Below are 111,545 nucleotides of genomic sequence, written 5' to 3' on the forward strand. Positions count from 1 at the left end.
TGGCCGTGGTGCACAACGGCATCATCGAAAACCACGAAGCCCTGCGCGCCCAGCTCAAGGCACAGGGGTATGTCTTCACCTCCCAGACCGATACCGAGGTCATCGTCCACCTGCTACACCTCAAGCTGCAGGACAGCGGCGACCTGACCACGGCGCTCAAGGCAGCGGTCAAGGAGTTGCACGGCGCCTACGGCCTGGCGGCGGTCTGGCGCCAGCAGCCGGATCGTCTGGTGGCGACCCGCAGCGGCAGTCCCCTGGTGATCGGCCTCGGCCTGGGCGAGAACTACCTGGCTTCCGACCAGCTGGCGCTGCGGCAGGTGACCGATCGCTTCGTCTATCTGGAAGAGGGCGACGTGGCCGAGATTCGTCTGGATCAGGTCCAGCTCTGGGACGTGAACGGGGTGCCGGTCCAGCGCGAGACGGTGCAGTACCACGAAGGCAGCGAGGCGGCCGACAAGGGCGCCTATCGCCACTTCATGCTCAAGGAGATCCACGAGCAGCCCAGCGTGGTCCAGCGCACTCTGGAAGGGCGCCTGGGCGATGGACAGGTACTACCCGAGGCCTTTGGTCCCTCGGCGTCCGCCTTGTTCGCCAAGGTGCGCCAGGTGCAGATCGTCGCCTGTGGTACCAGCTTCCATGCCGGTTCGGTGGCGCGCTACTGGATCGAGGAATACGTCGGCATTCCCTGCCAGGTGGAGGTGGCCAGCGAATTCCGCTACCGCCGTGTCGCCGTCAGCCCGGACACCCTGTTCGTCACCATCTCCCAGTCCGGCGAGACCGCCGATACCCTGGCGGCCCTTCGCATGGCCAAGCAATCCGGCTATCTGAGCAGCCTGGCGATCTGCAACGTGGCGACCAGCTCGCTGGTACGCGAATCCCAGTTGAGCTTTTTGACCCAGGCCGGTCCCGAGATCGGCGTGGCTTCGACCAAGGCCTTCACCACTCAGCTGGTTTCGCTGCTCCTGCTGACCCTGAGCCTGGGCCGCTGCCAGCAACGCCTGGATGCCGGCATCGAAGCCGAGCTGGTGGCCGAGTTGCGCCGGCTGCCGGCGCGCCTGGACGAAGCCCTGGCCATGGACAAGACCGTAGAAAAGCTGGCGGAATCCTTTGCTGAAAAGCACCACACCCTGTTCCTCGGACGTGGCGAGCAGTACCCGGTGGCCATGGAGGGGGCGCTCAAGCTCAAGGAGATCTCCTACATCCACGCCGAGGCCTATCCGGCCGGTGAGCTCAAGCATGGTCCCCTGGCCCTGGTCGACGCCGATATGCCGGTGGTGACGGTTGCGCCCAACAACGAGTTGCTGGAAAAGCTCAAGTCCAACCTGCAGGAGGTACGGGCGCGGGGCGGTCAGTTGATCGTCTTCGCCGACGAGCGCGCGGCCTTCGAGGAAGGCGAAGGCACCCGCATCGTGCCCATGCCGCATATCCACGATGCCCTGTCGCCGATCCTCTACACCATACCGCTGCAGCTGCTGTCCTATCACGTAGCCGTGTTCAAGGGCACCGACGTGGACCAGCCGCGTAACCTGGCCAAGTCGGTGACCGTGGAATAAACGGTTCCACGTGGAACCTCAGGGCACGCGCCAGTTGCCCTGATTCTGCTGCCGGCAGGCGACGGCCAGGAAGCGGCCGTCGCCAGGTTCGCCGTAGTAGTGGATATCCTGTCGGTAGGGCACGCCCGGGCTGCGTGCGCCCTGACAGATGCCGATCTCACCGACCGGGCAGCGGTCGACGAAGTGGACCTCGGTCTGCTGGTCCTTGAGTTGCGGCTGGCAGAAGCCGTCGCGGAACAGCTGGGCGGGGATGTCGATATTGCTCTGGCAGACCTGCACGTCCACACTGCCCTGACGACTGCGGATCACGCAGGCATCGGCGAGCGCCAACGACGGCAACAGCAGCAGAGTCATCAGCAATCGCCACATTCCAGCCCATCTCCCTGATGAAATCGCCACTCTAGCATCCGACCTCTCGCCATGCGCCTCGCCGATATCAAGACCCATGTGATCGCCGGTCCCCTGGGCGCCGGCAAGACCACCCTGATCCGCCAGCTGTTCGCCCAGCGTCCCGCCAATGAGCGTTGGGCGATCCTGGTCAACGAATTCGGCCAGGTCGGTCTCGACGCTGCGCTCATGACTCGCGATGACGCGGGCCTGAGTATCGCCGAGGTCCCGGGTGGTTGCCTGTGCTGCGTCCAAGGCGTGCCCCTGCAGGTAGCCCTCACCCGGTTGCTCCGGCGCGCGCGACCGCAGCGGCTGTTCATCGAGCCTTCCGGCCTGGGCCATCCCGCCAGCCTCTATCGGCAACTCCAGGCGCCGCCCTGGACCGGGGTACTGACTCTGCAACCCCTGATCTGGGTGGTGGATGCCGGACAACTGCTGGCAGGCCAGGCCTTGCCTGAGGCCCAACAACAGGCACTGGAGCAGGCTGGTCTGATCGTGCTCAACAAGAGTGCCGGCCTGGATCGGACGGGCTTGCCTACGCAACTGGGCGACCGGCCACTGTATTGGACCGAAGGCGGGCGGATCACCCTGGCCGACCTGCCTCTGGTTGGCGGTGAGACGTCGGCTGACCATGAGCTACCTGAGCCCATGGCGGCTTCCAGTCCCCAGGCACTGTTGCTGCCTGGGCGCCCGCTGCGCTTCAGCCATACCCAGGAAGGACACCATGCCGTCGGTTGGCGCTGGCATCCCAGCCACCGCTTCGATGGCCCGGCGTTGCTGGCCCTGCTGGGTGGTCTCCCCGGGCTGCTCAGGCTGAAGGCGGTCCTGCAGTTGGCGGATGGTTGGCAGGCCTACAATGGTGTAGCTGGGCAGGGCGATTGGGAGTCGACCCTGTGGCGCCGCGACAATCGGCTGGAGTTGATCCTGGATGAGATGCCGGACCTAGAGGCGCTCGAAAAAGGCCTGCGCGGTACCATTCGCGACATTTGAGGTTGCCAAATCTTTTCAGTTAATGATAATGATTATTAAATTTACTTCCTCTGCGTATAGCTCCCATGGCTCCAACGTCCCTTGCCAAGCCTGAACCTCTCGTAGTTGCTGCGCGTTCCGATGGTGATGAGGTGGAATCCGTTCAGGGTCCCGTCAGGGCCGCCCTGGCAGGTGACGTGGAGCCCGTGGCGGGGGTCAATGCCAAGCGTAGCGAACCCTCGGCCACCATCCTGTCGTTCCGCATGCCCGAGCGTAACGAAGAGATCGTGACGCCGGTGCTGACCCCGGTTGGTGCGGCCGAGCCGGGCGAGCAGCCACCGCGCGGCCGCGGCTGGGGCGCTGCCTCGGCGCTGTCGTTGATCATGCACGCCAGCATGGCGGTGGCCTTGTTCATGGTGGTTCAGGCGCCGCCGGAGTTGAAGATCGCCAAGGGCGATGAGCCCATGCAGGTCAGCTTCATCCAATTGCCCAAGCCGGTTCCCGAGCCGCCTGCGCCAACCCCGGCACCGCCCGCGCCACCGCAACCCGAACCGCCGCCACCGGAGCCGCCCAAGCCCGTGGAACCGCCGAAACCGGTGGAGCCACCCAAGCCGGTAGTGGAAAAGCCCAAACCCAAGCCGAAGCCCAAGCCGGTCGAGCACAGCCAGCAGAAGCCGCTGCCGAAAAAGGTCGAACCGGCCCCGGAGCCCGTGGCCCAGGCGACGCCGTCACCAGCACCGGCGGCAACAGCTGCGCCCAGTCAGCCGGCACCGGCCGCCGCGCCTTCCGGTCCGCCAAAGACCGCCGGCCTGCCCACTGGCAGTATCGACGACGCCGACATCCGGCCGATCAAGATGACACCGCCGGAGTATCCGGAAATGCTGCGTCGCCGCGGCGTGGGCGGCGAAGTAAGGGTGATGTTCACCGTGACCGCCGACGGTCGACTGGCTGACATCCAGGTGCTGGAAGCCTCCAACAAGCAACTGGAGCGCGCCGTGCTCGACGTGCTGGGCGAATGGCGCTTCGCCCCCCGGGTTTCCGGCGGTCAGATCGTGCCGCGCAAGGCCACCAAGACCTTCAACTTCAAGATCCAGCGCCGCTAGGTCGCTAGGCGGCGGAGCCCCTGGGCGCCGCCTCATGTTCCCCGGGCCGCTCCAGGCCCAGATAGCGGAACATGCCATGGGCGATCTCGCGTTCGCCCATGATCACCTCATCCACGCCATGATTCTCCAGATGCCGGATCTCGTCATCGTGATGGGCACGGGCGAGGATATGCAGGTCCGGCGCCAGCTCGCGAGCGCGGCGGGCGATCTCGGCGGCCTCGAAGCCGTTGGGAATCGCCAGCAGCAGGGCGCGTGCCTCCTTGAGCTTGGCCCGCGCCAGCACCTTGTCCTGAGTCGCGTTGCCCAGGATCGCCGTGAAGCCCTGCTGGCGTAGCGCCGTGACGTGTTCCGGCTCGTCCGCGATCACGATCAGCGGCGGTCCCTGGCGATCCAGGCGATCGCAGATGTAGCGACCCACCCGTCCATAGCCCACCAGCACCAGGTGGCCGCTCTGCTCGATCGGCTCGGGTTCGTCGTCCAGTTCCGGTGCGTGCTTGCCCTTGGCATTGATCAGCCGACGACCCTCGCGGCGCTCCATCCACGGCTGCAGGCGATCGATACCGTGGAACAGCAGGGGATTGAGGATGATGGAGATGATGGCGGCGGCCAGGATGAGGTCGTGGGCGCCCTGGTCGAGCAGTTTCAGCGACAGGCCGAGGCTGGCCAGGATAAAGGAAAATTCGCCGATCTGCGCCAGGCTGGCGGCGATGGTCAGGGCCACGCTCAGGGGGCGGCGATAGGCCAGGACGATCAGGGTCGCGGCGATGGACTTGCCGAGGACGATCACCGCCACCGTCGCCAGCACCGCCAGGGGCTGCTCCAGCAGGATCTCCGGATCGAACAGGCAACCTACGGAAAAGAAGAACAGCACGGCGAAGGCTTCGCGCAGGGGCAGCGAATTTTCCGCAGCGTCATGGCTGAGTTCCGATTCGTTGAGCACCACGCCGGCAAAGAAGGCGCCCAGGGCGAAGGACACCCCGAACAGCGAGGCCGAGCCATAGGCGATGCCCATGGCAATGGCCAGGGTCGCCAGGGTGAAGAGTTCGCGTGAACCGGTACGGACTACCCGGGCCAGCAGCCAGGGAATGACCCGCCGGCCCACTAGCAGCATCAGGGCAATGAAGGCACTCACCTTGAGCGCGGTGAGGCCCAGTTCCAGCCCCAGGCTCTGGCCCGGCTCTTCGCCGCTATCGCCACCCAGGGGTCCGGCCAGCGCCGGTAGGATCACCAGGGCCAACACCATCAGCAGGTCTTCCACGATCAGCCAGCCGACGGCGATCCGTCCGCGCCGGCTTTCCACCATCTGGCGTTCTTCCAGGGCCCGCAGCAGCACCACGGTACTGGCCACCGACAGTGACAGGCCAAAGACCAGACCACTGCCCAGGCCCCAGCCCAGGAGGTGGCTCACCCCCATGCCCATGAGAGTGGCGGCGGCGATCTGCACGATGGCACCGGGAATGGCGATGCGTTTGACCGCCAGCAGATCCTTGATGGAAAAGTGCAGGCCCACACCGAACATCAGCAGGATGACGCCGATTTCGGTCAGTTCCTTGGACAGCTCGGGATCGGCGACGAAGCCGGGGGTGAAGGGGCCGGCGGCCACGCCGGCAAGCAGATAGCCGGCGATGGGCGGCAGGCGCAGGCGGGTGGCCAGGGTGCCGAAGGCGAAGGCCAGGACCAGGCCGATGGCCAGGGTGGATATCAGAGGGGTGTCATGGGACATGCTGGCTCCAAGGATTTGGATTGCCAGATCCTGGAGCCGCTGCCGTCGAACGACGGCGACCTAGCCGGCAAAACTCAAAAGGTTTCCTTGAGTGCCTGATAGCGCTCTTGAAGTTCCCGACGGATCTGCCGGCGCTGCTGGGCCTGCACACAGCGTCGCTTCTCGTCCGCGGTCACCGGCTCCAGCTGCGGGACCGGGCAGGACTTGCCGTTCTCGTCCACCGCCACCATGGTGAAGAAACAGCTGTTGGTGTGGCGCACCGAACGCTGCTGGATGTTCTCGGTGATCACCTTGACGCCGATTTCCATCGAGGTGGTCCCGGTGTAGTTCACCGAGGCGAGAAAGGTCACCAATTCGCCGACATGCACCGGCTCGCGAAAGATCACCTGATCCACCGAGAGGGTCACCACATAGCGTCCGGCATAGCGGCTGGCACAGGCGTAGGCCACTTCGTCGAGGTGCTTGAGCAGGGCGCCGCCGTGGACATTGCCGGAAAAGTTGGCCAGGTCCGGGGTCATCAGGATGGTCATGCTCAACTGGTGGTTGCCGGCTTCCATGGGCGAATCCTCGAGGGGGGAAAATCCTGTAGACGGCGCAACGGCGCCGTCTGTCACAGCCATCAACGGCCGGCGGAGAGCCCGAAGTCGATGGGCAGGTCGGCACCGGAAATGGCCGCCGCCTGGGGCTGACAGAGGAAATAGACAAACTCGGCCACTTCCTCCGGCTGGATGAAGCGAGCGGTATCGCCCTGGGGGTAGCGATTGAGCAGATTGCGACGATAACCGGCCGGGTCGCCGCTGCCATAGTGGGCGGCCTGAAAGTCCAGCATGGGCGTATCGATGTCGCCCGGCGAGACGGCATTGACCCGCACGCCATCGCGCGCCAGCTCCACTGCCAGATTTTGGCTGAAGAAACGCACTGCCGCCTTGGCGGCGCCATAGGCCGCGGCGCCCGCGATGGGCTGGCGCCCGGCCCCGCTGGCGACGTTGATGATGACGCCGCGATTTTCCTTGAGGAAGGGGATGGCCGCCGAGCACATGAAGAAGGTGGCCTTGAGATTGACCGCCATCACCAGGTCGTAGTCGTCCTCGGTAAAGGTCTCCACCTCGCCTTCGCGCCAGATGCCGGCCGCGTTGATCAGGGCGTCCAGGCGCCCGGTGCGGGCCATGACCTTGCTGACCAGGGAGCGGCAGCCTTCGGCGCTGGAGATATCGGCGGTCACGCTGGAATCCAGGCCGACGATGCCATTGAGTCCGTGCAGGCCCTCGGCATCGCGGTCGGCGGCGGCGACACGCCAGCGGCTCTGGGCGAAGCGTTGCGCCAGGGCGCGGCCGAGGCCGCCCGCGGCGCCGGTGATCAGGACGACGGGAGTGCTCATGACGCTTCCTCCGGAGTGATGGCCTTATCCAGACCCGTGTCAGGCAAGGTCGTTCAGTACCGGCTCGGTCAGCTTTCCAACCAGACGTCGCGAGCCCAGATCCAGACCGAATCCCAGGACTCGTCGGTCAGGTCACCGTCTTCCCACAACAGTACCTCGCCTTCCTGGCTGACGCAGTAGTAGCCATCGTCGCTGGCGCAGAGAGGGATGTACTCCCGCGGCAGGCCTTCGTCCCAGGCGGTGGCAGCCACTTCCGGCAGATAGGTATGGGACTGGGGATCGGTGACGGTCACCGGTTCGATACGGCCATAGACCACGTCGCTGACGGTCAGCAGGAATTCGCGGAATTCCGGTGGCAGGCTGATGAGCAGTTCTTCCTCGATCTCGACCAGCAGGTCTTCGTCAGGCAGCTCCAGGGGTACGGGAACGGGTTCGTTTTCTTCACGCAGGCGTTCGATGACGTCTTCCATAGCAGGCCTCTCTCGGAATGCGCGCCGGATAAAGGGAAAGAGGCGCGCAAGGTTAGCAGTTCAGTCCGGGATAACGGCAGCTTCCGTACGGACTTGATAGCGGTTTCGAGAGATGTTCGGCAGGCGACGCCCATGAAAAAGCCCGGCGTAGAGCCGGGCTTTCGGGTAAAGCGCCGTTATCAGGCGTTCTGGCGGATACCGGCCAGCAGCCAAGGCTGGTTCTCGCCGGCCATGCGCTCCATGCGCCAGCTTTCGCTGAACGGCTGGCCCTGGTCGAAACGCGATTCCTTGGACACACCGTTGAAGGTGATGGTGGCGATGGTCTTGCCCTGCAGATCCTCGACACCGTCCAGGGTGGCGTTCAGGTTCTCGATGTAGGTGGACTGGAAGCCTTCGCCCAGCGCGGCGCGCTCGTCCCGCAGCCATTGCAGCATCTGCGGGGTGACGAATTCGGAGATCTTGTCCATCTCGTTGGCGTCCCAGTGCTGCTGCAGGCTCATGAAGTGATCACGACCGGCGGCCACGAAGCGCTCGGCATTGAACCAGCTCGGCGCGTTGATCACCGGCGCAGCGCCAGCGGTGGCACCCCCGAACAGACCGCCATTGGTGGGCTGGTTGGGCATCTCACGCTGCATGGGCGCATGACCGGCCACGGCAGGCTGCGGACCGGCCTGCTGCTTGCGACGGGCGATCAGGCGGAAGATCACGAAGGCGATGAGCGCGAGGATCAGGAAGTCGAAGAACTGGAAGCCTTCGAAGCCGTCACCCATGAACATGGAGGCCAGCAGGCCACCGGCGGCGATACCGGCCAGCGGGCCGAGCCAGCGCGAGGCGCCACTGGGACGGGCGGCAGCGGCGGCGCCAGCACCAGCAGCGGGCGCGGCCATGCCCGGCTGCTGCGGCGGCGCGGCCTGGCGGGTCTGGTGAATGGGCGCGGCGCCAGCGGACTTGCCGCCGCCCATGCGCTTGGCGTTGGCGTCCAGGCTGAGCGTGAGGCCCAGGCACAGGATCATGAAGAAGCTCATCAGGCGTTGCATGTGGTGTTCTCTCTGTGAAGAGTCTGGTGTTGGATACATCTTGCGCTGCCCGGTCAAGTACAGCCAGCGTGAATTGTTTCGGTATTTTGCCCTTTGCGCTCGCCGCCTTGGCGACCAACGTCGCCCCCGCGGACAGCGGAAAATCTCTAGCCACATCAATCTATTACAGATTTTTGCAAAATCCGTCACAAGAGTTTGCAGATGCTAGTCTTGGACTCCAGTCAGCGCAGGTGTCGGGAGATAACCCGGCCCGTCATAGGAGGGCCCGGCCGATGCATGCTCTAGCTTTTATCCAGGACATGGCCGTCATCATGCTGGTGGCCGGCGTGGTGACCATCCTCTTCCACCGCCTCAAGCAACCCGTGGTCCTGGGCTACATCCTCGCCGGCTTCATCATCGGACCCCATACACCGCCATTCGGTCTGATCCACGACGAAGAAAGCATCAAGACCCTCGCCGAGGTAGGGGTGATCTTCCTGATGTTCAGCCTCGGCCTGGAATTCTCGTTGCGCAAGCTGTTCCGCGTAGGCGCCACGGCCTTCATCGCCGCCTTCCTGGAGATCAGCCTGATGCTCTGGCTGGGTTACCAGGTGGGGCAGATGTTCGGCTGGTCGCACATGGATTCGCTGTTCCTCGGCGCCATCCTGGCCATCTCCTCGACCACCATCATCGTCAAGGCGCTCAACGAACTGAAGATGAAGCACGAGCGCTTCGCCCAGCAGATCTTCGGCGTGCTGATCGTCGAGGACATCCTCGGCATCGGCATCATCGCCCTGCTGTCGGGCCTGGCGGTGAGCGGCTCGGTGGAGCCGGGCGCGGTGGCCTCGACACTCGGCAAACTGAGTCTGTTCATGATCGTGGCGCTGGTGGTCGGCATTCTGCTGGTACCGCGCCTGCTGGCCTACGTGGCCACCTTCGAAAGCAACGAGATGCTGCTGATCACGGTGCTGGGGCTGTGCTTCGGTTTCTGCCTGCTGGTGGCCAAGCTGGAATACAGCGTGGTGCTGGGCGCCTTCCTGATCGGCGCCATCATGGCCGAGTCGCGCCAGCTGCTGCAGATCGAGAAGCTAGTGGAGCCGCTGCGCGACATGTTCAGCGCCATCTTCTTCGTCGCCATCGGCCTGCTGCTCGATCCCAAGGTGTTGGTGGAATACGCCTGGCCGATCACCGTGATCAGTGTCGTCGTAGTGCTGGGCAAGATCCTTGCCTGCAGCCTGGGAACCCTGATCGCCGGCAACGACGGTCGGACTTCGCTGCGGGTCGGCATGGGACTGGCGCAGATCGGCGAGTTCTCCTTCATCATCGCCACCCTGGGAATCACCCTGGGCGTCACCAGCCACTTCCTCTATCCGGTGGCGGTGGCCGTCTCGGCGGTCACCACGCTGCTCACCCCCTATCTGATCAAGGCCGCCGATCCACTGGCGCTGTGGATCGGGCGTTGGCTGCCGCAGCCCATGCAACGGGTGCTGGGTATCTATGGCGAATGGCTGCGCAGCATCCAGCCCCAGGGCGAGAAGGCGGTCCTGGCCGGCATGATGAGGCGCATCCTGCTGCAGGTCGGCATCAACCTGTCGCTGGTCATCGCCATCTTCCTGGGCGGCGCCTATTTCGCCGGCGGGCTGGCGGGCTGGCTCAGCACCTGGATCGCCGATCCCGATCTGCAGAAGGCCTGCATCTGGGGTGGGGCGCTGCTGCTCTCACTGCCTTGCCTGATCGCCGCTTATCGCAAGCTCAAGGCGCTGGCCATGCTGATGGCCGAACTCAGCGTGCGACAGAACCAGGCTGGGCGCTATACCCAGCCGGTACGGCGACTGGTCAGCGAATTCATCCCGCTACTGTCGCTGGCCGGCATCCTGGTGCTGCTCGCGGCATTGAGTAGCAGCATCCTGCCGCGCGGCGAGCTGCTGCTGCTGATCGGCCTGGTCGCGGTGGTGGTGATCGCGGTGCTGTGGCGCTGGTTCATTCGCGTCCACTCGCGGCTGCAGATCGCCTTCATCGAAACTCTGGAGCAGGACAAGGGCGGACATCATTAGGCCGCTTTTGCGCAATCCAGCCATTGCCGGCTGGGGATCGACGCGGCAGAATCGCTCTAAGTCGCTCGTTTGAATAAGCGGGTCGATGGCAAAGGAATGCGCAATGCAGGAAATGGGCTTGGCCGCTTTCTGCCTTCCGGCAATCTCCCACCGGCGGTCAGGCCCTTTTCCTGCGCCCCTTCAAGGTCGCCAGGCAAGCAGCAGTACGCCCCCGCCAATGGCGGCGATGCCGCACCACTGGCGCAGGTCCAGGCGCTCGCCCAGCAGCGCCACACCAAAGATCGCCACCAGCACCACGCTCAACTTGTCCACCGGCGCCACCAGCGAGGCCGGGCCCAGCTTGAGCGCGCGGTAGTAGCACAGCCAGGACAGGCCGGTGGCCACGCCCGAGAGCAGCAGGAACAGATAGCTACGGCCGGCGATGCTGGCCAGGGGTTGCGCCTGCCCGGTAGCCAGGACGATGGCCGCCAGGACCACCACGACCACCAGGGTGCGCAACAGGGTGGCGAAGTCGGCGTTGACCTGTTCCACGCCGAGCTTGCCGAAGATGGCCGTGAGCGCGGCGAAGGCCGCTGCCAGGAGCGCCCAGAACAGCCAGGAACTGGTCATCGCCTAGAGCGGTTCGAGCTTGGCGTAGCTCACCATCAGCCACTTGCTGCCTTCGGACTTGAAGTTCACCTGCACCCGGGCATGGGCGCCGGAGCCCTCGTAGTTGAGGATGACACCGTCGCCGAACAGGGCATGACGCACCGGCTGGCCGAGGCTGAAGGTGGTTTCCGGCACCGGTGCCTGGGCGAAGAGGTTGGGACGGCTGCCGGCGAAGGGCTGCTTGACCGCATTGGACAGCCGCACCTCCTGGATCAGGCCATCCGGTACCTCGCGGACGAAGCGCGAAACCTTGTTGTAGGTCTCGCTGCCATAGAGCCGACGGGTCTCCGCATAGCTCATCACCAGCCGGCGCATGGCGCGGGTGATACCCACATAGGCCAGGCGGCGTTCCTCTTCCAACCGGCCAGGCTCTTCCAGGCTCATCTTGTGCGGGAACAGCCCTTCCTCCATGCCAGCCAGGAACACCAGCGGGAATTCCAGGCCCTTGGCGCTGTGCAGGGTCATCAACTGGACGCTGTCTTCGTGGCTGTCGGCCTGGGTATCGCCGGACTCCAGCGCCGCATGGTCGAGGAAGGCCGCCAGGGGCGTCATCTCCTCGTCGCCGCTGAAGTCGAAGGAGCGGGCGGCGCTGACCAGTTCTTCCAGGTTTTCCACGCGAGCCTGACCCTTTTCGCCCTTTTCTTCCTTGTGGAAGGTGACCAGGCCGGTCTGTTCGATGATCTGCTGCACCAGATTGTGCAGGGACAGGTCCTCGGCCTTGAGCGCCAGGGTATCGACCAGCTCGACGAAGACGTTGAGCGCCGAGGCGGCACGACCGGACACCGCGCGGGCACCGACCAGGTCGTGCAACGCCTGCCACAGCGAGGTGTTCTGGGCACGCGCGGCGGTGCGCAGCGCTTCCACGGTCTTTTCACCGATGCCCCGCGGCGGCACGTTGATCACCCGCTCCAGGGCGGCATCGTCGTGGCGATGCTGGATCAGCCGCAGGTAGGCCATGGCGTTCTTGATTTCGGCACGCTCGAAGAACCTCAGGCCGCCATAGATGCGATAGGGGATCTTCTCGCGCAGCAGTGCCTCTTCCAGCACCCGTGACTGGGCGTTGGAGCGGTAGAGGATGGCCATCTCGCTGCGCCGGGTGCCCTTCTTGAACTCGCTCTCGATGGTCTCGACGATGTAGCGTGCCTCGTCGTGCTCGTTGAAGCCGGCATAGAGGGTGATGGCCTCGCCTTCGCCGGTATCGGTCCACAATTCCTTGCCGAGCCGGCCGAAGTTGTGGGCGATCAGACCGTTGGCGGCCTTGAGGATGGTGTCGGTGGAGCGGTAGTTCTGCTCCAGGCGGATGATCTCCGCCGAGAAGTCCTCGTTGAATTGCTGGATGTTCTCGATCTTGGCACCGCGCCAGCCATAGATGGACTGGTCGTCGTCGCCCACCACCATGAGACTGGCACCATTCTGGGCGAGGTGCTTGAGCCAGGCGTACTGGACGGCGTTGGTATCCTGGAATTCGTCCACCAAGAGATGCTGGAAGCGCCGCTGGTAGTGTTCCAGCAGGCTGGGATTGTTGCGCCAGAGATCCAGGGCGCGCAGCAACAGCTCGGAGAAGTCGATCACCCCGGCACGGGCGCAGGCCGCCTCGTAGGCTTCGTAGATGCTGCGCATGGTGCTGAGGAAGAGGTCACCGGCGGCCTGGATGTGCTGCGGCCGCAGGCCCTCGTCCTTCTGGCCATTGATGAACCACTGCGCCTGGCGCGCTGGCCAGCGCTGCTCGTCGAGGCCCAGTTCGCGGATCACCCGCTTGACGATGCGCTGCTGGTCATCGCTGTCGAGGATCTGGAAATTCTGCGACAGCCCCGCTTCCTGCCAGTGGGCACGCAGCAGACGGTGGGCCAGGCCGTGGAAGGTGCCGACCCACATGCCCTGCGGACTCATGCCCAGCAATTGCTCGATGCGGTGGCGCATCTCGGCGGCGGCCTTGTTGGTGAAGGTCACCGAGAGGATGGAGTGCGGCGAGGCGCGCTCGACCTGGATCAGCCAGGCGATGCGGTGCACCAGCACCCGGGTCTTGCCCGAGCCGGCACCGGCCAGGACCAGTTGGCGACCCAGGGGCGCGGCTACGGCCTGGCGCTGGGCATCGTTGAGGGAATTGAGCAGCAGGGAGATGTCGTCGTTCATCGCCGCATTCTACCGATGCGGTGAAAGGAGCGCCAAACCGGACGGATGGGAGGCGAAGCGGGTAGGGCAGGACAGCCGAACCCCGGCCAGCGGGTCTGGCCGGGGTTCGAAAGGACGCCTGTGATCGATGCGTCAGGCGGCGATCGGCGAGCGCCAGTCGTCGGAGCCGGAGGTGCCGGAGACCTCATGGGTCCAGACGATCTTGCGGTAGGTGAAGTAGACGTCTTCGAGGTGGGTGAAGTGCGCCATGCTCGGGTCCTGGCAGTTGGGCATGCGCGACTGGACGTCGACGATGATGGCGTCCTCCAGCTCGATGGTGAAGTAGTGCTCCTGGGTACCGGTGGCCGAGGTGCGGTACCACTCCAGGCGGCACTTGCCGAGGCGTTCGCCGGAGGTGAGGGCGTTGAAGATCAGCGGCGAGGCCTTGTCGAAGACCTTGGTGATCATCAGCGGCTTGTGCACGCGCTGGCCGGTGGGCTGACCGGACTGGGGATCGCGGGGAATGATCACCTGATGGTTGAAGGCCTGGACCAGGATCTGGTCTTCGTGGCCTTCCTGGAAGATGTTGCCGACCGAGTCCTCGGTAAAGGTGCCAGCGGTGATCAGGCCTTGCTTGGTGCCTTCGAGGGACAGGTACGCGGGGGTTGGCATGGTGCTCTCCTTGCCTGGTGATAGGGCTTCATGGCCCGGGTACCAAGACCTAACAAGGGTTGTGCCAGAACTGAAAAATCCTTTCTGATCAGTAGGTTGAAAAAAGACTACAGAGCACGGGCGGAGCGACTGTGCGCTCCTGCGCGGAAATCTGCGCAAGGCCTTGCGCAGAGCGGTTCAAAAGCTGCCCAGTTTCCGGTAGTGGCTTGTTCAGGCGACTACCTGGTGCCGGTACGACCGTGAGAAGGGCCCTGCTGAATCGTAATGACCAAGAGCCTTGGCGACCGTTATGTAGTATAAGTACGGCGCACTACATCCGCCCGCTAGACGAGACACGCCTGTGAACCTCATGCAACACATTGCTCAATCCCGCCACCTGCTGCGCAAGTCGGAGCTCAAGGTCGCCGAGCAGGTCATGGTGGATCCGGCTGCCGTCATGCACAGCTCCATGGCCGACCTCGCCCACAACGTTGGCGTCAGCGAGCCCACCATCGTGCGTTTCTGCCGGGCCATCGGCTGCGATGGATTCCAGGATCTCAAGCTGCGCCTGGCCCAGAGCCTGGCGGCGGGGGCCAGTTTCGGCCAGTTCGCCATCCACGAGAACGATGCGGTGGAGGACTTCAGCCTGAAGATCTTCGACACCACCTTGCACACCCTCATGGACGTGCGCGAGCGCCTGGACATGCGGGCCCTGGAAACGGCCATCGAGGCGATTGCCAAGGCCCAGCGGGTGATGTTCTACGGCTTTGGCGCCTCGGGTTCGGTGGCCAACGACGCCCAGCACAAGTTCTTTCGCCTGCAGCTCAGCGCCACCGCCTATTCCGATCCGCACATGCAGGCGATGTCGGCGGCGACCCTGACGCCTTCCGATGCGGCCATCTGCATCTCCCAGTCGGGGCGTTCCAAGGATCTGCTGATCACCGCCAATCTGGTGCGCGACAACGGCGCCGCGCTGATCACCATCTGCCCGGGGCAGACGCCGCTGGCCGATCTGTCCACGGTCAACATCGCCATCGACGTGCACGAGGACACCGACATCTATGTGCCCCTGACCTCGCGCATCGCCCACCTGGTGGTGATCGATGTGCTGGCCATGGGCGTGGCCATGTCCCGTGGTCCGGCGCTGGTCGAGCATCTCAAGAGCGTGAAGCGCAGCCTGCGCAGCTTGCGACTGTCGTCAAAGTCGACCAAGCACAGCGACACCCAATAGTCGTCTCGCTGTCGCCAAACCGTCACCTGTTAGGGTGAAGCTGCCCATTCCGATCCCAGCCCGGAGGAATTGGCATGACCGCTCTCATCCAGCAATCCAGCGTTCGTCTCGACAGCAAGACTCGCAGAAAGCTACAGGATCAACGGCGGATGAAATTCCGCCGTGCCATCGAGGCCCGAGCCGAAGAACAGCGGCTTGCCGTGGAGCTCGATGAACTGCTGTTTCTCAATCAGCTGCTGGACGAACGCCAGGCCCAGCGCCGACAGCAGGCTCCAGGGCAATACCTAACGCATTGATCAGGCTGCGCTGGCCGCGCAGATAGTCGACGAAGGCCTGGGCCACCGGCGACAGCGGCTTGCCACGGACCTGGACCACGCACCAGGAACGGCGCAGCGGCAATTCGGCGACGTCCAGCTCGACCAGGCTGCCGGCGGCGAGATCGCTGCGAATGGCCTGGCGCGGCAGCAGGGCCAGCCCGAGTCCGGCGCGGACCGCCTCGCGTTGCGCTTCGAAGGCGCCGATCTCCAGCTGTTCGGCGAAGTGCGCGCGCTTCTGCTTGAGATAGTCCTCGCAGGCCTGGCGCGTGCCTGAACCGACCTCGCGCACCAGCAGCGGATAGGCCGTCAGGTCGCGCAGGCTGAGGCCGCTGCGCTCGGCCAGGGCATGGCCGGGACGCGCCACGGCGACGATGGCATTGTCTAGCAGTGGCAGGAAATCCAGGTCCGCGTTGCTCGGCACTCCGGACATCAGTGCCACGTCTTCGCGATTCTCCGTCAATCGACGCAGCACCCGGGCATGGTTGCCCACGGTCAGCGCCAGGTCGACCTGGGGATGGCTGCTGCGGAACTGGCTGAACAGGTGTGGCGCCAGGTACTGGGCACTGCTTTCCACTCCCAGGCGCAGCTGGCCGTGCAGGGCGCCGCGCAGATTCGACAGCTGCATGTCCAGGCTGCCCAGCCGGGCGAAGAGATCGCGACCGGTCTGGCGCAGGGCCTCGCCGGCCTCGGTGAGGTAGAGGGTGCGATTGAGGTAGTTGAACAGGGGCGCACCCACCACCTCTTCGAGCTGACGCACCTGCAGGCTCACCGCCGGCTGGGTCAGCGCCATGATGTCGGCCGCCCGGCTGTAGGAGCGGGCCTCGCAGACGGCCTCGAACACCTGCAGCTGGCGGAAGGTGAGTCGCATCAAGGGCTTGCGCATGGGCATCGGCGAGATCCATAAGGGATGACTTATGGAGTATCCAACAATTATTTATTTTTCATAAGAGAGGCCCTGGCGTAGCTTCGGATCACCGGCAATAACAAGCGGCTGCAGGTTGCAGCAGACAAGGAGCCAGGTGTGATCAAGAAGATACTTATCGCCAATCGGGGCGAGATCGCCGTGCGCATCGTGCGTGCCTGTGCCGAGATGGGCATCCGCTCGGTAGCGGTCTATTCCGACGCCGATCGCCAAGCGCTCCACGTGAAACGTGCCGACGAAGCCCATGGGATCGGCAGCGATCCGCTGGAGGGCTATCTCAACCCGCGCAAGCTGGTGAACCTGGCCGTGGAGACCGGCTGCGATGCCCTGCATCCCGGCTATGGCTTCCTTTCCGAAAACGCCGAACTGGCGGAAATCTGCGCCCAGCGCGGTATCCGCTTCATCGGACCGTCCGCCGAGGTCATTCGCCGCATGGGCGACAAGACCGAAGCGCGGCGCAGCATGATCGCCGCCGGCGTGCCTTGCACCCCGGGCACCGAAGGCAACGTGGCGGACATCGCCGAGGCCCTGCGCGAAGGCGATCGTATCGGTTACCCGGTGATGCTCAAGGCCACCTCCGGCGGCGGCGGGCGCGGTATCCGTCGCTGCAACTCGCGCGAGGAGCTGGAGCAGGCCTATCCGCGGGTGATTTCCGAGGCGACCAAGGCCTTCGGCTCGGCCGAGGTGTTTCTCGAGAAGTGCATCGTCAATCCCAAGCACATCGAGGCGCAGATCCTCGCCGACAGCCACGGCAACACCGTGCATCTGTTCGAGCGCGACTGCTCCATCCAGCGGCGCAACCAGAAGCTGATCGAGATCGCCCCCAGCCCCCAGCTGACTCCCGAGCAGCGCGCCTACATCGGTGATCTCGCCGTGCGCGCCGCCAAGGCGGTGGGCTACGAGAACGCCGGTACCGTGGAATTCCTGCTCGCCGAGGGCGAGGTGTATTTCATGGAGATGAACACCCGGGTGCAGGTGGAGCACACCATCACCGAGGAAATCACCGGCATCGACATCGTCCGCGAGCAGATCCGCATCGCTTCCGGGCTGCCGCTGTCCTTTGGCCAGGAAGACGTCCAGCACCGCGGCTTCGCCCTGCAGTTCCGCATCAACGCCGAGGATCCCAAGAACAACTTCCTGCCGAGCTTCGGCAAGATCACCCGCTACTACGCGCCGGGCGGCCCGGGGGTGCGTACCGACACCGCCATCTACACCGGCTACGTGATCCCGCCGTACTACGATTCCATGTGCCTCAAGCTGATCGTCTGGGCGCTGACCTGGGAAGAGGCCATGGACCGTGGCCTGCGCGCCCTGGACGACATGCGCGTGCAGGGGGTGAAGACCACCGCGCCCTACTATCAGGCCATCCTGCGCGATCCCGAATTCCGCAGCGGGCGCTTCAACACCAGCTTCGTGGAGAGCCATCCGGAGCTGACCCAGTACTCGATCAAGCGCAACCCGACGCACCTGGCCATCGCCATCGCCGCCGCCATCGCCGCCCATGCCGGTTTGTAAGGACAGAACAATGAAAAGCATCCAGATCACCGACACCATCCTGCGCGACGCCCATCAATCGCTGCTGGCGACCCGCATGCGTACCGAAGACATGCTGCCGATCTGCGCCAAGCTCGACCAGGTCGGCTACTGGTCGCTGGAAGTCTGGGGTGGCGCCACCTTCGACGCCTGCGTGCGCTTCCTCAAGGAAGACCCCTGGGAGCGTCTGCGCCAGCTGCGCCAGGCGCTGCCCAATACCCGCCTGCAGATGCTCCTGCGCGGGCAGAATCTGCTGGGCTATCGGCACTACAGCGATGATGTGGTCGAGGCCTTCGTCGAGCGCGCGGCAGCCAATGGCATCGATGTCTTCCGTATCTTCGATGCCATGAACGATGTGCGTAACCTGGAGACCGCCATCCGCGCGGTCAAGGCCAGCGGCAAGCACGCCCAGGGTACCCTCTGCTACACCACCAGCCCGGTGCACAGCGTGGTGGCCTTCGTCGACCAGGCCAAGCGCATGGCCGACTTGGGCGTGGATTCCATCGCCATCAAGGACATGGCCGGTCTGCTCACCCCCTATGCCACCGGCGAGCTGGTCAAGGCGCTCAAGGAGGCCCTGACGCTGGATGTGGTGGTGCACTCCCACGACACCGCCGGGGTGGCCGCCATGTGCCAGCTCAAGGCGGTGGAGAACGGCGCCGACCGCATCGACACGGCGATCTCCAGCATGGCCTGGGGCACCAGCCACCCGGGTACCGAATCCATGGTCGCCGCCTTGCGCGATACGCCCTACGACACCGGGCTGGACCTGGAACTGCTGCAGGAGATCGGTCTGTACTTCCATGCGGTGCGCAAGAAGTACCACCAGTTCGAGAGCGAATTCACCGGGGTCGACACCCGGGTGCAGGTCAACCAGGTGCCGGGCGGCATGATCTCCAACCTGGCCAACCAGTTGCGCGAGCAGGGCGCCCTCAATCGCATGAACGAGGTGCTGGAGGAGATCCCGCGGGTGCGCAAGGACCTGGGCTATCCGCCCCTGGTGACGCCGACCTCGCAGATCGTCGGCACCCAGGCCTTCTTCAACGTGCTGGCCGGCGAGCGCTACAAGACCATCACCAACGAGGTGAAGCTCTATCTGCAGGGTCGCTATGGCAAGGCGCCGGGCGCCATCTGCGAGCAGTTGCGCAAGCAGGCCATCGGCCAGGAAGAGGTCATCGAGGGACGTCCGGCCGATCTGCTCAGCCCCGAGCTGGCGCGACTGCGTGCCGAGATCGGCGACCTGGCCAAGCGCGAAGAGGACGTGATGACCTTCGCCATGTTCCCCGATATCGGACGCAAATTCCTCGAAGAACGCGCTGCCGGCACCCTGGTGCCGGAAGCCTTGCTGCCCATGCCGTCGGCCGATGGCGTGGCCGCGGTGGGTGGCCAGGGTGTGCCGACCGCCTTCAGCGTCGATGTGCACGGCGAGACCTACCAGGTGGACATCACCGGCATCGGCCTCAAGAGCGAGGGCAAGCGGCACTTCTACCTGTCCATCGACGGGGTGCCGGAAGAGGTGGTGTTCGAGGCCAGTGGCGATTTCGTCGCCGAAGGCGGCCAGCGGCGGCGCCAGGCGGAGCGTCCGGGCGATGTCAGCACCACCATGCCGGGCAACATCGTCGAGGTGCTGGTCAAGGAAGGCGATCAGGTCAAGGCCGGGCAGGGCGTGCTGGTCACCGAAGCCATGAAGATGGAGACCGAGATCCAGGCGCCCATCGCCGGCACCGTCACCGCGGTGCGGGTGGCCAAGGGCGACCGGGTCAATCCGGGTGAAGTCTTGATTGAAATCGAAGGCTGAGATCACTTCGATTTCCCTCGGGGGCCACTAGGCCCCCTTTTTTATGGGCGGTTTCTATCCATTCGATTGAGAAAAAGCACTAACGCCTCTCGATAGGGTCTGCTATTTAATATAGCCAAGGCTATAACGATCCCGGGAGGATTCGCGATGCTGAAAGATCTCAAGAGACGTGCCTTGCGTGGTCTGCTGGACAAGCTGCTCGATCAGCCTGCCGAACGTCGTCCGCTGGAGCCCCAGCCCGAGCGGTCGCGCGTTGCCCTGGCGCACACCGCGCACTGACCTTCTACCTAGCAGGCAGGGCCGCTTGGTCCTGCCGCGCTGCCTCGCGTGCGTTCCTGCCGAGGCGCCTTTCCCTGCTCGTATCCCTGTCGAGCGTTCTCATCCCAGGTTACAAAGTCTCCCGGCACCTCTGATAGGTTGTGCTATCTAATTTAGCCAAGGCTATAACTACCGAGGGGCTGGCCGGATGCTGGAGAAGACGAAACGCTGGACCCTGATGGGTTTGTTGGGACTGCTGCTGGGCAACCCTGTCCAGGCGGCGGAGCCGTTCAAGGTGGTCACCACCTTCACGGTGATCGCCGACATGGCGCGCAACGTGACGGGCGACGCCGCCCAGGTGGAGTCCATCACCAAGCCCGGTGCCGAGATCCACAATTACCAGCCCACCCCGGGCGATCTGCTCAAGGCGCGCGATGCCCAGCTGGTGCTGTGGAACGGCCTGAATCTGGAGCTCTGGTTCGAGCGTTTCTTCAGCCGCATGAAGGACGTGCCCAGCGCGGTGGTCTCCCAGGGCGTCGCGCCCATCGCCATCGCCCAGGGCCCCTATGCCGGCAAGCCCAATCCCCATGCCTGGATGTCGCCGCAGGCGGCGCTGGTCTACGTCGACAACATCCGCGATGCGCTGGTGCAGCACGATCCGGCCAATGCCGAGACCTACCGCCGTAACGCCGAGGCCTACAAGACGCGCATCACCGCCACCCTCGATCCCCTGCGCCAGCAGCTGCAGGGGATTCCCGAGCAGCGCCGCTGGCTGGTCTCCAGCGAGGGTGCCTTCAGCTATCTGGCGCGCGATCTGGGCCTCAAGGAACTCTATCTCTGGCCAATCAACGCCGATGCCCAGGGCACCCCGCAGCAGGTGCGCCGGGTGATCGAGACAGTGCGCGCCGAGCGGATTCCGGCGGTGTTCAGCGAGAGCACCGTGTCCGCCGCACCGGCCGAGCAGGTGGCGCGGGAGAGCGGCGCCCGCTACGGCGGGGTGCTCTATGTGGATTCCCTGAGCGCCGCCGACGGTCCGGTGCCCACCTATCTCGACCTGCTGCGGGTCACCACCGAAACCCTGGTCAAGGGGCTGGCGCCATGATTGCTCTCGACGGGGTCGGCGTGACCTATCGCAATGGCCATACCGCCCTGCGCGACGCCAGCCTGGTGGTGCCCGGCGGGTCCATCACCGCCCTGGTGGGCGTCAATGGCAGCGGCAAGTCCACCCTGTTCAAGGCGATCATGGGCTTCGTGCCCCTGCGCACCGGTCAGGTGCGGGTCGATGACCTGCCGGTGGCCCAGGCCCTGAAGCGTAATCTGGTCGCCTATGTGCCCCAGAGCGAAGACGTCGACTGGGACTTTCCGGTGCGGGTGGAAGACGTGGTGCTCATGGGGCGCTATGGCCGGATGAATTTCCTGCGCCTGGCGCGCGCCGCCGATCACCAGGCGGTGGCCGCCGCCCTGGCCCGGGTAGGGCTGACCGACTTGCGCAAACGGCAGATCGGTGAACTCTCCGGTGGCCAGAAGAAGCGCGTCTTCCTCGCCCGCGCCCTGGCCCAGGACAGCCGGGTGATCCTGCTGGATGAACCCTTCACCGGGGTGGACGCCACCTCCGAGCGCGCCATCATCGAATTGCTCCAGGCCCTGCGCGCCGAGGGTCGCTCGATGCTGGTCTCGACCCATGACCTGGCCAGCATCGAGCGCTTCTGCGACCGCACCGTGCTGCTCGATCGCACCGTGTTGGCCCAGGGGCCGACGGCCGAGGTCTTTACCCGGGAGAATCTGGAGCGGACCTTCGGTGGCGCCCTGCGCCTGTTCGAGGGGGGACGCCAGGCGTCGCAACTGCCCCAGTGGCGAGAGCGTGCCTGATGGAGTGGCTGCTGGAACCCCTGGCCTACGGCTACATGAAAAACGCCCTGGGCGCGGCGGCCCTGGTGGGTGGGCTGTGCGCCTTTCTCTCCGCCTATCTGATGCTCAAGGGCTGGTCGCTGATCGGCGATGCCCTGTCCCATGCCGTGGTACCGGGGGTGGCCGGCGCCTATCTGCTCGGGCTGCCGCTGGCCCTGGGCGCCTTTCTCGCCGGCGGCGCGGCGGCCGGGGCCATGCTGGGGCTGCGGCAGTACACCCGGCTGAAAGAAGACGTCATCATCGGCCTGATCTTCAGCGCCTTCTTTGGTGGCGGGCTGTTCCTGGTCTCGCTGGCGCCGGTGGCGGTGGACATCCAGACCATCGTCTTCGGCAACATCCTGGCCATCACCCCCGAGGCCAGTCGCCAGCTGCTGATCATCGCCGCCGTCTCCCTGTTGGTGCTGCTGCTCAAGTGGCGCGACCTCCTGCTGGTGTTCTTCGACGAGGGCCAGGCGCGTGCCTGCGGCCTCAATCCCACCGGCTACAAGCTGCTGTTCTTTACCCTGCTGGCGCTGAGCACCGTGGCGGCCATGCAGACGGTGGGCGCCTTCCTGGTCATCGCCCTGGTGGTGACGCCGGGGGCGACGGCCTATCTGCTCAGTGATCGCTTCTCGCGGGTGGTGCTGATCAGCGTGGCCATCGGCGTCGGCAGCGGCCTACTGGGCACCTATCTCAGCTACTTCCTCGACGGCGCCACCGGTGGCTGCGTGGTGGTCCTGCAGACACTGATCTTTCTGCTGGCCTTCGTGCTGGCGCCGCGTCACGGCCTGCTGGCCAATCGGCGCCGGGCGCGGCAGACGGCGGAGGCGGGCTGATGGACTGGCTCCTGCTGACCCTGGAAGTCGATTTCATGCGCCAGGCGCTGCTAATGGCCGTGCTGGTGGCGGTGCCCACGGCGCTGCTGTCCTGTTTTCTGGTGCTCAAGGGCTGGGCGCTGCTGGGCGACGCCATCGCCCACGCGGTGTTTCCCGGCCTGGTGCTGGCTTCGGCGCTGGGGGCGCCCCTGGTCGTGGGCGCCTTCGTCGCGGGACTGGGTTGCGCCCTAGCCACCGGCTATCTCAAGCGCCACAGCCGGGTGAAGCAGGATACCCTCATGGGCGTGGTCTTTTCCGGCATGTTCGGCCTGGGCCTGGTGCTGCACGCCCGGCTGCCCACCGAGCTGCACCTGGACCACATCCTGCTCGGCGATCTGCTGGGGGTGACCCCGGAGGCCTTCTGGCAGATGGCGGTGATCGCCGCCCTAGTGCTGCTGGCGCTGGCCTGTCGCTGGCGCGACCTGCTGGTGCTGGCCTTCGATGCCGCCCAGGCACGGGCCCTGGGCCTGCGGGTGGAGTTGCTGCACTACGGCCTGCTCGGACTCATCGCCCTGACCGTGGTCGGCGCCCTGCAGGCAGTGGGCATGGTGCCGGTAGTGGCCTTGCTGATCGCCCCTGGTGCCACCGCCTTCCTGCTGACCCGCTCCTTTGGCTGGATGCTGCTGGTGGCCACGACGCTGGCCGTGGCGGCCGCCCTGGGCGGGGTGTTGCTGAGCCTGGTCTGGGACAGCGCGCCAGCACCGACCATGGTGCTGCTGCTGACGGTCGGTTTCCTGCTGGCCCTGGCATGGCGCCTGTGGCGGGATCGACGTCGTTCGGGCGACAAGGGCGTTCAAGCGGCCTGATGTAATCAGCTGACCGGCTCTGCCAGGCGTCGCCGGTCACGCTCGCCTCACCTCAGGAGAACCACCATGAAAACCGTCGCCCAGTTGCTCGCCCTGAAGACCCAGCAGGACGTCTACACCATCGCCCCCGACGCCTGGGTGCTCGACGCCCTGCGGCTGATGGCGGAAAAGAACGTCGGGGCCCTGCCGGTGATGCGCGACGGCGAGCTGGTGGGCATCGTCAGCGAGCGTGACTATGCGCGCAAGGTGGCGCTGGAGGGGCGTTCCTCCTATGCCACCCCGGTCAGCGAGATCATGACCGAGGCGGTCATCATCGTGCTGCCGCAGCAGACCGTGGGCGACTGCATGCAGATGATGACCGACCACCACCTGCGCCACCTGCCGGTGATGGGCAATGGCAAGCTGATCGGACTGCTGTCCATCGGTGACCTGGTCAAGGCGACCACCGTGCAGCAGGCGGAGCTGATCCGCCACCTGGAAGGCTACATCCGCGGCGAGTAAGGGCAGCTGTCCCAACCTGTCCCAATTTGCGTAACGTCAATCATTACCATCCGTGCCCTTTCCCGTCTGGAGGGTACGCTGCATGGCAAGGTTGCAACGCTTCATCCCTACGCCCCTGGCGCTCGGCCTGGCTGTGGCCAGTCTGGCGATCCAGGCCGAAGAGATCACCGATCTCGACACCACGGTGGTCACCGCCTCCGGCTTCGAACAGCGGCTGGAGGACGCCCCGGCTTCGGTCACGGTGATCGACGCCGAGACGCTGCGCCAGCGTCCGGTGCGCGACCTGGGCGATGCCCTGCGCGATGTCGAGGGGGTGGTGGTCAACGGCGCGGCCAACGAGACCGACATCTCCATCCGCGGCATGCCGGGGGACTACACCCTGATCCTGGTCGACGGCAAGCGGCAAAGCGCGCGGGAGTCACGGGTCAACGGCAATCGCGGCTACGAGCAGAGCTTCATCCCGCCAGCCGCGGCCATCGAGCGCATCGAGGTGGTGCGGGGGCCCATGTCCTCGCTGTACGGCTCCGATGCCATCGGTGGGGTGATCAACATCATCACCAAGAAGAACACCGCCACCTGGCATGGCGCCCTGACCACCGACTACATCGCCCAGCAGCACAGCGACCAGGGCAATTCGCGCCAGGGCCAGTTCTTTCTCAGCGGGCCGCTGCACAGCGAATTGCTCGGCCTGCAGCTGTGGGGCCGCTACCTGGATCGCCAGGCCGACGACGACATCGAGCAGACCCAGGGTTTTAGCAAGGCGCGCCATCGCGACCTGACCGGGCGCCTGGCCTTTACCCCGAACGAGAATCATGAATTCCTGCTGGAAGCCGGGCAGACACGCCTGCGCAACGGCGACGGCCTGAGCGACAACTGGGCGACCCGCCAACAGGACAACGACCGTGATCACTGGTCGCTGAGTCACACTGGCCACTGGGCCGGCGGGCTGCGCTCGGACGTGTCGCTGCTGCACGAGGAGACCTCCCGCGAAGGCCTGGCCACGCCGGCGCAGACCGATGTCTATGGGCGCAAGCCGCAGGTCGAGAACACCGTGTTCGACGCCAAGCTGGTGACGCCACTGGACGACCACCTGCTCACCACCGGTCTGCAATACAACCGCGGGGAGGTGCAGGACTGGAACCAGGGGCTGAACGATCGCCGCCAGTATTCCTTCGCGGTGACCCAGCAGGCCTTGTTCGCCGAGGACGAGTGGGCCATCACCGACAGCTTCGCCCTCACCGGCGGGCTGCGCCTGGATCACCACGAGCTGTATGGCAATCACTGGAGTCCGCGGCTCTATGGGGTCTGGCATGCGACCCCCGAGTGGACCTTCAAGGGCGGCGTCTCGCGCGGCTTCAAGGCACCAGAAATCCGCGCCGTGGCGCCGGGTTATGCCTATCTGCGGCGCAACCGCTTCGTCATGCTCGGCAATCCGGATCTCAAGCCGGAAACCAGCACCAACTACGAGGTGGCGGCGCTCTGGTCCAACCGGCGCAATCTGGAGGCGGCGGCGACGCTGTTCTACAACGACTTCCAGGACAAGCTGTCCACGGTCACCACCACCGAGCGCTGGAATGGCTATATCCGCATGGACCGCATCAACGTCGACGAGGCGGTGATCCGCGGTGTGGAGCTCAGCGGTGGCTGGGACATCACCGAGGCCCTGCGTCTGGGCGGCAACTTCACCTATCTCGACTCGGAGCAGCGCAGCGGCCCCAACCAGGGTGCGCCCCTGGCCCTGACCCCGGAGCGCAAGGCCAACGTCCGCCTGGACTGGACCCTGTCGGACCGGCTCAATCTGTGGACGGCGCTGGACTACTACGGTGAGGAGTACGACGCCACCCTGACCGGCGAGGCCGCCCCGGCATACACCACCTGGGACGTGGGCGGTGGCTTCGTGGCGACGCGCAACCTGAGCTTCAATGCCGCCATCCGCAACCTGAACGACCGCCGCCTGGACGACGAGACCTATGGCACGGTGAACTACGGTCGGCATCTCTGGGTGAGTGCGACCTTGAGTTTCTAAGGGAGCCAGATGCTCCACGTGGAACCTCCACTGTGGTGGACGCGCGTTGGTGCCGGAACCGTAGCGTGGAAAACGGCGGAGCTTTTTCCACTAGGAAAGCCGTTGTAAGGCGCGCCTCACCCCAACCCTCTCCCAGAGAGAGAGGGGCTAGCCGAGCAGGCGTTCGTGTCCAGCCCCAGCGAAATCCTGATCGATCAGGTGTCGCTACTTTGGGAGTGATTGTTCTGGCGCGACAAGGCCTTTTGTTTGGACTATCGCGGCCATGGGCCGCTCCTACGGGATATCCGGCTGCTAGGGTGTCGACGGCAGCAGGATCCGCGCGCAGAGGCCGCCTTGCGGGCGATTGTGCAGGTGCAGTTCCCCGCCATGGGCGAGGATGCAGGCGCGGGCGATGGCCAGGCCCAGACCCAGGCCGCGGGCGGAGTCCTGCCCCGGGGGCCGGTAGAAGGGCTCGAAGACCTGCTCCAGCTGATCCTCCGGCAAGCCGGGGCCGTCGTCGAGGATGTCCAATCGGAGCAGCTGTGGCTCGGGTCGCGACAGCTCCAGGACGGCGCTGCCGCCGTGCTGCAGGGCGTTGTCGAGCAGATTGCCCAGGGCGCGCTTGAGCGCCAGCGGACGACCACGGAGCGGTGCCGCGGCGGCGCCCGACCAGGTCACCGGCTGACCCAGCGCCCGGTAACGCCCGTGCAGGTCCTGCAGCAGGGCGCTCAGGTCGACCTCCTGATGGGCTTCGGTCTGGCGTTCGCCACGGATGAAGTCGAGGGTTTCCTGCACCATGGCGTCCAGTTCGGCCAAGCTTTCCTCCATGTCGTCGCGTTCGGCCGAGGGCTCCAGCAGGGCCAGCTGCACCCGCAGTGCGGCCAGCGGGGTATTGAAGTCGTGGCTGATGGCGGCCAGCATGCGCACCCGATCGTCCAGGTGGCGCAGCAGCCGCTCCTGCATCAGCTCGAAGGCCGCGGCCAGCTCCCTGGCCTCACGCGGGCCCTGGCGGACCTCCAGTCGACTGCGCTCGCCCCGGCTGAGTCCCTCGGCGGCGCGGGTGAGCCGTTGCAGCGGCCGTACCAGCTGGCCGATCAACAGCCAGGCCAGCAGCAGCACCGGCAGGGCGCCCAGCAGCAGCGACCAGCCCAGGGCGGTCAGCCAGCCGTCGCTGCGCGCCGGATACTGCACGGCATTGAGCCAGCGACCGTCCGGCAGGTGCACGCTGCTGCGCAAGCGCAGGGGGGCCCAGCCGGCCGGGGTCAGCGGTGAGGCGCGGGCGGCGTCGCCCGCCAGGCCTTCCAACTGCATCACCAGGCCGTCTTCGGTCTGCCCCAGGCGTCGCGCCAGATCCCGGGTCAGGCGACGTTCCTCGGCGAGCATGGCGAAGGGCGCCACCTCCGGCGTCGCGGCCACCCAGACCTGCGCCGGTGCCTCGGCCAGCACCCGCAGCAGGGCCTGTGCCTGCGCCACCGGCAGGCGTTCGACCGCGGTACGGGCCACCGCCAGGCGCTCCAAGGCCTGACCATAGGACAGCGGATGGACCAGCGCGCCGGTCTGGTGCAGGACCAGCGCCGCGGCCGCGTGCGCCAGCAGCAAGGCGGCGCAGAACAGCAGACAGAGGCGCGGCGTGATGCCCTGCAGCCAGCGCCGCCAGGGAGCGATCATGGCCCGTCCAGTGCCTCTACCGGGCAGTCCAGCAGATAGCCACGGCCCCAGACGGTGCGCAGCGGCGACTCACCGGCTGGATCGGCCAGGCGCAGGCGCAGCCGACTGACCTGGCGATCCAGGCTGCGGTCTTCCAGCTCGCGATCGGGCGGTCGCACCCGGTCCAGCAAGAGATCGCGATGCAGCACGGTCTGGGGCTGACACAGGAACGCCAGCAGCAGGCGGGCCTCCGCCTGGCCCAGGCGGCGGGTGCTGCCATCGGGATACTGCAGGCGCTGGCTGACGGCGGCGTAGTGCCAACCCGCGAAACGATAGATTGCCGCTGGGATGGACTCGCGCGGAGGCGGCGGCGCGGTCGTTTGGGAGCGACGATGCAGGGTGCGAATTCGCGCCACCAATTCACGCGGTTCGAACGGCTTGGTCAGGTAGTCGTCGGCGCCCTGTTCCAGGCCCAGCACCCGATCGTCCAGTTCGCCCCGGGCGGTGAGCAGGATCACCGGCGTCGTGTCGCGCTGGCGCAGCTCACGGCAGAGACTGAAGCCGTCGCCATCCGGCAGCATCACGTCGAGGACGATGACATCGAAGCGCTGCTGCGCGAGCAGCGCCTTCATTCGCGTGGCATCGGCCGCGGTGGTGGCTTCGAATCCCTGGCGCCGCAAGTAGATCGCCAGGGGTTCGCGCAGCTTGCGGTGGTCGTCGACGAGCAGGACGTGGATGGCGGTCACGGCAAAGAGACTGGTGGTAGCAACCTCTCTAGGATAGCGCTTTGCCCGCCTCCTTGGTATTGCTTCTCATTTGCTGGACGTGACCGCCAGGGCGCGCAGCTGGCGCCCTGCCGCGTCGAAGTTCTCCGCCGCCAGCCAACGTCTGAAGCCTGCGTCCACCGCGGGCCATTCGTGATCCAGCAGGCTGAACCAGGCGGTGTCGCGGTTGCGACCCTTGACCACCCGGTGCTGGCGGAACAGACCTTCAGAGCGCATGCCCAGTCGCTCGGCGGCGCGCTTGGAACGGACATTGGCGTTGTCGCATTTCCACTCCAGACGGCGATAGCCCAGGGAGAAGGCCTCCTGCATCAGCAGATAGAAGGCCTCGGTGGCCAGGGGCGTGCGCTGCAAGCGCCCGCCAAAGGCCACATGGCCGATCTCGATGCTGCCGTGTTCAGGGACGATGCTCATCAGGCTGAGCTGCCCCAGGGCACGGCCGTCGCGGGGATCCACCACGGCGTAGAACAGCGGATCGCGACCTTCGGCCAGGCCCGCCAGCCAGCCGTCGAAGGCCGCCTGCTCGGTGAAGGGGCCATAGGGCAGAAAGTCCCACAGGGCCGGGTCCTGATCGTGCAGGGCCTGCCAGAGATCGGCGCCGTGGCGCTCTGGATCCAGGGGTTCCAGGCGTACATGATGGCCTTGCAGCAGGCGCGGCTGAGGCAGGCGGGCGGGGGTCCAGTCGAGGGCGGTCATGCCCTGTCTCCCAGCAGGTGGCGGTACTGGATGAAACCCGAGCGAGTGGCGATGCGGTCGTAGAGCTGGCGTCCCGCCTGGTTGGTTTCCTGGGTCAGCCAGTGCACCCGGTCGCAGCCGTCGGCTCTGGCGCGGGCATAGACGTGCTCGATCAGGGCGCGGCCCAGGCCGCCACCACGATGGCCTTCGGCGACATAGAGATCCTGCAGGTAGCAGTAGTCGGTCTCGGTCCAGCAGGACGGGTGATAGATGAAATGCACCAGGCCCAGGGGCCGCTCGCCGTCCCAGGCTAGGGCGCCATGCAGGGGCTGAGCGGGATCGAGCAGGCGCTGCCAGGTGCGGGCGTAGGTGGTTTCCGGCAGCTTGGTTTCGTAGAAGGCCAGGTAGGCCTGCCAGAGGTCGTGCCAGACGGCGCGATCGGTTTCGGTCAGGGGGCGGATGGTCATGGGTGACTCCAAGTCAGACGGGAGAGGGGATCAGGGCGGCCAGGGCCTGGTCGCCGGGTACAGGGCTGGCGGCCAGCCCCTGGCGGACGCCTTCGCGATCGGCGGCGGTGCGATTCTGGCTGAGCTTGGCGATGCCCTGGAGGCTGTCCAGCGGCAGGCGCAGACCACGGATGGCGCGCAGCATGCCCCGCACGAAGTCCGCTGGCGCATCCGCGACCTGCCAGGGCCGGGTGCGCCCGGCTTCGTGCCGGTCGGTGAGGCGCTCCAGCAGCGGTAGCAGGCGCTCGGGATCGTCGAACACCTCGACGCGGCCGCGGGCGTGCACCGCCTGGTAGTTCCAGGTCGGCACCACCCGGCCATGTTCGGCCTTGCCGGGATAGAAGGCCGGGCTGACATAGGCCTGGGGTCCCTGGAACACCGCCAGTACCTGTCCCGTCTCGACCAGCGCCGGGGCCTGGGGATTGCTGCGCGCCAGATGGCCGTAGAGGGTGCCATAGGGGCCTTCGTCGGGCTCAAGCCAGAGCGGCAGATGGCTCACCAGCGGACCGGTGTCGGTCTGACTAATGAGCAGCGCCAGGGCGTGATCGCGCAGGTGCTGGTGCAGCCTGGGCAGGTCGTCGAGACGGAAGGCGGGATTGGGATACATGGGCAGGAACTCCAGTGACGTCCGGCCATGCTAAGGTCGGCTTTGGCTCCCTGTAAGAGCCAATTTCCATGACTTTCAGGGTGCCAATTCATGTTGGGATTCGAGCCGTCGGGGCTGTTGCTGGAATCGGGTCAGGGCCTGGCGCGCCAGCTCTACCAGGGCCTGCGCGAGCGCATCCTGGCCGGCGAGCTGGCCGCTGGAGTGCGGCTACCCGCCAGTCGCGAACTGGCGCGGCTGCTAGGCGTGTCGCGCAATACCGTGACCGCCGCCTACGAGCAGCTCCTGGCCGAGGGTTTTCTCGACAGTCGTCCGGGTGACGGTACCTATGTCGCGCCCGTTACCCGGGCGCTGGCTGCTCCCGAAGCCACGGCCAGTGCGACACTCGTGCTCCTGGCCAGCGTGCCGCCCGGTGCGCCGTGCGCCTTTCGGGTCGGCTTGCCGGCGGTGGACCTGTTTCCCTTCGCCACCTGGGCGCGGTTGCAGCAGCGCTTCTGGCGCCAGCCGGAGCCGGCGCTGCTGGGCTATCGCGAACCCGGCGGCGAACCGCGGCTGCGCCGCCTGCTGAGCGCTTACCTGCGCCAGGCGCGGGGCCTGGTCTGCGCACCCGAGCAGATCCTCATCACCAGCGGTGCCCAGCAGGCCATCGAACTCGGCGCCCGGTTGCTGCTGGCGCCCGGAGCCCTGGCGGCCATGGAGGACCCTGGCTATCGCGCCGCGGGCCTGGCCTTGCAGAGTGGCGGGGCGCGGTTGCAGGGCGTTGCGGTGGATGGGGCCGGGCTGATGGTGGAGCAGTTGGCAGGGCTGCCGGACTGCCGGCTAGTCTATGTCACCCCGTCGCACCAGTATCCCACCGGCGCGGTACTGTCCCTGCCGCGCCGCCTGGCGCTGCTGGACTGGGCGCGCCAGCGGGACGGCTGGATCATCGAGGACGACTACGACGGCGAGTACCGTTACCAGGGCGCGCCGCTGGCGCCCCTGGCCGCCTTGGATCGCCACAGTCGGGTGCTCTATGTCGGCACCTTTTCCAAGATCGCCTTTCCCGGCCTGCGCCTGGGCTATCTGGTGGCCCCGCCCGCGCTGCTGCCGGCGCTGCTGGAGCTGCAACGGGCCGGCATCCGCCATCTCGACAGCGCCACCCAGACGGTCATGGCCGACTTCATCGAGCAGGGCCATTTCCAGCGCCACATCCGGCGCATGCGACGGGCCGCGCGCAGTCGCCGCGATGCCCTGCTGGCCGGCTGGCCCGCGGTCGCCGGCTGCGCCCCGCCGGGCGTCCCGGTGGCCGGCCTGCATCTGTGCCTGCCGGTCACCCACCTGGCCCGCGAAGCCGAACTGGTGACCCGGGCAGCCGCGGTCGGGGTGGAGCTCAATGCGCTGTCGCGCTACTGGCTGCCCGAGGGCCCGACCCGCCCGACGCCCGCGCCGGGTTGGTGCTGGGTTTTGCGGCGGTGCCGGAGGCGCGGATTGTCGAGGCACTGGCCAGGCTGCGGCGGGCCTGGATGGAGTAGTTATGCAGGCAATAACGTTAGTTATGATATTGCCTTGAGATTATTAGGCCCGACTCAAGTTGGCTGTCATTGCATCGAACCCACTTCTTCACTTTCCACCCGTAATATCGGGATATAATCCAGGCTTCTATCCTGCTAGATAGAGCACCCGCCGTTTTCATGGATGAAACATCATAGGTCGTTTCATCCTGGTTATCCGTTATCTCCAGTAACCAGGAGTCACTTACGTGAGTCAGGCTTCTTTGCTTCCTTCCCGGCCAGTACGCCTTGCTGCGCTGACCGTAGCCATTTCCTTGGGCGTTACCGGCTGCGCCACCGTCGATAATTTTTCCAGCGGCCAGAGTCGCACCGTCAACTGCCTGGCCGGCGGTTTCCTTGGTGCCGCTACGGGCGTAGCCGCGGCTGCGCTGGCCAAGGGCGATGGTGCGACGCTGATCGCCGGGGCCGTGGTCGGTGCCTCGGTGGGTTGTGGCGCGGCTCTGGCCTACAAGAATCGTCTTGAGCGACTCAAGCAGATCGCCGAACAGGAAAAGATCCCGCTACAGGTGGAAACGCTGCAGACCGCCGCCGCTACACCTTCGGCCGCGCCGCAAGAGGCGGGCCTGGTGGCCCAGATCGCCGACGAAGGTATGTTCCCGATAGGGAGTGCTCAGCTCAACGACGAAGGTCGCCGCAAGATCGGCAAGTTGGCCAGTGCCTATGTGGGCAAGGAAGCCACGCCGATCCTCATCGTCGGCCACACCGATGCCACCGGTACGCCGGCCATTAACCAGGCACTGTCGGAGCAGCGCGCGCGGGCAGTGGCGAGCATTCTGGTCGAGCAGGGCATTTCGCGAGACCGCATGTACTTCCAGGGTGCCGGCGCCTCGCGCCCCATCGCCGACAACAGCAATCCGCTCGAACGCGGCAAGAACCGCCGCGTCGAGATCGTCGAGTTGAATGACAAGGCCATGCTGGTCAAGCGCATCAACGCGGAAAAGAACAACGCCAAGTATCTGGCCCATGGCACCGCCACGGAGTCCGTGGCCAAGCCCGAGGGTAAAAAACCGGTTGTTGCCACTGCGCCGTCGAAAGCGGCCAAGACGACAGATGCCGAGGCGCCTCGGCAGACGAAGCCGAGCTTGGCGAAAATCGATTTCGGCGGTCAGCCGGTTGATAGCGGTGCCTGGAAGCTCGGTCAGGCCCTGCGTCCGAAAAGTGGCGGATTCGCGCTGATTTCCAGTGCCTATGCCCAGGTACCCATGAGCAGCTGTCAACAGGACGCCCCGCGCGTCAGCGGCGAGGTCAAAAGCTTCGCGACCGGCGCTGCGCTATCTGACCATGTCACGCGCGAATACCTGCCCGGCATGAACGGGCGCGCCTGGGCCGGTCTGGTCAATGGCCATCTTGTGACCCTGTCGCCGGTTGCCGTGCTGCGTGACAACGCTGCGCTGGTGAAGGATCCGAAAGTCTTCATTACCCAGAACTATGAAAAAAACAAAGGCGGACCCAGCGATGCCTATACGGCCGTCGCCAATACCTATGAAGGAGAAGACGCCATTCTCTACCGGGTCTTCTTGGAAAAGCCCGAGCAGGCACCGGTAAGTTGTATTGATGTAGTAATTAAAAAGACCGGCGACAAGAGTATCGACGGCGACCTGTTTTACGACAATGGCACCAAACCTTACATAGCGACTTACGCGCCTGTGCGCGGCTGATTCCGGGGACGAAACATGGAACTTTTCGAGACGTTGACAACAGCGCTGGCGGCTTATCGCTACGCGATATGGCCGCTGATCAGCCTGCTGGTATTGGTCGTGGTAATCATCCGCTGGTGGGATGAGGTTAAGTACTTCTTTCTCAATCTGGGCGTCAGTTTTCCGGTCGTGGGCTTCATCGCCAAGGCGTCCAAACGCGATCTCATGCAGGATCGTGAAGAAGGCGGGACGGCCTGGTACAAGGCCGAGCGCGAACTATGCGCGAAATACCATCGCTATTATGAGCGCGTGAACAAGGACGCAACCTTCTACGACAAATGCGCAAACTATCTGAACAAGGTGGAAGAGCGCGGCCGCAAACCTACGGGATTGCCCCTGTGGATCGGCAGTATCTTTCTGGTGATCCTTGAGGCGTTCATCTTCGCTCTGGTACTGGCGCCTTTCATTGCCAACAATATTTCCGCCAATCAGGCGGAATTCTCGGCCATCGTCATCTCCCTGCTGATCGGTACCATTCTGGTTCCTGCTACCCACCTCATGGGTGCCGAGATTCACCGCAACGGCCTTATCCGCAAAGCCCGCGAATGGCATCGGCAGGCTCGGCGCAACAACAACGCCAAGGATCTTCAGGCCGATGCCAACGTCGATCTGGACCGTACCGGCCTCGATGATAAAGAGCCCAAGTACCTGCATATCATCAATCGAGTAAAGCACAACGCCACGGTCTCCCCGACCTGGTGGACCACTATCATTGCTACGGCGCTTATTCTAACTCTGGCCATTGGTGCCTATTTTATCCGAGCGTCCACCATCAACGAGCTGGAAACCCAGCAGGTAAACGGTTCGCCCTATGCGTCGGGTAGCAGTTCGGCGCTCATCCCAGACGCTTCGCCTTTCCAGTTGCCCAGCGAAGCCACTGCCGATGGTCAGGCGGCTGACCAGCGTGCGGCCAGTGAAGTGGCTGGCGATCGGATCTTCGCCTACAAACTCACCTTCTTCATCCTGTCGGTCATTTTCATCGGCGTACAGATCATCGGCATCCTGATCGGCGTTTTCCGTTCGTTCGCCGGCACCCAGTCACGGGAAGCAGCGGGCTATATCTCCGGCTTCAGCAGTGCCAGCGAATTCGCGGCCTATCAGCAGAGTCAGCGTGATCGAGTCGCCCGAGATGCCGAGGCCAAGCTCAGCAGTCTGCAAGAGCGGATCGAGCATCGTCATTCTCTAGGCGGTAGTGCCGACCGTGGTCTGCGTCGGAGCTTTGCGCTCTATGCCAACGAGAAAGAGCGGCAGAACAGCGAAAGTCAGCGGCAGAAAAAAGCGCATCAGGCTGCCAGCGAGCTGGAAGCGATGCGTGAGGCGCTTGATACCGCCAAGCAAAAACAGGCGTTGCAGCGTGAATTGGCTGCGCTCAACAACGTGGCTGCTGTTGCTGAAACCTCAGCTCCTGAGCGTTCGTCGAGCGCGACCGTTGAAGCACCAGCACCAGCACCAGCACCAGCACCAGCATCTGTATCGGCACCGGCACCTGCCCTAGAGCAGAACGCCTTGATCGCCAACCTGGGCGACCTCACGGTCTATTCGCCCGAAGAACTGACCGCCATCGGCGAAGAACTGGGTGTCGACAGCGCCGCACTGCTGAGCAAGCAGAAAGTTCAGATGGCGATAAAGCGTGCCAAGAAAGAGGGTGCCTGAAATGCGCCTGACCACAACCTTGGCAATTGTGGGCCTATTGTTGGCGCCTGCGACAATGGCGGCTGAACGTAACGACTTGCCGAGCTGTTACCGCTATGCGCAATTGGCCAGCGAACAGCCAGCCCCGTCGGGGCGAGCGTTGACGGTGGTCATCGATGAAACGGTCAATATGCCCCAGGCGCTCAAAAGCAGTGCCTGGGAGCACACCCTGAGATACCTACAGCCAGGCGACAGCATCAAGCTCTATCAATTTTCGGCTTTGTTGCAGAACAACTACATGAAGTTGCAGTTTGCCGGCATCCTGGAAAAACCGTTGGTTGGGAAGGTGCGTAACCATATCGGCAACGCCAGCCTCAAGAAGCTCGATACCTGTCTGCAACAGCAGGCCGCTTTTTTCCAGAAGACGTTCGGCAAGCAATTCGTCGAGAGTTTCGGCAAGCCTAACGAGGAGATATCGCGCAGTGAAATCTTCGCCAGCCTCAAGAAGATTGGCGAAGACCTAGGCCAGGAGCCTAGCGAGGATCAGATCATTCTGCTGGTATCAGACATGCTGGAGAACAGCGACTTCGGCAGCTTCTATCAAGCCAACCGCATTCGTGGAATCGACCCTGCAGCCGAGCTGGCCAAGGTAGAGAAGAAGGAGCTGTTCGCCCAACTGGACGGCGCCCGGGTGTATGTCATGGGTGCGGGCTTGATCGGTGACGATGCCAAGGGTGCCTATCGTTCTGGCAAGGTACTGCAGAGTCTCGAACGTTTCTGGCAGGGCTATTTCGAACGTTCCAATGCCAGGCTCGTCAGCTTCGGTACGCCGGAGCTGACGACCGATCTCAAGTAGTGGCTGGATCCTGCTGCCATAATTGCGATTTCAAAGGATCACTCCGCCTGTACCGGGTGCGATCCTTTGAGGAGCAGCTTTTCCTACGCTGACGTCATCCAGCACGATCGGCATTCATCCCGGTTGGCGCCCAGTCAATCAGCTCGCACCAGGATCCTGTCTCGCTGTCTGTTGCATAGCGGCTTTTGCCTGAGGGCCATAGGTGGCTATGGCGTCCTCGACCTGTCTTTGATCGTCGAAATCCAGATCGTTACGAAGTCTGCGGTATTCGCGACGCCTGGCCTTCAATTGATCGATACAGGCCTGATCCGGCTCTGATTTCGCCTCTTCTGCCTGGATCAACCGCGAACAGTTGGCCATCAGCGATTCAAGACAAAAACGCGCCGTTTCAAAACGGGACAGCTTTTGAGTAGTGGTTTCCGTTTCAGTCATGTGGCCTCCGCTTCCGCTTATAAACAGCGAGGATCAGCAAGTGACTAGAGACAGCAAGACGCTATCGACCGCGTTGCCGACGGTGCCATTCATCCACCACATCGCCCAGGGTCTTGGGTACTCCCCTGCGGATCCACGCCATGAGGTCGCGATCGAAGCGGAAGGCCTCGCCACAGGCCGCGAGCATGAAGCGGCGAACGTTCTGCGTGTGCCTGTAGTGCCGATCAATAACGGCGGCACGAGTCAGCTCGGCACCATGCCAATCCACTTTCATCCTGGCTACTCCGGTGGTGAGGCGTCGATCGGACGTCAGTGCTTCGCAGCCTAGCCACAGGCCCTAACGCCCCCGATACGCCTTCCCATAGTGCCGCTCCAAGCGCGACTGCATGAATTCCATGGCCAGGGACATCAGCCAGTAGAGCACCGCCGCGGTGGTGAGCATTTCCAGATAGCGGTAGCTGGAGCGGCCATAGGACTGGGCGAGGAACATCACCTCCCAGACGCCCATCACCGAGACCAGGGAGGAGTCCTTGAGCATGGAGATGAACTGGCTGGTGGTCGGCGGGATGATGCTGCGCATGGCCTGGGGCAGGGTGACGCGCCAGAAGATCACCCGCGGCGACAGGCCCAGGGCCCGGGCCGCCTCGCGCTGACCGGCGGGGACGCCGAGCAGGCCGGCGCGGAAGATCTCGCTGAGGTAGGCGCCGTAGTTCAGCGACAGGGCGAGGATGCCGGCGCTGATGGCGCCGGGCACCACGCCGATCTGCGGCAGGCCCAGGTAGATCAGCAGGATCTGGATCAGCAGCGGGGTGCCGCGAAAGAAGGAGGCGTAGAAGGTCGCCACGCCATAGGCCAGGGCACTGGACGACAGCCGCCCCAGGGCCGCGGCGAAGCCCAGCAGCACCGACACCAGGATGGAGCTGAGGCTGAGGAACAGGGTCAGGGCCGCGCCCTGGAGGAAGCCGTTGGGGCCCAGGCGCCAGCCCACCAGGTTGGGCAGGCGCGGCCAGACGCTGGCGAACTTGAGGTCGAAGCCGAGCACGAAGACCACGCCCCCGGCCAGCAGCGCCAGCCAGGTCAGCCAGACACGGGTACGAAAGCTCAGCAGGGGACGCGATTCGACCGGGGGTGGTAGCTGACTCATTGGCTGATGTCGGCACCGATCCACTTGTCGGAGATCCGCTTGAGGGTGCCGTCCTGGCGCAGCCCCTCGATGATCTCGCGCAGCTTAGCGGCGAATTCCGCATCACCCTTCTCGATGGCCACGGCGTTGGGCTCGGCATAGAGCGGCGCGCCCGCCAGCTTGAACTTGCTGTCCTGGGCCAGGCGCGGCTGGGCGGTCACCAGGTTGGTCAGCACCGCGTCCAGGCGTTTGCCGGCGCCCAGGCCCAGGTCCTGGAAGGCGACGTTGTCGTCGGGGAAGGGCACCACCTGCACCTGGTCGAAGGGATAGCTCAGCGGCTTGTCCTCCTGGCCTTCGATGGTCAGGTCCTTGTTCAGGTAGCCTTCGTAGGAGGAGGCGCTGGTGACGCCGACCTTCTTGCCGGAGAGGTCCTTGGCGCCGTGGATGCGGTCGTCACCGGCGTTGACCACGATCACCGCTGGCGAGGCGTAGTAGTTGACCGGGAAATCGAACACCTGGGCGCGAGCCTGGCTGGGCGTCATGGAGCAGATGCAGACGTCGTAGCGGCCGCTCCAGCGACCGGCGGCGATCACGTCCCAGGAAGGGGTTTCCAGGCGCAGCTTGACGCCGAGCTTGTCGGCCACGGCCTTGGCCACGTCGACGTCGAAGCCTTCCAGCTGATTCTGGGCATTGAGCTGGGAGAAGGGCGGATAGCTCTCCATGAGCACATTGACCAGCTCGCCCTTGGCCTTGATGCGGTCCAGAGTGGCGCCGGCCGAGGCCGAGGTGGCGGCCAGCGCCAGGGTCAGGCCGAGGGCCGATAGCAGAGCGGTTCTCATGGGGGCGTCCTTTGCAAAGGGAAAGAGGGCCTGGTATTAGAGAGATATGAGAACCGATATTGAACTCTGTTTTGGTTATAAGGAAAAGTGAAATAGCTATATGGCCAACATGAATCTTGTTCTGCTCGACGGTGGCATGGGCCGCGAGCTACAGCGCCGTGGCGCGCCCTTTCGCCAGCCGGAGTGGTCGGCCCTGGCCCTGAGCGAGGCGCCGGAGCAGGTGGAGGCGGTGCATCGGGCCTATATCGAGGCGGGTGCCCAGGTGATCACCAGCAACAGCTATGCGGTGGTGCCCTTCCATATTGGCGAGGAGCGCTTCGCCACCGAAGGCGAGAGCCTGGCCGCGCGCGCCGGCCAACTGGCGCGGCAGGCCGTGGCAGCCAGCGGTCAGCCGGTGCGGGTGGCGGGCTCCCTGCCGCCGCTGTTCGGTTCCTATCGCCCCGATCTGTTCGAGCCGGCGCGGGTGGACGAGCTGCTGCAGCCGCTGATCCGCGGCCTGGCGCCCCATGTCGATCTCTGGCTGGCGGAAACCCAGAGCTCCCTGGCCGAGGTGCGCGCCATCGCCGCCGGCCTGCCCGACGACGGCAAGCCGCTGTGGCTGTCCTTTACCCTGAAGGACGAAGACGTCGACGAGATCCCACGGCTGAGATCCGGCGAGCCGGTGGCCGAGGCCGCGCAACTGGCCGTGGCACTGGGCGCTGGGGCACTGCTGTTCAATTGCAGCCAGCCCGAGGTGATGGCCGCGGCGCTGGATACCGCGCGGGCGACCTTTGCCGCGGCGGGTGTCGAGATTCCCTTTGGCGCCTATGCCAACGCCTTCCCGCCCCAGCCGGAAGAGGCCACCGCCAACGACGGCCTCGACCCCTTGCGTCCGGACCTGGATCCGCCCGGCTACCTGAGCTTCGCCCAGGACTGGCAGGCGCGTGGCGCGAGCCTGATCGGCGGCTGCTGCGGCATCGGCCCGGAGCACATCGCCGTGCTCAACACGCGACTGCGCGGCTGACGCCCGCATTCAGTCAGTGAAAAAGCGGACCGTGCCCCGAGCGCGGTCCGCTTTTTTCTTGCCGCCAGGTGTCATTCAGATCGGCGCCTGGGCCCTCTCGGCGCGCAGGTGGTCCACCAGGATCCAGAGCCCGCTCGATTGCTGCATCGAGCAGCTGAGCGTTTTGTACTGGCAGCGGGGCGGCTAACCCCTTCCTTCATGTCCGCTTCGTGACATCCGGCAACATCCATTCGCCACCACGCAAGGCTGGCGAAAGGTTGACCTCTTAGGATCCGCTCAAGACCCGCCCCCGTGAGCGGGCGACGTGCCTACAAAAATAACCAGGATTCTTGCCATGTCGTATCTGTCCTTCCAGGCGTCCCCGCGCGCCCGCCTCCCCTGGATTTTCGCCCTCACCGCGCCCTTGCGCCGCGGCTGAACCCTCCTTCTCTTCGCGAAAATTCAGAGGTATTCCCATGCTGACTTTCCTCGGCTTCGCCATGGTCATGACCTTCATGTACCTGATCATGACCAAGCGCCTGTCTCCGCTGATCGCCCTGACCATGGTGCCGATCGCCTTCGCCGTGCTGGCCTGGGCGCTGTCCAGCGAATTCGCCAGCCTCGGCCACGTCAAGCTCGACGCCCTCGGCCCGATGATGCTCGACGGCATCCGCAAGCTGGCGCCCACCGGCGTGATGCTGCTGTTCGCGATCCTCTACTTCGCCGTGATGATCGACACCGGTCTGTTCGATCCGGCGGTGCGCTGGATCCTCAAGCTGGTCAAGGGCGATCCGCTCAAGGTGGCCATGGGCACCGTCTTCCTGACCCTGGTGGTCTCCCTGGACGGTGACGGCTCGACCACCTACATGATCTGCGTGGCGGCCATGTTCCCGCTGTACCGGCGCCTGGGCATGAATCCGCTGATCATGACCTGCCTGATGCTGCTCTCCAGCGGGGTGATGAACCTGACCCCCTGGGGCGGTCCGACCGCCCGCGCCGCCAGTGCCCTGCACGTGGATCCGGCCGATGTCTTCGTGCCCATGATTGCGCCCATGCTGCTGGCCATCGCCTGGCTGTTCTTCCTGGCCTACCTCTATGGTCGCAGCGAGCGCGCCCGTCTGGGCATCCTGCAGATCGGCGAGACCGAAGGCGCCGACGTCACCGTCTCCCAGTGCGCCGAGGCCCGGCGCCCGCACCTGCGCTGGTTCAACGGCCTCTTGACCCTGGCGCTGATGGCCGCGCTGATCGTCGGCGTGCTGCCGATGCCAGTGCTGTTCATGATCGCCTTCGGCATCGCCATGACCGTCAACTACCGTTGCCTGAACATGCAGAAGCAGCGCATCGCCGCCCATGCCGAGAACGTCCTGGCAGTGGTTTCGCTGATCTTCGCCGCGGGCATCTTCACCGGCATCCTTTCGGGTACCGGCATGGTCGACGCCATGTCCAAAGGCCTGCTGGCGGTGATTCCGGACGCCCTGGGCCCGTACATGGCAGTGATTACCGCCCTGGTCAGCCTGCCGTTCACCTTCTTCATCTCCAACGACGCCTTCTACTTCGGCGTGCTGCCGGTGCTGGCCGAGGCCGCGGCGGCCTATGGCATCAGTCCGGTGGAGATCGCCCGGGCCTCCATCGTCGGTCAGCCCGTGCACCTGCTCAGCCCCCTGGTGCCTTCGACCTACCTGCTGGTGGGCCTGGCCAAGGTGGAGTTCGGTGACCATCAGCGCTTCACCCTGAAATGGGCCACCGTGACCTGCATGTTCCTGCTGGTCGGCGCTTTGTTACTGGGTGTGTTTCCGCTGTACAGCCGCTAGAGTTTTACCAAATGTACGACTAGCCTTGCCGGCTGTTCGAAAACGGCGCGTCGTCCGACGCGCCTTTTCCATTAGAGCGCGCGCCCGAGCGCGTCTCAGCTAAAAGAGGATTTGCAATGGACTGGCTGACCAACCCGGAAATCTGGGTCGCCTTCTTTACCTTGACGGCCCTGGAGATCGTTCTGGGCATCGACAACATCATCATGATCTCCATCCTGGTCAGCCGCATGCCCAAGCACATGCAGGCGCGGACCCGCTTCTTCGGTCTGGCCCTGGCCATGGTCACCCGCATCTTGCTGCTGCTGTCCATCACCTGGGTGATGCGCCTTACCGCCGATCTGTTCTTTGTCTTCGGCCAGGGCATCTCTGGGCGTGACCTCATCCTCTTCTTCGGCGGTCTGTTCCTCTTGTGGAAGAGCAGCGCCGAGATCTACCACGGCCTGGAAGGCGAGGAAGAACAAGACGAGGACGCGCCCCAGAAGAAGGGCAGCGGCTTCATCGGCACCATCATCCAGATCGCCATCATCGACATCGTCTTCTCCCTGGACTCGGTGATCACCGCGGTCGGCATGGTCAGCCATGTGCCGGTGATGGTGGCGGCGATCATCGTCGCGGTGCTGGTGATGATGCTGGCGGCCGGGGCCATCAGCAATTTCATCGACAAGCACCCGAGCCTGAAGATGCTGGCGCTGTCCTTCCTGATCGTGGTGGGTACCGTGCTCATCGCCGAAGCCTTCGAAGTCCACGTGCCCAAGGGCTACGTCTACTTCGCCATGGCCTTCTCGCTGGCGGTGGAAGCCATCAACATCCGCCTGCGCGGCAAGGCCAAGGCCCGCGACGCGGTCAAGCTGCGCAAAGAGCAGATCTAAGCGCCGCGGCGGAACCCACCCGGGTCTCCGCCGCCTAATCCAGCAAGTCCCCACGAGCCCGAAGGTGCCCTGCCTTCGGGCTCGTGCGTCTGTGCAGAACGGTCATTACGATTTTGTGACAAGCTCGCCAGGAGCTCTTGGACACGCGCCGGGAGGGCGCCACGATGCTGACACTGCTCAATCTGCTATCCGCCGTCGCCCTGCTGGTGTGGGGCACCCATATCGTGCGCACCGGTATCCTGCGGGTATACGGCGCCAGCCTGCGGCGGGTGCTCAGCCGCAGCATGCAGCGCATGCCGCTGGCCTTTCTCTCGGGCATCGCCGTCACCGCCCTGGTGCAGAGCAGCAACGCCACGGCGCTGCTGGTGACCTCCTTCGTCGCCCAGGGCCTGGTGCCGCTCACCCCGGCGCTGGCCATCATGCTCGGCGCCGACGTGGGCACCGCGCTGATGGCGCGGGTGCTGACCTTCGACCTGTCCTGGCTGTCGCCGCTGCTGATCTTTCTCGGCGTGGTGTTCTTTCTCGGCCGCAAGCAGACCCGCGCCGGCCAGCTTGGCCGGGTCGCCATCGGCCTGGGCCTGATCATCCTGGCGCTGCAGCTGATCGTCGAGGCGGCCTCGCCCATGACCCACGCCGCCGGGGTCAAGGTGCTGTTCTCTTCGCTGACCGGTGATCAACTACTGGATGCCCTGACCGGCGCGGTCTTCGCCATGGTGTCCTATTCCAGCCTGGCAGCGGTGCTGCTCACCGCTACCTTGGCCGGCTCCGGGGTCATCTCGCTCAAGGTGGCGCTGTGCCTGGTGGTGGGTGCCAACCTGGGCAGCGGCGTGCTGGCGCTGATGGGCGCGGCCAAGCAGGGCGTGGAGGCGCGGCGGGTGGCGGTGGGCAGCCTGCTGTTCAAGCTCGCCGGCTGCATCCTGGTGCTGCCCTGGATCGGCCTGCTGGCCGACTGGCTGCAGGGCTACGACTTCAACGACGCCGAGGTGGTGATCGGTTTCCACGTCGCCTACAACTTGGTGCGCTGCCTGCTGTTCCTGCCGCTGACCGGGCCCCTGGCGCGCTTCTGCACCGCCATGCTGCCGGCCAAGGACAGCGCCGAGACCATCCTGCGGCCGCGCCACCTGGACACCGCCGCCCTGGACACCCCGGCCCTGGCACTGACCAACGCCTCCCGCGAACTGCTGCGCATGGGCGACGTCGTCGAGCAGATGCTGCAGCACCTGCTGGTGCTGATCAACGCCGGCGACAAGCAGCTGGCCCGCGAGGTGCGCCGCCTCGACGATGATGTCGACGCCCTCTACACGGCGATCAAGCTGTACCTGGCGCGCATGCCGCGTGACGACCTCGACGAGCGCGACAGCCGGCGCTGGGCCGAGACCATCGAACTGGCGATCAACCTGGAGCAGGCCGGCGATCTGATCGAGCGCATGGCCAGCGACGTGGACAGCAAGAAGATCGCCGCGCGGCGGTCCTTCTCGGCCTCCGGGGTGGACGAACTCTCCGCGCTGCACCGGCTGCTGGTCGACAGCCTCAAGCTGTGCCTGTCGGTCTATCTGTCCGGCGACCTGGACGCTTCGCGGCGTCTACGCCGGCTCAAGCAGCGCTTCCGCCTGCTGGAGCGGCGCTATGCCCATGCCCACGTTGAGCGGCTGCATCAACAGGTGGTGGAGAGCTTTGAGACCAGCTCCCTGCACCTGGGGCTGCTCAGCGACATGCGCCGGGTCAATTCGCTGTTCTGCAGCATCGCCCATGGCGTGCTGGAAGCGGCCGACGCTGGCTACGCCACCGAGCACGAGGTGCCGGCGGAGGGGCGGGAGGAGTCGGGCGGGGCCTGAGGTTGGACTTCGCGCATGAGGCTGCGCCGTCATCCACCTAACCTACGCCCTCGCTTTGGTCCGTAGGTTGGGTTGAGACAGCTCCATCGTCGAAGCCCAACAATGCCTGCGTCCCAAGACGACGTTGGGCTTCGCTGCGCTCAACCCAACCTACGGCGACCGGTAGAGCGGAGTGCCATGGCCGCGGCAACACGTTCGCTTACTGCACCCCGCCATCGAGCTGCTGCAAGATCCGCCAGGCCGTCTCGATCCGCGCGGAATTCGGGTAGTTGCGGTTGGCCAGGATCACCAGGCCGATCCGACGCTCGGGGATGAACAGCGCATAGGCGCCGAAGCCGTTGGTGGAGCCGTCTTGTTCAACAGCCGGGCGCCGCTCGCCAGCAATGGCGGGTGTTGCCAGTCCACCGGCTGCGGCTCCAGGGCCATTGCCGGGGTGTTGCCGGCCAGCAGCCGGGTCTTGGCTAGCGGATAGGCGTAGGCCTCCCAGCCCAGGCCCTGGGTCATGGGGCCGCTGCGGTAGTAGCCCGCTGGGTGGCGTCGATCGCCTTGGCCAGGGGTGCCGGCAGCCGGTCAGGAGTCAGGTTGGCCTCGACGAAACCCAGCAGATCCCCGGCAGTGGTCTTGATGCCATAGGCCTCTTCGGCATAGGCGCCCGGATTGACCCGCAGCGGCTGGTCGTTCTTGCCATGACCCCAGGCGTAGTGGGCCTGCGCCGCTGCCGGCACCTGCAGATAGGTGTGACTGAGCCCCAGGGGCGTCAGTACGTGGCGCTGCAGGGCCGTGGCGAAGGGCTCGTCGAGGCGCTGGGCCGCTAGGGCGCCGAACAGGCCGATGCTGGGATTGGAGTAGAGGCGGCGGCTGCCGGCGGGGAAGGGCGGCTGAAAGGCGCGGTAGAAGGCCGTCGTCTGATCGTCGCGGGTGACGCTGTCGGGAAATTGCAGCGGCAGCCCGCCGGCGCTGTAGGTGGCCAGCTGCAGCAGGCTGGCCTGGCCGATGGCGCTGCCGGCCAGGGCCGGGCGAACCTGCGCAACTGTTTCGTCCAGCCGCAGCCGGCCCGTCGCCGCCGCGTAGCCACCCAGGGTGGCGGTGTAGGTCTTGCTCAGGGAGCCGATCTCGAACAGGGTGGCGGCGTCCACCGGCTGGCTGCTGCGGCGGTCGGCCACGCCGAAGTAGTAGAGCCGGCGCAGGCCCGGGGCGCTGACGCCTATCACGAGCCCCGGGATGTCCTGCTCGGCCATCACCGCGCGGGCGGCGGTGCGGACCTCATCGTCGAGAGAGGTCGCCGCGTTGGCCAGGAGCGGCAGGGTCAGGCCGAGCAGAACGGAAAGGCGCGGGAAAGCCGACATGGCGAAGCGGTTCCTGGGGGACGAGGCCAGGAGTCTAGCCGAGCGCCGCCGCGCGGGTATGAGACGCGGGCGACGTTGGAAGCTTTTGCCGCCGGCGCTGTCCATGGCTGGCTGGAGCCCGGTCCTCGACTGGACTACAGTCGCCTCTCACCTTTTCCAGGAGTCATCCCATGTCCGCTGCCCCCCTCGTCGAACAGATCCAACTGGGCCAATTGCCCGTCTGGCGCATCCGCGTCGGCCAGGCCGAAGCTCTGGTGGCCTGCCAGGGCGCCCATGTGCTGCGCTACGGCTTCGACGGCGAGCCGGACATCGTCTGGGGCAATCCGGAAGCCGTGTTCGAGCCCGGTACCCCGATCCGTGGCGGCATCCCGGTCTGCTGGCCCTGGTTCGGCGACCTGCTGAAGAATCCGGCCGAAGTCCAGGCGATGTGCACCACCACCGCGGACGCCCCGGCTCACGGCCTGGCGCGCCAGGTCGCCTGGCAGGCCGGTGGCGTCGAGGTGGATACCGACCGGGTGCGCCTGGATTTCCACCACCGCACCTCCGCCGAGACCACTCCGGGCTGGCCCCATGCCACCGAGCTGACCCTGAGCCTGAGTGTGGGCGAACGCCTGGAGCTGACCCTAAGCGTGCGCAATCTGGAAGATCACCCGCTGGTGCTGAGCCAGGCGCTGCACACCTATTTCGCCGTGAGCGACGTGCGCGAAGTGGGCATCGAAGGCCTGGCCAACGCCGACTACTACGACTGCCTGGACGGCTGGACCCGCAAGCGGCAGAACGGCGAGCCGACCATCACCGCCGAGACCGACCGGGTCTATGTCGGTCTGCCGGCGCGTCTGGCGATCCGCGATACTCAGTGGCAGCGCCGACTGTTCGTGGAGACCCGCAACAGCCATTCGGCGGTGCTGTGGAATCCTTGGATCGACAAGGCCGCGCGCCTGAGCCAGTTCGCCGACGACGCCTGGACCGGCATGCTCTGCATCGAGACCGCCCGGGTGATGGACGACGTCCTCAGCGTGGCGCCGGGCGCCTCGGCCGAGATGGCGGTGAGCCTGTGGCGCGAGGCGCTGTAGGGGCTACTTTGGCGTCAGGGCTTGCCCTCACCCCGGCCCTCTCCCAAAGGGAGAGGGGGCGCTCAAGGGGAGCTTGGTGCGTTGTGTCAGGCGTCAAGCGGGCCCTTCCCCCGGCCTTCTCCCGGGGGGAGAGGGGGCGCGCAGGGGAGTTTGGTGCGAAGGGCTTGGGGCTGTCAGGCGTCAAGCGGACTCTCACCCTGGCCCTCTCCCAGAGGGAGAGGGGAGGCTCCGATAGGCTTTGGCGTGTTGGATATTGGAGCGTGCGCAGGACTCACTCCTGGTTTGGCAGGGTCACTGCCGTGCTGCGGCGTCTACCCAAACGCCCCCTCTCCCCCTGGGAGAGGGCCGGGGTGAGGGAGCAGCCGGCACCTAGCCGAAGATCACAACTCCTCGCACAGATTACGTCCGATCCACTCGGCCACCGCCGCGCGATCCAGCCCGCAGCCGAGCAGGCTGTGCAGCTTGCCCAGGGCGGCTTCGCGGGTCATGCCGCGACCGGAGATCACCCCGGCGTCGGCCAGGCCGCTGCCGGCGACGTAGGTGCCCAGTTCCACCGTGCCGCGAGCACCCTGACTGAGGGCGACCACCGGTACCCCGGCATCGCGCAGTTCGGCCAGCGCCGCGAGGAAGTCGGCGTCGTCGGCGGGGCCCGTACCGCTGCCATAGCACTCCAGTACCAGCCCCTGCACGCCGCTGCCCGCCAGACCGCGCAAGGTGGCGCCATCGACGCCCGGAAACAGCGGCAGCACCGCTACCCGTACCGCCTGGCGCGGCTGGTCGAAGCGCAGGGCCGCAGGTGCGGCGACCAGGGCGTCACCACTGCGCGGCCGGGCACTTGCCACGAAGGCCTTCCAGCCGCTGCTGGCCTGCTTGGTGCAGCGCGCCGCCGGCAGGCGCTCGCCATGGAATTGCACCTGGACGCTCGGCGCCAGGCCACTGGCAAAGGCGGCGAAGCTGTCGGCCAGGTTGCCGTCGGCATCGCTGTCCGGCACGCCGGCCGGCAGCATGGAGCCGGTCAGCAGCACCGGAATGGCCAGGCCCAGCAGCCGGAAGGCCAGGGCGGCGGCGCTGTAGGCCAGGGTATCGGTGCCGTGCAGCACTAGCACGCCGCGACAGGCCGGGTCCGCGGCGGCGGTGATGATGGCCTGGGCCATGCGCTCCCAGGCGGCGGGGGTCATGTTGGCGCTGTCGATCAGCGGCAGCAGCTCCTGCAGCCGCCAGGCCGGATTGCCCAGTTCCGGGCGGCTGGCCAGCAGGGCCTCGATGCGCGCCTCGAAACCGGCGGCCGGGGCCAGGCCGGCGGCGGTCGCCTGCATGCCGATGGTGCCGCCGGTGTAGAGGATGTGCAGGTAGGGAGAATTCATGGGGGACTTCCTGATAAGACTGCCCCCACGCGAGGTGGGGGCAGACAAGCGAATCATGGTTCGGGGCCGTTGGGCTTCGGCGATGGAGCCGCCTCAACCCAACCTACGTCACCCGTAGGTTGGGTTGAGCGTAGCGAAGCCCAACGTGACCGCTGCGGCGGTCAGTGCGCCTGGCGCGGCTGGGCGGTGCGGGCTTCGGCGACGGTGTCTTCCAGACGATCCAGCGACGGCCAGGCCTGGCGATCCAGGTCCAGGTCACGGAACTGATCGGCGTCGAACACCGGCTGGTCGACCCCGGCACGACGCTGGGCGTCGTAGTCGTTGAGGATGCGCATGCCGACCTTGATCAGCATGGCCAGGGCGATCAGGTTGACGAAGGCCAGGCAGGTCATGGTGATGTCGGCGAAGGCGAACACCGTGGTCAGGTTCTGCATGGAGCCCCAGCAGATCAACACCAGCACCAGGCCGCGATAGCCGAGCAGCACGGCCTTGCCGCGGCCGAGCAGGTAGCGCAGGCCGTTCTCGCCCAGGTAGATGTTGTAGAGGATGCAGGTGAAGACGAACAGCGACAGGGCGACGCTGATGAAGATGCGGCCCCAGTCACCGACCACCGCGGCCAGGGAGTTCTGGGTCAGCACGATGCCGTCGCCGTCGAAGCCCGGGGCGTAGAAGCCAGAGAGCAGGATCAGCAGCGCGGTGCAGGTGCAGATGACGAAGGTGTCGAGGAAGACGCTGAAGGCCTGCACCACGCCCTGGGCGGCCGGGTGCTTGACCGCGGCCACGGCGGCGACGTTGGGCGCGGCGCCCAGACCGGCTTCGTTGGCGAAGACGCCACGCTTGACGCCCATGGTGATGGCGGCGCCCAGCAGACCGGCGAAGGCCGGCTCCAGGCCGAAGGCGCTCTTGACGATGGTCAGCAGGGTGCCGGGCACCAGATCGATCTGGGTGACGATCACATAGAGGGTGACGGCGATGTAGGCCAGGGTCTTGACCGGCACCAGGACGTCGGAGACCGCGGCGATGCGCTTGATGCCACCGATGAACACCAGGCCCAGCAGGATGGCCAGGGCGATCCCGGTGTACTGCACCGGCAGGCCGAAGGCGTTTTCCAGCGAGTGGGTCACGGTAAAGGACTGCAGGCCGACGAAGGCGAAGCCGTAGGTCACCAGCAGCAGGCCCGAGAAGATCAGCGCCATCCAGCGTTTGTTGAGGCCGTGCTGGATGTAGTACGCCGGACCGCCGATGTAGAGGCCGTCGCCATCGGCGCGCTTGTAGACCTGCGCCAGGGTGCACTCGAAGAAGCTGCTGGCCATGCCGACCAGGGCGGTCACCCACATCCAGAACACCGCACCGGGGCCACCCAGGGTCACGGCCAGGCCCACACCGGCGATGTTGCCGGCACCCACGCGGCCGGCCAGGCTGAGCATCAGCGCCTGGAAGGAACTCAGGCCGTCGCCGCTGTTGCGCAGGGAATCCTTGAACACGGTGAACATGTGCGGGAAATGACGAAACTGCACGAATCGCGAGCGCAGGGTGAAATAGCTGCCCAGGCCGACGATCAGCACGATGAGTACGTGGCCGGACAGGAAGTCATTGAGCATTTCTAGGTAGTGCATGAAGAATCCTCGAGCATGCTAGTGATGCTCCAAGGCCGGCTCGCAAGCCTTGGGGCTATTATTGTGGAATATCCCGCTCCCGACGCCGTGCCCGGTCGTGGGGAGACGACCGGGACAGGGCGCTGGGACGGATCGGTCCGGGTGGAACGGGCAGTAAGACGGACCGGGCCGCCTAGGTTCGGCTATCCCACCGGCGTGGACAATTCCGCGCCTCGCTTCAAAATGGCGCGACTTGATGCTAGTTTTCCGGCCGTCTGTCAAGCTTGGGCAGGGTTCATGAGCGATTTTTCCGCCAATTTGCAGCTGCTCTGCCAGCGCCACCGCTCGATTGCCGCCGTCTGTCGCGCCGTCGGTATCAACCGTGCCCAGTTCAATCGCTACCTCAACGGCCAGAGCCGTCCGTCGCCCTACAACCTGCAGCGACTGGCGGAGTTCTTCGGATTGCCGGCCAGTGATCTGCAGCTGCCGCAACGGCAATTCGCGGCGCGCCTGGGGGCACCGGTCAGCCAGGAGACGGGGTGGGCGGGGCAGGCGCTGGCCCTGTTCGGCGAACGCCAGGAAGGCTTGGTCCGTTACCAGGGCTACTACCACGAATACTATCCGTCGCTCTCCACCCCAGGCGTAGTGCTCTGTGGGCTGGTACGGCTGTTCGAGGAGGAAGGCGTCTTTCGCTATGTGCGTTTCGAACGCCTGCGTCGTCAGGGCGAGGCCACGAGCCAGGCACGCTTTCGCTACCTGGGCCTGGCCATGAGCCTGGAAAGCCGGCTGTTCTTCACCGACTACGAATCCCTCACCGGCAACGAGTTGTCGCAGACGGTGCTGCTGCCCAGCGCGCGCAATCGTATCGATCGCCTCAACGGCCTCAAGCTGGGCGTCAGCGCCTCCGACCGCCGCGAGCCGGCCTGCACCCGAGTGGTCTGGGAGTACCTGGGCACCCGCCCCCGGCGCGGTCAGGCCTATGGCCGCATCGGTCTCTACGACTGGCAGGACCCTCACCTGGACGACGATCTGCGCCAGCGCCTGGCCAGCGCGACTCTGGTCGATCGGGTCTATCGCCTGGGCTAGCTGGGTTCAGCGACCTGGGTCTGGCAGCGATCGCAATCCTCCAGGATGGCGCGGTCGCGCCCGGCCTGCTTGGCCCAGTAGAGCTGGCGATCGGCGGCTTCGATAAAGGTTTCGGCGCAGTCGTGGTCCAGTCGGGCGCAGGCGCCGCCGATGCTCACGGTCACGCGCGGACCAGCAGGGGGGCCGAGGTGGGGAATCTCCAGGCGTCGTACCGCATCGAGCAGGCGCTGGGCCAGTTTGCCGGCATCCTCCTCGCGCGAAGGGGTGCAGAGGATGGCGAACTCCTCGCCACCGTAGCGGGCCAGGCAGTCGCCGGCGCGCAATTCATTGGCCAGGGCGGTGGCGACCTGTTGCAGGCAGCGATCGCCGGCCGGATGCCCATAGCGGTCATTGAAGGCCTTGAAGTGATCGACGTCGATCATTAGCAGGAGCAATGGCCGGGGCGGGGGATGGGCCAGGGCGGTGGCCAGGGCCTGCATCAGCGCCCGGCGGTTGGCCACGCCGGTGAGGGGGTCCGTGGCCGATTGCTGTTCCAGAACGCGGTTGGTGGCGGCCAGCTCTTCGTTGCGCAAGCGGTCGCGCAGGATCAGCAGATAGCCCTGCCGGCGGGCGCGCTCCATCCAGAAGTTGTTGAGCAGGGTAAAGCTCGCGGTGGCGAACGCCAGGGTCATGACCAGCGAAGCCTCCAGAGGCGGTAGGGCATGCATCTGGGTGGCCAGGCCGATGGCCAGCAGGGCGAACAGGCTGTGGACCGCGGCCTGGCGCAGGGGCGGCGCGATGCAGCTGTTGGTGAAGAGCGTCATCAGCGGCATGGTCGCCAGCCAGAGGGCGCGGTGCGCGGCATCGGTGGCCTCGACGTCGAGCAGCGGCGGGAGATAGGCCAGCAGACAGGGCAGGATGCCCAGCCATTCGCGCGCGGGATGTTCGGCGGGTATCACCCCGAGCGCCAGCAAGACCAGCCCGCCGCCAATCACCACCAGCGCGCTGAGCAGGCTGATGAGCCAGAAGGCCTCGTTCATCAGGATCCAGTCCCAGATCGAGAAGCTGGCGTAGGCGAGGATGGCCACGGTCAGGCTGATGCGCAGGTGCCGCCGGCGCGAACGGGCGATGTCGTGCTGGTAATGCCGTTCCAATACCGATTCGAAGCGCAGGGCCCAGAAAGGGCGAGCCAGCGCTCGGGTGAGGGCGAGACTGAGGGACATGACGCCGTACCTGGCAGGTAAATCCAATGGGTCACTTCAGCACAGTAAGTCCCTTAGCGCGATAGAGGGTTCCCGGACGCGGGGATGTAACCGCCGAATGGTAGCCATTGGCTACCATTCGGATGGTTGTGGACGCCGTTGCCGCTAGTTGCCGGCCTTGATGCGACTCCAGGCACGGGTGCGGACCCGCTCGATGGGCTGCGGCAGCGGCTGCACCACATAGAGCTTCTTGAGCATTTCCGGGGTGGGCACCAGGTCGTGGTTGTCGCGGATGGCGGCGGTCACCAGCGGCATGCCCGGCTTGTTGGCGTTGGGGTAGCCGAGGTAGTCGCTGATTCCGGCGATCACCTTGGGTTCGAGCAGGTAGTTGATGAAGGCATGGGCCTGGTCGACATTGGCGGCACTGGCCGGAATGGCCCAGGTGTCGAACCAGATGGGCGCGCCCTCGCGTGGCAGCCGCCAGTCCACCACCACGCCGTTGCCGGCCTCCTTGGCGCGGTTGCCGAACTGGTAGAAGCTGCCCGAATAGCCCACCGCCACGCAGATGTCGCCGTTAGCGATATCGGTCATGTACTTGGTGGAATTGAAGTAGGCCATGTAGGGGCGGATCTTCAGCATCAGCGCCGTGGCCTTTTCGTAGTCCTTGGCGTTGGCGCTGTTGGGATCCAGCCCCAGGTAGTGCAGTACCACCGGCAGGATGTCCGAGGGCGAATCCAGCATGGCCACGCCGCAGCTCTTGAGCTTGGCCATGTTCTCCGGCTTGAACACCAGGTCCCAGCTGTCCACCGGTGCGTCCGCGCCCAGCGCCGCCTTGACCTTGGCCGGATTGAAGCCGATGAGGATGGTGCCGTACATGTAGGGCACGCCGTACTGGTTACCCGGATCGTTGACCTCCAGCAGCTTGAGCAACTCGGGATCGAGATTCTGCCAGTTGGGCAGCTTGGTCTTGTCCAGCTTCTGGAACACTCCGGCCTTGATCTGGGTTTCCAGGAACTGGTTGGAGGGGATTACCAGGTCGTAGCCGGAGCGGCCGGTGAGCAGCTTGGCCTCCAGCGACTCGTTGCTGTCGAAGGTGTCCCAGGTGACACGGATGCCGGTCTGCTTGGCGAAGTCCTTGGGCGTCTCGGGCAGGATGTAGTCGGCCCAGTTGTAGACCCGCAGTTCGCCAGGATCGGCGGCCTGGACGGCGGTGGCGAGCAGGGCGCCACCGAGCAGGACGGTGAGCGGACGCAGGAGGCTGTGCATGGTCGGATTCCTCGGGAGGGGGATCAGGCGCCGTCGAAGGCGGCCAGGACGTTCACCGTGTTGATGCCGATCTCCGCCACGGCGTAACCGCCCTCCATGACGAACAGGGTCGGCAGGCCGAGCCGCGCCAGGCGTTCGCCCAGGCGCAGGTAGTCGTCGCTCTCCAGCTTGAACTGGGAAATGGGATCGGCCTTGAAGGTATCCACGCCCAGGGAGACCAGCAGCAGGTCCGGGGCATAGCTTTGGAGTCGCGCCAGCGCTACTTCCAAGGCGGCGCTCCAGCTGTCCCAGGCGCTGCCGGCGGGCAGCGGCAGATTGAGGTTGAAGCCCTGGCCCGCCCCGGTGCCGGTCTCGTCGGCATAGCCGAGGAAGAAGGGGAATTCGAAACCCGGATCACCGTGCAGCGACAGGAACAGCACGTCGTCGCGGGCATAGAAGATGTCCTGGGTGCCATTGCCGTGGTGGTAGTCGACATCGAGGATGGCCACTCGCCGGGCGCCGCCGTCGAGGGCGGCCTGGGCGGCGATGGCGGCGTTGTTCAGATAGCAGTAGCCGCCCATGACATCGGCGGCGGCATGGTGGCCCGGCGGACGGCAGAGGGCGAAGGCGCTGCGCGCGCCCGCGGCGATCTCGGCGCCAGCGCTCAGGGCCACCTGGGCGGCGCTGTAGGCGGCCTGCCAGGTGCCGGCGGTGATGGGCGCCCCGCCATCGAAACTGTAGTAGCCCAGGCGCCCGTGCAGGCTGGTGGGCGGCAGCACCTGGCGCAGGGTACGTGCCGGCCAGGTGTAGGGCAGTAGGTCCACGGTCTCGCCCCCGGCGGCCCATTCGTCCCAGGCACCGGCGAGAAAGTCGAGATAGGCCTCGCTGTGGACACGCGCCAGGGGCGCCCGGCCAAAGTCCCTGGGCGCCACCACCTCACCGAGCTGCCGGCGGTGACACTCGGCGAGGATGAATTCGACGCGCTGGGGCTTTTCGAAACAGGGCTGCAACTGGCCATCGATCAGTTCGCAGCGGCCGTGGTGCAGGGCGTGATCGGGACTGTGGTGGATGCGCATGGCGACTCCGGGCGGCGGGCTCTGTCCTGATTCTTGCCAGCCCGGCGACCCGCGACGAGAGGCGCAACGGCCAAAAGGGGATAGATCCGGCCAGATTGTGCCCGGCGTCGACCATCAACCGCCCTTGGCTTCGTAGACCACGAAGCGCTTGAGGGTCGGCTCCACGACCTCCCAGGTCCCCTGGAAGCCACGCGGCACGACAAAGCTGCTGCCCGGTTCGAGGCGGGTGGCGTGGCCCTGGTCATCGGTGACCAGACTCACCCCTTCGAGGATCTGGCAGTACTCCTCCTCGGTGTAACTCACCCGCCACTTGCCCACCTCGCTGTGCCAGTGGCCGACGGCGAACACGCCGCTGCCATCTTCGTAGTCGAGCCAGAGACTCTGCAGCGGATCGCCTGCCAGGCGCTTTTCCGCCGGCAGGCGGTATTGGTCGGTGGGTTGGCCGCGGTCCGCGAGCAGTTTCAGTGAGGGCATGGAAAATCCTCCTTGGGGACGGAAAGCGCTCAGCATACGCCTGCCGCTAGAGCCGATAACCCCGGGGCGACTGTCCGCTCCAGCGGCGAAAGGCATGGCGGAAACTGGCCGTCTCGCTGAAGCCCATCGCCTCGGCGATGCGATAGATGGGCAGCCGCTCCTGGGCCAGCAGGTCGCGCGCCCGTTCGAAGCGCAACTCGTCGAGCAGTTGCTGATAGCCGCTGCCGCCGGCCTGCAGGTGGCGGCGCAGGCTGCGCGGGGCCATGCCGAGGTGGCCGGCCAGGGCCGCGAAGGAGGGTGGTGCAGCCAGGTCGGCGCCCAGCAGGGTGCGGATGCGGGCGAGCAGGGCGCGCTGGCGATCCTGTTCCGGAGCCAGGCGACCACACTGCTCCAGGGCGTCGCGATGGGTCACCGGATCGGCCAGCGGCAGGCCGCGCTCCAGCCAGGTGGCGGGAAAGGCCAGGCCATTGAAGGCGGCGCCGAAGGCCAGGGGCGCGGCGCCGAAGCAATCGTCATAGCGCTCGCGATAGGTCGGCTCGGGGTGCCGAAAAGCCACCTGCACCAGGGGTAGAGACGTGCCCAGGAGGTCGCAGCAAATCGCCCGCAGCGAGGCCAGGCAGCACTCGGCGTTGCAGCGTTCCAGTTCTGGCGCGAAGGGGTGGTCATCCGCCCTGAGCCAGGCCAGCTCGCCGTGGCGCTCCAGGCGCAGGCTGAAATAGGCACCGAGCAGGCCCTGGTGGGCCAGGGCCGCCTGCAACGCCGCGCCCAGGGTCGGGGCACTGAGCAGGGCATAGCCGAGCAGGCCGTAGCCGGAGACCCGCAGCCGCCAGCCCAGCAGCAGCCCCAGTTCGGGCGGCGCGACGGGCAGGGCGTTGGCGATGACCCGCTGTTCCTGGGCCAGGGTGATGAGGCGATGGGGCTGTTCGAGGTCGTCCAGCTGCAGGCCGCTACCGGCCAGCAGCGGTTCCGCCCGGGCAGGCGTGTCGGCCGCCAGTTGCTGGAGGACCAGGGACACCAGGTTGAGATTGATCAGACCGGACTGACGCATGGGCAAACTCCCCGGGGCGGTGGCAGCCTTCCAAGCAAGAAGGATACCGCGCCCACGAGGAGTTGCCGCGCTTACCGCTCAAGTCTGGCGTGCGGGACTCAGGCCTTGGCCTTCAAGGGCACCAACCGCGGGGCAATCATGTTTTCCGGGCGCAGGATGTCGTCCAGGGTCGCCTCGTCCAGCAGGTTTTCCTCGCGCACCAGCTCCAGTACCCCGCGACCGGTTTCCAGCGCCGTCTTGGCGATGCGAGTGGAAGTCTCGTAGCCCAGGTAGGGGTTGAGCGCGGTGACCAGGCCGATGGAGTGCTCCACCTGGCGGCGGCAGTGCTCGACGTTGGCGGTGATGCCGGTGATGCAATGCTCGCGCAGCATGTCCATGGCGCGTTGCAGCAGGCGGATGGAGTCGAAGATCTTGTAGGCGATCAGCGGCTCCATGACGTTGAGCTGCAGCTGGCCGCCCTCGGCCGCCAGGGTCAGCGCCAGGTCGTTGCCGATGATCTCGAAGGCTACTTGGTTGACCGCCTCGGGGATCACTGGATTGACCTTGCCCGGCATGATGGAGCTGCCCGGCTGGCGCGGCGGCAGGTTGATCTCGTTGATGCCGGTGCGCGGGCCGCTGGAGAGCAGGCGCAGGTCGTTGCAGATCTTCGACAGCTTCACCGCGGTGCGCTTGAGCATGCCGGAGAACAGCACGAAGGCGCCCATGTCCGAGGTGGCTTCGATCAGGTCGGCGGCCGGGGTCAGCGGCTGGCCGCTGATGTCCGCCAGGCGCTGCACGGCCAGCAGCTGGTAGCCGGGGTCGGCGTTGATGCCGGTGCCGATGGCGGTGCCGCCCAGGTTGACCTCGGTGAGCAGCTCCGGCGCCAGGCTCTTCAGCCGCGCCAGGTCTTCGCCCAGGGTGGTGGCGAAGGCATGGAATTCCTGGCCGAGGGTCATGGGCACCGCGTCCTGCAGCTGGGTGCGACCCATCTTCAGCACCTCGGCGAATTCCACACCCTTGGCGGCGAAGGCGGTGATCAGGCTGTCCAGGCTGGCGAGCAGGGCGTCATGGCCGAGCAGCAGGCCCAGGCGGATGGCGGTGGGGTAGGCGTCGTTGGTCGACTGCGCCATGTTGACGTCGTTGTTCGGGTGCAGGTGGCGATACTCGCCCTTGGCATGGCCGAGCAGCTCCAGAGCGACGTTGGCGATCACCTCGTTGGCGTTCATGTTGGTCGAGGTGCCGGCCCCGCCCTGGATCATGTCCACCACGAACTGGTCGTGGAATTCGCCGCGAATGATGCGCGAGCAGGCCTCATTGATCGCCTGGTGCTTTGCCGCTGGCAGGTGGCCGAGCCGGTGGTTGGCGTCGGCCGCCGCCTGCTTGACCATGGCCAGGGCCACTACCAGCTTGGGATAGTGACCGAGGGGTACGCCGGAGAGGCGGAAGTTCTGCACGGCGCGCAGGGTCTGGATGCCGTAGTAGGCATCGGCGGGGACGTCGAGGGTACCGAGAAGATCTTTTTCGAGGCGGACGGATGATGCAGAGTCGGACATGATAGCGTTGGGCTTCGATCGAGCGGCGGACGCCGCGATGCCCTAGAATCTAGGCCTGCCAGCCGATCCCGGCCAATGCCGATCCGCCAAGCCTCATGCCGGATCGGCATAACTCAGGTTGTGACCTCACGAGATCAGACGACGTATGGGTGCCATGAACATCGAATTCAAATGGCTGGAAGACTTCGTGGCCCTGGCGGCCACCTACAGTTTTTCCCAGGCCGCCGAAAAACGTTTCGTCACCCAGCCCGCCTTCAGCCGACGCATCCGCGCGCTGGAGGAAAGCGTCGGCCTGACCCTGGTGGACAGATCCCACACCCCGATCAGCCTGACCGAAGCCGGTCAGCTGTTTCTGGTCACGGCGCGCAGCGTGGTGGAGCAACTGGGCGAGACGGTGCGCCATCTGCATCACCTGGAAGGCGGGCAGGGCGAGGTGCTGCAATTCGCCGCCGCCCACTCCCTGGCCCTGGGCTTCTTTCCGCAGTGGATCGCCGGCCTGCGCGGCCAGGGCCTGGCGCTGGCCAGCCGACTGGTGGCCACCAACGTCGGCGATGCCATCCATGCCCTGCGCGATGGCGCCTGCGACCTGATGCTGGCCTTCCACGATCCCGACGCCGCCCTGCAGATGGACCCGGAGTTGTTTCCTTCGCTGCACCTGGCACACACCGCCATGCTGCCGGTCTGCGCCACCGATGGCGAAGGCCGACCGATGTTCCAGCTGGACGGGCAGAGCAGCGTCCCCCTGCTGGCCTACAGTGCCGGCGCCTTTCTCGGCCGCTCGGTGAATCTGCTCCTACGCCAGCGCAAGCTGCGCGCCGTGACCCTCTACGAAACCGCCATGGCCGACAGCCTCAAGACCATGGCCCTGCAAGGCCTAGGCGTAGCCTGGGTGCCACAGCTGTCGGTGGCGGCGGAACTGGCCCGCGGCGAACTGGCCATCTGCGGCGACGCCGCCTGGCAGGTCGGCCTGGAGATCCGCCTCTACCGCTGTGCCCTGTTGCGCAAGCGGCTGGTGCAGCAGGTCTGGCGACATCTCGAAAATCAAAGCCACGGCGGCTGATCGACGGTAGGAGACTATGCCGATATCGGCTTTTAGTTAGCCGACGTCCTGCAAGCCTTTTGCCGTCATCTGCGCGACACTGGCACCTCTCTCACGGAGGTCAGCCATGCAGCGCATCCGCGTCATCGACTCCCATACCGGCGGCGAACCCACCCGCCTGGTCCTCGATGGTTTTCCCGATCTGGGCCAGGGCAGCATGGCCGAGCGCCGCACCCGGCTGGCCGGGGAGCATGACGCCTTCCGCCGGGCCTGCATGCGTGAACCGCGCGGCAACGAGGTGCTGGTCGGCGCCCTGCTCTGTGAGCCAGTATCTCCTGCCGCCAGCGCTGGCGTGGTGTTCTTCAACGAGGTCGGCTATCTGGGCATGTGCGGCCATGGCACCATCGGCCTGGTGGTGTCCCTGGCTCATATCAGCCGGATCGGCCCCGGCGATCACCTGATCGAGACCCCGGTGGGCGATGTCACCGCCACCCTGCACGACGATGGCAGCGTCAGCGTGCGCAACGTCCCGGCCTATCGCTACCGGCAGGGCGTGCAGGTGGAGATTCCCGGCCATGGCCCGGTCACCGGCGACATCGCCTGGGGTGGCAACTGGTTCTTCCTCTGTGCCGATCACGGCCAGCGCGTCGCCGCCGATAACCTTGAAGAGTTGCTCACCTTCAGCCTGGCCCTGCGGGGCGCCCTGGAGGCCGCGGGGATCACCGGCGAGCAGGGCGGCCATATCGATCACATCGAACTCTTCGCCGACGACCCGGACGGCGCCGACAGCCGCAGCTATGTGCTCTGCCCGGGCCGCGCCTATGACCGCTCGCCCTGCGGCACCGGCACCAGCGCCAAGCTGGCCTGCCTGGCGGCGGACGGCGATCTCGAACCCGGCGCCGTCTGGCAGCAGGCCAGCGTCATCGGCAGTCGTTTCGAGGCCCATTATCAGCCGGGCGACGAGGGCCGCATCCTGCCAGTGATCCGTGGGCGCGCCCATGTCATGGCCGAAGCGACCCTGCTGCTGGCCGCCGACGATCCCTTCGCCTGGGGCATCCCGGGGTGAAGGCGGTAGCGGAGGTTCTCGTCGTCGGCGGCGGCATCGTCGGGGCCAGCTGCGCCGCGGCCCTGGCCGCGCGGGGCTGTCGCGTGCGGGTGCTGGACGCCGGCCTGCCCGGCGCCTCCGCCGCTGGCATGGGCCACCTGGTGGTGATGGACGACGACCCCGCCGAACTGACCCTGAGCGCCCGCTCCCTGGCACTCTGGCGTGAGCTGGTGCCCCAGTTGCCGGGCGCCGCCGACTACCGCAACTGCGGCACCCTCTGGCTGGCCCGCGACGCCGCCGAACTGGACCTGATCGAAGAGAAACGTCAGCGCCTGGACGCCCAGGGCGTCGCCAACCAGCCGCTCGACGCTGCGGCGACTGCCGCCGCCGAACCGGCACTGACTGCCCTGGCCGGCAGCCTGGAAGTGCCGGGCGACGGACTGCTCTATGCCCCGGTAGTCGCCGCCTGGCTGCTGCAGCGCTCGCCGCTGATCGAATTCCAACGCGCCCGGGTGATTGCCGTCGAAGGCCAGCGCGTGCGCCTGGACGACGGTCGCTGGCTGAGCGCCGATGCCGTGGTGCTCGCCGCCGGCCTGCAGGCCGCCAGTCTCTGCCCGGACCTGCCCCTGGTGCCGAAGAAGGGGCATCTGTTGATCACCGACCGCTATCCCGAGCAGGTCCGCCATCAACTGGTGGAAATCGGTTACGGCGCCAGCGCCCACGCCAGCAGCGGCGCCTCGGTGGCCTTCAATGTCCAGCCGCGGCCCACCGGCCAGTTGCTGATCGGTTCGTCGCGGCAATTCGAGCGTCCGGATATGGCCGTGGAACCCGCGGTGGTTGGCCAGCTGTTGCGCCGCGCCCTGGACTTCCTGCCGGGTCTGATCCATACCTCGCTGATCCGCGGCTGGACCGGTCAGCGCGCCGCCAGTCCCGACGGCCTGCCCTTGATCGGCGCCCATCCCGACCAGCCCGGTCTGTGGCTGGCGGTCGGTCACGAGGGCCTGGGCGTCACCACCGCGCCGGCCACTGCCGAAGCCATCGCCAATGGACTGTTCGGCGAGTCTTCGACGTTCCACGTGGAACCCTTCGCACCGGCGCGTTTCACTACCGCGCCGAGGAGTCAGGCATGCTGACCCTGTTCATCGATGGCGAGCGCCTGCAGGTCCGCCCTGGCAGTCTGCTCACCGCTGCCCTGGCCAAGAGCGGCAACCCCGCCGCGCGCCGTTCGGTGACCGGGGAGGCCCGAGCACCTTTTTGTGGCATGGGCGTCTGCCAGGAATGCCGGGTGCAGGTCGATGGCGTGCGCCGTCTGGCGTGCCAGACCTCCTGCCGGGACGGCATGCAGGTGGAGCGCCTGTCATGAATGGCGCGAGCTGCGATCTACTCATCATCGGCGCCGGTCCGGCCGGTCTCGCCGCTGCCCGCGCGGCCAGTGGCCGCGGCCTGAAGCTGGTGCTGCTGGACGACAATCCCTTGCCTGGCGGCCAGATCTGGCGTGCCAGAGTCGGGCAGGTTGCGGCCGAGGTCGGCAGCTTGCCGGCCGACGTGACGCTACTGAGCGGCACCCGGGTCGCGGCGGTTCTGGGGCCTCGCCAGTTGCTGCTGGAAGACGCCAGTGGCAGTCGTACCCTGGCGTTCGAAACGCTCATCCTCTGCACCGGTGCCCGCGAACTGCTGCTGCCGTTTCCCGGCTGGACCCTGCCCGGCGTGACCGGTGCTGGCGGCCTGCAGGCACTGATCAAGGGTGGAGTCGAAGTCGCCGATGAACGCATCGTCGCCGCCGGTACCGGTCCGCTGCTGCTGGCCAGTGCCGCCACGGCGCGCCAAGCGGGTGCCCGCATCGCCCTGGTCGCCGAACAGGCCAGGCGCCGCGCCGTGCTCGACTTCGGCCTGGGGCTCTGGCGTTGGCCGAACAAGTTGCGCCAGGCGCTGACGCTGGCCACTTCCCGCTATAGCCCCGACACCTGGGTCGAGGCGGCGCTCGGCACCGAGCGTCTCGAAGCCGTGCGCCTGCGCCAGGGCGAGCGTCGCTGGGAGATCGCTTGCGACCGCCTGGCCTGTGGCTACGGCCTGGTGCCCAATGTCGAACTGGCCCAGAGCTTGGGCTGCGCCACCCTGGACGGCGCTGTGGCGGTAGATGAACACCAGCGCACCAGCCAGCCACACATCTTGGCGGCCGGCGAATGCACCGGCATCGGCGGCAACGAACTGGCCCAGGTCACCGGGCGGATCGCCGGCCTGGTCGCCAGTAACCAGCTCGACGCTATCGCTGGCGTGCAGACCGAGGCCCGTGCCTGGCGCCGCTTCGCCGCCCAGCTGGCCCGTACCTTCGCTCTAAATCCGGCCATTGCCCGGCTGGCCCAGCCGGATACCCTGGTCTGCCGCTGCGAAGACGTGGCCCTTGGTGCCCTGGTTGGCCATGCCGACTGGACCCAGGCCAAGCTGCGCAGCCGCTGCGGCATGGGTGCCTGCCAGGGCCGCATCTGCGGCCAGGCCACCCGCGTCTTGCTGGGCTGGACGCCCCCGGTGCCGCGCTTTCCCCTGCAACCCACCCGTATCGACAGCCTGCTGGCCCTGACCGAGGACGAGAGATGAACGCCGCTGCCCACCTGGACGCCCTGAACCGCGCCCGGCCCGCCGACCTGCCCGCGCTGCTGGCGAGCCTGAGCCTGGTGGCGCCGCTGCTCGACGCCATTCCCGGCGTGGTGTTCTTCGTCAAGGACCTGGAGGCGCGCTATGTGCTGGTCAACCTGACCCTGGCCCAGCGCTGCGGCTATGAAGACGTCAGCGAACTGCTCGGCAAGACCGCCGAGGAAGTCTTTCCCGCCCCCCTGGGTGGCGCCTACGCCGAACAGGATCGCCGCGTGCTGCGCGAGGGCCTGGCGCTGGACGACCAGCTGGAATTGCACCTCTATGCCGGCCGCACCCCGGGCTGGTGCCTGACCCGCAAGCTGCCGCTGCACGACGCCCAGGGCCGACTCATGGGTATGGCGGGCATCTCCCACGACCTGCAGGCGCCGGCCGCCGATCATCCGGCCCACGCCAAGGTGGCCGAGGTCGATCGCTATCTGCGCGAACACTATGCCCAGCCGCTTTCGGTAGGCGAACTGAGTCAGCGGGTCGGCCTGTCGGTCTCCCAGCTCGAACGCCAGTGCAAACGCATCCTGCGCCTCACGCCCCAGCAACTGCTGCACAAGGCCCGGCTCGACGCCGCCTCGCGCCTGCTGGCCCGCGATCTGCCCGTCACCGAAGTGGCCCTGGCCTGTGGCTATACCGACCACAGCGCCTTCAGCCGCCAGTTCCGCCGTCTCACCGGCCTGTCGCCCCGGCAATACCGCGACTCTCTCAAGCCCCGTCTGCGTCTGGAGGAAACCCCTGCATGAGCACTCCCCGCGTCAACTGGAGCGGCGTCTTTCCCGCCGTCACCACCCAATTCAACGATGACTTCTCGGTCAATCTGGACCAGACCCATGGCGTGATCAGCAACCTGGTGCGCGATGGCGTCTCTGGTCTGGTGATGTGCGGCACCGTGGGCGAGAACACCTCCCTGACCCTGGAAGAAAAGATCGCCCTGGTAGAGGTTGCCAAGGACGCCGCCGGTGGCCGCGTGCCGGTGATCTGCGGCGTGGCCGAATTCACCAGCCTCAACGCCACCCGCACCGCCCAGGCGGTGGGTCGCGCCGGCGCCGACGGCATCATGCTCATGCCAGCGCTGGTCTACTCGGCCAAGCCCCACGAGACCGCCGCCCACTTCCGCAGCGTGGCCAGCGCCCTCGACCTGCCGCTGATGGTCTACAACAACCCGCCGATCTATAAGAACGACGTCACCCCGGACATCCTCATCTCCCTGGCCGATGTCGACAACATCGTCTGCTTCAAGGATTCCTCCGGCGACACCCGTCGCTTCATCGACGTGCGCAACGAGGTGGGCGACCGCTTCGTGCTCTTCGCCGGCCTCGACGACGTGGTGCTGGAAAGCATCGCCGTAGGCGCCGAGGGCTGGGTCTCGGGTATGTCCAACATCTTCCCCACCGAAGGCGAAACCATCTTCCGCCTGGCCAAGGCTGGCCGCTTCGCCGACGCCATGCCGCTCTACGAGTGGTTCATGCCGCTGCTGCACCTGGACGCCCGTCCGGACCTGGTGCAGTGCATCAAACTCTGCGAAGAACTCGCCGGCCGCGGCAGAGCCTTGACCCGCCCACCCCGCCTGGCCCTGCCCGACGCGGATCGCGCCTTCGTCGAACGCCTGATGGCCAAGGCCCTGGAAACCCGTCCGCAATTGCCGGATGTAGGGATCTGAGGCAGGGCTTATCGCGGCCAAGGTGATCCGCTAACGCGCCCGCTCTGCATTAATCGCGGCCATGGGCCGCTCCTACGGTAGGGGCTGCTGCTGTAGGAGCGGCCCATGGCCGCGATAAAAGCCAACCCCCTAACGCCACGCCTCACCCCAGGCCTCTGGCCCGTACCTTTCACCCCACACCACCACCCATCCCATGGGCGCCACAGCCTGTCCTGCAACCGACAGGCGATACCCGGCGCAGGAGCACGCTCCGCCCCGCTTTCGTCTATACTGTCCCGCTCATTTCCCAAGCCACGTCCGCCGCGTGGCTTCTTCATTTCAGAGGCACGACGATGAGCGCACTCGTAGGCGTGATCATGGGCTCCAAGTCCGACTGGTCCACCCTGAGCCACACCGCCGACATGCTGGACAAGCTGGGCATTCCCCACGAAGTGAAGGTGGTCTCCGCCCACCGCACCCCTGATCTGCTGTTCCAGTACGCCGAAGAGGCCGCCGGTCGCGGTATCGAGGTGATCATCGCTGGTGCCGGTGGCGCTGCCCACCTGCCGGGCATGTGCGCCGCCAAGACCCACCTGCCGGTGCTCGGCGTGCCCGTGCAGTCGTCCATGCTCTCGGGCGTCGACTCCCTGCTGTCCATCGTGCAGATGCCCGCCGGTGTGCCGGTCGCCACCCTGGCCATCGGCAAGGCCGGCGCCATCAACGCCGCCCTGCTGTCCGCCAGCATCCTCGGCGGCAAGTATCCCGAGTACCACGAGCGGCTGAACGCCTTCCGTGACGAGCAGACCCGCACCGTGCTGGACAATCCCGATCCGAGGGAGCAGGCATGAAGATCGGCGTCATCGGTGGCGGCCAGCTGGGCCGCATGCTCGCCCTGGCCGGCACGCCGCTGGGCATGAACTTCGCCTTTCTCGATCCGGCGCCGGATGCCTGCGCCGCCGCCCTGGGTGAGCACCTGCGCGCCGATTACGGCGACCAGGACCACCTGCGCCAGCTGGCCGACGAGGTCGATCTGGTGACCTTCGAATTCGAGAGCGTCCCGGCTGAAACCGTGGCCTTCCTCTCGCAATTCGTGCCGGTCTATCCGTCCGCCGAAGCCCTGCGCATCGCCCGCGATCGCCTGTTCGAGAAGTCCATGTTCCGCGACCTGGGTATCCCCACCCCGGCCTTCGCCGACGTGCTCTCCCAGGCCGACCTGGACGCCGCCGTGGCCCGTATCGGCCTGCCGGCGGTGCTCAAGACCCGCACCCTGGGCTACGACGGTAAGGGCCAGAAGGTCCTGCGTCAGCCGGAAGACGTCACCGGCGCCTTCGCCGAACTGGGCAGCGTGCCTCTGCTGCTGGAAGGCTTCGTGCCCTTCACCGGCGAGGTGTCCCTGGTGACCGTGCGCGGTCGCGACGGTGAGATGGCCTGCTATCCGCTGGTGCACAACACCCACGAGAGCGGCATCCTGCGCCTGTCGGTGGCCAGTGCCGACCACCCGCTGCAGGCCCTGGCCGAAGACTATGCCCGCCGCGTGCTGGAACAGCTCGACTACGTTGGCGTGCTGGCCTTCGAATTCTTCGAGGTCGAGGGTGGCTTGAAAGCCAACGAGATCGCCCCGCGCGTGCACAATTCCGGGCATTGGACCATCGAAGGCGCCGAGTGCAGCCAGTTCGAGAACCACCTGCGCGCCGTGGCCGGCCTGCCGCTGGGCTCCACCGCTAAGGTGGGCGAGAGCGCCATGGTCAACTTCATTGGCTCGGTGCCGCCGGTAGCGGCCGTCACCGCCCTGGAAGACTGCCATTTGCACCACTACGGCAAGGCCTTCAAGGCCGGGCGTAAGGTCGGTCACGCCACCCTGCGCAGCGCCGATGCCGCGACCCTGCAGACCCGCATCGCCGCCCTGGAAGCCCTGATCCAGGACTGATGCCAGACGGCTTCCGCACACGGAAGCCGTTTTCCCCTGAACCTCGAAGGATCACCGGTGGTCGGAGAGTACAACGACGCCTGCTGACCGGCGTTGTCTTACCAGCACTCAAACAGGGGATTCTTCACATGGGCATCATCGCAACCATCATCATCGGTCTCATCGTCGGCCTGGTTGCCCGCTTCCTGAAGCCGGGCGACGACAGCATGGGCTGGATCATGACCATCATCCTGGGCATCGTCGGCTCCGTGGTCGCCACCTACCTGGGCCAGGCACTGGGCATCTACCGTGCCGGTGAAGGCGCAGGCTTCATTGGTGCCGTGGTCGGTGCCATCATCGTGCTGTTCATCTACGGCATGGTGACCAAGCGTCGCTAAGACGCCGCTTCGCCCCGGCGAAGCCTAGCTACACAGTTTTCAGCCCTCGGAGTCGCCCGTCGACCCGGGGGCTTTTTTATGGAAGAGGCTCTGCTTTACGGCCTTGGGGCTGGACCCCTGACCTGGCGCGCCGCACACTCGGACTTTTGCGTCCGACCTGCCGACCATGCCCAGACTGCTCATTACCCTGCTGCTCGCCAGCCTGCCGCTGCTGACCCACGCCGCCAAGGGTGAACCGCCGGAAACCAACTGGCTGGACCTGCTCACCGCGGAAGATCGTCGGGCCCTGGAGACCATGCCCGAGATCACCCACAACAGCCCCGAAGCACCGGGCGGCTTCGGCTCGCCGGGCGGGCTCAAGCAGAAAGACAATGGCCTGCCCGAGGTGATGCACTCCACCCGCACCGTGGCCGCCCTGAATGGCAAGAACGTGCGCCTGGGTGGTTTTCCGGTGCCGCTTGAGACCGACGCCAAGGGCAACTTCCGTGAATTCTTCCTGGTGCCCTATCCGGGTGCCTGCATCCACGTGCCGCCGCCCCCGCCCAACCAGATCGTGCTGGTGCGCTACCCCAAGGGCGTGCCGCTACCTGACATCTACGAGCCCTACTGGGTCATCGGCACCCTGCACACCGAGGCGGTCGACAACGATCTCGCCCAGGCCTCCTACACCCTGGACGCCAGCAAGGTCCGCAAGGTCGAAGAAAGCGACCTCTAGCCCCGTAGGTTGGGCTGAGACAGCTCCACCGTCGAAGCCCAACAAACCCAAGGCAAATGCGCAGCGTGGACAACGACGCCATCTTGTCCACCACCGTTCACCAGCAGGCCCTAGGCCGGCTGCCGCTCGCCGTAGCGCTGCTCCAGATAGGCGATGATGTCGTCCGACTCGTACATCCATACGCTCTGGCTGCCTTCGTCGATGCGCAGGCAAGGCACCTTCACCCGGCCACCGCCCTGTTCCAGCTCGGCGCGCAGCTGTGGATCCTTCTTGATGTCCTTGAGGCGGATCGGCAGGTTCAGCCGATGCAGCGCCCGCCGCGTCTTCACGCAAAAAGGGCAGGCCTGGAACTGATAGAGCGACAGATTCGCCAGTTCCGCCTCAATGGCAGCCTGGGCCTGCTCACTGCGCTGGAGCTTGCGCGGCCGGGTCACCAGATCCAGGCCGACGATCACCTGACCGAGGCCGTTGCGTAGCAGATTGATCAACGGGATTCACCTTGAGAGGTCGTTCGAGCCGGGCAGTTTACCCTATCGCCCCAGGGCTGCCGCTCCGCCAGTCGTTACGGAACGTCAACCGCCAGGCAGCGCTCTACTAGAGGGATTAATTCCTCGATGGAGAGCTGTTGCATGCCGCTGTCTTCCGCAGAGCGCGAAGCCTTTCGCCAGCTCGCTGCCGATCTTCCAGGTGTCGATCTTCCGGTCTATCAACAATTCGCCAAGGACCCGCTGGACCCCATCATCGGTCTGGGCGATCCCGATGCGCCCCTGGGCTTTTTCGGTCGCGATCCGGGGCGGGAGGAAGTGAAGTACGGCGAGCCCTTCATCGGCAGCGGCGGCCAGATCGCCCGCAAGGTCCTCTATACCCACCTGTACGGCCATCCCCCGGCCAACTTCGAGGCCAGCCGCAGCCTGAGCCAGCAGTTCTTCTGGGCTAACACCGTGCCCTACAAACCCCTGGGCAACAAAGCCTGGTCGGAACGGGTGAAAAAGACCTTCCACCCCCTGATGCGCCGCCTGCTGGTGGAGCACTGGCACGGCACCCAGCTCATCACCTTCGGCCGCGAGGCCTTCCTCTGGTTCGGCATCGGCCAATCCAAGGAAGAGCGCGCCCGCCTGGAAGCCTTCTGGAAAAGCGAAGACCGCTTCGAAAGCAGCATCGAGGTCACCCTGGAAACGGAGGAGGGCACTCGCAAGACACTGACGCTCTATCCGCTGCCGCATCCGTCGCCGTTGAATCAGACGTGGTACACGAGGTTTCCGGGGTTGTTGGAAGCGCGAATAAGAAGTTTATTGTGATAAGAAACAGTTGTGGATAGAGCTGAAAAGGTAGGAAGGACGCACGGCTCATCGTGTGTCCATAGGCCTGTTTGGTCCTACAGTGCTAAGCCCTGTATCGCCAACATTGATGGCCTAGGTGCGCTTTTCGCATATTGCCGTCGATGTCGCTGACAGCCGTACGTTACTCTACGTGTTCGCATCTTGAAGACTGCTCTAGCCTGGGTCAAACTGACCTGCGCCTTCCTTTGTGTATCTTATGGCGTTAATAGGGCGTTCGCAATTCCTTTCTTCGCAATGCCAGTTGAAGGTCAGCCTTCTGATGCCATCCAAAAAACCAGCCTTTATTACCTACTTCTTCTATAAGGGACGCAGCTCGCGAGTTTATGTTCGTATTTGATATATGCCGTAATGCCAATTTGGCAATCTTTATTTTCGCGGGTTGGCTTACGTAAGGGCAAGAAAGTAGATCGAAAAAAGTGAATACACTCTCTGCGTATTCACCCCAGTCTCTACTTTCAAATTGCTTGGTTGAGTTTTCTATAGCAGCATCTATAACATCACTAAATTCTGCAACGTCCCCGGCGTAAGATAGCAAGAACATTAACTGAAAATAGTCTAATTTATCTGTCACTGAAATAGCGCCACTTGGCGATATTTCGAAATCGAAAACCTTTGAAAGCAATTCTTTACTATATAGATGTTCAATGCCAAAGTTCTGGATTACAAGCAAAAGGTTCATTACCTCAATTTTGTATTCCGGAAAATCGGTGCTAGCTTGGTATATTATTGATCGGCTTTCATCCACTATTTTTCTAATCAAAGTGGATTTAAGATCCAATGGCAAGCATTTTATGATTTTAGCTATTAAGAGAAGTATTTCAGATATTTGGTAGGTCTGCCTTACTCGCATTGTCATAGAGTAGTAGAAAAACAAAATTTCTATGACGGCGGTCAGAAAGAAGTAGAGCGACATTTCAACGCTACCCTTATCTGACTTTATCTCCTTTCCTTTTATGCGAGAAAGAAATTTTTTGAATGTGCCTAGAAAATAGTTCGCATTAGGGTCGTAAGAGCCAAGCTCACCGATGGCTCGCTTAATTGCGGCGATAGTTTGGACTACAGATTTTGAAGTGTTATCAATTTTGTTCAAATAAACGACAGTTTTTTCTTTCTGTTGTTCGCCTGTAGGCTCCTTTTTAAACTCAACATATTTACTAAGGAAGGCTGATATGGCTAGTGATATATTGTGGCGAGATATTGATATGCTTGTGATATATGGTCTCGAATGGTCTGTGGTTTTTGAGTTATTTGTGGCGAGCTTGTATTCAGTTAGTGCTTCGGGAATGATTCTCTTGATTCTTTCTTGAGTCTCGCTGTTGTTAGTGTATATAAAATAGTCGTCTACATAGCGCCTGATTGTGTAGTCTTGTTCGAGATGTAAATCCTGCTTTGCCGCTTTTTCTATAATATTTAAGTCTATTTTTTGCAATATTATTTCGGCGAATATTCTTGATACCTCAGGACCTATCAGGATTCCGGCAGTTTCGCCATGATTTGCATTTTGAAGTAATTTATCAAATTTGCTTTCGAAGGACGTGTCGTTAGTTTTGTGTAGCTTTGCATGGGATTTGCTCTTAACTGCCCAGGCGATTGTGTGAGTATAGATCCTATTAAAACAATCTGAGATATCCATCCTCGTGAGTGTTTTAAATTTTTTTTCCAATCTTAGAAATTCATGAGAGTCATAAAATTTGAAAAGTAGAGGGAATTTCCTATAGGCGAAATAGGATGTACCTGTTTTGGGGATTGATTCATATCCGTCTACTGCTTCAGCTTGTTGGGACCTTTTACTATGGTCGACATTGCTTGAAAGCACGCGCTCAACATAATAGCTAGCTATAGAACTCGGAGACCTAAGTGTTAATGGGCTTCTCTGACATAGCCCGATAATCAGATGGTCGTACTTAGAATAAAATAGGCTTGTTTCAATCTGCTGCGCCGGATGCATGACAGCTAGCTCACGCGATTCGTATGAATTTTTTTTGATTTTATACTTGTATGGCACTGTCACCTTTTTTTCAAAAATATCTAAACCATGTTCGCTTTTGAGTTTCGATATGATGCCGGATTTAATTGCCCTATATAGGCCATCATTTGAAAATAGCATGGGCACTTCGTATGGCAACGTTTCTGTAAGCAAAGCTCGGTATTCATCGTTTTTTGCGAATCCTGATCTGTTTGCTTTCAATTCTAGACATGTGCCCAAACCCTTTTTTATTTCTTGCAGGCGTTCCGGAGTAAATTGTCGAACAATTTTTTTTCTCATACCCCGCCTTTAGGGAGATACTCATCAGCTCTCTACGCTGATTTACCGATAATAAAGGGCTCAACCTTTTTCCTAGGGATTTAGTTGAGCCACAGACGGCTTTGCGTAAAAAAACATCTATTGAAAACCAAGTCACAGTGGCGCGTGCTATCAATCAAGAAGTTATTGAAATATACACCGGAATATAGGTTGCCTCTTTTTGAGTCTTTTCCAATATTATAATTGCTTGCAAGGAAAGTAAGTCTAGCCTTTAATAAGTCGTAATTTTTATTCTTACAATAATCAAATAAGGAAAGTGCTATTCTGGTTTTTATTTTTTTAATTTTCTTTGAGGACATACCGACTTGAAGCTTCGTTGGCTTATCTTTATTTGATGACGTGAATTCAAATTCGTATCCCAGATAAGTGACCTTTGAGCTTTTATCGCTCGCTTTCACCGGCCCTTTCACTGGATGATAAAGTGACAGTGTTTTAGCAGGCTGAAATGATAAGCCTTCAGGTAATTCTATACCAGGCAAAGATTCACCCGGCTGTTCGTGAAACAACATCAAGATGTCATCAACATATCGAGTGAAAAAATAGCAGCTAGAAAGCCTTCGACAGTTAGTGTCAAAGTCACGCATGTAAAGCTCAGAAATTGTAGAGCTCAGCGAAATTCCGCGAGGTAGACCAGATACCGAGCTTATCTCAGGCGAGGAAAAGAATTTTTCCAAAAGCCTCTTGGATTCATAAGATAGTCGGTGGTCTTTAATGATTGCTTCTACTGCTTTTTTCGCTGGTATCGACTCAAAAAACTTTGAAATATCGTATTTTTTTATCCAAAATTCCACCCCTTCATTCATTAAGATTTTGATTTGAGGAAGAACACTGTTGCGGTCTGTAACTTTTATATTAAAAACGCGCTTAATATTGTCGTTTAATTTTCTTAGCGCGAATTCGTCTGTCAGGTTTTGTGGGGATAAAACAATGCCATGAGACATCTTTTTTCTTTTAAAGCCTGAAAAGCTGAAGTCTTCACTTGCTAATTCTTTTTCGACAGTAATGAATTTATCCTTGAAGTCTTCTATTCCTGCCCCTAGCTCATATCTAAAAATGTCTTGTTTATTTAGTAAGCGTAAAAAATTCTTTGATGAAAAATGTTGATTTAACATTTTTTATGGTGATCTCATTTTTCGAGTTAGCGGCTATTGCATGCGTTATTCACTGTAGCGTCTTCTGAGAGTTTTGCCTAAAAAACGGAGATGATCCGTCTGATATGAAAATAAGCTTTACACATATCCTTTTTCCGCCATCGACAGCGGCTCCCCATCCCCCACGATGAAATGATCCAGCACCCGCACATCGACCAGCGTCAGGGCGTCCTTCAGGCGTGTGGTGAGCAGGCGGTCGGCCTGGCTGGGTTCGGCGATGCCGGAGGGGTGGTTGTGGGTGAGGATGACGGCGGCGGCGTTGTGGGCGAGGGCGCGCTTGACCACCTGGCGGGGGTAGACGCTGGCGCCGTCGATGGTGCCGTGGAACAGGGCTTCGAAGGCCAGCACCCGGTGGCGGGTGTCGAGGAACAGGCAGCCGAAGATTTCGTGGGGTTCGTGGCGCAGGCGCGCCTTTAGATAGTCGCGGACCTGCTGGGGGCTTTCCAGCGCCGAGTCGCGCTTGAGGCCTTCGGCCAAGTGACGGCGGCCCATTTCCAGCACCGCCTGCAGCTGGCTGTACTTGGCCGGGCCGAGGCCGAGGTGGGTGCTGAAGGCGGTGAGGTCGGCCTCCAGCAGGGCCCTCAGGCTGCCAAATTCCCCAAGCAACTGGCGGGCGAGATCCACCGCGCTTTTGCCGGTCACGCCAGTGCGCAGGAAGATCGCCAGCAACTCGGCGTCGGTGAGGGCCTGGGCGCCCTGTTCCAGCAGTTTTTCCCGCGGCCGTTCCTGGGCCGGCCAATCCTTGATGCTCATGGGCGCTCCTTGTCTGGCGGGGCGTCTGCGTCCTGCAGGCGCTGTGCTATCTTAACCGGATCATTCGCGGGTGCGCGCAGGCCTCGATTGGCCGTGCGATGCCCGTTCTAGACGGTTCGAGAACGGAAAGGCTATATGCAGCGGCTCCATCGTAAACGCATCGTGCTGGGCGTCGGAGGTGGCATCGCCGCTTACAAGAGCGCCGAGCTGGTGCGCCGCCTCAAGGATCAGGGCGCCGAGGTGCGGGTGGTACTGACCCGCGGCGGGCGCGAATTCATCACGCCGCTGACCCTGCAGGCGCTGTCTGGCCTGCCGGTGCACCTGGATCTGCTGGATCCGGCCGCCGAAGCGGCCATGGGGCATATCGAGCTGGCCCGCTGGGCCGATCTGGTACTGGTCGCGCCGGCCACCGCCGATGTGATGGCGCGTCTGGCCCAGGGCGTGGCGGACGATCTGCTCACGACGATAGTGCTGGCCACCGATGCCCGGGTCGCCCTGGCACCGGCCATGAACCAGGCCATGTGGCGCGATCCGGCCACCCAGGCCAATGCCGAGCTCCTGCGCAGCCGTGGCATCAAGCTGTTCGGCCCGGCCAGCGGTAGCCAGGCCTGTGGCGACGTCGGCCCCGGTCGGATGCTGGAGGCCACCGACCTCGCCCAGCTCGCTGCCGACTGCTTCCAGCGCCTGGACCTGACCGGTCGCCACGTAGTCATCACCGCCGGCCCGACCCAGGAAAACATCGACCCGGTGCGCTACATCACCAACCACAGCTCCGGCCGCATGGGCTTCGCCCTGGCGGAAGCGGCGGCGGAGGCGGGTGCCCGCGTCAGCCTGGTGAGTGGCCCCGTGCACCTGCCGACGCCTGATCGCGTCGAGCGCATCGACGTGATCAGCGCCCGCGACATGCTGGCCGCCTGCGAGGCGTTGATGCCCTGCGACGTGCTCATCGCCTCGGCGGCGGTGGCGGACTATCGCCCCGAGGTCATAGCGCCGCACAAGCTGAAGAAGGACCCCACCCGCGGTGACGGCCTGCTGCTGGAGCTGGTGCGCAACCCGGACATCCTCGCCACGCTGGCGGGCCGCCCGGATCGGCCCTTCAGCGTCGGCTTCGCCGCGGAAACCCAGAATCTGCTGGAGTACGCCCAACGCAAGTTGCGTGACAAGAATCTCGACCTCATCGTCGCCAACGACGTGGCCAACCCGGCCATCGGCTTCAACAGCCAAGACAACGCGGTCACCGTGATCGACCGTGGCCTGCACGAGATCCGCTTCGAGCAGACCAGCAAGGGCAAGATCGCCCGCCAGCTCATCGCCCTGATTTCCACCCATCTCAAAGATACCGCCCAGAACCATGCATAGCCTTCAAGCCAAGATCCTCGACCCGCGCCTGGGGCGCGATTTCCCGCTGCCGTCCTACGCCACCCCCGGCTCGGCCGGCCTCGACCTGCGCGCCATGCTGCAGGAGGATCTGGTGCTGGAGCCGGGCCAGACCGCGCTGATCCCTACCGGGCTCGCCATCCATGTGGCCGATCCGTCGCTGGCGGCGCTGATCCTGCCGCGCTCGGGCCTGGGTCATAAGCACGGCATCGTGCTGGGCAATCTGGTCGGTCTGATCGACTCGGACTACCAGGGTGAACTCATGGTCTCCTGCTGGAATCGCGGCCAGACCACCTTCACCGTGAGCATCGGCGAACGTATCGCCCAGCTGATGCTCGTACCTGTGGTCCAGGCGCACTTCGACATCGTCGAGAACTTTACCGAAACCGAACGGGGTACTGGCGGCTTCGGGCACTCCGGTACCCGCTGACGCCAGACATGCAAGGCGCGCCGTGACATAAAGGAGAAGAACGGCATGGCAAGGGGCAAGAACGGCAAGGATGTGCGCAAGACGGCCCCTCGGGTCGCGGGCTTGCCCGGCATGGGCGCGGGGCTGCTGCTGGCGCTCGCCGGTCTGCTGCTGGCCGCGCTGCTGCTGTGGTTCCTGGTGTTGCAGCCGCAGGGCGCGCGCAATCAGGAGCAGCAGGCGGACCAGGCGCTGCAGGCCCAGGCGGCCTCCCTCAATCAATTGCTGGTCGGCTTGACCCGCCGGCTGCAGGGCGTCGCCGGGGATGCCCTGGTGCTGCAGGCCTTGCAGGGCGATGACCCCGCGGCGCGTGCGGCGGCGGAAAGCCAGCTGCGCGAGCGCCTCGGCGTGGTCGATGTGCTGGTGGTGCCAGCCGGCATGCGCCAGATCGAAGACGACCGTCCCGGTCCCCTCAACTATGCCGCCCTCGATCTGCTCAAGCGCCTGGAAAGCGGCCAGCGGACCCCACCGGAAGCCTATCGCCTTGGGGATCGCTGGCTGGTCTACAGCGCCCAGCCCATCCGCCGTGGCGATCAGTTGCTCGGCAGCGCCGTGCTGGTGGAAGCACTGCCTGCGGTGCTGCAGGGCTGGGCCACGCCGCCGGCGAATGTCGGCCAGTGGCGCCTGCTGCAGCAATTTCCCGGTGGCGGTGTGCAGGTACTGGCCAGCGGCGGCAGCCCCGGTGATCCGGCGCTGATGCGCCGGCTCGCCACCGGCAGCCCGCTCTGGACGCTGGAACTGGCACCGGCCGCCGAGGCCGGCGCCGATACCCCGGTGGGCCTTCCCCTGGTAGCGCTGCTGCTGGCGCTGTTCGGCGTGCTGGCGGGCTTTTGGCTGTTTTCCCGGGAGCTGTCACGCCGGCTCCGTGACGACGTCCGCAGTCTGACGGCCTATGCCGAGGAACTTGAATCCAATCAGATAGCCAAAAGCCCGACTTTGCGCCTGGCGGTAATGGAACCCGTGGCCAAGTCGACGGCCCGATTGGCCAGCCGATCGGCCGGGTCGTCGCCGGACCTATATGCTGCGGCACCTAGCGATGCCGTGGCCAAGACCCTGGCGGAGTTTGCCGACAGAGGCCGCGTTCAACAGAGCGAGCCGCTGTTCCAGACCACCGACATCCTCGATATCAGTATCCTCGACGAAGACCAGGATCTCCTGGGATTGGAGAAACCCCCGATGAGCACTACCCCGCAAGCCCCCCAACTCAACGCCAGCATCTTCCGCGCCTACGACATCCGTGGCGTGGTGGGTGACTCCCTGACCGCCGAAGCCGCCTACTGGATCGGGCGCGCCATCGGCTCGGAGAGCCTGGCGCGTGGCGAGCCCAACGTGGCCGTCGGCCGTGACGGCCGCCTGTCCGGCCCCGAGCTGGTCGCCCAACTGATCAAGGGCGTGGCCGACAGCGGCGCCAATGTCAGCGATGTCGGCATGGTGCCGACCCCGGTGCTCTACTACGCAGCCAACGTGCTCGAAGGCAAGTCCGGCGTCATGCTGACCGGCAGCCACAACCCGCCGGACTACAACGGCTTCAAGATCGTCATCGCCGGCGAGACCCTGGCCAACGAATCCATCCAGCGTCTGCGCGAGCGCATCGAGACCGGCGACGTGGCCAGCGGCCAGGGCCAGATCAAGCAGGTCGACGTGCTCAAGAGCTATGCCGACTACATCCGCAACGACGTGGTGCTGGCCAAGAAGCTCAAGGTGGTGGTGGACGCCGGTAACGGTGTCGCCGCGGTCAATGCCCCCCAGCTGATCGAGTCCCTGGGCTGCGAGGTCATCCCGCTGTTCTGCGAGGTGGACGGCAACTTCCCCAATCACCATCCGGATCCGGGCAAGCCCGAAAACCTGGAAGACCTGATCGCCAAGGTCAAGGAAACCGGCGCCGACCTGGGCCTGGCCTTTGACGGTGACGGCGACCGCGTCGGCGTGGTGACCAACGAAGGCAAGATCATCTATCCCGACCAGCTGCTGATGCTGTTCGCCAAGGACGTGGTCTCCCGCAATCCGGGCGCCGACATCATCTTCGACGTCAAATGCACCCGCCGCCTGAACAACCTCATCGCCGGCTACGGCGGTCGTCCCATCATGTGGAAGACCGGTCACTCGCTGATCAAGAAGAAGATGAAGGAAACCGGCGCCCTGCTGGCCGGCGAGATGAGCGGCCACGTGTTCTTCAAGGAACGCTGGTTCGGTTTCGACGACGGCATCTACAGCGCCGTGCGCCTGCTGGAGATCCTCAGTCAGGAGAAGCACAGCGCCCAACAGGTGTTCGATACCTTCCCGGTAGACATCTCCACCCCGGAGATCAATATCCAGGTGACCGAAGAGAGCAAGTTCGGCATCATCGAGACCCTGCAGCGCGACGCCCAGTGGGGCGATGCCCAGATCACCACCCTGGACGGCGTTCGCGTCGATTACCAGAACGGTTGGGGGCTGGTGCGTGCGTCCAACACCACGCCGGTGCTGGTGCTGCGCTTCGAGGCGGAAACCCTCGAGGAGCTGGAGCGCATCAAGACGGTGTTCCGCAAGCAGCTGCTGGCGGTGGAGCCGGATCTGAATCTGCCGTTCTGACCTCGGGTCAGCGGTAGCACAGAGGGCGCCTAGGCGCCCTTTGTCTTTTCTTAGTCGACCTTGAGAGGTGAGCCATGACCCTGAGCCGCGAGGATGCCTCGCACGTCGCCGAGGTGCTGTCCGAGGCGCTGCCCTATATCCGCCGGTTCGTCGGCAAGACGCTGGTGATCAAGTACGGCGGCAACGCCATGGAGAGCGACGAGCTCAAGGCCGGCTTCGCCCGTGACATCGTGCTGATGAAGGCGGTGGGCATCAACCCGGTGGTGGTGCACGGCGGCGGTCCGCAGATCGGCGACCTGCTCAAGCGCCTGTCCATCGAGAGCCACTTCATCGACGGCATGCGCGTCACCGACGCCCAGACCATGGATGTGGTGGAGATGGTCCTGGGCGGCCAGGTCAACAAGGACATCGTCAACCTGATCAATCGCCATGGCGGCAAGGCCATCGGCCTGACCGGCAAGGATGCGGGCCTGATCCGCGCCACCAAGCTCAAGGTCAGCCGGCAGACGCCGGAGATGACCAAGCCGGAGATCATCGACATCGGCCACGTGGGCGAGGTCACCGGGGTCAACATCGACCTGATCAACATGCTGGTGCGCGGTGACTTCATTCCGGTCATCGCGCCCATCGGCGTGGGTCCGGACGGTGAGTCCTACAACATCAACGCCGACCTGGTGGCAGGCAAGGTGGCCGAGGCGCTCAAGGCCGAGAAGCTGATGCTGCTGACCAACATCGCCGGCCTGATGGACAAGCAGGGCCAGGTGCTCACCGGGCTGTCCACCGAGCAGGTCAATTCGCTGATCGCCGACGGCACCATCTACGGCGGCATGCTGCCGAAGATCCGCTGCGCGCTGGAAGCGGTGCAGGGCGGGGTGCAGAGCGCCCACATCATCGATGGCCGGGTGCCCAACGCGGTGCTGCTGGAAATCTTCACCGACGTCGGCGTCGGTACGCTGATTTCCAACCGCAAGCGCTGAGTGCTTTCGGTCGGACCCAGAAACGGCGCCCCAGGGCGCCGTTTTTCATTGCTGCCGGAACCTACTGTTCCCAACTGGCCTTGGGCAGGGTCAAGCCGTGCTGGCCGTTGTAGGCTGCTCGCTTGGGCGATTCCCAGCCCTGCAGCAGCTCTTCCTCGACCCGATAGATCTCCACCCCCAGTGGACGGCAGACCTTGAGCGGGTCCTCGGCATCGGGCCCCCACATCGCCAGGGACAGATCGCCGCCCGGGCAGGTGGACAGGGCGCAGAGCACGTCGATCTCGGCGAAGAATTCCAGGTAGTCGCCGGGCTTGGCCGGGCAGGCCTTCATGAAGTACAGGTCGTCGTGGTTGAGGCCGGTGCACTGGAAGATGTTCAGCACATCGTGGACGTCGAATTCGGTGAGGCCGTGGGGCAGCACCGCGCGAGTCAGATTCGAATGGCAGTGGTGGTGGAAGTCCTCGCCGGTGAGCATCTTGTTGACGTAGGGGTCGCAGCGGGTGCCGAGCAGGTCATGCAGGCGGCCGCCGTGTTCGTCGATGCCATAGCTGGCCAGGCTGTCGTCGGTGATGGTCAGCAGCGGCCGCAGGAAGGGCAGGTTGGACCAGAGCCGATCGTAGGTGCTGACATGGGCACCCTGCAGTTGCCGGGTGCGCGCGGCCCACATCCGTTCGCGTGGATCCTCGGCGTTCCAGACGTTGAAGTCGCCGACCTGGGGGCCGTGTGGGGTGGTGACGCGGAACAGATGGCCGGCGGGGACCTTCCAGGCGCGACCGGTACGGATCGGGATCTCGAATTGCTCGATCAGGGTGCGCCCGTCCTTGCGTTCACGCAGCCGATCATAGAAGGCCTGATCGACCTGCAGGGCGGAGCCCTGGGTGGACTGGTAGGCAGCGGGGTAGTCCTTGTACATGGGAGGTCTCCTCGGTCAGAGCGGCCTGGCTGCGCTGAGCAGATCCAGCAACCGGTTTTCGGAATCGTCGAGATAGCTGGCCATGGCCTCGCCGGCCGCCTGGCGCTGTCCGGCGCCGAGCAGGTCGTGGATCTGGCGGTCACGGGCTGTCCAGGGCCGCTGGAAGTGTTCCTCGTCGGGCGCGAGGGAAAACAGCAGGCGCATCTGGGCGGCGACGGTGGCGAAGAATTCATCGAACAGCGGGCTGCGCAGCAGGCCGACGATGTGCTGATGGAAATGCAGGCCGTGGGTACCGAGGGCGCGCCAGTCTTCCCGCGACTGCGCCAGCTCGGCGGCCTCCAGGGCATCCAGCATCCGATCGGACTGGTATTCGCGCAGCGGGCGGCTGGTGAGGATGGCCTGCAGTTCCAGGGTGCGGCGCACGGTGAAGAGGTCACGCACCTCGGCCAGGCCCAGGCGCCGCACCATCACCCCCTTGTGGCGCACATAGGTGGCCAGGCCCTCGCGATCCAGCTGGTGCAGGGCTTCGCGGATGGTGTTGCGCGAGGCGTTGTAAGCCTTGACCAGTTCACTCTCGACCAGCGCCGTGCCGGGCAGCAGGCGACCGCCGATGATGTCTTCACGCATTTCCAGCAGCAGCTGAGCCCCCAGGGGCAACTCGCCGGCGTCTTTACCACTCATGAATCTTCACGCCCGATTGTTCAACAATGTGTTGAAAACCGTTTAGCACGGTGCGTGCCAGAATCTAGCGTGAAAGAATCAAGAAGTTCGTCGCTACCCAGGTGGCGATGGCTAGATACGACCAGGTAGCGGATTCTGCAGGACTAGCGATTCGCGCCCTGAGCCGCTTCCAGTCGCTGCATGCGCGCACGGTCGGCGTCGAAGGCAGCGCTGGTGCTGCTGCGCAGCTCGTCGAAGCGCTGCAGATCGGCCTGCAGACGCACCTGATCGGCCGCCGCGGCGTCGAGGCGGGCCTGCAGATCGGCCGGGAGCGCCTGGCCATTGCGCTGCTGTACCGCCGCCTGCTCCATCAGTTGGCTCTGCAACTGGCGCGTGGCCTCCAGGTTGGCCTTCTTGATCTGCAGCAGGCCGTCCAGTTCGGCCAGTTTGCGCGCCTTGGCGCGGTCGACGTCCTCGACATTGCTGTAGAGCCTGCGCAGCTGGCCATCGACCAGGGCCTGCTGGCGCTCGCGTTCACGGCGGTCGAGTTCGGCGGCGGGCAGTGCCGGGGCGACCTTGCGGATCACCCGGCCCTGCTCGTTGAGCACGTCGTAGCCCTTGCCGGCGTATTCCGGCGGCACGCCTTGGCGGTTGATGACCAGGGTGCCGTTGCGGTCCAGATAGCGATACAACTCGGCCGCCTGGCCAGCCAGCGGCAGGGCGATGAGCAACAGACTGGCAGCGGCGCGACGTACGACCATGACCGTCTCTCCTGGGCTGACGACTAGATACCGTATTGAGCGCGATAGTCCTGGACGGCGGGCAGGTGACGCTTGAGCTCGGCGTCCTCGGCCAGGTATTCGAGCACCTGGTCCAGGGCGACGATGCTGAGCACCGGGATGCCATAGTCGCGCTCGACTTCCTGGATGGCCGACAACTCGCCGCGGCCGCGCTCCTGGCGGTTCAGGGCGATGAGCACCCCGGCCGCGCTGGCGCCCTGGCCGTCGATGATCTGCATGACCTCGCGGATGGCGGTGCCGGCGGTGATGACGTCGTCGATGATCAGCGCCCGGCCAGTCAGGGGCGCGCCCACCAGCAGGCCGCCTTCGCCGTGGTCCTTGGCTTCCTTGCGGTTGAAGCACCAGGGCACATCGCGGCCGTGGTGCTCGACCAGGGCCACCGCCGTGGCCGCGGCCAGGGGGATGCCCTTGTAGGCCGGGCCGAAGAGGACATCGAAGGGCAGGTTGGCCTGCACCAGCGCATCGGCGTAGCAACGGCCGAGCTGGGCCAGCGCCGCGCCGCTGTGGAACAGGCCGGCGTTGAAGAAATAGGGGCTGATGCGTCCCGATTTCAGGGTGAATTCACCAAAGCGCAGAACTCCGCGCTCGATGGCGAAACGAATGAAATTACGCTGATACGCCTGCATATAAGTCCTTGCGCGGCTTGTATTTAGCTAAACCGGTTTAGCTCGGGTATCATACATCCACGATTTTTTGGGGGCCATTTATGCGGATCATCAGCTTGAACGTCAATGGTATTCAGGACGCTGTGGAGCGGGGCCTGTTGCCCTGGCTTAAGGCGCAGAATGCCGACGTGATCTGCTTGCAGGATACGCGCGCCTCTTCTTACGACATGGACGATCCGGCCTATGCGCTGGAAGGTTACATCCTCTATGCCTGCGACGCCGAAGTGCCGTCCCAGGGCGGGGTTGCACTCTATACCCGGGTCCAGCCGAAGGCGGTGATCAGCGGCCTGGGCTTCGAGTCCTGCGATCGCTTCGGTCGCTACCTGCAGGCGGACTTCGACAAGGTCAGCATCGCCAGCCTGCTGCTGCCCTCGGGCAAGCGCGGTGACGAAGACCTGAACATGAAATTCAAGTTCATGGACGACTTTACCCATTACCTGAACAAGCAGCGCCGTAAGCGTCGCGAGTACATCTATTGTGGCTCGCTGTATGTGGCGCACCAGAAGCAGGACGTGAAGAACTGGCGTGACTGCCAGCAGATCCCGGGCTTCCTGGCCCCTGAGCGGGCCTGGATGGACGAGGTGATCGGCAACATGGGCTATGTGGATGCCCTGCGCGAAGTGAGTCGCGAAGGCGACCAGTTCAGCTGGTGGCCGGACAGCGACCAGGCCGAGCACCTGAACCTGGGCTGGCGCTTCGACTACAACATCCTTACCCCGGGTCTGCGCCGCTTCGTGCGGTCGGCGCGCCTGCCGCGGCAACCGCGCTTTTCCGAGCACGCGCCGCTGATCGTCGACTACGACTGGACCCTGAGCATCTGATCCACGCGGTGCCCGGAAACGAAAAAACCAGCCCAGTGGCTGGTTTTTTGTTGGGCGGCTATTTCACCAGGATCACCGGCAAGGGCACCTGGTGCACCACGCGATGGGCCACCGAGCCGAGCAGCAGGCCGCTGAGCGACCCCAGCCCGCGGGTGCCCATGACCACGGTGTCCACCTCCAGGCGCCGGGCCGTCTCGCCGATGGTCTCGGCGATGCTGCCGAAACCGACATGGGTCTGGGCCTCGATACCGGCTTCGAGCAGGGCCGGGCGCGCCCGCACCAGAATGTCTTCGGCCTTGTCCTGCAGGCTGCCGCGCCATTCGCGCAGGATGCGGTCGTCGAAGGGCGCGCCGTAGATCTCCGGCTCGTTCTGGACATTGAGCAGGTGCAGCTCCAGCGACAGCCCAGCCTTCACCAGGTCGAGGATGTAGCGCAGGGCGTTGTCGGCGCTGGGGGAACCGTCGTAGGCGACCAGGACATTGTGCATGGGGCATCTCCACGAGAGGGGTATGCCTTCATGCTAGACCCTGGTCGTCAGGGACGCTTGATCCCGATCAAGCCAGCGCCCTCAATGCCCCACCCAGTTACGCGCGCCCTTGGGAATCACCTCGGATTCGTCCAGCTTGCTGGCGAACATGCTCACGGCCTCCACGGCGTCGCTGGCACCATCGCGGATCTGCACGATCACCGCGCCGGCCTGGTCCGCCAGCTCGACACCCTTGGCCGCCCGACCCTGGGTGCTTTCCATGCTGGCGACCGCCTGCTGGGTTTCGCTGAGGATTCGGCCGATCATCTCGGCGATTTCCGCCGTGGCGCTGCTGGTGCGCCCCGCCAGCTGGCGAACCTCGTCGGCGACCACGGCGAAGCCACGACCCTGGTCACCGGCGCGGGCGGCCTCGATGGCGGCGTTGAGCGCCAGCAGGTTGGTCTGGTCGGCGATGCCGCGGATGGTGTTGACGATGGCGGTGATCTGCTCCGAGCGCTGGCCCAGCTGGCCGATCACCTCGGCGGATTGACTGACGTTCTGTGCGATCTCACGCATCTCGCCGGCCGCCGCCTGGATGATCTGGGTGCCGTGCTCGGCGACCTTCTCGGTCTCGGCGGAGATGTGATAGGCCCGCGAGGCGCTGCGGCCGTCGCTTTCGTGCTTTTCCACCCGCTCGCTGATGTCGCTGGCGTACTTGACCACCTTGTATAGCCGACCGGTGGCGTCGTACACCGGGTTGTAGCTCGCCTCCAGCCAGACCACCCGGCCGTGCTTGCCCAGCCGCTTGAACTGGCCGCGAAAGAACTCGCCGGCATTGAGGCGGCGCCAGAAGTCGGCGTATTCACTGCTATTGACCAGGGCCGGCTCGCAGAACAGGCGATGCTGCTGGCCCTGGATCTCCTTGAGGCTGTAGCCCAGGGTGGCCAGGAAATTGTCGTTGGCCGTGAGGATGCGCCCGTCCAGGTCGAATTCGATGCGCGCCAGGGCGCGGTCCAAGGCCTTGAGGTTGCTCTGGGCTTCGCTGTCGCGCTCGACCTGGGCGGTGACGTCGAGGGCGTACTTCACCACCTTGGCGATCTTGCCGCTGCTGTCGGGTACCGGGTTGTAGCTGGCTTCCAGCCAGAGGGTACGGCCCTGGGCGTCCAGGCGCTGGAAGGTGCCGGAGACGAAGTCACCGCGTTTCAGGCGCGCCCAGAAATCGCCATAGTCGCGACCCTGGACTACGGCGGCCGGGCAGAGTCGGCGGTGCTGCTGGCCGACCAGGGCGTCGGCGCGATAGCCGGTCAGCCGGAGAAAGTTGTCGTTGGCGCGCAGGATGGTGCCGTCGAGATCGAACTCGATCACCGCCATGGAACGCTCCAGTGCCTGGGTCAGGCCCTGGTTGGCGTGCAGCTCGGCTTCCAATCGGGCGATGGTCTTCTTGTAGTGGGCGTTGAACATGGCGGAGCTCGCTGGCCGGTGGAGGTGATACGTCTACTTATCGGCGCGGATCAGAGCGACTTGACGGGATCCGGCGAACGGCAGAACCCACCTGTTGAGTGGCTGTCGCAAACGCGCCGGCCCGGGGCGTAAACAGGCATCTTGGGGGTTGGGGCCGGGCCTACCATCGCGGCCAAGGGGGTGGTTTTCACCGCCACAGACTTTAGGAGCGCCGCGATGTTCAGCAAGCAGGACCAAATCCAGGGCTACGATGATGCGTTGTTCGCCGCCATGGGCGAGGAAGCGCGGCGCCAGGAGCATCACCTGGAACTGATCGCGTCCGAAAACTACACCAGCCAGCGCGTCATGGAAGCCCAGGGCAGCGTGCTGACCAACAAGTACGCCGAAGGCTATCCGGGCAAGCGCTACTACGGTGGCTGCGAGCACGTCGACAAGGTCGAGCAGCTGGCCATCGAGCGCGCCAAGCAGCTGTTCGGCGCCGACTATGCCAACGTCCAGCCGCACTCCGGCTCCCAGGCCAACTCGGCCGTCTACCTGGCGCTGCTGCAGCCCGGCGACACCATCCTCGGCATGAGCCTGGCCCACGGCGGTCACCTGACCCACGGCGCCAAGGTCAGCTCCTCCGGCAAGCTCTACAACGCGGTGCAGTACGGCATCAACACCGACACCGGGCTGATCGACTATGACGAGATCCAGCGTCTGGCCGAAGAGCACAAGCCCAAGATGATCGTGGCGGGCTTCTCCGCCTATTCCAAGACCCTGGACTTCCAGCGCTTCCGCGACATCGCCGACAGCGTGGGCGCCCTGCTGTTCGTCGACATGGCCCACGTGGCCGGTCTGGTCGCTGCCGGTGTCTATCCGAACCCGGTGCCCTTCGCCGACGTGGTGACCACCACCACCCACAAGACCCTGCGTGGCCCCCGTGGCGGCCTGATCCTGTGCAAGGCCAACGCCGACATCGAGAAGAAACTCAACGCCGCGGTGTTCCCGGGTGCCCAGGGTGGCCCGCTGATGCACGTCATCGCTGGCAAGGCGGTGTGCTTCAAGGAAGCCCTGGAGCCGGGCTTCAAGACCTACCAGCAGCAGGTGATCAAGAACGCCCAGGCCATGGCCGGCGTGTTCAAGGCCCGCGGCTTCGACGTGGTCTCCGGTGGCACCGACAACCACCTGTTCCTGGTCAGCCTGATCAAGCAGGGCATCACCGGCAAGGATGCGGACGCCGCCCTGGGTCGCGCCTGCATCACCGTGAACAAGAACGCCGTGCCCAACGATCCCCAGTCGCCCTTCGTGACCTCGGGTCTGCGCATCGGTACCCCGGCCCTGACCACCCGTGGCCTGGGCGTCAGCGAAAGCGAGCGCGTCGCCGGCTGGATCTGCGACATCCTCGACCACCTCGGCGATGCCGATGTGGAAGCCCAGGTGGCGCGCCAGGTGGCCGCGCTGTGCCGCGACTACCCGGTTTACCGCTAGTCGCCGCGCGCCTGACGCAACCCTTATCCAACCCCTTTTCTCCTCGCGGAAAGGGGCGTCGTCTGCAGGAGTCTCCAGATGCAACGCTATTCCGGCTTCGGCCTCTTCAAGCACTCCCTGAGCCATCACGAGAACTGGCAGCGGATGTGGCGTACCCCGACGCCCAAGCCGGTCTACGACGTGGTCATCGTCGGCGGTGGCGGTCACGGTCTGGCTACCGCCTATTACCTCGCCAAGCAATTCGGCGTGAAGAACGTCGCGGTGATCGAGAAAGGCTGGCTGGGCGGCGGCAACACCGCACGCAACACCACCATCGTCCGCTCCAACTACCTGTGGGACGAGTCGGCGCACCTCTATGAGCACGCCATGAAGCTGTGGGAAGGCCTGTCCCAGGACCTGAATTACAACGTCATGTTCTCCCAGCGCGGCGTCTACAACCTCTGCCATACCCTGCAGGACATGCGCGATTCCGAGCGCCGGGTCAGCGCCAACCGCCTCAACGGCGTGGACGGCGAGCTGCTCGACACCCGCCAGGTGGCTGAGGAGATTCCCTACCTGGATTGCAGCAAGAACACCCGCTATCCGATCTTCGGCGCCACCGTGCAGCGTCGCGGTGGTGTGGCCCGTCACGACGCCGTGGCCTGGGGCTTCGCCCGCGCTGCCGACGCCCTGGGCGTCGACCTGATCCAGCAGACCGAGGTCACCGGCTTCCGCAAGCAGGACGGCAAGGTGATCGGCGTGGAAACCAATCGCGGTTTCATCGGCGCCCGGCGCGTCGGCGTGGTCACCGCGGGTAACTCCGGGCACATGGCCAAGCTCGCGGGCTTCCGCCTGCCGCTGGAATCCCACCCGCTGCAGGCGCTGGTCTCCGAACCGATCAAGCCCATCATCGACAGCGTCATCATGTCCAACGCGGTGCACGGCTACATCAGCCAGTCCGACAAGGGCGACCTGGTGATCGGCGCCGGTATCGACAGCTGGGTCGGCTACGGCCAACGCGGCTCCTACCCGGTGATCGAGCACACCCTGCAGGCCATCGTCGAGATGTTCCCGATCCTCTCGCGGGTACGCATGAACCGCCAGTGGGGCGGCATCGTCGACACCTCGCCCGACGCCTGCCCGATCATTTCCAAGACCCCGGTGGAGAACCTGTTCTTCAACTGCGGTTGGGGTACCGGCGGCTTCAAGGCTACACCCGGCTCGGGCAACGTCTTCGCGGCGTCCCTGGCCTCCGGCGAGATGCATCCGCTGGCCAAGCCCTTCTCCATCGACCGTTTCCACACCGGCGCGCTGATCGACGAACACGGCGCAGCGGCCGTCGCCCACTAAGGAGCCCGAGCATGTTGTACATCCACTGCCCCCACTGCGGGGAATTGCGCTCCGAAGAAGAATTCCACGCCGCTGGCGAGGCGCACATCCCGCGTCCGCTGGATCCCGAGGCCTGCAGCGACGCGGAGTGGGGCGATTACATGTTCTTCCGCGACAACCCGCGCGGTCTGCGTCACGAGCTGTGGGTCCACGCGTCGGGTTGCCGCCAGTACTTCAACGCGACCCGTAACACCGAGACCTACGAAATTCTCGAAACCTATCCGATCGGCGAGCAGCCCCGCTTCACCGCCGAGCGAGGAGAGCGCACATGAGCCAGGTCCATCGACTCACCCAGGGCGGTCGCCTGGACCGCAGCCAGGCCATCACCTTCACCTTCAACGGTCAGACCTACCAGGGCTTCAAGGGTGACACCCTGGCCTCGGCGCTGCTGGCCAACGGCGTGGACGTGATCGGGCGCAGCTTCAAGTACTCCCGCCCCCGCGGCATCGTCGCCGCCGGTGCCGAAGAGCCCAACGCCATCATGCAGATCGGCGCCACCGAGGCCACCCAGGTGCCCAACGTGCGGGCCACCCAGCAGGCGCTGTATCCGGGCCTGGTCGCCGCCAGCACCAATGGCTGGCCGAGCGTCAACAACGACCTCATGGGCATCCTCGGCAAGGTCGGCGGCAAGATGATGCCGCCCGGGTTCTACTACAAGACCTTCATGTATCCGCAGAATCTGTGGATGACCTACGAGAAGTACATCCGCAAGGCCGCTGGTCTCGGGCGTGCGCCGACCCAGGTCGATCCCGACACCTATGACAACTTCAACCAGCACTGCGACGTGCTGGTGGTGGGCGGTGGCGCTGCCGGTCTGGCGGCGGCCCTGGCCGCCGGTCGCAGCGGTGCCCGGGTGATCCTGGCCGACGAACAGGAAGAATTCGGTGGCAGCCTGCTGGACAGCCGCGAGCGTCTCGACGGCGCCCCGGCCGCCGACTGGGCGGCCAAGGCGGTCGCCGAGCTGCAGGGCCTGGACAACGTGGTCCTGCTGCCGCGCGCCACGGTCAACGGCTACCACGACCACAACTTCCTCACCATTCACGAGCGGCTGACCGATCACCTGGGTGATCGCGCGCCCCATGGCCAGGTGCGTCAGCGCCTGCACCGTGTCCGCGCCACCCGCGTGGTACTGGCCACCGGCGCCCACGAGCGGCCGCTGGTGTACGGCAACAACGACCTGCCGGGCAACATGGTGGCCGGCGCCGTTTCCACCTACATCCGCCGCTATGCCGTGGCCCCGGGCCAGCGGCTGGTACTGTCCACCAACAACGATTACGCCTACCGCGTGGCGCTGGACTGGCTCGAAGCCGGTCGCCAGGTGGTGGCCGTGGCCGATGCGCGGCCCAATCCGCGCGGTGCCTGGGTCGAGGAAGTGCGCAAGCGTGGCGTGCGGGTCATGGGCGGGACCGCCGTGAGCGAAGCCCGTGGCAACACCCGCGTGACCGGCGCCAAGATCGCCACCATCGACCTGACCGCCTTCCGCACCCTGGGTGGCGGCGAGTGGCTCGACTGCGACCTCATCGCCACCTCCGGCGGCTACAGCCCGGTGGTCCACCTGGCTTCGCACCTGGGCGGTCGTCCGCAGTGGCGTGAGGACATCCAGGCCTTCGTGCCCGGTCCGGCGCCGCAGAAGCGGGTCTGCGCCGGTGGCGTGAACGGGGTCTTCGCCCTGGGCGACGTCCTCGCCGATGGTTTCGAAGCCGGCGCCACCGCGGCGGCCGAAGCCGGTGCCAAGGTGGTCAGCGGTGAACTGCCACAGGCCGAATTCCGCCAGGAAGAGCCGAGTCTGGCGCTGTTCCAGGTGCCCCACGACAAGCCGTCGTCGCGAGCGCCCAAGCAATTCGTCGACCTACAGAACGATGTGACCGCCGCCGGCATCGAGCTGGCCTGCCGCGAGGGCTTCGAGTCCATCGAGCACGTCAAGCGCTACACCGCCATGGGCTTCGGCACCGACCAGGGCAAGCTGGGCAACATCAACGGCCTGGCCATCGCTGCCCGCGTGCAGAGCAAGGCCATCCCGGAAGTCGGCACCACCATGTTCCGCCCGAACTACACGCCCATCACCTTCGGCGCCATCGCCGGACGGCACTGCGGCCACCTGTTCGAGCCCAAGCGCTACACCGCGCTGCACGCCTGGCACCTCAAGCAGGGCGCCCTGTTCGAGGACGTCGGCCAGTGGAAGCGCCCCTGGTACTTCCCCAAGGCGGGCGAGGACCTGCATGCCGCGGTCAACCGCGAGTGCCTGGCCGTGCGCCGTAGCGTCGGCCTGCTCGACGCCTCCACCCTGGGCAAGATCGACATCCAGGGCAAGGATGCGCGCGAGTTCCTCAATCGCGTCTACACCAACGCCTGGACCAAGCTGGACATCGGCAAGGCCCGTTACGGCCTGATGTGCAAGGAAGACGGCATGGTCTTCGACGACGGCGTCACCGCCTGTCTCGCCGACAACCACTTCCTGATGACCACCACCACCGGCGGCGCGGCGCGCGTCTTCGAATGGCTGGAGCTCTACCATCAGACCGAATGGCCGGAGCTGGAGGTGTACTTCACCTCGGTCACCGATCACTGGGCGACCCTGACCCTGTCCGGTCCCAACAGCCGCAAGCTGCTGGCCAAGCTGACCGACATCGATCTGGACAACGCCGCCTTCCCCTTCATGGCCTGGAAGGAAGGCCAGGTGGGCGGGGTGCCAGCGCGGGTGTTCCGCATCTCCTTCACCGGCGAGCTCTCCTACGAGATCAACGTGCCGGCCAACTACGCCATGGGCGTGCTGGAGCAGGTGGTCGCCGCGGGCAAGGAGTTCGACCTGACCCCCTATGGCACCGAGACCATGCACGTACTGCGAGCGGAGAAGGGCTTCATCATCATCGGTCAGGACACCGATGGTTCGGTCACGCCCCAGGACCTGGGCATGGGCTGGGCGGTGAGCCTGAACAAGAGCTTCTCCTTCATCGGCAAGCGCGGCATGCATCGCGTGGATTGCGTCCGCGAGAATCGCAAGCAACTGGTCGGCCTCAAGCCTCTGGATGCCCGCGACGTCCTGCCGGAAGGCGCGCAACTGGTGTTCGAGCGCAACCAGCCGATCCCCATGGACATGGTCGGTCACGTGACCTCCAGCTACCACAGCGCGACCCTGGGCTACGGCTTCGCCATGGCGATGGTCAAGGGTGGGCTGGGCCGCATGGGCCAGACCGTCTACGCCCCGCTGGCCGATGGCCGCTACATCGCTGCCGAGATCGTCTCGCCGGTGTTCTACGACCCCAAGGGTGAGCGGCAGAACGTCGCCTAACGAGGATAGCGCCCCATGAACAACATCAATGTCTACGACCAATACTCCGCCAAGGCGCGCGCCGAATCCCCGCTGTTCCACGCCGAGCTGAGCAAGCTCGCGGGCCGCGGCCCGGCCACCGCCGGGGTGACCCTGCGCGAGCGGGCCCTGCTGGGGCACCTGGTGCTGCGTGGCGACGCCCATGACGAAGGCTTCACCGGCGCCGTGCAGAGCGTGGTCGGTCTGGAAGTGCCCGGTCCGCTGGCGATCACCCAGAAAGGCGAGAGCTCGCTGCAGTGGCTCGGCCCGGACGAGTGGCTGCTGGTGGTGCCCGGTGGCAGCGAGTTCGCCACCGAGCAGGCCCTGCGCCAGGCGCTGGGCGAGCGCCATGTCGCCATCGTCAATGTCGGCGGTGGCCAGACGCTGGTCGAACTTAAGGGCCCCAAGGTGCGTGAAGTGCTGATGAAGTCCACCTCCTACGACGTCCACCCGAGCAACTTCCCGGTGGGCAAGGCCGTGGGTACGGTGTTCGCCAAGTCCCAGCTGATCATCCGCCACACGGCGGAAGACACCTGGGAGCTGGTGGTGCGCCGCAGCTTCGCCGACTACGTCTGGCTGTGGCTGCAGGACGCGAGCGCCGAGTACGGACTGCGCATCGAGGCCTGATCACGGCCTACGTTCAGTCCCGTTCTAGCGAACCCGACCTGCGTGACGCGCAGGTCGGGTTTTATGGTTTTTGGCTTCATCTCTATGCAAAGGAATTCAACATGAGCCGCACGCCCGATACCTGGATTCTCACCGCCCAGAGCCCGAGTCGCCTCGGCACCGTGGACGTGGTCACGCGCTATCTCTTCGAGCAGGGCTGCTATGTCACCCAGCACCACAGCTTCGATGATCGCGAGGCCCAGCGCTTCTTCATCCGGGTGGAATTCCAGGTGCCCGGCGATTTCAACGAAGGTCTGTTCCGCGTTGGCCTCGACCTGCGCTTCACCCCCTTCGACATGACCTTCGAGCTGACCCCGCCAGGCTATAGAGCCAAGGTCGCCATCATGGTCTCCAAGGCCGACCACTGCCTCAACGACCTGCTCTATCGCCAGCGCATCGGCCAATTGCCCATGGACGTGGTGGCGGTGATCTCCAACCACCCGGACCTGGAGCCCCTGGCGGCCTGGCACGGCATTCCCTATCACCATTTCCCCCTGGACCCTCAGGACAAGCCGGCCCAGGAAGCTCGGGTCTGGCAGGTGCTGCAGGAGACTGGCGCCGAGTTGGTGGTCCTCGCCCGCTACATGCAGGTGCTGTCGCCGGAACTCTGCCGTCGCCTCGACGGCTGGGCGATCAACATCCACCACTCCCTGCTGCCCGGCTTCAAAGGGGCGCGGCCCTATCACCAGGCCTATGCCAAGGGCGTCAAGCTGGTAGGCGCCACCGCGCACTACATCAACAACGACCTCGATGAGGGCCCCATCATCGCCCAGGGCGTCGAGTCCGTGGACCACGCCCACTATGCCGAAGACCTGGTGGCCCGCGGCCGTGACATCGAGTGCCTGACCCTGGCCCGGGCGGTGGGCTATCACCTGGAACGTCGCGTCTTCCTCAACGCCGGGCGGACGGTGGTGCTCTAACCCTTCTCGCTACCCATCCCGGCAGGCTGCGAGATCGCCAAGGCGTTCGCAGCCTGCCTGTCCTGCGCCACCTCGATCATTTTTCTATCAGCTCGGCGGTACCCATCAGGCGCTGCCCGGAGACGTGCGTGCGTCCTTTGGCCGTGCTAGGCGAACAGGGTCAGGCTGGGCGACGGCCAGGGATGGAGGTGTAGCTCGGGATGAGGAGAGGTGTCGGGTAAGCGCGCCGTGGATGGTGCTGCCGGCGGTGGAGCAGGAGGGCGGTGCGCACCCGCCTCCGTAGGGGAGAGGCGGGTGGCGGGGCAGGCGGTCAGCCGGCCTGGGACAGGGTCGAGCGGACCGCAGGCGGGGCGACGTCTTCGCCGGCCTTTTCCAGATTCTTGCCCAGCAGGGCGTGGTAGAGCTCCTTGTCACCGAGGATGCCCACGGCGCGGCCTTCGGTCTCCAGCACCAGCTTGTGCCCGGTGTGGTAGCGGATCTCCAGGGCATCGCGCATGCGGATGTCGGCCGGTGCCAGGGTCGGTTGGCGTTGCAGGCTGGTGACCGGCATACCCGGGGTCCAGCGTTGCAGGGCCAGGCTCTCGCCGCCACGGCGCAGGGCCTTGACCGTCTGGTTTTCCAGGGCCAGCCAGATGTCGTGGCTGCGCTCCAGGCAGATCTCGTTGCCTTCACGACCGCACTTGTCCAGGCCACGCATCAGGCTATAGCCGCTGAGCACGTTGAGCGGATTGGTGTGGGCGACGAAGGTGCGCACGTATTCGTCCGCCGGATTGAGCACGATGTCTTCGGGGCGGCCGTGCTGGATGATGCGGCCGTCCTTCATGATGGCGATGTTGGTGCCGATCTTGAGGGCTTCGTCGAGGTCATGGCTGACGAAGACGATGGTCTTGTTGACCTTGGCCTGCAGCTGCAGCAATTCGTCCTGCAGTTGCTGGCGGATCAGCGGGTCGAGGGCGGAGAAGGGCTCGTCCATCAGCAGGATGTCGGCGTCCATGGCCAGGGCGCGGGCCAGGCCGACGCGCTGCTGCATGCCGCCGGAGAGGGAGTCGGGCTTCTTGTTGCGCCACTGGGTCAGGCCCACCAGCTCCAGCTTCTCGTCGACCAGCTTCTTGCGCTCGGCGGCCGAGCGACCCTGCATCTCCAGGCCGAAGCCGACGTTCTCGGCCACGGTCAGCCAGGGCATCAGGGCGAACTTCTGGAACACCATGGCGATGCGGGTGGTGCGCATGTCCTTGAGTACGGCGGGCGAGCAGTTGGCGATGTCCACCTCGGCGCCCTGGTGCTCGATCAGCAGCTTGCCGCGGCTCACGGTGTTGAGGCCGTTGATGCAGCGCAGCAGGCTGGACTTGCCCGAGCCGGACAGGCCCATCAGCACGCAGATCTCGCCCTTCTGGACCTCCAGGCAGGCGTCCTCGACGCCCAGTACCTGGCCGGTCTCCTGGAGGATCTCGCTGCGACCCTTGCCCTGGTCGAGCAGCTCCAGGGCGCGCTTGTTCTGCTTGCCGAAGATGACGTCGACGTGTTCGAAACGAATGGCGGTCATGACTTATTTAACCTCGCGTGGGGCGGGTTGCTTGCACACCCGGTCGAGCAGGATGGCGATCAGGACGATGGACAGGCCGGCTTCGAAGCCCAGGGCGATGTCCGCGGTGTTGAGGGCGTTCACCACCGGCTTGCCGAGGCCATCGGCGCCCACCAGGGCGGCGATCACCACCATGGACAGCGACAACATGATGCACTGGGTGATACCGGCGCCGATGCTGGGCATGGCGTGGGGCAACTCGATGCGGGTCAGCAGCTGCCAGCGCGAGCAGCCGAAGGCCTTACCGGCGTCCATCAGCTCGGCGGGAACGTCCTGGATGCCGAGGCAGGTCAGGCGGATCGGCGCGGCCACGGCGAATACCACCGTGGAGATCAGCCCGGGCACTACGCCCAGGCCGAACAGAGTCAGGGTCGGAATCAGATAGACGAAGGTGGGGACTGTCTGCATCAGGTCCAGGACCGGGCGCAGGCCGGTGTAGAACCAGGGTTTGTGCGCGGCGATGATGCCCAGCGGCACGCCGACGGCGATGCAGACCAGGGTGGCGAAGACCACCTGGGCCAGGGTTTCCATGGTTTCCTGCCAGTACCCCAGGTTGAGGATCAGCAGCAGGGAGATGAGGGCGAAGATCACCAGGCCGATGCTGCGTTGCAGCAGATAGATCCCTACCGCGACCAGGGCAATGAAGGCCAGCGGGTGGAACCACATCAGTCCGGCGGTGAGGCCGTGGATGAGGCCGGACAGCACATCGGAGATCTTGTCGAAGACGCTGGCGCCATGCAGCGTCAGCCAGTCGATGAAATCGGCGATCTGCTGGCCGAGAGGGAGCTTGTGGTCGGTGATTAACATAACGGTGCCCGTCAGGTAGGAGTGGACAGGTCGAAGCACGATAACCGCTGATTCGTGCTTCGGCTGTGGCAGTACCCGCCCGAACTGGCGCGGGACAGTCGAATGTTAGTGTTCGATCAGGGGGCCAGGGCGGTCTTCGCCGCCTCCAGCGCAGGCTTGCCATCGCGGGTGGTCACGCCGGCCAGCCACTGGTCGAGCACCTGCGGATGCGCCTTGAGCCAGGCCTTGGCGGCGGCGCTCGCGGCTTGTTTTTCGTTGAGCACCTTGTCCATCAGCTGGTTTTCCATGTCCAGGGTAAAGGACAGGTTGGTCAGCAGCTTGCCCACGTTGGGGCATTCCTGGACGTAGCCCTTGCGCACGTTGGTGTAGATGGTGGCGCCGCCGTAGTTGGGGCCGAAGACGTCGTCGCCGCCCTGGAGATAGGCCATCTTGAAGCGAGTGTTCATCGGGTGGGGTTCCCAGCCGAGGAAGACCACCCACTGCTGGCGCCGCTCGGCGCGCTGGATCTGCGACAGCATCCCGGCCTCGCTGGACTCCACCAGCTTGAACTTGCCCAGGTCGAAAGTGTTCTTGTCGATCATGCCCTGGATCAGGCGATTGCCATCGTTGCCCGGCTCGATGCCGTAGATCTTGCCGTCGAACTTGTCGGCGTTCTTGGCGATGTCGGCGAAGCTCTTGACCCCGGCGTCATAGACATACTGGGGGACCGCCAGGGTGTACTTGGCACCTTCCAGGTTGGCGCGCACGGTCTCGACGCTGCCGTTGTCGGCATAGGGCTTGATGTCAGCCGCCATGCTCGGCATCCAGTTGCCGAGGAAGACGTCGATGTCCTTGTTCTGCAAGGATTTGTAGGTGACCGGTACGGAGATCATGTTGGTCGTGGTCTGGTAGCCGAGGGCGTGCAGCACCTCGCTGGTCACGGCCGTGGTCACGGTGATGTCGGTCCAGCCGACGTCAGCAAAGCGCACCTTGGCACAGGAAGCCGGTTCGGCTGCCTGAACAGCGAGTGGCGCCAGCAGAGCGGCACTCAAGAGCCAACGGGAACAACCTTTCATGGACACATCTCCTTGCGTTTGGCGGGGTACCTTTCGGTGCGCCCCACGTGTATTTATCTGTAACCCATCCCCCCAGGCTCGCCTACCGCCTGCGTCGCTACCAGTGTACGCGGCGTCGCAACCAGAAGCGGAAATGTCGTATCCAGCACGAGCCCCGGGACAGGTCCGCGCCCAGGGCGGCGTGGCCGCGCGAGGCGGCGGCGCGAGCGCACATGCCCCTTGCGGCGAGCCGCTGCCCAGAGGGGTTGATAGCCATCGCACAGGCCCGTGATTCAGTTGGCCAGGCTGGCCTTCACCGCGACGTTGCCCGGCGCACCGCCGCGGGTGGCGACGCCCTTGAGCCAGGCGTCGAGGCGTTCGGGATTGCGCTTGAGCCAGTTGCGCACGGCGCGGCGCGGATTGTCCTTTTCGTTGAGCACCCGATCCATCAGCTGGTTCTCCATGTCCAGGGAAAACTCCAGGTTGCCCAGCAGCCGGGCCACGTTGGGGCACTGCTGGGCATAGCCCTTGCGCACCACCGTGTAGACCGTCGCCCCACCCTGATTGGGTCCGAAGTAGTCGTCGCCGCCGTCCAGGTAGGCCAGCTTGTGCCGGACGTTCATCGGATGCGGTTCCCAGCCGAGAAAGACGATCCACTGGCGGTCCAGCAGCTCCTTCATCCGCACCTGGGTCAGCATGCCCTGCTCGCTGGATTCGTCGAGCCTGAAGTCGCCCAGGCCGAAGGCGTTGCTGGCGATCATCTTCTTGACCAGGGCATTGCCGTCGTTGCCGGGCTCGATGCCGTAGATAGTGCGGTCGAAACGCTCGGCGAAGCGGGCGATGTCGGCGAAGTTCTTGACCCCAGCCTCGTAGACATACTGGGGCACCGCCAGGGTGTAGCGAGCGCCCTCCAGATTGGCGTGCAGGCGTTCGACCGCTCCTGCGTCGACCATGGGCTGGCTGAGCTTGGCCTGCGCCGGCATCCAGTTGCCGAGGAAGACATCGGCCTCGCCTGCGGCCAGGGCGTCGTAGGTCTGCGGCAGGGACAGGCGCAGCACCTCGGTCTCGTAACCGAGGGCGCTGAGCAGATAGCGGGTCATGGCGTTGGTGATATTGAGATCCGACCAGCCGACATCGGCCAGGCGCACCTGCTGGCAACTTTCGGCCTCGCCCGCCTGCACGGTCGAGCTCAGCAACAGACCGGACAACCACAGCGCTTGGGAGATTTTCATCCTGAACTCCAGGGAATCGCGAAGGGAAGGGCCCTGGCCACTGCACGTACCGGTCCGTCTGGTCCCGGTCTTGATGGCTTTTCGCCACAAGTGGCCAGAAGGGCGACCAACGGTCGCTGGCCTGAACTACAACCGTGCCAACTGAGTCGCCATGCCACATTTTGGCGCGCATCGGTTACGTCCTGGTGTTACCGATGGGATACCTCTGGCGAAGTGCTATCTCCCAGAGGTCGGTCTCAGACCTGAAAGGTCGCAATTAAAAACCCTATCTAATCAACGCCATTGACCGCTGCTTAATGGATTATTCGCCCCAGACAGCCTGCCTGCAGCGGGGTTCACCCATTTTCGGCATGGGAATTGCGACATGACTTATGCGTCCGCGACACATCTTTCGCCCAACGTTGTCCGCCGCACCTCATTAGAGCCCAGCAAAGGGCCCCAGCCTGCGTGAAGGAGATTCAAACCATGTCGCCCATTCCCACCTCGTCACAGGCCCGTGCGATCCAGTCCATCGGCTTTCTGCTCCTGGACAACTTCACACTTATCTCCCTGGCGTCGGTGGTGGAGCCGCTGCGCATGGCCAACCAGCTGTCGGGACGCGAACTCTATCGCTGGTGCACCCTGAGTCTGGACGGCCGTCCGGTGCGGGCGAGCGACGGCTTGCAGATCACTCCGGACAGTGCCGTCAGCGCCGCCCCGGCAATGGACATGGTGATCGTCTGCGGCGGCGTGGGCATCCAGCGCAGCGTGTCGCGCGAGCATTGCACCTGGCTGCAGAGCCAGGCGCGCCAGGGCCGCAAGCTGGGCGCGGTCTGTACCGGCAGCTGGGCCCTGGCCCGTGCCGGTCTGCTCGACGGCTACGACTGCAGCGTGCACTGGGAAACTCTAGCGGCATTGCAGGAAGCCTATCCGCGCGTGGTGCTCAGCACCCGTCTGTTCACCATCGACCGCAACCGCTGCACCGCCTCGGGCGGTACCGCGCCGATGGATATGATGCTGCACCTGATCGGTCGCGAGCATGGTCGCGAGCTGTCGGCGGCGATCTCGGAGATGTTCATCTACGAGCGCATCCGCAACGAGCAGGATCACCAGCGCGTGCCTCTCAAGCACATGCTGGGTACCAACCAGCCCAAGCTGCAGGAGATCGTGGCGCTGATGGAGGCCAATCTCGAAGAGCCCATCGACCTCGACGAGCTGGCGGTCTATGTGGATGTGTCCCGTCGCCAGCTGGAGCGCCTGTTCCAGAAGTACCTGCACTGCTCGCCGTCGCGCTACTACCTCAAGCTGCGGTTGATCCGCGCCCGGCAGCTGCTCAAGCAGACCACCCTGTCGATCATCGAGGTGGCCTCGGTGTGCGGCTTCGTCTCCACCCCGCACTTCTCCAAGTGCTACCGCGAATACTTCGGCATCCCGCCGCGCGACGAGCGCCAGGGTCCGACCATCCAGCAGCCCATCGCCCTGATGCCGCTGTCCCAGGAGCTGTCGCTGATGCCGGCCTCGTCCGCGCTGGCGGCCCTGAGTCAGGCCCAGGGCGAATCCACCTTCGCCAGCGTGCGGCTGTAGGTCGCCTAGGCCGGCCTAGCGACCGCTGGGCAGGCTGAGCAGCAATGCCGCCGTCTGCAGATCCGGCTGGCCGTCGAAACGGCCGGGCCGGTACTTCATCTGGAAGGCGCCGATGACATCGCGAGTGGCCGCATCGAGCACGCCGGTGCGCGGCACCGCATAACCGATCCGCGCCAGCTGATCCTGGAACCAGGCCGGCGGCGGCAGCACGCCGCCCAGGCTGGCCTGGCGCTGGGCGACCACGTTCTGATTCGGCCAGTTGATCAGCCCCGCCGCGGCCAGGCGCGCCCAGGGAAACAGCGGACCCGGATCCTGCTTGCGTCCCGGGGCGATGTCGCTGTGTCCGACGATGGCGCGGCGATCCAGGCCGTGGCGTTGTTCGATGTCCTTGAGCAGCGGAATCAGCGCCTGGATCTGGGCTTCGCTGAAGGGATACCACTGGCGTCCGGCCGGGGTGTCGCGAAAGCCCAGGTTGACCATCTCGATGCCGATGGAGGTGGAATTGAGCCAGGTACGGCCTTCCCATTCGCTGACGCCGGCATGCCAGGCGCGACGATTCTCATCCACCAGGCGGTAGATGGTGCCGTCAGTGTCGATCAGGTAGTGGGCGCTGACGCCGGCCTGGGTCAGCAGCTTGAGCGACTGCTTGGAATCGGCCGCGGTGTAGTGCAGGACGATGTACTGCACCCGGCTGTCCTGATCGCGGGCGGTGTAGTCGTCATTGATGCGCGGACCGCTGGAGCAGCCGGCCAGGAGCAGGCCGCAGAGCAGCCAGGGGAGGAACTTGAAGGGATTTCGCACGATTACCTCGCGAACGGCGGAAGGGTCAGGCCACGTCCAGGCGATCGCGTCCGGCGCGCTTGGCGCGGTAGAGCGCCTGGTCGGCACGTTCGAATACGGTATCGGCATCCTCGCCCGGCGCAAAGGCGGCAAGACCAGCGGACAGGGTGATCACCACCCGCTCGCCCTTGAAATGGAAGGGGCAGGCGGCGACGGCGGCGCGTAGCTGCTCGATCAGGGTCACCCCGCCGGCGACCGGCGTGGCGCTCAACAGCACGACGAACTCCTCGCCGCCGAAGCGGGCGATGAAGTCGGTCTTGCGCAGGCGGCGCTGCAATTCGCTGGCGATGATCTTGAGCACCTTGTCGCCGGCCAGGTGACCGTAGCCATCGTTGATGCGCTTGAACAGATCGACATCGAGCACCGCCAGCAGCAGGTCGCCGCCATGGCGTTGCCAGCGGGCCACCTCCAGTTCCAGGCGTTCGCTCCAGGCGGCACGATTGGGCAGCCCGGTGAGGGGGTCGCAAAGGGCCTTCTGTCGCTGTTCTTCGAGATGGCCGCGATACTGCTGTGCCTCGCGCTCCATGCCGGCGACGCGCTCGGTGAGGGCGTTGAATCGCTCGCTGGCTTCCTGCTCGCGGGTCTCGCGCTGGCTCTGCTGCTCGGCCAGGCTGGTCAGCAGGCCTTCCAGTCGGCTGTCGAGGGACAGCTTGAGGCTGTCCAGGTCGGTGGCCTCCTGGACCTCGTTCTGCAGTTCGTTGACCTGACCGCGCAGGGCCTCGCCAAAGGCCCGCTCCTGGGTCTGGCCGTCCTGACGCTGGTCGTGGACGTGTTGCAGACCGGTCTGGAAGGCGGCGAGGCGTTCGTTGAGGCGGCGCAGATAGAGCTGGAATTCGCTCTGCCCGGAATGGTTGAGGGCCAGCACCAGTACCGACAGGTCGTCGAGCACCGGTACCAGTTCGTACCAGTTCAGACTGCCCTGGATGCGCTGGCGCAGGTGCTCGGCCTGGGGCTTGTGGCTGTCGGGCAGCGCCAGGTCGTCGAGCAGGCGCAAAAGGGTAGCTTCCAGATGCGGGGCGATGGCGCTGTAGCCGGGCTCGGGCACCGGTGGTAGGGCATAGGCCGGATCGGCCGGCGCAAGCGAAGCATCGCCGCTGATTTCGACGGCAGCGGCTGGCGGACTGGCCAGCGCTGGCGGTTCGGACGTTTCCGCCGGCTCGGCCTGGGCGAAAGGCGCAGCGGTGTCGGGCATTTGCGCCGGTAGCGCCGCTGGCGCCTCTTCCGCATGCTCGCCTCGTCCTCCCAGCAGGCGCTGCAGGAAGCCGGGACGGGCGGGCTGCTCGGGGTGCAGCTGGCTCAGGGCCTGTTGCTGCAGGCGGCTGAACTCGCCGAGCAGCGCGGGCAGCTCGCTTGGCTGGCCGGCAGCGGCCTGGGCGCGCTTGGCGAAACCCTTGAGCGCCTTGCGCTGGTCACGCGGCAACTCCAGGGTCTGCAGCAGCCGGCAGAGTTCGGCAAAGGCCTCGGTTACCTGCCGCGCACGCAATTCCCGGCGCTGCTCGGAATCGAGCACGGTGCGCTCCAGGCGCGGAATCAGCTTGGCGAGATCGGCGTCGCTGTCGTCCCGGCGGAGAATGTCGCGCAATTCGACCAGGCAGGCGTCCACCGCCGCGTCGTTGCCTTCGGCGGCTAGACTGCTGCGCACGAGGCCACGACGCACCAGGTCCAGGCGGTTTTCCCACCGGCTTTCCAGGCGTTCGAGATTCTCGAGGCTCTCCAGGTATTTGTTTTTCCAGCGTTCGACGTCCGCGCGCTCCATCCGCCCGCTCCAAAGGCTTGAGGGTGGCCAGCAGGCAGGCACGACGGGGCGCCCAACCAACTTGACAGTGGCTAGGGTATCGGCGGTTTCGGGGAAAGTTTGAGCAGGACGACCAGAGGCCGCTTGGGCGGGACGAACTGAGGAGCCGCCGCCGCAGGACGCGGCGGCGGATGAAGCTTACTTGGCGGCGCGTTCTTTCTGGATCAGGAAGTCGGCGACCTTCAGGGTTTCGTCCGGACCACCCGAGGAGCCCAGGTCGAAGCGATACTTGCCGTTGACCACCATGGTCGGTACGCCGGTGATCTGATAGGCCATGGCCAGTTTCTTGTCCTTTTCCACCTGACCCTTCACGGCGAAGGAGTTGTAGGTGCTGAGGAACTTGTCGCGATCCACGCCCTGGGTGGCGAGGAAGTCGGCCATCTCTTCGGGTGTGGCGAGCTTCTTGTGCTCCTTGTGGATGGCGGCGAAGACGGCGTCGTGCACCTTGGCTTCCACGCCCATGGCTTCCAGGGTCACGAACAGCTGACCATGGACGTTCCAGACGCCACCGAACATGGCCGGCACGCGCTTAAAGGTGACGTCGTCGGGCAGCTTCTTGGACCAGGCGTTGAGGGTGGGCTCGAAGGCGTAGCAGTGCGGGCAGCCGTACCAGAACAGCTCAACCACTTCGATCTTGCCGGGTTCGGACACCGGAACCGGACTGCTCAGTTCGGTGTACTGCTTGCCGGCCTGGATGTCGTCGGCATGGGCGGCCGCGCCGAACAGACTGGCGGCGGCGAACACGGCGGAGAAAAGCAGGTTGCGCATGGGACTACTCCTGGAAGAAAGCACGCCCACCAACCGGGCATGACGGATTGCGGGCATTGTAGCCGGGTGCATCGCCGCGCCTAGTCGCTGACGCGGTCGAGGCCGGCCATGTTCAGGCTTCGTTCAGGTTGCCAGGAGCGCGGTCCTCGCCCAGCGCATCCGATATACTGCTGGCTTTGCCGCGCGCTCGCGAGTACCCCCATGTCCAGCTTCAAGAATCCCATCGTCGGTCTGTGCCAGCAGGCGTCCTTTCTCATCAGCGCCGCCAAGGTCGATCAGTGCCCGCTCGACAGCGGTCTGGAAGTGGCCTTCGCTGGCCGCTCCAACGCCGGCAAGTCCAGTGCGCTCAACACCCTGACCCACGCCAACCTGGCGCGCACCTCGAAGACGCCGGGACGCACCCAGCTGCTCAACTTCTTCACCCTCGACGAGGAGCGGCGCCTGGTGGACCTGCCCGGCTATGGCTACGCCAAGGTGCCGATCCCGCTCAAGCAGCACTGGCAGGAGCACCTAGAGGCCTATCTGAGCAGCCGCAATTCGCTCAGCGGCGTGGTGCTGATGATGGATATCCGCCATCCGCTGACCGAATTCGACCGCCTGATGCTGGACTGGGCCCAGGCCAGTTCCATGCCGCTGCACATCCTGTTGACCAAGGCCGACAAGCTGGCCTTCGGCGCGCAGAAGAACGCCCTGCTCAAGGTGCAGCGCGAGGTGCGCCAGGGCTGGGGCGATACCGCCAGCATCCAGCTGTTCTCGGCGCCCAAGCGCCAGGGGATAGAGGATGCCCAGCGCGTGCTGGCCAGTTGGCTGGGTCTCGACGAGCCCGCCGCCGAGGCATAAAAAAACTCCGGACTTCCATCGGGGGAGGGGAGAAGTCCGGAGTTCAAGACTGGACCGCCACAGCAGGGGTCCAGCATCTGCCAACACTAAACAGCAAAGGAGCAGAACGGTTATCCGAACCGTTCAGCAATTCAGACGGGGCGCCTCGAGAAAGGTTCGCCCCGCCCGTGCAGAAAGCCAGCGCCCTGACTAGCGGCCGCTGGCGAGCCCCAGACCCTCGTCGGCGCCCAGGTGCACGTTCATGCACTGAACCGCAGCGCCCGCGGCGCCCTTGCCCAGATTGTCCAGGCGCGCCACCAGCGTCATCCGCTCGGCATTGCCATAGACGAAGAGGTCGGCGCGGTTGGTGTCGTTGCTGGCCTGGACGTCGAAGAAGCCATTGTCCAACTCCTCCTCGGCAGCTACCGGCGCCACCCGAATGAAGGCTTCGCCGTCATAGTGACGGGCCAGCGCCGCCTGCAGGTCGGCCGCGCTGGTGCCCGGGCGCAGCTGGCTGGCGTGCAGCGGGATGGTCACCGCCAGGCCCTTGAGGAAGGGGCCGACGATGGGGCTGAACACCGGCGCGGCGGCCAGACCGCTCTGCACGCGCATTTCCGGCAGGTGCTTGTGGCCCTGGCCCATGGCATAGGGACGCGGACTCAGCAGGCGCGCCTCGCCGCCGGCTTCGTAGGCGGCGATCATCTGCTTGCCGCCACCGCTGTAACCGGTCAGGGAAAAGGCCGACAGTGGGGTGTCCGGGGCCAGCAGACCGGCATCTACCAGCGGCCGGGCCAGCAGGATGAAGGCAGTGGCGTGGCAGCCGGGGTTGGCGATGCGCTTGCTGGCGCGTAGCGCCTCGCGCTGACCGGGGGCCAGCTCGGGCAGGCCGTAGGTCCAGCCGCTGTCGGTACGGAAGGCGGTGCTGGCGTCGATGATGCAGGTGTTGGGATTGGTCACCAGGCTCACCGCTTCGCGGGAGGCGGCATCGGGCAGGCAGAGAAAGGCCACATCGGCGGCATTGAGAAAGCGCGCGCGCTCGGCCGGGTCCTTGCGCTTGCTCTCGTCGATGCGCAGCAGTTCGATGTCCGAACGGCCGGTCAGGTAGTCCAGCAGACGCAGGCCGGTGGTGCCTTCCTGGCCGTCGACGAAAACTTTGAAGCTCATGGCGGTGCCTCTCGCGAATGGGCGCTGAAAGGGTCGATTGTAGCGACTCGGGCAGATCAGGCATACGCCGCAGGGCGGGGATACAGCCGGATCCCGTCCGACCGGCGCAGTGAGCCGTGCCAGAGTGGTTCGGACAGGAGTGACAGGTACAGATCCGAGGGTTTTGAGTTTTGTACGGATACAGTTCTTTGCAGCTGTAAGTGGTCTGGTTCCACGCCAGCGGCGAAGCTGAGTCTCCTCCACCGCTTCGCTGGATATCGCCATGGATCGCCTCTCGCCCGACAGTGCCATTGCCCGCTCTATCTCCCCTCGGCGCAGATGCCGCGCCCTGTTCGCGCTGCTCGTCCGCTGGCGCCTGCGTGCCCTGGGCCGGCGGCAATTGCAGCAGCTGGACGGCCGGGCGCTGGGCGATCTGAGTCTGAATCTGGCGGATCAGCGGCGGGAAGGCGACAAACCCTTCTGGCGCGAGTGAAAATCTGCGCCGGGATGCGACTTCCTCGGGCTGACGGTAGTCTCACTCAGGCCTATCCAGACGGGAGTCCCCCATGAAAACCCTGCACCTGGGCGCCGCCGCGGCGCTGTTCTGCCTGTCCACCGCCGCCTCGGCGTCGAGCTTCTATGTCACCACCGACATCATCGTCAACGCCATCGATGCGACCTCGGACACCACCTCGTCCATCACCGGCTCCTTCAAGAACGACAAGCTGGTCCAGGAAGCCCGTGACGATGCGGCCACCTACGTCGGCAGCGCCGGCGACATCCGCGGCGTACGCCTGGAAGCGGCGCTGGACCACCTACGCAGTCAGGCGCCCGAACTGCGGCAGGCCAGCGATGACCAGCTGGCCCAGGCGATTCTCGCCATCTGACGCGCAACACCGCGATACCCCCGTACCCCGTGGCTGCTAGCCCGGAGCGGGGGGCTGCGTTAGCCTTGGCGACCATCTGCCACCGGAGGGTCGTCATCCATGCATATCCGTCGTTCTGCCGCGCTGTTGCTCGGCCTCTGTCTCGCCACGCCGGTCCTGGCGTTCGACTCCACCACCGAGGGTCTGGTGAAGACCATCTACGGCACCAGCCAGCTCACCACTGGCCCTTTCCAGAACAAGCTGGTCCTGGCGGCGCGTGACGATGCCGCGGCCTTCGTCGCCACCGACGGCGCCCTGCGCGGTGCTCAGCTGGAGGAAACCCTCCGCGCCCTGCGCGCAGCCGATCCGGTACTGCACGCCTCCGACCGGGAACTCGCCCAGGCGATTCTGAGTCAGTAGTCCGTTTCAATTCCGTGACATCCCTGGAGTATCCATGCGCCGTTCCCTGCTTATCGCCGCTGCCCTGACCCTGGGCGTTTCGAGCCTGGCTCAGGCCCAGACCCTGGTGGCCACCAGTAACATCGTGGTGCGGGCGCTGCAGCGCAGCATCGACTTCACCTCCGATACCACCACCTCCATCCGCGACGCCAAGATGATCCAGGCCGCGCGCGGCGATGCCGCCAGCTTTGTCGCCACCGACGGCGACATCCGTGGCGTCCAGCTGGAAGAAGCCTTCCGCAGCCTGCGCGACCAGTTCCCGGCCGCGCGCCAGGCCAACGACCTGCAGCTGGCCCAGGCCATCCTGGCACTGTGAAGAACCGCGCCGGCCGGCTGCGGCAGTGGCTGGCCGGCCTCGCGGCCGGCCTGGCCCTCGGTGGGGCCCAGGCCGCCCTGCACCTCGAACTCGATACCCAGGGCCTGACGCCCGCGCAGATCCAGGCGACCCAGCAACTGCTGGATGAAGGCCAGGCCCTGCTGCCACCCAGATTCAAGGCGGCGCTGGACGAGCGCATCCCGGTGCGCTGGAGCAGCGAGCTGCTGGAAGAGGCCTATGGCGAAGCGGATCGGCGCAATCTGCTGCTCAATCGCCGCCTGCTGCCCAGCCTGGTCGACGGCAGCGACACCCGCATCCAGACCGGCCGGCCCCATGGCACCCAGCACCGCGAGCTGCTGGCCACGGTGCTGCACGAGCTGACCCACTTCTATGACCGCGAGCGCGTCTGGACGCCCGCGCAGCGCCAGCTGATCCTCTCCTGCGGCGGCCTGGGGCTGACCTCCGACCAGCTGCCGGTGAAATGCCAGGGCCAGGCCGGGCGCAGCTATACCCTGTCCGACGATCCACGGCTGCTGGACCTGGCCGGCTGGCAGGTGAAGACCCGCAAGCACGGCAATCGCGAGTCCAAGAATCTCTTCATCGCCCGCAGTCCCGATCTCTATGAAGTCACCAACCCGAAGGAATTCGTGGCGGTGAACATGGAGTACTTCCTGCTCGACCCCAGCTACGCCTGCCGGCGGCCGGCGCTGCAGCGCTACTTCGCCGAGCACTTCGGCTGGTCGCCCAAGCACGATGCCTGTCCGGGGCGCTATCCCTATCTCAACGCCGGCAACGACTTCGGCGAGGCGCCCCTGGGCTGGCTCGATCCGGAGCGGGTCTATGCGGTGGACTACCTGCTGGCCGAGGGCAACGAGAAGGTCATGAGCCGCTGGGGGCACAGCATGCTGCGCCTGGTGGTCTGCGCCCCCGGTCGGCCGCGTGGCCCGGATTGCCGGCTGGATCTGCAATACCACCTGGTGCTGTCGTTCCGCGCCTTCGTCAACGACGTCCAGCTCTCCAGCTGGCGCGGCCTGACCGGCTCCTATCCGTCGCGGCTGTTCGTGCTGCCGCTGGCCCAGGTGGTGGACGAGTACACCAAGGTGGAGTTGCGCGGCCTGCAATCCGTGCCGCTCAAGCTGACCCGCCCGGAGATCGCCGACTTTCTCGAGCGGACCGCCCAGGTGCACTGGAGCTATGACGGCCAGTACTACTTCGTGACCAACAACTGCGCGGTGGAGACCTTCAAGCTGCTGCACGACGGGGTGCCGCGCCTGGCCGATGCCCAGCTCGATGTCATTACCCCGACGGGTCTGATGGATGCCTTGAGGTTCAAGGACCTGGTGGACACCTCGGTGCTTGACGATCCGCGCGAAGCGCTGCGGTTGGGCTATCGCTTCGACAGCTTCCGCGAGCGTTTCCAGGCGATGTTCAAGGTGGCCCGGGAGCGCCTGAAGCTGCCCCAGGCGGACGTCGAGGCCTGGCTGGCGCTGACCCCGCAGCAGCGCCGCGAGCAATTCCAGCGCGCCGACCTGCGCGCCAGCGCCGCCTTGCTGCTGTTGGAGCAGGCAGCCTATCGCCGGGCGCTGCTGCAGGCCCAGACCGAGCTCAAGGATCGTTACCTGGGCCAGGACGCGGTGGACAAGGCGCGCTTCGGCAAGGCCGGTGGCGCCCTGGAACAGATCCTCAAGGACAGCGGCTACCTGAGTCGTCCGGCCGAGTTGCTCGGCACCGACGGCTACGGCCTGCCGCAACCGGGCGAGTGGGAACAGCTGACCGCCGAGAGCCAGAAGCGCCAGGCGCACCTGCGCAGCCTCAGGGACACCCTCAACAACGAGGTTCGCCAGCTGCTCTCGCCGGAGGCCCGCGATGGCCTGGACCTGACCGAAGCCAACCTGGACCTGCTCGGCAAGCACCTGCGCGAGCTGAACAAGGCCAGTGGCGGGCTGGAGTTGAAGTAGGGCGGTTGGGGCGTTGGGCTTTGTGTTGCTCAACCCAATCTACGGAGCCTGCGTAGGTTGGGTTGAGACGGCTTTATCGTCGAAGCCCAACGGCCAGCGGTGACGAGCATCGTTGGGCTTCGCCTTGCTCAACCCAACCTACAAGACCCTACGTAGGTTGGGTTGAGGCAGTTCTATCGCCGAAGCCCAACAGCCCAAACATCCACTAGCGCTGCGGCGCCTTGCCCTGGGGTTTGGCGGGTGCCGCGGGTTGCGGGCGTTTCAGCAGGGCCAGCAGCTGTTCCGGCGGGACTTCCTGGCCGTTGAGCAGCAGCCGCCCGGCGCTGTAATTCAAGGTAGCCACCAGATCCTCGCCTTCGGCCTTGAGCAGGCCGCTGTTGAGGCCGATGCCGGCCAGGGCTTCGGCGGTGGCCTGGGCCTGTTGCTGCATGGCCGGCTGGCTGCGCTGGGCGCCCGCCTGGAACAGCACGCCATCCACCAGGCTGCCCCGCGCCACCGACAGGCGCGCATCGAGACCGGCCAGCAGCTGGGCCGCGAGTTGCTCGGGCGGCAGATCGTAGGTCGCCGGCTTGGCCAGGGTCAGGTCCAGGTGCAGGCGGTTGCTGCCGCCAGGGGTGTCGAAGCGCAGCTCATCCACCACCAGCTGGGGACGCGCGGCGAGCACATCGCCGAGGTGCTGCTGCAGGGTCGCCTGGGTGGTGGGATCCAGACCCTGCTCGGTATCCAGCTGCAGGTGCTGCAGCAGGGCGTTGAGCTGGGCCAGGGCCTGGCTGTCGAGATTGCTGTAGTGACTGCTCAGACTCGCCTTGCCCAGGGTCTGGCCGGCGATGTCGAGTCGACCGAGGCTGGCATTAAGCGTCCCCGCCAGCTGCTGGCCCTGTTGTTGGGTGTCGCCCTGGAGCTGCAGGTCCCGCAGCTCCACCGCGGGCTTGCCGGGCATGGCCAGCAGCAGGCGCCCCAGGCGCAGCTGACCCGGGCCCAGCCAGAAGCCATCGGCATTGCGGCGGTTGTCGCCGGTCAGCCCGAAACCTTCGGTCTCCAGCTTGGCCCAGCCATCCGGCGTGCGCACATTGAGGCTGAATTGGCCGACCGTGCTGTCCAGACGCAGTCGGCTGGCCTCCATGTCAGTGTGGAAGGTGGCGTTCAGACCGGAGAAGGCCACCGCGCCCTGGGGCTGGTCCAAGTGCAGGGCGGCCAGGGTCAGGCCGCCGTCCACCGCACGGTCGTAGCCCAGGGTGGCGTCGAGCTGCACGGGTTCGGCGCCCTTGGCCAGGGTGAAGAGATCGGCCGTGAGCGGCGTACGCGCCAGGGTAAAGCGGTTGACCGCCATGACCGGCGCCAGCTGCAGGGACTTGAGGCGGGTCAGGGGGAAGGGACCGTGCTGGATGTCGTCGAGCACCCGCAGTACCTCCACGGGCGGCCGATCCTCGGCCTGTACGGTCAGGCTGAAGGTGGCGGTGCTGCTGAAGACACCGCGTTGCAGCTCGACCAGCTGCAGCTGCAAGGGGTACTCGGGCAGTTGCGCCTGCAAGGCTACCTGGGCCTGGCGCGCGGCCTGGCGCAATTCGCCCTCCAGCCGGGTGCCGGTGTACCAGGCGCCGCCCACGGCGGTACCGATGACCACCAGGGTCACGCCGGCGAGGGTGGTAAGTAGCGGTTTCTTCATGACGACCAAATCCCTTTGTATAAGGCACACGGCGGCCTGCGGCCGATTGGAAGCGGAGTGTACGAGAGCGCCGGGTGGATGCCGAGGGGGCGCAGCGGTGATCCGCTCGTATGGCTGCAGACTGTGATCGCTTTCCGCCGGCACAGCCTCCAAGTCGACGACCAGCTCTGCTGGGTGCTAGCGTGCCGCGATCCCCACTGCCGGAACCTCCGCCATGACCGTTTTCCCGTGCCTGCCTGCCGTTTCCATCCTTGCGTTGCTGGGGGTGCCGGCATGAGCAGCCAGCGTCCGGTCGATGGCCTGCAACTCCCCGCTGAACTCCTGGCCCGCGCCGAGGCGCTGCTGGCCCAGGGTGGACGTCGCCTGCTGGGCATCGCCGGCACCCCGGGCGCGGGCAAGTCGACCGTAGCCGAGCTGCTGGCGGCGGCGCTGGGCGAGCGTGCCGTGGTGGTGCCCATGGACGGCTATCACCTGGCCAATCGCGAGCTGGCCCGACTGGGTCGCGCGCAACGCAAGGGCGCGCCGGACACCTTCGATGCGCGCGGCTATCGCGCCCTGCTGCAGCGGCTGAAGACGCCGGTGGCCGGGGAGACTGTCTATGCGCCGCTGTTCAATCGCGAGATCGAAGAGCCCATCGCCAATGCCATCCCGGTCCCCGCCGAGACCCAGCTGGTGATCAGCGAGGGCAACTACTTGCTGCTGACCCAGGCGCCCTGGAGCGATGTCGCCGAGGTGTTCGACGAGTGCTGGTACGTGCGCGTCGATCCCGCGGAGCGTCGCGAGCGGCTGGTCGCCCGCCACATGCATTTCGGCCGCAGCCGCGCGGACGCTGAGGCCTGGGTGGAAAGCACCGACGAGCCCAATGCGCGACTGATCGACGGCGATCGGGCGCGGGCGGATCTGGTAGTGGAGTGGCGGGGCTGAGGCAGCCTGTCTCGGCGGCCAGAAGAAACGGCTAGAAACCGCCGCCAGCATCCAGCCAGGCCTGTTCCTCCGGCGTATTGAGCCGCCCCAGCGCCCGGTTGCGGTGCGGGAAGCGACCGAAGCGAGCGATCACCTCCAAGTGGGCCTCGGCATAGCGCCGGTAGTGCTCGATGCCCAGGGCCTCGAACAAGGCGAGCGAACGCTGCTGATCGGCCAGGGCTTCGGAGTGTTCGAACGGCAGATAGAAAAAGGCGCGCAACTCGGCTTCGACCTGCTGATCCAGACCGGCGTCGATCGCCTGGCGCGCGTGCCTCAAGGCCAGGCCGTCGGTGGCGAAGGCGTGGCCGCTATGACGATAGATATTGCGCGGGATCTGATCGAGCAGCAGGCACAGGGCCAGGGCGCCTTCGGCGCCGGTGGCCCAGCCGTCCAGTTCCCCGCGGCTGGCGGCCAGATGCGCGGCCTCGAAGCGAGTGCGGCACTCGGCGTCGAAGGCAGGGCCGCCGTTGAACCACTGGCGTCGGCCGGCGGCGCGCCAGAAGGAGACGACTTCGGTTGGATTCATTTCCTGCTCCCTGTCTGATCGGGTTCCACGTGGAACCCCTCAGCCCCGACCCACATAGGGCATCTTGGTCGCCATCACCGTCAGCGTCTGAACGTTGGCGTCCAGCGGCAGGCTGGCCATGTAGCGGACGGCATCGGCGACATGCCTGACATCCATGCGCGGCTCCACGGCGGTGCTGCCATCGGCCTGGAGCACACCGTTGGCCATGCGCTCGGTCATCTCGGTGGCGGCGTTGCCGATGTCGATCTGGCCGCAGGCGATATCGAAGGCGCGACCGTCCAGAGCCAGGGCCTTGGTCAGACCGGCCACGGCGTGCTTGGTGGCGGTGTAGGGCGCGCTGAAGGGCCTGGGCGTGTGCGCCGAAATGGAGCCGTTATTGATGATGCGCCCGCCACGCGGCGACTGCGCGCGCATCAGGGCGAAGGCGGCGCGGCTGCAGAGGAAGACGCCGGTGAGGTTGGTATTGACCGCCCGGTGCCAGGCGTCCAGCTCCAGTTCGTCGATGGGCACCGCCGGGGCGCCGACGCCGGCATTGTTGAACAGCAGGTCGAGACGGCCATAGGTGTCGCGGATGCGGGCGAACAGGGCCTCGACGCTGGCGGCATCGGTGACATCGCAGGGTACCGCCAGGGCTTCGCCGCCCTGTTGCCGGGCCTCTTCGGCGAGGGCCTCCAGGGGTTCGGCGCGACGGGCTGCCAGGACCACGCGGAAGCCGTCCGCGAGCAGGCCGAGGGCGACGGCGCGGCCGATGCCCTGGGAGGCACCGGTGACGAGGGCGATGGGACGAGCGGTGGTCATGGGGCGGTCCTTGGCGGCGAGGGGAGCTTCCAAGGCTAGCAGGTGAGGAGGGAGGGTGGGTGAGCCTCGCCCTCACCCTGGCCCTCTCCCGGGGGAGAGGGGATCGTTGCGGTGTGTTGGGGGGGAAGAGGTCACCGGTAGCTCCAGTGGCTCCTATGGGCTCACCGCAGCTTGAAGTCGGTCGCCACCAGGATCGCCTGGCCGGAGAGTCGCGCGCGCAGGCGGTCGAGATAGGCGGCGAGGCGAGGCCAGCTCGCCTGCCAGCGGAGTTCCGGCAGGGGCTCCAGGTAGTCCAGCATGGGCGCCAGCAGGGCGTCGGGCAGGCTGAACTCGGCGCCGCAGAGAAAGCGCTGGTCGCCCAGCTGGCGATCGAGCACGCCCAGGGTCGCGTCGACGGCGGCCAGGGCGCGCTGCTGCTCTTCCGGCGTGCGGAAGGGCTCGGGTCGTGGCCCGGCGCTCCGCAGCAGATAGCGACGGACCAGATGGGTATCCACTGTGGTCAGCAGGGCACTGCTCCAGGCGTCCTGCTCCGGATTGCCGCCGCGCTCCGGCGCGAGTTGACGATCAAGATGGCGGCAGATGGCGAGGGTCTCGAAGATCCGTTGCTCGCCATCGAGCAGCACCGGCACCTGGCCGAAGGGATGTAGCGCCAGGTGGGCCTCGCTGCGCCAGGCGATGGCCTGGCCACCCGGGGCGAGGCCACAGGGCAGGTCCAGGCCGCGCTCCAGAGCATGAAGGCGCACGCTGCGCACCAGGGTGCTGAAGGCGGGGCCGAAGAGATAGGGCGTCATGCTGCAGGCTCCTTGCAAAGAAGGCTGCATGCTGGCAAAGGAGACCTTATGTTCAAGAACATAATCTGGAGCAACCATGGCCTGGCCCCTTGATCAGCGCGCGCAGACCCGCCAGCGCATCCTCGACAGCGCCGCCCGCCTGTTCGCCCTCCGGGGCTTCGATGCGGTCGGACTCGATGACCTGATGGCCGATGCCGGTCTCACCCGCGGCGCTTTCTATCACCACTTCTGCACCAAGACCGAGGTCTATGACCAGGCCATCGCCCATGCCGCCCAGGTCGGCAGCGCCCGGCTCGACAGTCTCGGCGGCTCAGGCCTCGGCCAGCTGGTCGAGCATTACCTGAGTCGCGAGCATGCCGAGGGCGATTCGCTGCGCTGTCCGCTGGCCTTTCTGGCGGCCGATGTCACCCATCGGGAGGCCGCCATCCGTGGCAGCTATACGCGCTTCTTCGCGCGCTTCGTCAGCCGGCTGGAACGGGATCTGTCGGGGCCGCCGGCGCAGCGGCGCGCCCGGGCGCTGCAGCTGGCCACCACCCTGATCGGTGGCGTGGCGCTGGCGCGGGCGCTGGACGACGAGGGCCTGGCCGAGGAGTTGCTGGCGGCCTGTCGCCAGGGCGGTCAGGGACTGCTGGAAGAAGGCGATGATTTGGCAGCGGCAGCCGGCTAGGCGACACTGGCGACTCTTTCGTCCACCGGAGTCACCCATGCAGATTCGCCCCTTCG

106 protein-coding genes and 3 pseudogenes (1 of these 109 running past the window's edge) are annotated in these 111,545 nt (G+C 65.2%); 58 read left to right on the forward strand and 51 right to left on the reverse strand.

The genetic code is table 11. From position 1 onward, the window contains the following. The coding region (gene glmS / locus C722_RS0103430) for a glutamine--fructose-6-phosphate transaminase (isomerizing) (protein WP_017639158.1) at positions 1 to 1,553 on the forward strand (1,553 nt) is incomplete at its 5' end. A gap of 18 nt (positions 1,554 to 1,571) precedes the next feature. Here glmS and C722_RS0103435 read toward each other — a convergent pair. Then, positions 1,572 to 1,907 carry an NADH:ubiquinone oxidoreductase gene (locus C722_RS0103435; RefSeq protein WP_231893026.1) on the reverse strand — a complete coding sequence of 112 codons (336 nt, stop codon included), beginning with the start codon at positions 1,905 to 1,907 and terminating at the stop codon, positions 1,572 to 1,574. A gap of 66 nt (positions 1,908 to 1,973) precedes the next feature. On the opposite strand from C722_RS0103435, the gene C722_RS0103440 reads away from it, so the two are divergent. Both C722_RS0103440 and C722_RS0103445 read left to right on the forward strand, forming a co-directional pair. Further along, positions 1,974 to 2,930 carry a CobW-like GTP-binding protein gene (locus C722_RS0103440; protein WP_017639160.1) on the forward strand — a complete coding sequence of 319 codons (957 nt, stop codon included), beginning with the start codon at positions 1,974 to 1,976 and terminating at the stop codon, positions 2,928 to 2,930. 131 nt (positions 2,931 to 3,061) lie between these two features. Beyond that, the gene (locus tag C722_RS0103445; RefSeq protein ID WP_017639161.1) at positions 3,062 to 4,012 is read left to right on the forward strand and encodes an energy transducer TonB; all 951 of its coding nucleotides are present in this window, start codon (positions 3,062 to 3,064) and stop codon (positions 4,010 to 4,012) included. Positions 4,013 to 4,016: 4 nt separating this feature from the next. Here C722_RS0103445 and ybaL read toward each other — a convergent pair whose 3' ends face one another. From ybaL to C722_RS0103470, 5 genes are all read right to left on the reverse strand, one after another. Further along, the gene (gene ybaL, locus C722_RS0103450; protein WP_017639162.1) at positions 4,017 to 5,735 is read right to left on the reverse strand and encodes a YbaL family putative K(+) efflux transporter; all 1,719 of its coding nucleotides are present in this window, start codon (positions 5,733 to 5,735) and stop codon (positions 4,017 to 4,019) included. A 74-nt stretch (positions 5,736 to 5,809) separates the two neighbouring features. Further along, positions 5,810 to 6,292 carry an acyl-CoA thioesterase gene (locus tag C722_RS0103455; protein WP_007160109.1) on the reverse strand — a complete coding sequence of 161 codons (483 nt, stop codon included), beginning with the start codon at positions 6,290 to 6,292 and terminating at the stop codon, positions 5,810 to 5,812. A gap of 62 nt (positions 6,293 to 6,354) precedes the next feature. Continuing rightward, positions 6,355 to 7,113 carry an SDR family NAD(P)-dependent oxidoreductase gene (locus tag C722_RS0103460; protein WP_007160108.1) on the reverse strand — a complete coding sequence of 253 codons (759 nt, stop codon included), beginning with the start codon at positions 7,111 to 7,113 and terminating at the stop codon, positions 6,355 to 6,357. A 68-nt stretch (positions 7,114 to 7,181) separates the two neighbouring features. Continuing rightward, the gene (locus C722_RS0103465) at positions 7,182 to 7,583 is read right to left on the reverse strand and encodes an SMI1/KNR4 family protein (RefSeq protein ID WP_017639163.1); all 402 of its coding nucleotides are present in this window, start codon (positions 7,581 to 7,583) and stop codon (positions 7,182 to 7,184) included. A gap of 179 nt (positions 7,584 to 7,762) precedes the next feature. Continuing rightward, positions 7,763 to 8,620, reverse strand: coding sequence for a Tim44 domain-containing protein (locus C722_RS0103470; protein WP_017639164.1), 858 nt, complete (start codon positions 8,618 to 8,620; stop codon positions 7,763 to 7,765). A 272-nt stretch (positions 8,621 to 8,892) separates the two neighbouring features. Between C722_RS0103470 and C722_RS0103475 the strand changes: the two genes are divergently transcribed. Next, positions 8,893 to 10,653: a cation:proton antiporter gene (locus C722_RS0103475; RefSeq protein ID WP_026083623.1), complete on the forward strand. Its 1,761-nt coding sequence runs from the start codon at positions 8,893 to 8,895 to the stop codon at positions 10,651 to 10,653. A gap of 180 nt (positions 10,654 to 10,833) precedes the next feature. On the opposite strand, the gene C722_RS0103480 is transcribed toward C722_RS0103475, so the two are convergent. From C722_RS0103480 to C722_RS0103490, 3 genes are all read right to left on the reverse strand, one after another. Next, positions 10,834 to 11,262, reverse strand: coding sequence for an EamA family transporter (locus C722_RS0103480; RefSeq protein ID WP_017639166.1), 429 nt, complete (start codon positions 11,260 to 11,262; stop codon positions 10,834 to 10,836). A gap of 3 nt (positions 11,263 to 11,265) precedes the next feature. Next, on the reverse strand, positions 11,266 to 13,434 hold the full coding sequence (gene uvrD, locus C722_RS0103485; protein ID WP_017639167.1) for a DNA helicase II: 2,169 nt from the start codon (positions 13,432 to 13,434) through the stop codon (positions 11,266 to 11,268). A gap of 132 nt (positions 13,435 to 13,566) precedes the next feature. Next, a complete protein-coding gene (locus C722_RS0103490; protein WP_017639168.1) occupies positions 13,567 to 14,085 on the reverse strand; it encodes an Hcp family type VI secretion system effector in 519 nt (172 codons plus the stop codon). Between the two features lie 340 nt (positions 14,086 to 14,425). Between C722_RS0103490 and hexR the strand changes: the two genes are divergently transcribed. Both hexR and C722_RS26395 read left to right on the forward strand, forming a co-directional pair. Further along, complete coding sequence (hexR, locus tag C722_RS0103495) at positions 14,426 to 15,295, forward strand: transcriptional regulator HexR (protein WP_017639169.1); 870 nt, start codon at positions 14,426 to 14,428, stop codon at positions 15,293 to 15,295. Positions 15,296 to 15,369: 74 nt separating this feature from the next. Further along, positions 15,370 to 15,591: a PA3496 family putative envelope integrity protein gene (locus C722_RS26395; RefSeq protein ID WP_081594569.1), complete on the forward strand. Its 222-nt coding sequence runs from the start codon at positions 15,370 to 15,372 to the stop codon at positions 15,589 to 15,591. Here C722_RS26395 and C722_RS0103505 read toward each other — a convergent pair. Further along, a complete protein-coding gene (locus C722_RS0103505) occupies positions 15,521 to 16,495 on the reverse strand; it encodes a LysR family transcriptional regulator (protein ID WP_026083624.1) in 975 nt (324 codons plus the stop codon). The genes C722_RS26395 and C722_RS0103505 overlap by 71 nt on opposite strands. Positions 16,496 to 16,633: 138 nt before the next feature. Between C722_RS0103505 and C722_RS0103510 the strand changes: the two genes are divergently transcribed. From C722_RS0103510 to C722_RS0103550, 9 genes are all read left to right on the forward strand, one after another. Beyond that, complete coding sequence (locus C722_RS0103510; RefSeq protein ID WP_017639172.1) at positions 16,634 to 18,049, forward strand: acetyl-CoA carboxylase biotin carboxylase subunit; 1,416 nt, start codon at positions 16,634 to 16,636, stop codon at positions 18,047 to 18,049. A 10-nt stretch (positions 18,050 to 18,059) separates the two neighbouring features. Beyond that, positions 18,060 to 19,865, forward strand: coding sequence for a sodium-extruding oxaloacetate decarboxylase subunit alpha (gene oadA / locus C722_RS0103515; protein WP_017639173.1), 1,806 nt, complete (start codon positions 18,060 to 18,062; stop codon positions 19,863 to 19,865). Between the two features lie 147 nt (positions 19,866 to 20,012). Further along, positions 20,013 to 20,144, forward strand: a complete 132-nt coding sequence (locus tag C722_RS26615) for a hypothetical protein (protein ID WP_017639174.1) — start codon at positions 20,013 to 20,015, stop codon at positions 20,142 to 20,144. Positions 20,145 to 20,331: 187 nt separating this feature from the next. Beyond that, positions 20,332 to 21,225 (forward strand): metal ABC transporter substrate-binding protein, encoded by an 894-nt coding sequence (locus C722_RS0103525; protein WP_017639175.1) that lies wholly within the window; start codon positions 20,332 to 20,334, stop codon positions 21,223 to 21,225. Beyond that, positions 21,222 to 21,992, forward strand: a complete 771-nt coding sequence (locus C722_RS24570; protein ID WP_017639176.1) for a metal ABC transporter ATP-binding protein — start codon at positions 21,222 to 21,224, stop codon at positions 21,990 to 21,992. Before C722_RS0103525 ends, C722_RS24570 begins: the two co-directional genes overlap by 4 nt. After that, positions 21,992 to 22,846, forward strand: coding sequence for a metal ABC transporter permease (locus C722_RS0103535; protein ID WP_017639177.1), 855 nt, complete (start codon positions 21,992 to 21,994; stop codon positions 22,844 to 22,846). The genes C722_RS24570 and C722_RS0103535 overlap by 1 nt, the downstream gene beginning before the upstream one ends. Continuing rightward, complete coding sequence (locus tag C722_RS0103540) at positions 22,846 to 23,691, forward strand: metal ABC transporter permease (RefSeq protein ID WP_017639178.1); 846 nt, start codon at positions 22,846 to 22,848, stop codon at positions 23,689 to 23,691. The genes C722_RS0103535 and C722_RS0103540 overlap by 1 nt, the downstream gene beginning before the upstream one ends. 66 nt (positions 23,692 to 23,757) lie before the next feature. Further along, positions 23,758 to 24,192 (forward strand): CBS domain-containing protein, encoded by a 435-nt coding sequence (locus C722_RS0103545; RefSeq protein WP_017639179.1) that lies wholly within the window; start codon positions 23,758 to 23,760, stop codon positions 24,190 to 24,192. An 82-nt stretch (positions 24,193 to 24,274) separates the two neighbouring features. Next, positions 24,275 to 26,218, forward strand: coding sequence for a TonB-dependent receptor domain-containing protein (locus tag C722_RS0103550; RefSeq protein WP_026083626.1), 1,944 nt, complete (start codon positions 24,275 to 24,277; stop codon positions 26,216 to 26,218). Between the two features lie 291 nt (positions 26,219 to 26,509). Here the strand turns inward: C722_RS0103550 and C722_RS26830 are convergent, their stop codons facing one another. The 5 genes from C722_RS26830 to C722_RS0103575 all read right to left on the reverse strand — a co-directional run bounded on the left by C722_RS26830 (position 26,510) and on the right by C722_RS0103575 (position 30,414). Beyond that, positions 26,510 to 27,865 carry an ATP-binding protein gene (locus C722_RS26830; protein ID WP_017639181.1) on the reverse strand — a complete coding sequence of 452 codons (1,356 nt, stop codon included), beginning with the start codon at positions 27,863 to 27,865 and terminating at the stop codon, positions 26,510 to 26,512. Beyond that, the gene (locus C722_RS0103560; RefSeq protein WP_017639182.1) at positions 27,862 to 28,590 is read right to left on the reverse strand and encodes a response regulator transcription factor; all 729 of its coding nucleotides are present in this window, start codon (positions 28,588 to 28,590) and stop codon (positions 27,862 to 27,864) included. The genes C722_RS26830 and C722_RS0103560 overlap by 4 nt, the downstream gene beginning before the upstream one ends. 66 nt (positions 28,591 to 28,656) lie before the next feature. Then, positions 28,657 to 29,322, reverse strand: coding sequence for a GNAT family N-acetyltransferase (locus C722_RS0103565; protein WP_017639183.1), 666 nt, complete (start codon positions 29,320 to 29,322; stop codon positions 28,657 to 28,659). Then, a complete protein-coding gene (locus C722_RS0103570; protein WP_017639184.1) occupies positions 29,319 to 29,768 on the reverse strand; it encodes a GNAT family N-acetyltransferase in 450 nt (149 codons plus the stop codon). Before C722_RS0103570 ends, C722_RS0103565 begins: the two co-directional genes overlap by 4 nt. 13 nt (positions 29,769 to 29,781) lie before the next feature. Continuing rightward, complete coding sequence (locus tag C722_RS0103575; RefSeq protein ID WP_017639185.1) at positions 29,782 to 30,414, reverse strand: FMN-binding negative transcriptional regulator; 633 nt, start codon at positions 30,412 to 30,414, stop codon at positions 29,782 to 29,784. Between the two features lie 90 nt (positions 30,415 to 30,504). On the opposite strand from C722_RS0103575, the pseudogene C722_RS24575 reads away from it, so the two are divergent. The 4 genes and pseudogenes from C722_RS24575 to C722_RS0103595 all read left to right on the forward strand — a co-directional run bounded on the left by C722_RS24575 (position 30,505) and on the right by C722_RS0103595 (position 36,146). Next, positions 30,505 to 31,922: pseudogene (locus C722_RS24575) on the forward strand (PLP-dependent aminotransferase family protein). A gap of 227 nt (positions 31,923 to 32,149) precedes the next feature. Beyond that, entirely contained in the window at positions 32,150 to 33,619 is a 1,470-nt protein-coding gene (locus C722_RS0103585) for an OmpA family protein (protein WP_143075248.1), read from the forward strand. 15 nt (positions 33,620 to 33,634) lie between these two features. Continuing rightward, on the forward strand, positions 33,635 to 35,311 hold the full coding sequence (locus tag C722_RS0103590; RefSeq protein ID WP_017639187.1) for a hypothetical protein: 1,677 nt from the start codon (positions 33,635 to 33,637) through the stop codon (positions 35,309 to 35,311). A 1-nt stretch (position 35,312) separates the two neighbouring features. After that, positions 35,313 to 36,146: a hypothetical protein gene (locus C722_RS0103595; RefSeq protein WP_026083629.1), complete on the forward strand. Its 834-nt coding sequence runs from the start codon at positions 35,313 to 35,315 to the stop codon at positions 36,144 to 36,146. Between the two features lie 138 nt (positions 36,147 to 36,284). Here the strand turns inward: C722_RS0103595 and C722_RS26105 are convergent, their stop codons facing one another. The 4 genes from C722_RS26105 to C722_RS0103615 all read right to left on the reverse strand — a co-directional run bounded on the left by C722_RS26105 (position 36,285) and on the right by C722_RS0103615 (position 38,540). Beyond that, positions 36,285 to 36,578, reverse strand: coding sequence for a hypothetical protein (locus tag C722_RS26105; protein WP_143075249.1), 294 nt, complete (start codon positions 36,576 to 36,578; stop codon positions 36,285 to 36,287). 61 nt (positions 36,579 to 36,639) lie between these two features. Further along, positions 36,640 to 36,852 carry a DUF6434 domain-containing protein gene (locus tag C722_RS0103605; protein WP_017639190.1) on the reverse strand — a complete coding sequence of 71 codons (213 nt, stop codon included), beginning with the start codon at positions 36,850 to 36,852 and terminating at the stop codon, positions 36,640 to 36,642. A gap of 63 nt (positions 36,853 to 36,915) precedes the next feature. After that, positions 36,916 to 37,722, reverse strand: coding sequence for an amino acid ABC transporter permease (locus tag C722_RS0103610; protein WP_017639191.1), 807 nt, complete (start codon positions 37,720 to 37,722; stop codon positions 36,916 to 36,918). Further along, on the reverse strand, positions 37,719 to 38,540 hold the full coding sequence (locus C722_RS0103615; protein WP_017639192.1) for a transporter substrate-binding domain-containing protein: 822 nt from the start codon (positions 38,538 to 38,540) through the stop codon (positions 37,719 to 37,721). Before C722_RS0103615 ends, C722_RS0103610 begins: the two co-directional genes overlap by 4 nt. Positions 38,541 to 38,640: 100 nt before the next feature. On the opposite strand from C722_RS0103615, the gene C722_RS0103620 reads away from it, so the two are divergent. The 4 genes from C722_RS0103620 to C722_RS0103640 all read left to right on the forward strand — a co-directional run bounded on the left by C722_RS0103620 (position 38,641) and on the right by C722_RS0103640 (position 44,037). Then, entirely contained in the window at positions 38,641 to 39,543 is a 903-nt protein-coding gene (locus tag C722_RS0103620; protein ID WP_017639193.1) for a homocysteine S-methyltransferase family protein, read from the forward strand. 455 nt (positions 39,544 to 39,998) lie between these two features. Further along, on the forward strand, positions 39,999 to 41,333 hold the full coding sequence (locus C722_RS0103630) for a CitMHS family transporter (protein ID WP_007160081.1): 1,335 nt from the start codon (positions 39,999 to 40,001) through the stop codon (positions 41,331 to 41,333). 116 nt (positions 41,334 to 41,449) lie between these two features. Beyond that, positions 41,450 to 42,202 carry a TerC family protein gene (locus C722_RS0103635; RefSeq protein WP_017639194.1) on the forward strand — a complete coding sequence of 251 codons (753 nt, stop codon included), beginning with the start codon at positions 41,450 to 41,452 and terminating at the stop codon, positions 42,200 to 42,202. Between the two features lie 164 nt (positions 42,203 to 42,366). Next, complete coding sequence (locus tag C722_RS0103640; protein ID WP_017639195.1) at positions 42,367 to 44,037, forward strand: Na/Pi cotransporter family protein; 1,671 nt, start codon at positions 42,367 to 42,369, stop codon at positions 44,035 to 44,037. Positions 44,038 to 44,236: 199 nt separating this feature from the next. Here the strand turns inward: C722_RS0103640 and ampC are convergent. After that, positions 44,237 to 45,383, reverse strand: a pseudogene (gene ampC / locus C722_RS24580) (class C beta-lactamase). 170 nt (positions 45,384 to 45,553) lie between these two features. Between ampC and C722_RS0103650 the strand changes: the two are divergent. Beyond that, positions 45,554 to 46,456, forward strand: a complete 903-nt coding sequence (locus C722_RS0103650) for a D-hexose-6-phosphate mutarotase (protein WP_017639197.1) — start codon at positions 45,554 to 45,556, stop codon at positions 46,454 to 46,456. A gap of 380 nt (positions 46,457 to 46,836) precedes the next feature. On the opposite strand, the gene C722_RS0103655 is transcribed toward C722_RS0103650, so the two are convergent. Together C722_RS0103655 and C722_RS0103660 are read right to left on the reverse strand one after the other, a co-directional pair. Then, complete coding sequence (locus C722_RS0103655) at positions 46,837 to 47,820, reverse strand: asparaginase (protein WP_017639198.1); 984 nt, start codon at positions 47,818 to 47,820, stop codon at positions 46,837 to 46,839. 161 nt (positions 47,821 to 47,981) lie between these two features. Next, positions 47,982 to 49,436 carry a sodium:alanine symporter family protein gene (locus C722_RS0103660; protein ID WP_017639199.1) on the reverse strand — a complete coding sequence of 485 codons (1,455 nt, stop codon included), beginning with the start codon at positions 49,434 to 49,436 and terminating at the stop codon, positions 47,982 to 47,984. Positions 49,437 to 49,712: 276 nt separating this feature from the next. On the opposite strand from C722_RS0103660, the gene C722_RS0103665 reads away from it, so the two are divergent. After that, complete coding sequence (locus C722_RS0103665) at positions 49,713 to 50,501, forward strand: helix-turn-helix transcriptional regulator (protein WP_017639200.1); 789 nt, start codon at positions 49,713 to 49,715, stop codon at positions 50,499 to 50,501. On the opposite strand, the gene C722_RS0103670 is transcribed toward C722_RS0103665, so the two are convergent. The 6 genes from C722_RS0103670 to C722_RS0103695 all read right to left on the reverse strand — a co-directional run bounded on the left by C722_RS0103670 (position 50,498) and on the right by C722_RS0103695 (position 57,057). Next, positions 50,498 to 51,703, reverse strand: a complete 1,206-nt coding sequence (locus C722_RS0103670) for a diguanylate cyclase (protein WP_017639201.1) — start codon at positions 51,701 to 51,703, stop codon at positions 50,498 to 50,500. The two genes, C722_RS0103665 and C722_RS0103670, sit on opposite strands and share 4 nt — an antisense overlap. A 144-nt stretch (positions 51,704 to 51,847) precedes the next feature. Next, positions 51,848 to 52,948, reverse strand: a complete 1,101-nt coding sequence (locus C722_RS0103675) for a polyamine ABC transporter substrate-binding protein (RefSeq protein ID WP_017639202.1) — start codon at positions 52,946 to 52,948, stop codon at positions 51,848 to 51,850. Between the two features lie 23 nt (positions 52,949 to 52,971). Beyond that, on the reverse strand, positions 52,972 to 54,003 hold the full coding sequence (locus tag C722_RS0103680) for a histone deacetylase family protein (protein WP_017639203.1): 1,032 nt from the start codon (positions 54,001 to 54,003) through the stop codon (positions 52,972 to 52,974). A gap of 114 nt (positions 54,004 to 54,117) precedes the next feature. Beyond that, a complete protein-coding gene (locus C722_RS0103685) occupies positions 54,118 to 54,477 on the reverse strand; it encodes a cupin domain-containing protein (RefSeq protein ID WP_017639204.1) in 360 nt (119 codons plus the stop codon). Between the two features lie 46 nt (positions 54,478 to 54,523). Continuing rightward, positions 54,524 to 55,525 carry an AraC family transcriptional regulator gene (locus C722_RS0103690; RefSeq protein WP_017639205.1) on the reverse strand — a complete coding sequence of 334 codons (1,002 nt, stop codon included), beginning with the start codon at positions 55,523 to 55,525 and terminating at the stop codon, positions 54,524 to 54,526. Positions 55,526 to 55,623: 98 nt separating this feature from the next. Then, entirely contained in the window at positions 55,624 to 57,057 is a 1,434-nt protein-coding gene (locus C722_RS0103695) for an aspartate ammonia-lyase (RefSeq protein ID WP_017639206.1), read from the reverse strand. A 154-nt stretch (positions 57,058 to 57,211) separates the two neighbouring features. Between C722_RS0103695 and C722_RS0103700 the strand changes: the two genes are divergently transcribed. The 11 genes from C722_RS0103700 (at position 57,212) to C722_RS0103750 (ending at position 66,439) form a co-directional block, all read left to right on the forward strand. Beyond that, positions 57,212 to 58,117: a LysR substrate-binding domain-containing protein gene (locus C722_RS0103700; protein WP_026083632.1), complete on the forward strand. Its 906-nt coding sequence runs from the start codon at positions 57,212 to 57,214 to the stop codon at positions 58,115 to 58,117. Between the two features lie 106 nt (positions 58,118 to 58,223). Then, a complete protein-coding gene (locus C722_RS0103705) occupies positions 58,224 to 59,162 on the forward strand; it encodes a 4-hydroxyproline epimerase (RefSeq protein ID WP_017639208.1) in 939 nt (312 codons plus the stop codon). After that, positions 59,159 to 60,274, forward strand: coding sequence for an FAD-binding oxidoreductase (locus tag C722_RS0103710; RefSeq protein ID WP_017639209.1), 1,116 nt, complete (start codon positions 59,159 to 59,161; stop codon positions 60,272 to 60,274). Before C722_RS0103705 ends, C722_RS0103710 begins: the two co-directional genes overlap by 4 nt. Continuing rightward, a complete protein-coding gene (locus C722_RS0103715; RefSeq protein ID WP_017639210.1) occupies positions 60,268 to 60,504 on the forward strand; it encodes a (2Fe-2S)-binding protein in 237 nt (78 codons plus the stop codon). Before C722_RS0103710 ends, C722_RS0103715 begins: the two co-directional genes overlap by 7 nt. Then, complete coding sequence (locus tag C722_RS0103720; protein ID WP_017639211.1) at positions 60,501 to 61,736, forward strand: FAD/NAD(P)-binding oxidoreductase; 1,236 nt, start codon at positions 60,501 to 60,503, stop codon at positions 61,734 to 61,736. The genes C722_RS0103715 and C722_RS0103720 overlap by 4 nt, the downstream gene beginning before the upstream one ends. Then, positions 61,733 to 62,524, forward strand: a complete 792-nt coding sequence (locus C722_RS24585; protein ID WP_017639212.1) for an AraC family transcriptional regulator — start codon at positions 61,733 to 61,735, stop codon at positions 62,522 to 62,524. Before C722_RS0103720 ends, C722_RS24585 begins: the two co-directional genes overlap by 4 nt. Next, complete coding sequence (locus C722_RS0103730; protein ID WP_017639213.1) at positions 62,521 to 63,441, forward strand: dihydrodipicolinate synthase family protein; 921 nt, start codon at positions 62,521 to 62,523, stop codon at positions 63,439 to 63,441. Before C722_RS24585 ends, C722_RS0103730 begins: the two co-directional genes overlap by 4 nt. 332 nt (positions 63,442 to 63,773) lie before the next feature. Next, positions 63,774 to 64,268, forward strand: coding sequence for a 5-(carboxyamino)imidazole ribonucleotide mutase (gene purE / locus C722_RS0103735; protein WP_007160060.1), 495 nt, complete (start codon positions 63,774 to 63,776; stop codon positions 64,266 to 64,268). Continuing rightward, a complete protein-coding gene (locus C722_RS0103740) occupies positions 64,265 to 65,347 on the forward strand; it encodes a 5-(carboxyamino)imidazole ribonucleotide synthase (RefSeq protein WP_017639214.1) in 1,083 nt (360 codons plus the stop codon). The genes purE and C722_RS0103740 overlap by 4 nt, the downstream gene beginning before the upstream one ends. Before the next feature lie 128 nt (positions 65,348 to 65,475). Beyond that, on the forward strand, positions 65,476 to 65,724 hold the full coding sequence (locus C722_RS0103745) for a GlsB/YeaQ/YmgE family stress response membrane protein (protein ID WP_007160058.1): 249 nt from the start codon (positions 65,476 to 65,478) through the stop codon (positions 65,722 to 65,724). A 166-nt stretch (positions 65,725 to 65,890) separates the two neighbouring features. After that, on the forward strand, positions 65,891 to 66,439 hold the full coding sequence (locus C722_RS0103750) for a DUF3299 domain-containing protein (protein WP_017639215.1): 549 nt from the start codon (positions 65,891 to 65,893) through the stop codon (positions 66,437 to 66,439). Between the two features lie 110 nt (positions 66,440 to 66,549). Here C722_RS0103750 and C722_RS0103755 read toward each other — a convergent pair whose 3' ends face one another. After that, positions 66,550 to 66,927, reverse strand: coding sequence for a glutathione S-transferase N-terminal domain-containing protein (locus tag C722_RS0103755; protein WP_017639216.1), 378 nt, complete (start codon positions 66,925 to 66,927; stop codon positions 66,550 to 66,552). A 141-nt stretch (positions 66,928 to 67,068) separates the two neighbouring features. Here C722_RS0103755 and C722_RS0103760 point away from each other — a divergent pair, with 141 nt between their 5' ends. Next, positions 67,069 to 67,737, forward strand: coding sequence for a uracil-DNA glycosylase family protein (locus tag C722_RS0103760; RefSeq protein WP_017639217.1), 669 nt, complete (start codon positions 67,069 to 67,071; stop codon positions 67,735 to 67,737). A gap of 244 nt (positions 67,738 to 67,981) precedes the next feature. Here the strand turns inward: C722_RS0103760 and drt3b are convergent, their stop codons facing one another. The 3 genes from drt3b to radC all read right to left on the reverse strand — a co-directional run bounded on the left by drt3b (position 67,982) and on the right by radC (position 71,988). Beyond that, positions 67,982 to 70,045 carry an antiviral reverse transcriptase Drt3b gene (drt3b, locus tag C722_RS25635; RefSeq protein ID WP_081594570.1) on the reverse strand — a complete coding sequence of 688 codons (2,064 nt, stop codon included), beginning with the start codon at positions 70,043 to 70,045 and terminating at the stop codon, positions 67,982 to 67,984. Positions 70,046 to 70,125: 80 nt separating this feature from the next. Next, the gene (drt3a, locus tag C722_RS25640) at positions 70,126 to 71,196 is read right to left on the reverse strand and encodes an antiviral reverse transcriptase Drt3a (RefSeq protein WP_081594571.1); all 1,071 of its coding nucleotides are present in this window, start codon (positions 71,194 to 71,196) and stop codon (positions 70,126 to 70,128) included. A 117-nt stretch (positions 71,197 to 71,313) separates the two neighbouring features. Continuing rightward, positions 71,314 to 71,988, reverse strand: a complete 675-nt coding sequence (gene radC / locus C722_RS0103770; RefSeq protein WP_017639219.1) for a DNA repair protein RadC — start codon at positions 71,986 to 71,988, stop codon at positions 71,314 to 71,316. 135 nt (positions 71,989 to 72,123) lie between these two features. Between radC and coaBC the strand changes: the two genes are divergently transcribed. The 4 genes from coaBC to argB all read left to right on the forward strand — a co-directional run bounded on the left by coaBC (position 72,124) and on the right by argB (position 77,379). After that, complete coding sequence (gene coaBC / locus C722_RS0103775; protein WP_017639220.1) at positions 72,124 to 73,347, forward strand: bifunctional phosphopantothenoylcysteine decarboxylase/phosphopantothenate--cysteine ligase CoaBC; 1,224 nt, start codon at positions 72,124 to 72,126, stop codon at positions 73,345 to 73,347. Next, complete coding sequence (gene dut / locus C722_RS0103780; protein WP_017639221.1) at positions 73,340 to 73,795, forward strand: dUTP diphosphatase; 456 nt, start codon at positions 73,340 to 73,342, stop codon at positions 73,793 to 73,795. Before coaBC ends, dut begins: the two co-directional genes overlap by 8 nt. Before the next feature lie 1,212 nt (positions 73,796 to 75,007). Next, entirely contained in the window at positions 75,008 to 76,402 is a 1,395-nt protein-coding gene (algC, locus tag C722_RS26535) for a phosphomannomutase/phosphoglucomutase (protein ID WP_197480243.1), read from the forward strand. A gap of 74 nt (positions 76,403 to 76,476) precedes the next feature. Next, positions 76,477 to 77,379, forward strand: coding sequence for an acetylglutamate kinase (gene argB, locus C722_RS0103790; protein WP_017639223.1), 903 nt, complete (start codon positions 76,477 to 76,479; stop codon positions 77,377 to 77,379). A gap of 61 nt (positions 77,380 to 77,440) precedes the next feature. On the opposite strand, the gene C722_RS0103795 is transcribed toward argB, so the two are convergent. The 4 genes from C722_RS0103795 to pyrE all read right to left on the reverse strand — a co-directional run bounded on the left by C722_RS0103795 (position 77,441) and on the right by pyrE (position 80,378). Beyond that, positions 77,441 to 78,292, reverse strand: coding sequence for a DUF1989 domain-containing protein (locus C722_RS0103795; RefSeq protein WP_017639224.1), 852 nt, complete (start codon positions 78,290 to 78,292; stop codon positions 77,441 to 77,443). A 15-nt stretch (positions 78,293 to 78,307) separates the two neighbouring features. Next, positions 78,308 to 78,973 carry a GntR family transcriptional regulator gene (locus tag C722_RS0103800; RefSeq protein ID WP_017639225.1) on the reverse strand — a complete coding sequence of 222 codons (666 nt, stop codon included), beginning with the start codon at positions 78,971 to 78,973 and terminating at the stop codon, positions 78,308 to 78,310. 143 nt (positions 78,974 to 79,116) lie between these two features. After that, positions 79,117 to 79,713: a hypothetical protein gene (locus C722_RS0103805; RefSeq protein WP_017639226.1), complete on the reverse strand. Its 597-nt coding sequence runs from the start codon at positions 79,711 to 79,713 to the stop codon at positions 79,117 to 79,119. Positions 79,714 to 79,736: 23 nt separating this feature from the next. Further along, entirely contained in the window at positions 79,737 to 80,378 is a 642-nt protein-coding gene (gene pyrE, locus C722_RS0103810; protein WP_017639227.1) for an orotate phosphoribosyltransferase, read from the reverse strand. Positions 80,379 to 80,458: 80 nt separating this feature from the next. Between pyrE and C722_RS0103815 the strand changes: the two genes are divergently transcribed. Then, entirely contained in the window at positions 80,459 to 81,238 is a 780-nt protein-coding gene (locus C722_RS0103815) for an exodeoxyribonuclease III (RefSeq protein ID WP_007160046.1), read from the forward strand. 58 nt (positions 81,239 to 81,296) lie between these two features. Here the strand turns inward: C722_RS0103815 and C722_RS0103820 are convergent, their stop codons facing one another. The 3 genes and pseudogenes from C722_RS0103820 to C722_RS26910 form a co-directional block, all read right to left on the reverse strand. Beyond that, positions 81,297 to 81,725 (reverse strand): universal stress protein, encoded by a 429-nt coding sequence (locus tag C722_RS0103820; RefSeq protein WP_017639228.1) that lies wholly within the window; start codon positions 81,723 to 81,725, stop codon positions 81,297 to 81,299. Positions 81,726 to 81,806: 81 nt separating this feature from the next. Continuing rightward, on the reverse strand, positions 81,807 to 82,394 hold the full coding sequence (locus C722_RS26905; protein WP_371099767.1) for a methyl-accepting chemotaxis protein: 588 nt from the start codon (positions 82,392 to 82,394) through the stop codon (positions 81,807 to 81,809). Next, positions 82,395 to 83,165 (reverse strand): annotated as a pseudogene (locus tag C722_RS26910) (PAS domain-containing protein); the annotation flags it as partial. A 216-nt stretch (positions 83,166 to 83,381) separates the two neighbouring features. Between C722_RS26910 and glyA the strand changes: the two are divergent. The 6 genes from glyA (at position 83,382) to purU (ending at position 90,896) form a co-directional block, all read left to right on the forward strand. Then, positions 83,382 to 84,635 carry a serine hydroxymethyltransferase gene (gene glyA, locus C722_RS0103830; protein ID WP_017639230.1) on the forward strand — a complete coding sequence of 418 codons (1,254 nt, stop codon included), beginning with the start codon at positions 83,382 to 83,384 and terminating at the stop codon, positions 84,633 to 84,635. 78 nt (positions 84,636 to 84,713) lie between these two features. Further along, positions 84,714 to 85,964, forward strand: coding sequence for a sarcosine oxidase subunit beta family protein (locus tag C722_RS0103835; protein WP_017639231.1), 1,251 nt, complete (start codon positions 84,714 to 84,716; stop codon positions 85,962 to 85,964). Between the two features lie 11 nt (positions 85,965 to 85,975). Beyond that, a complete protein-coding gene (locus C722_RS0103840) occupies positions 85,976 to 86,275 on the forward strand; it encodes a sarcosine oxidase subunit delta (protein WP_017639232.1) in 300 nt (99 codons plus the stop codon). Further along, positions 86,272 to 89,292 carry a sarcosine oxidase subunit alpha gene (locus tag C722_RS0103845; protein ID WP_017639233.1) on the forward strand — a complete coding sequence of 1,007 codons (3,021 nt, stop codon included), beginning with the start codon at positions 86,272 to 86,274 and terminating at the stop codon, positions 89,290 to 89,292. Before C722_RS0103840 ends, C722_RS0103845 begins: the two co-directional genes overlap by 4 nt. Before the next feature lie 15 nt (positions 89,293 to 89,307). Then, entirely contained in the window at positions 89,308 to 89,937 is a 630-nt protein-coding gene (locus tag C722_RS0103850; RefSeq protein WP_017639234.1) for a sarcosine oxidase subunit gamma, read from the forward strand. Positions 89,938 to 90,038: 101 nt separating this feature from the next. Continuing rightward, the gene (purU, locus tag C722_RS0103855) at positions 90,039 to 90,896 is read left to right on the forward strand and encodes a formyltetrahydrofolate deformylase (RefSeq protein WP_017639235.1); all 858 of its coding nucleotides are present in this window, start codon (positions 90,039 to 90,041) and stop codon (positions 90,894 to 90,896) included. Between the two features lie 310 nt (positions 90,897 to 91,206). On the opposite strand, the gene choV is transcribed toward purU, so the two are convergent. The 4 genes from choV to choX form a co-directional block, all read right to left on the reverse strand. Continuing rightward, a complete protein-coding gene (gene choV / locus C722_RS0103865; RefSeq protein ID WP_017639236.1) occupies positions 91,207 to 92,439 on the reverse strand; it encodes a choline ABC transporter ATP-binding protein in 1,233 nt (410 codons plus the stop codon). Positions 92,440 to 92,442: 3 nt separating this feature from the next. Further along, on the reverse strand, positions 92,443 to 93,285 hold the full coding sequence (gene choW, locus C722_RS0103870) for a choline ABC transporter permease subunit (RefSeq protein ID WP_017639237.1): 843 nt from the start codon (positions 93,283 to 93,285) through the stop codon (positions 92,443 to 92,445). A 116-nt stretch (positions 93,286 to 93,401) separates the two neighbouring features. Further along, the gene (locus C722_RS0103875) at positions 93,402 to 94,340 is read right to left on the reverse strand and encodes a choline ABC transporter substrate-binding protein (protein WP_017639238.1); all 939 of its coding nucleotides are present in this window, start codon (positions 94,338 to 94,340) and stop codon (positions 93,402 to 93,404) included. A gap of 272 nt (positions 94,341 to 94,612) precedes the next feature. After that, positions 94,613 to 95,551: a choline ABC transporter substrate-binding protein gene (choX, locus tag C722_RS0103880; protein ID WP_017639239.1), complete on the reverse strand. Its 939-nt coding sequence runs from the start codon at positions 95,549 to 95,551 to the stop codon at positions 94,613 to 94,615. Positions 95,552 to 96,016: 465 nt separating this feature from the next. On the opposite strand from choX, the gene C722_RS0103885 reads away from it, so the two are divergent. Then, positions 96,017 to 97,114 (forward strand): GlxA family transcriptional regulator, encoded by a 1,098-nt coding sequence (locus C722_RS0103885; protein WP_017639240.1) that lies wholly within the window; start codon positions 96,017 to 96,019, stop codon positions 97,112 to 97,114. Between the two features lie 15 nt (positions 97,115 to 97,129). On the opposite strand, the gene C722_RS0103890 is transcribed toward C722_RS0103885, so the two are convergent. The 3 genes from C722_RS0103890 to C722_RS0103900 form a co-directional block, all read right to left on the reverse strand. Further along, positions 97,130 to 97,915, reverse strand: coding sequence for an N-acetylmuramoyl-L-alanine amidase (locus C722_RS0103890; RefSeq protein WP_017639241.1), 786 nt, complete (start codon positions 97,913 to 97,915; stop codon positions 97,130 to 97,132). A 25-nt stretch (positions 97,916 to 97,940) separates the two neighbouring features. Further along, positions 97,941 to 99,710 carry a GGDEF domain-containing protein gene (locus C722_RS0103895; RefSeq protein ID WP_017639242.1) on the reverse strand — a complete coding sequence of 590 codons (1,770 nt, stop codon included), beginning with the start codon at positions 99,708 to 99,710 and terminating at the stop codon, positions 97,941 to 97,943. A gap of 177 nt (positions 99,711 to 99,887) precedes the next feature. Next, positions 99,888 to 100,517 carry a thiol:disulfide interchange protein DsbA/DsbL gene (locus tag C722_RS0103900; RefSeq protein ID WP_017639243.1) on the reverse strand — a complete coding sequence of 210 codons (630 nt, stop codon included), beginning with the start codon at positions 100,515 to 100,517 and terminating at the stop codon, positions 99,888 to 99,890. Between the two features lie 201 nt (positions 100,518 to 100,718). Here C722_RS0103900 and yihA point away from each other — a divergent pair, with 201 nt between their 5' ends. After that, positions 100,719 to 101,357 carry a ribosome biogenesis GTP-binding protein YihA/YsxC gene (gene yihA, locus C722_RS0103905; protein ID WP_017639244.1) on the forward strand — a complete coding sequence of 213 codons (639 nt, stop codon included), beginning with the start codon at positions 100,719 to 100,721 and terminating at the stop codon, positions 101,355 to 101,357. Positions 101,358 to 101,546: 189 nt separating this feature from the next. On the opposite strand, the gene argC is transcribed toward yihA, so the two are convergent. Beyond that, on the reverse strand, positions 101,547 to 102,500 hold the full coding sequence (argC, locus tag C722_RS0103910) for an N-acetyl-gamma-glutamyl-phosphate reductase (protein ID WP_017639245.1): 954 nt from the start codon (positions 102,498 to 102,500) through the stop codon (positions 101,547 to 101,549). A 262-nt stretch (positions 102,501 to 102,762) separates the two neighbouring features. Here argC and C722_RS0103915 point away from each other — a divergent pair, with 262 nt between their 5' ends. From C722_RS0103915 to C722_RS0103935, 5 genes are all read left to right on the forward strand, one after another. Next, entirely contained in the window at positions 102,763 to 102,972 is a 210-nt protein-coding gene (locus tag C722_RS0103915; protein WP_017639246.1) for a DUF1127 domain-containing protein, read from the forward strand. 73 nt (positions 102,973 to 103,045) lie between these two features. Continuing rightward, positions 103,046 to 103,366, forward strand: a complete 321-nt coding sequence (locus C722_RS0103920; RefSeq protein ID WP_007160027.1) for a DUF2388 domain-containing protein — start codon at positions 103,046 to 103,048, stop codon at positions 103,364 to 103,366. 99 nt (positions 103,367 to 103,465) lie between these two features. Further along, on the forward strand, positions 103,466 to 103,765 hold the full coding sequence (locus C722_RS0103925) for a DUF2388 domain-containing protein (protein WP_017639247.1): 300 nt from the start codon (positions 103,466 to 103,468) through the stop codon (positions 103,763 to 103,765). Between the two features lie 34 nt (positions 103,766 to 103,799). Then, positions 103,800 to 104,120 carry a DUF2388 domain-containing protein gene (locus tag C722_RS0103930; protein ID WP_007160025.1) on the forward strand — a complete coding sequence of 107 codons (321 nt, stop codon included), beginning with the start codon at positions 103,800 to 103,802 and terminating at the stop codon, positions 104,118 to 104,120. Further along, positions 104,117 to 106,078 carry a DUF4105 domain-containing protein gene (locus C722_RS0103935; RefSeq protein WP_017639248.1) on the forward strand — a complete coding sequence of 654 codons (1,962 nt, stop codon included), beginning with the start codon at positions 104,117 to 104,119 and terminating at the stop codon, positions 106,076 to 106,078. Before C722_RS0103930 ends, C722_RS0103935 begins: the two co-directional genes overlap by 4 nt. A gap of 205 nt (positions 106,079 to 106,283) precedes the next feature. Here the strand turns inward: C722_RS0103935 and C722_RS0103940 are convergent, their stop codons facing one another. Further along, complete coding sequence (locus C722_RS0103940) at positions 106,284 to 107,744, reverse strand: YdgA family protein (RefSeq protein WP_017639249.1); 1,461 nt, start codon at positions 107,742 to 107,744, stop codon at positions 106,284 to 106,286. A gap of 273 nt (positions 107,745 to 108,017) precedes the next feature. On the opposite strand from C722_RS0103940, the gene C722_RS0103945 reads away from it, so the two are divergent. Then, positions 108,018 to 108,668 (forward strand): nucleoside/nucleotide kinase family protein, encoded by a 651-nt coding sequence (locus tag C722_RS0103945; RefSeq protein ID WP_017639250.1) that lies wholly within the window; start codon positions 108,018 to 108,020, stop codon positions 108,666 to 108,668. Between the two features lie 31 nt (positions 108,669 to 108,699). Here C722_RS0103945 and C722_RS0103950 read toward each other — a convergent pair whose 3' ends face one another. The 3 genes from C722_RS0103950 to C722_RS0103960 form a co-directional block, all read right to left on the reverse strand. Further along, positions 108,700 to 109,233 (reverse strand): DUF924 family protein, encoded by a 534-nt coding sequence (locus C722_RS0103950; RefSeq protein ID WP_017639251.1) that lies wholly within the window; start codon positions 109,231 to 109,233, stop codon positions 108,700 to 108,702. Positions 109,234 to 109,272: 39 nt separating this feature from the next. Next, entirely contained in the window at positions 109,273 to 110,031 is a 759-nt protein-coding gene (locus C722_RS0103955; RefSeq protein ID WP_017639252.1) for an SDR family oxidoreductase, read from the reverse strand. A 161-nt stretch (positions 110,032 to 110,192) separates the two neighbouring features. After that, the gene (locus tag C722_RS0103960) at positions 110,193 to 110,822 is read right to left on the reverse strand and encodes a glutathione S-transferase family protein (RefSeq protein ID WP_017639253.1); all 630 of its coding nucleotides are present in this window, start codon (positions 110,820 to 110,822) and stop codon (positions 110,193 to 110,195) included. A 76-nt stretch (positions 110,823 to 110,898) separates the two neighbouring features. On the opposite strand from C722_RS0103960, the gene C722_RS0103965 reads away from it, so the two are divergent. Continuing rightward, entirely contained in the window at positions 110,899 to 111,489 is a 591-nt protein-coding gene (locus C722_RS0103965) for a TetR/AcrR family transcriptional regulator (protein ID WP_017639254.1), read from the forward strand. A gap of 37 nt (positions 111,490 to 111,526) precedes the next feature. Then, a protein-coding gene (locus tag C722_RS0103970) for a GNAT family N-acetyltransferase (RefSeq protein WP_017639255.1) crosses the window boundary here: on the forward strand, positions 111,527 to 111,545 show its beginning. It continues 470 nt past the right edge of the window; the window shows 19 of its 489 coding nt (coding positions 1-19); the start codon lies at positions 111,527 to 111,529; its stop codon lies beyond the right edge, outside the window.

Source organism: Pseudomonas sp. 313 (assembly GCF_000316965.1).
GTDB lineage: Bacteria > Pseudomonadota > Gammaproteobacteria > Pseudomonadales > Pseudomonadaceae > Chryseomonas > Chryseomonas benzopyrenica.

Excerpts from the sequence above, each read along its gene's own strand:
- C722_RS0103435 (WP_231893026.1), bottom strand. The coding sequence starts at position 1,907 with ATGACTCTGCTGCTGTTGCCGTCGTTGGCGCTCGCCGATGCCTGCGTG.
- C722_RS0103440 (WP_017639160.1), top strand. The coding sequence starts at position 1,974 with ATGCGCCTCGCCGATATCAAGACCCATGTGATCGCCGGTCCCCTGGGC.
- ybaL (WP_017639162.1), bottom strand. The coding sequence starts at position 5,735 with ATGTCCCATGACACCCCTCTGATATCCACCCTGGCCATCGGCCTGGTC.
- C722_RS0103455 (WP_007160109.1), bottom strand. The coding sequence starts at position 6,292 with ATGGAAGCCGGCAACCACCAGTTGAGCATGACCATCCTGATGACCCCG.
- C722_RS0103460 (WP_007160108.1), bottom strand. The coding sequence starts at position 7,113 with ATGAGCACTCCCGTCGTCCTGATCACCGGCGCCGCGGGCGGCCTCGGC.
- C722_RS0103465 (WP_017639163.1), bottom strand. The coding sequence starts at position 7,583 with ATGGAAGACGTCATCGAACGCCTGCGTGAAGAAAACGAACCCGTTCCC.
- C722_RS0103470 (WP_017639164.1), bottom strand. The coding sequence starts at position 8,620 with ATGCAACGCCTGATGAGCTTCTTCATGATCCTGTGCCTGGGCCTCACG.
- C722_RS0103475 (WP_026083623.1), top strand. The coding sequence starts at position 8,893 with ATGCATGCTCTAGCTTTTATCCAGGACATGGCCGTCATCATGCTGGTG.
- C722_RS0103480 (WP_017639166.1), bottom strand. The coding sequence starts at position 11,262 with ATGACCAGTTCCTGGCTGTTCTGGGCGCTCCTGGCAGCGGCCTTCGCC.
- uvrD (WP_017639167.1), bottom strand. The coding sequence starts at position 13,434 with ATGAACGACGACATCTCCCTGCTGCTCAATTCCCTCAACGATGCCCAG.
- C722_RS0103490 (WP_017639168.1), bottom strand. The coding sequence starts at position 14,085 with ATGCCAACCCCCGCGTACCTGTCCCTCGAAGGCACCAAGCAAGGCCTG.
- C722_RS26395 (WP_081594569.1), top strand. The coding sequence starts at position 15,370 with ATGACCGCTCTCATCCAGCAATCCAGCGTTCGTCTCGACAGCAAGACT.
- C722_RS0103505 (WP_026083624.1), bottom strand. The coding sequence starts at position 16,495 with ATGCGCAAGCCCTTGATGCGACTCACCTTCCGCCAGCTGCAGGTGTTC.
- oadA (WP_017639173.1), top strand. The coding sequence starts at position 18,060 with ATGAAAAGCATCCAGATCACCGACACCATCCTGCGCGACGCCCATCAA.
- C722_RS26615 (WP_017639174.1), top strand. The coding sequence starts at position 20,013 with ATGCTGAAAGATCTCAAGAGACGTGCCTTGCGTGGTCTGCTGGACAAG.
- C722_RS0103525 (WP_017639175.1), top strand. The coding sequence starts at position 20,332 with ATGCTGGAGAAGACGAAACGCTGGACCCTGATGGGTTTGTTGGGACTG.
- C722_RS24570 (WP_017639176.1), top strand. The coding sequence starts at position 21,222 with ATGATTGCTCTCGACGGGGTCGGCGTGACCTATCGCAATGGCCATACC.
- C722_RS0103535 (WP_017639177.1), top strand. The coding sequence starts at position 21,992 with ATGGAGTGGCTGCTGGAACCCCTGGCCTACGGCTACATGAAAAACGCC.
- C722_RS0103540 (WP_017639178.1), top strand. The coding sequence starts at position 22,846 with ATGGACTGGCTCCTGCTGACCCTGGAAGTCGATTTCATGCGCCAGGCG.
- C722_RS0103545 (WP_017639179.1), top strand. The coding sequence starts at position 23,758 with ATGAAAACCGTCGCCCAGTTGCTCGCCCTGAAGACCCAGCAGGACGTC.
- C722_RS0103550 (WP_026083626.1), top strand. The coding sequence starts at position 24,275 with ATGGCAAGGTTGCAACGCTTCATCCCTACGCCCCTGGCGCTCGGCCTG.
- C722_RS26830 (WP_017639181.1), bottom strand. The coding sequence starts at position 27,865 with ATGATCGCTCCCTGGCGGCGCTGGCTGCAGGGCATCACGCCGCGCCTC.
- C722_RS0103565 (WP_017639183.1), bottom strand. The coding sequence starts at position 29,322 with ATGACCGCCCTCGACTGGACCCCCGCCCGCCTGCCTCAGCCGCGCCTG.
- C722_RS0103570 (WP_017639184.1), bottom strand. The coding sequence starts at position 29,768 with ATGACCATCCGCCCCCTGACCGAAACCGATCGCGCCGTCTGGCACGAC.
- C722_RS0103575 (WP_017639185.1), bottom strand. The coding sequence starts at position 30,414 with ATGTATCCCAATCCCGCCTTCCGTCTCGACGACCTGCCCAGGCTGCAC.
- C722_RS0103590 (WP_017639187.1), top strand. The coding sequence starts at position 33,635 with ATGGAACTTTTCGAGACGTTGACAACAGCGCTGGCGGCTTATCGCTAC.
- C722_RS0103595 (WP_026083629.1), top strand. The coding sequence starts at position 35,313 with ATGCGCCTGACCACAACCTTGGCAATTGTGGGCCTATTGTTGGCGCCT.
- C722_RS26105 (WP_143075249.1), bottom strand. The coding sequence starts at position 36,578 with ATGACTGAAACGGAAACCACTACTCAAAAGCTGTCCCGTTTTGAAACG.
- C722_RS0103605 (WP_017639190.1), bottom strand. The coding sequence starts at position 36,852 with ATGAAAGTGGATTGGCATGGTGCCGAGCTGACTCGTGCCGCCGTTATT.
- C722_RS0103610 (WP_017639191.1), bottom strand. The coding sequence starts at position 37,722 with ATGAGTCAGCTACCACCCCCGGTCGAATCGCGTCCCCTGCTGAGCTTT.
- C722_RS0103615 (WP_017639192.1), bottom strand. The coding sequence starts at position 38,540 with ATGAGAACCGCTCTGCTATCGGCCCTCGGCCTGACCCTGGCGCTGGCC.
- C722_RS0103620 (WP_017639193.1), top strand. The coding sequence starts at position 38,641 with ATGGCCAACATGAATCTTGTTCTGCTCGACGGTGGCATGGGCCGCGAG.
- C722_RS0103630 (WP_007160081.1), top strand. The coding sequence starts at position 39,999 with ATGCTGACTTTCCTCGGCTTCGCCATGGTCATGACCTTCATGTACCTG.
- C722_RS0103635 (WP_017639194.1), top strand. The coding sequence starts at position 41,450 with ATGGACTGGCTGACCAACCCGGAAATCTGGGTCGCCTTCTTTACCTTG.
- C722_RS0103640 (WP_017639195.1), top strand. The coding sequence starts at position 42,367 with ATGCTGACACTGCTCAATCTGCTATCCGCCGTCGCCCTGCTGGTGTGG.
- C722_RS0103650 (WP_017639197.1), top strand. The coding sequence starts at position 45,554 with ATGTCCGCTGCCCCCCTCGTCGAACAGATCCAACTGGGCCAATTGCCC.
- C722_RS0103655 (WP_017639198.1), bottom strand. The coding sequence starts at position 47,820 with ATGAATTCTCCCTACCTGCACATCCTCTACACCGGCGGCACCATCGGC.
- C722_RS0103660 (WP_017639199.1), bottom strand. The coding sequence starts at position 49,436 with ATGCACTACCTAGAAATGCTCAATGACTTCCTGTCCGGCCACGTACTC.
- C722_RS0103665 (WP_017639200.1), top strand. The coding sequence starts at position 49,713 with ATGAGCGATTTTTCCGCCAATTTGCAGCTGCTCTGCCAGCGCCACCGC.
- C722_RS0103670 (WP_017639201.1), bottom strand. The coding sequence starts at position 51,703 with ATGTCCCTCAGTCTCGCCCTCACCCGAGCGCTGGCTCGCCCTTTCTGG.
- C722_RS0103675 (WP_017639202.1), bottom strand. The coding sequence starts at position 52,948 with ATGCACAGCCTCCTGCGTCCGCTCACCGTCCTGCTCGGTGGCGCCCTG.
- C722_RS0103680 (WP_017639203.1), bottom strand. The coding sequence starts at position 54,003 with ATGCGCATCCACCACAGTCCCGATCACGCCCTGCACCACGGCCGCTGC.
- C722_RS0103685 (WP_017639204.1), bottom strand. The coding sequence starts at position 54,477 with ATGCCCTCACTGAAACTGCTCGCGGACCGCGGCCAACCCACCGACCAA.
- C722_RS0103690 (WP_017639205.1), bottom strand. The coding sequence starts at position 55,525 with ATGCGTCAGTCCGGTCTGATCAATCTCAACCTGGTGTCCCTGGTCCTC.
- C722_RS0103695 (WP_017639206.1), bottom strand. The coding sequence starts at position 57,057 with ATGTCCGACTCTGCATCATCCGTCCGCCTCGAAAAAGATCTTCTCGGT.
- C722_RS0103700 (WP_026083632.1), top strand. The coding sequence starts at position 57,212 with ATGAACATCGAATTCAAATGGCTGGAAGACTTCGTGGCCCTGGCGGCC.
- C722_RS0103705 (WP_017639208.1), top strand. The coding sequence starts at position 58,224 with ATGCAGCGCATCCGCGTCATCGACTCCCATACCGGCGGCGAACCCACC.
- C722_RS0103715 (WP_017639210.1), top strand. The coding sequence starts at position 60,268 with ATGCTGACCCTGTTCATCGATGGCGAGCGCCTGCAGGTCCGCCCTGGC.
- C722_RS0103720 (WP_017639211.1), top strand. The coding sequence starts at position 60,501 with ATGAATGGCGCGAGCTGCGATCTACTCATCATCGGCGCCGGTCCGGCC.
- C722_RS24585 (WP_017639212.1), top strand. The coding sequence starts at position 61,733 with ATGAACGCCGCTGCCCACCTGGACGCCCTGAACCGCGCCCGGCCCGCC.
- C722_RS0103730 (WP_017639213.1), top strand. The coding sequence starts at position 62,521 with ATGAGCACTCCCCGCGTCAACTGGAGCGGCGTCTTTCCCGCCGTCACC.
- purE (WP_007160060.1), top strand. The coding sequence starts at position 63,774 with ATGAGCGCACTCGTAGGCGTGATCATGGGCTCCAAGTCCGACTGGTCC.
- C722_RS0103740 (WP_017639214.1), top strand. The coding sequence starts at position 64,265 with ATGAAGATCGGCGTCATCGGTGGCGGCCAGCTGGGCCGCATGCTCGCC.
- C722_RS0103745 (WP_007160058.1), top strand. The coding sequence starts at position 65,476 with ATGGGCATCATCGCAACCATCATCATCGGTCTCATCGTCGGCCTGGTT.
- C722_RS0103750 (WP_017639215.1), top strand. The coding sequence starts at position 65,891 with ATGCCCAGACTGCTCATTACCCTGCTGCTCGCCAGCCTGCCGCTGCTG.
- C722_RS0103760 (WP_017639217.1), top strand. The coding sequence starts at position 67,069 with ATGCCGCTGTCTTCCGCAGAGCGCGAAGCCTTTCGCCAGCTCGCTGCC.
- drt3b (WP_081594570.1), bottom strand. The coding sequence starts at position 70,045 with ATGAGAAAAAAAATTGTTCGACAATTTACTCCGGAACGCCTGCAAGAA.
- drt3a (WP_081594571.1), bottom strand. The coding sequence starts at position 71,196 with ATGTTAAATCAACATTTTTCATCAAAGAATTTTTTACGCTTACTAAAT.
- radC (WP_017639219.1), bottom strand. The coding sequence starts at position 71,988 with ATGAGCATCAAGGATTGGCCGGCCCAGGAACGGCCGCGGGAAAAACTG.
- coaBC (WP_017639220.1), top strand. The coding sequence starts at position 72,124 with ATGCAGCGGCTCCATCGTAAACGCATCGTGCTGGGCGTCGGAGGTGGC.
- dut (WP_017639221.1), top strand. The coding sequence starts at position 73,340 with ATGCATAGCCTTCAAGCCAAGATCCTCGACCCGCGCCTGGGGCGCGAT.
- algC (WP_197480243.1), top strand. The coding sequence starts at position 75,008 with ATGAGCACTACCCCGCAAGCCCCCCAACTCAACGCCAGCATCTTCCGC.
- argB (WP_017639223.1), top strand. The coding sequence starts at position 76,477 with ATGACCCTGAGCCGCGAGGATGCCTCGCACGTCGCCGAGGTGCTGTCC.
- C722_RS0103795 (WP_017639224.1), bottom strand. The coding sequence starts at position 78,292 with ATGTACAAGGACTACCCCGCTGCCTACCAGTCCACCCAGGGCTCCGCC.
- C722_RS0103800 (WP_017639225.1), bottom strand. The coding sequence starts at position 78,973 with ATGAGTGGTAAAGACGCCGGCGAGTTGCCCCTGGGGGCTCAGCTGCTG.
- C722_RS0103805 (WP_017639226.1), bottom strand. The coding sequence starts at position 79,713 with ATGGTCGTACGTCGCGCCGCTGCCAGTCTGTTGCTCATCGCCCTGCCG.
- pyrE (WP_017639227.1), bottom strand. The coding sequence starts at position 80,378 with ATGCAGGCGTATCAGCGTAATTTCATTCGTTTCGCCATCGAGCGCGGA.
- C722_RS0103815 (WP_007160046.1), top strand. The coding sequence starts at position 80,459 with ATGCGGATCATCAGCTTGAACGTCAATGGTATTCAGGACGCTGTGGAG.
- C722_RS0103820 (WP_017639228.1), bottom strand. The coding sequence starts at position 81,725 with ATGCACAATGTCCTGGTCGCCTACGACGGTTCCCCCAGCGCCGACAAC.
- glyA (WP_017639230.1), top strand. The coding sequence starts at position 83,382 with ATGTTCAGCAAGCAGGACCAAATCCAGGGCTACGATGATGCGTTGTTC.
- C722_RS0103835 (WP_017639231.1), top strand. The coding sequence starts at position 84,714 with ATGCAACGCTATTCCGGCTTCGGCCTCTTCAAGCACTCCCTGAGCCAT.
- C722_RS0103840 (WP_017639232.1), top strand. The coding sequence starts at position 85,976 with ATGTTGTACATCCACTGCCCCCACTGCGGGGAATTGCGCTCCGAAGAA.
- C722_RS0103845 (WP_017639233.1), top strand. The coding sequence starts at position 86,272 with ATGAGCCAGGTCCATCGACTCACCCAGGGCGGTCGCCTGGACCGCAGC.
- C722_RS0103850 (WP_017639234.1), top strand. The coding sequence starts at position 89,308 with ATGAACAACATCAATGTCTACGACCAATACTCCGCCAAGGCGCGCGCC.
- purU (WP_017639235.1), top strand. The coding sequence starts at position 90,039 with ATGAGCCGCACGCCCGATACCTGGATTCTCACCGCCCAGAGCCCGAGT.
- choV (WP_017639236.1), bottom strand. The coding sequence starts at position 92,439 with ATGACCGCCATTCGTTTCGAACACGTCGACGTCATCTTCGGCAAGCAG.
- choW (WP_017639237.1), bottom strand. The coding sequence starts at position 93,285 with ATGTTAATCACCGACCACAAGCTCCCTCTCGGCCAGCAGATCGCCGAT.
- C722_RS0103875 (WP_017639238.1), bottom strand. The coding sequence starts at position 94,340 with ATGAAAGGTTGTTCCCGTTGGCTCTTGAGTGCCGCTCTGCTGGCGCCA.
- choX (WP_017639239.1), bottom strand. The coding sequence starts at position 95,551 with ATGAAAATCTCCCAAGCGCTGTGGTTGTCCGGTCTGTTGCTGAGCTCG.
- C722_RS0103885 (WP_017639240.1), top strand. The coding sequence starts at position 96,017 with ATGTCGCCCATTCCCACCTCGTCACAGGCCCGTGCGATCCAGTCCATC.
- C722_RS0103895 (WP_017639242.1), bottom strand. The coding sequence starts at position 99,710 with ATGGAGCGCGCGGACGTCGAACGCTGGAAAAACAAATACCTGGAGAGC.
- C722_RS0103900 (WP_017639243.1), bottom strand. The coding sequence starts at position 100,517 with ATGCGCAACCTGCTTTTCTCCGCCGTGTTCGCCGCCGCCAGTCTGTTC.
- yihA (WP_017639244.1), top strand. The coding sequence starts at position 100,719 with ATGTCCAGCTTCAAGAATCCCATCGTCGGTCTGTGCCAGCAGGCGTCC.
- argC (WP_017639245.1), bottom strand. The coding sequence starts at position 102,500 with ATGAGCTTCAAAGTTTTCGTCGACGGCCAGGAAGGCACCACCGGCCTG.
- C722_RS0103915 (WP_017639246.1), top strand. The coding sequence starts at position 102,763 with ATGGATCGCCTCTCGCCCGACAGTGCCATTGCCCGCTCTATCTCCCCT.
- C722_RS0103920 (WP_007160027.1), top strand. The coding sequence starts at position 103,046 with ATGAAAACCCTGCACCTGGGCGCCGCCGCGGCGCTGTTCTGCCTGTCC.
- C722_RS0103925 (WP_017639247.1), top strand. The coding sequence starts at position 103,466 with ATGCATATCCGTCGTTCTGCCGCGCTGTTGCTCGGCCTCTGTCTCGCC.
- C722_RS0103930 (WP_007160025.1), top strand. The coding sequence starts at position 103,800 with ATGCGCCGTTCCCTGCTTATCGCCGCTGCCCTGACCCTGGGCGTTTCG.
- C722_RS0103940 (WP_017639249.1), bottom strand. The coding sequence starts at position 107,744 with ATGAAGAAACCGCTACTTACCACCCTCGCCGGCGTGACCCTGGTGGTC.
- C722_RS0103945 (WP_017639250.1), top strand. The coding sequence starts at position 108,018 with ATGAGCAGCCAGCGTCCGGTCGATGGCCTGCAACTCCCCGCTGAACTC.
- C722_RS0103950 (WP_017639251.1), bottom strand. The coding sequence starts at position 109,233 with ATGAATCCAACCGAAGTCGTCTCCTTCTGGCGCGCCGCCGGCCGACGC.
- C722_RS0103955 (WP_017639252.1), bottom strand. The coding sequence starts at position 110,031 with ATGACCACCGCTCGTCCCATCGCCCTCGTCACCGGTGCCTCCCAGGGC.
- C722_RS0103960 (WP_017639253.1), bottom strand. The coding sequence starts at position 110,822 with ATGACGCCCTATCTCTTCGGCCCCGCCTTCAGCACCCTGGTGCGCAGC.
- C722_RS0103965 (WP_017639254.1), top strand. The coding sequence starts at position 110,899 with ATGGCCTGGCCCCTTGATCAGCGCGCGCAGACCCGCCAGCGCATCCTC.